Origin of the sequence: Pseudomonas sp. AE27, assembly GCF_037113495.1 — a bacterium.
GTDB lineage: Bacteria > Pseudomonadota > Gammaproteobacteria > Pseudomonadales > Pseudomonadaceae > Aquipseudomonas > Aquipseudomonas palmensis.
In genome coordinates this window covers 1,255,094-1,370,436 of sequence record NZ_CP146966.1, presented here as the reverse complement: position 1 = coordinate 1,370,436, position 115,343 = coordinate 1,255,094, and the positions used below count along the sequence as shown (strand labels likewise).

95 protein-coding genes (2 of these 95 running past the window's edge) are annotated in these 115,343 nt (G+C 66.9%); 30 read left to right on the top strand and 65 right to left on the bottom strand.

Annotated elements, in window-relative coordinates; translation table 11 throughout:
* The 3 genes from paaY to feaR form a co-directional block, all read left to right on the top strand.
* Window positions 1-510, top strand: partial view of a phenylacetic acid degradation protein PaaY gene (gene paaY, locus V9K84_RS06395; RefSeq protein ID WP_043863012.1) — the 3' portion only. The gene continues 87 nt to the left of window position 1, outside the view; 510 of the gene's 597 nt are visible here — the last part of the coding sequence; its start codon lies off the left edge, out of view; the stop codon is at window positions 508-510.
* A gap of 73 nt (window positions 511-583) precedes the next feature.
* The gene (gene paaX, locus V9K84_RS06390) at window positions 584-1,507 is read left to right on the top strand and encodes a phenylacetic acid degradation operon negative regulatory protein PaaX (RefSeq protein WP_054915441.1); all 924 of its coding nucleotides are present in this window, start codon (window positions 584-586) and stop codon (window positions 1,505-1,507) included.
* A 66-nt stretch (window positions 1,508-1,573) separates the two neighbouring features.
* Window positions 1,574-2,482 (top strand): transcriptional regulator FeaR, encoded by a 909-nt coding sequence (gene feaR / locus V9K84_RS06385; protein WP_338794322.1) that lies wholly within the window; start codon window positions 1,574-1,576, stop codon window positions 2,480-2,482.
* 23 nt (window positions 2,483-2,505) lie between these two features.
* Here feaR and V9K84_RS06380 read toward each other — a convergent pair whose 3' ends face one another.
* From V9K84_RS06380 to V9K84_RS06350, 7 genes are all read right to left on the bottom strand, one after another.
* Complete coding sequence (locus tag V9K84_RS06380) at window positions 2,506-4,005, bottom strand: aldehyde dehydrogenase family protein (RefSeq protein ID WP_058541132.1); 1,500 nt, start codon at window positions 4,003-4,005, stop codon at window positions 2,506-2,508.
* A gap of 179 nt (window positions 4,006-4,184) precedes the next feature.
* Window positions 4,185-4,613: a MarR family transcriptional regulator gene (locus V9K84_RS06375; RefSeq protein WP_043863016.1), complete on the bottom strand. Its 429-nt coding sequence runs from the start codon at window positions 4,611-4,613 to the stop codon at window positions 4,185-4,187.
* A complete protein-coding gene (gene hemE, locus V9K84_RS06370) occupies window positions 4,606-5,691 on the bottom strand; it encodes a uroporphyrinogen decarboxylase (RefSeq protein ID WP_054915444.1) in 1,086 nt (361 codons plus the stop codon). Before hemE ends, V9K84_RS06375 begins: the two co-directional genes overlap by 8 nt.
* Before the next feature lie 27 nt (window positions 5,692-5,718).
* Window positions 5,719-6,405, bottom strand: a complete 687-nt coding sequence (gene rpe / locus V9K84_RS06365) for a ribulose-phosphate 3-epimerase (RefSeq protein ID WP_043863018.1) — start codon at window positions 6,403-6,405, stop codon at window positions 5,719-5,721.
* A gap of 12 nt (window positions 6,406-6,417) precedes the next feature.
* Complete coding sequence (locus tag V9K84_RS06360) at window positions 6,418-7,344, bottom strand: alpha/beta hydrolase (RefSeq protein ID WP_043863019.1); 927 nt, start codon at window positions 7,342-7,344, stop codon at window positions 6,418-6,420.
* A 58-nt stretch (window positions 7,345-7,402) separates the two neighbouring features.
* Window positions 7,403-8,980: a class I adenylate-forming enzyme family protein gene (locus tag V9K84_RS06355; RefSeq protein WP_052504287.1), complete on the bottom strand. Its 1,578-nt coding sequence runs from the start codon at window positions 8,978-8,980 to the stop codon at window positions 7,403-7,405.
* Window positions 8,967-10,583, bottom strand: a complete 1,617-nt coding sequence (locus V9K84_RS06350) for a phosphopantetheine-binding protein (protein WP_088515422.1) — start codon at window positions 10,581-10,583, stop codon at window positions 8,967-8,969. Before V9K84_RS06350 ends, V9K84_RS06355 begins: the two co-directional genes overlap by 14 nt.
* Window positions 10,584-11,034: 451 nt before the next feature.
* Between V9K84_RS06350 and ccoN the strand changes: the two genes are divergently transcribed.
* Both ccoN and V9K84_RS06340 read left to right on the top strand, forming a co-directional pair.
* The gene (ccoN, locus tag V9K84_RS06345) at window positions 11,035-12,462 is read left to right on the top strand and encodes a cytochrome-c oxidase, cbb3-type subunit I (RefSeq protein WP_043863022.1); all 1,428 of its coding nucleotides are present in this window, start codon (window positions 11,035-11,037) and stop codon (window positions 12,460-12,462) included.
* Between the two features lie 10 nt (window positions 12,463-12,472).
* Window positions 12,473-12,685 carry a hypothetical protein gene (locus tag V9K84_RS06340; RefSeq protein ID WP_054915446.1) on the top strand — a complete coding sequence of 71 codons (213 nt, stop codon included), beginning with the start codon at window positions 12,473-12,475 and terminating at the stop codon, window positions 12,683-12,685.
* A 272-nt stretch (window positions 12,686-12,957) separates the two neighbouring features.
* On the opposite strand, the gene V9K84_RS06335 is transcribed toward V9K84_RS06340, so the two are convergent.
* Window positions 12,958-14,040 (bottom strand): ABC transporter substrate-binding protein, encoded by a 1,083-nt coding sequence (locus V9K84_RS06335; RefSeq protein WP_058541135.1) that lies wholly within the window; start codon window positions 14,038-14,040, stop codon window positions 12,958-12,960.
* A gap of 228 nt (window positions 14,041-14,268) precedes the next feature.
* Between V9K84_RS06335 and V9K84_RS06330 the strand changes: the two genes are divergently transcribed.
* Both V9K84_RS06330 and V9K84_RS06325 read left to right on the top strand, forming a co-directional pair.
* Window positions 14,269-15,927: a nitrite/sulfite reductase gene (locus V9K84_RS06330; protein ID WP_043859916.1), complete on the top strand. Its 1,659-nt coding sequence runs from the start codon at window positions 14,269-14,271 to the stop codon at window positions 15,925-15,927.
* The gene (locus V9K84_RS06325) at window positions 15,911-16,405 is read left to right on the top strand and encodes a DUF934 domain-containing protein (RefSeq protein ID WP_043859917.1); all 495 of its coding nucleotides are present in this window, start codon (window positions 15,911-15,913) and stop codon (window positions 16,403-16,405) included. The genes V9K84_RS06330 and V9K84_RS06325 overlap by 17 nt, the downstream gene beginning before the upstream one ends.
* Window positions 16,406-16,458: 53 nt before the next feature.
* On the opposite strand, the gene V9K84_RS06320 is transcribed toward V9K84_RS06325, so the two are convergent.
* Window positions 16,459-21,381: an NEL-type E3 ubiquitin ligase domain-containing protein gene (locus V9K84_RS06320; RefSeq protein WP_088515423.1), complete on the bottom strand. Its 4,923-nt coding sequence runs from the start codon at window positions 21,379-21,381 to the stop codon at window positions 16,459-16,461.
* Window positions 21,382-21,450: 69 nt separating this feature from the next.
* Window positions 21,451-22,467, bottom strand: a complete 1,017-nt coding sequence (gene sohB, locus V9K84_RS06315; protein WP_088515424.1) for a protease SohB — start codon at window positions 22,465-22,467, stop codon at window positions 21,451-21,453.
* A gap of 197 nt (window positions 22,468-22,664) precedes the next feature.
* On the opposite strand from sohB, the gene V9K84_RS06310 reads away from it, so the two are divergent.
* From V9K84_RS06310 to V9K84_RS06290, 5 genes are all read left to right on the top strand, one after another.
* Entirely contained in the window at window positions 22,665-23,375 is a 711-nt protein-coding gene (locus V9K84_RS06310; RefSeq protein WP_088515425.1) for a histidine phosphatase family protein, read from the top strand.
* A 55-nt stretch (window positions 23,376-23,430) separates the two neighbouring features.
* Window positions 23,431-23,748, top strand: a complete 318-nt coding sequence (locus V9K84_RS06305; protein ID WP_043859921.1) for an SCP2 sterol-binding domain-containing protein — start codon at window positions 23,431-23,433, stop codon at window positions 23,746-23,748.
* A gap of 178 nt (window positions 23,749-23,926) precedes the next feature.
* Complete coding sequence (locus V9K84_RS06300) at window positions 23,927-24,994, top strand: phosphotransferase family protein (RefSeq protein WP_054915451.1); 1,068 nt, start codon at window positions 23,927-23,929, stop codon at window positions 24,992-24,994.
* A gap of 28 nt (window positions 24,995-25,022) precedes the next feature.
* Complete coding sequence (locus tag V9K84_RS06295) at window positions 25,023-25,790, top strand: SDR family oxidoreductase (RefSeq protein WP_043859923.1); 768 nt, start codon at window positions 25,023-25,025, stop codon at window positions 25,788-25,790.
* 166 nt (window positions 25,791-25,956) lie between these two features.
* Window positions 25,957-26,736 (top strand): TSUP family transporter, encoded by a 780-nt coding sequence (locus V9K84_RS06290; RefSeq protein WP_043859924.1) that lies wholly within the window; start codon window positions 25,957-25,959, stop codon window positions 26,734-26,736.
* Here V9K84_RS06290 and nudC read toward each other — a convergent pair.
* The 5 genes from nudC to gnd form a co-directional block, all read right to left on the bottom strand.
* The gene (gene nudC / locus V9K84_RS06285; protein WP_088515426.1) at window positions 26,704-27,534 is read right to left on the bottom strand and encodes an NAD(+) diphosphatase; all 831 of its coding nucleotides are present in this window, start codon (window positions 27,532-27,534) and stop codon (window positions 26,704-26,706) included. The two genes, V9K84_RS06290 and nudC, sit on opposite strands and share 33 nt — an antisense overlap.
* A 30-nt stretch (window positions 27,535-27,564) precedes the next feature.
* Window positions 27,565-28,377 carry a crotonase/enoyl-CoA hydratase family protein gene (locus V9K84_RS06280; protein WP_043859926.1) on the bottom strand — a complete coding sequence of 271 codons (813 nt, stop codon included), beginning with the start codon at window positions 28,375-28,377 and terminating at the stop codon, window positions 27,565-27,567.
* 134 nt (window positions 28,378-28,511) lie between these two features.
* Window positions 28,512-30,311, bottom strand: a complete 1,800-nt coding sequence (locus V9K84_RS06275) for a glycoside hydrolase family 15 protein (protein ID WP_054915454.1) — start codon at window positions 30,309-30,311, stop codon at window positions 28,512-28,514.
* Between the two features lie 10 nt (window positions 30,312-30,321).
* Window positions 30,322-31,821, bottom strand: coding sequence for a glucose-6-phosphate dehydrogenase (zwf, locus tag V9K84_RS06270; RefSeq protein ID WP_054915455.1), 1,500 nt, complete (start codon window positions 31,819-31,821; stop codon window positions 30,322-30,324).
* Window positions 31,818-32,798: a phosphogluconate dehydrogenase (NAD(+)-dependent, decarboxylating) gene (gene gnd, locus V9K84_RS06265; RefSeq protein WP_043862637.1), complete on the bottom strand. Its 981-nt coding sequence runs from the start codon at window positions 32,796-32,798 to the stop codon at window positions 31,818-31,820. Before gnd ends, zwf begins: the two co-directional genes overlap by 4 nt.
* 197 nt (window positions 32,799-32,995) lie before the next feature.
* Between gnd and V9K84_RS06260 the strand changes: the two genes are divergently transcribed.
* Window positions 32,996-33,166, top strand: a complete 171-nt coding sequence (locus tag V9K84_RS06260; RefSeq protein ID WP_221181553.1) for a DUF6026 family protein — start codon at window positions 32,996-32,998, stop codon at window positions 33,164-33,166.
* On the opposite strand, the gene V9K84_RS06255 is transcribed toward V9K84_RS06260, so the two are convergent.
* Window positions 33,163-33,771: a LysE family translocator gene (locus tag V9K84_RS06255; RefSeq protein WP_088515427.1), complete on the bottom strand. Its 609-nt coding sequence runs from the start codon at window positions 33,769-33,771 to the stop codon at window positions 33,163-33,165. The two genes, V9K84_RS06260 and V9K84_RS06255, sit on opposite strands and share 4 nt — an antisense overlap.
* 120 nt (window positions 33,772-33,891) lie before the next feature.
* Between V9K84_RS06255 and V9K84_RS06250 the strand changes: the two genes are divergently transcribed.
* Window positions 33,892-34,803: a LysR family transcriptional regulator gene (locus V9K84_RS06250; protein ID WP_088515428.1), complete on the top strand. Its 912-nt coding sequence runs from the start codon at window positions 33,892-33,894 to the stop codon at window positions 34,801-34,803.
* A gap of 39 nt (window positions 34,804-34,842) precedes the next feature.
* Here the strand turns inward: V9K84_RS06250 and V9K84_RS06245 are convergent, their stop codons facing one another.
* The 4 genes from V9K84_RS06245 to V9K84_RS06230 form a co-directional block, all read right to left on the bottom strand.
* A complete protein-coding gene (locus tag V9K84_RS06245; RefSeq protein WP_088515429.1) occupies window positions 34,843-37,065 on the bottom strand; it encodes a TonB-dependent receptor in 2,223 nt (740 codons plus the stop codon).
* 240 nt (window positions 37,066-37,305) lie between these two features.
* Entirely contained in the window at window positions 37,306-39,744 is a 2,439-nt protein-coding gene (locus tag V9K84_RS06240; protein ID WP_088515466.1) for a TonB-dependent siderophore receptor, read from the bottom strand.
* An 84-nt stretch (window positions 39,745-39,828) separates the two neighbouring features.
* Window positions 39,829-40,803 (bottom strand): FecR domain-containing protein, encoded by a 975-nt coding sequence (locus tag V9K84_RS06235; RefSeq protein ID WP_338794321.1) that lies wholly within the window; start codon window positions 40,801-40,803, stop codon window positions 39,829-39,831.
* Window positions 40,800-41,306, bottom strand: a complete 507-nt coding sequence (locus V9K84_RS06230) for a sigma-70 family RNA polymerase sigma factor (protein WP_088515467.1) — start codon at window positions 41,304-41,306, stop codon at window positions 40,800-40,802. The genes V9K84_RS06235 and V9K84_RS06230 overlap by 4 nt, the downstream gene beginning before the upstream one ends.
* A 132-nt stretch (window positions 41,307-41,438) precedes the next feature.
* Between V9K84_RS06230 and V9K84_RS06225 the strand changes: the two genes are divergently transcribed.
* Window positions 41,439-41,885 carry a GNAT family N-acetyltransferase gene (locus V9K84_RS06225; RefSeq protein ID WP_043860196.1) on the top strand — a complete coding sequence of 149 codons (447 nt, stop codon included), beginning with the start codon at window positions 41,439-41,441 and terminating at the stop codon, window positions 41,883-41,885.
* A gap of 79 nt (window positions 41,886-41,964) precedes the next feature.
* On the opposite strand, the gene V9K84_RS06220 is transcribed toward V9K84_RS06225, so the two are convergent.
* From V9K84_RS06220 to V9K84_RS06210, 3 genes are all read right to left on the bottom strand, one after another.
* Complete coding sequence (locus tag V9K84_RS06220; protein WP_043860195.1) at window positions 41,965-42,516, bottom strand: DUF4174 domain-containing protein; 552 nt, start codon at window positions 42,514-42,516, stop codon at window positions 41,965-41,967.
* Window positions 42,517-42,759: 243 nt separating this feature from the next.
* A complete protein-coding gene (locus V9K84_RS06215; RefSeq protein ID WP_088515431.1) occupies window positions 42,760-45,120 on the bottom strand; it encodes a DNA polymerase II in 2,361 nt (786 codons plus the stop codon).
* 54 nt (window positions 45,121-45,174) lie between these two features.
* Window positions 45,175-46,389, bottom strand: coding sequence for an MFS transporter (locus V9K84_RS06210; RefSeq protein WP_088515432.1), 1,215 nt, complete (start codon window positions 46,387-46,389; stop codon window positions 45,175-45,177).
* Between the two features lie 117 nt (window positions 46,390-46,506).
* Here V9K84_RS06210 and V9K84_RS06205 point away from each other — a divergent pair, with 117 nt between their 5' ends.
* The 5 genes from V9K84_RS06205 (at window position 46,507) to V9K84_RS06185 (ending at window position 50,112) form a co-directional block, all read left to right on the top strand.
* Window positions 46,507-47,460, top strand: coding sequence for a LysR family transcriptional regulator (locus V9K84_RS06205; RefSeq protein WP_078480214.1), 954 nt, complete (start codon window positions 46,507-46,509; stop codon window positions 47,458-47,460).
* 36 nt (window positions 47,461-47,496) lie between these two features.
* Window positions 47,497-48,183 (top strand): hypothetical protein, encoded by a 687-nt coding sequence (locus V9K84_RS06200; protein ID WP_043860192.1) that lies wholly within the window; start codon window positions 47,497-47,499, stop codon window positions 48,181-48,183.
* Between the two features lie 83 nt (window positions 48,184-48,266).
* Window positions 48,267-48,965, top strand: coding sequence for an AzlC family ABC transporter permease (locus V9K84_RS06195; RefSeq protein ID WP_058541146.1), 699 nt, complete (start codon window positions 48,267-48,269; stop codon window positions 48,963-48,965).
* Window positions 48,962-49,285: an AzlD domain-containing protein gene (locus tag V9K84_RS06190; RefSeq protein WP_054916070.1), complete on the top strand. Its 324-nt coding sequence runs from the start codon at window positions 48,962-48,964 to the stop codon at window positions 49,283-49,285. The genes V9K84_RS06195 and V9K84_RS06190 overlap by 4 nt, the downstream gene beginning before the upstream one ends.
* On the top strand, window positions 49,282-50,112 hold the full coding sequence (locus V9K84_RS06185) for an AraC family transcriptional regulator (RefSeq protein WP_054916071.1): 831 nt from the start codon (window positions 49,282-49,284) through the stop codon (window positions 50,110-50,112). The genes V9K84_RS06190 and V9K84_RS06185 overlap by 4 nt, the downstream gene beginning before the upstream one ends.
* 69 nt (window positions 50,113-50,181) lie before the next feature.
* Here V9K84_RS06185 and V9K84_RS06180 read toward each other — a convergent pair whose 3' ends face one another.
* Genes V9K84_RS06180 through V9K84_RS06160 form a run of 5 tightly spaced genes read right to left on the bottom strand, consistent with a single transcriptional unit; the run spans window position 50,182 to window position 54,617 of the window.
* The gene (locus V9K84_RS06180) at window positions 50,182-50,934 is read right to left on the bottom strand and encodes an ABC transporter permease (protein WP_058541148.1); all 753 of its coding nucleotides are present in this window, start codon (window positions 50,932-50,934) and stop codon (window positions 50,182-50,184) included.
* A complete protein-coding gene (locus tag V9K84_RS06175) occupies window positions 50,934-52,133 on the bottom strand; it encodes an ABC transporter substrate-binding protein (RefSeq protein WP_088515433.1) in 1,200 nt (399 codons plus the stop codon). The genes V9K84_RS06180 and V9K84_RS06175 overlap by 1 nt, the downstream gene beginning before the upstream one ends.
* Window positions 52,099-52,947, bottom strand: coding sequence for an ABC transporter ATP-binding protein (locus V9K84_RS06170; protein ID WP_088515434.1), 849 nt, complete (start codon window positions 52,945-52,947; stop codon window positions 52,099-52,101). Before V9K84_RS06170 ends, V9K84_RS06175 begins: the two co-directional genes overlap by 35 nt.
* Window positions 52,944-54,005 (bottom strand): acyl-CoA dehydrogenase family protein, encoded by a 1,062-nt coding sequence (locus V9K84_RS06165; RefSeq protein ID WP_338794320.1) that lies wholly within the window; start codon window positions 54,003-54,005, stop codon window positions 52,944-52,946. The genes V9K84_RS06170 and V9K84_RS06165 overlap by 4 nt, the downstream gene beginning before the upstream one ends.
* 51 nt (window positions 54,006-54,056) lie before the next feature.
* Window positions 54,057-54,617, bottom strand: coding sequence for a carboxymuconolactone decarboxylase family protein (locus V9K84_RS06160; RefSeq protein WP_043860184.1), 561 nt, complete (start codon window positions 54,615-54,617; stop codon window positions 54,057-54,059).
* A 106-nt stretch (window positions 54,618-54,723) separates the two neighbouring features.
* Here V9K84_RS06160 and V9K84_RS06155 point away from each other — a divergent pair, with 106 nt between their 5' ends.
* A complete protein-coding gene (locus tag V9K84_RS06155) occupies window positions 54,724-55,635 on the top strand; it encodes an AraC family transcriptional regulator (RefSeq protein ID WP_338794319.1) in 912 nt (303 codons plus the stop codon).
* Between the two features lie 127 nt (window positions 55,636-55,762).
* Entirely contained in the window at window positions 55,763-57,388 is a 1,626-nt protein-coding gene (locus V9K84_RS06150; protein ID WP_088515435.1) for a methyl-accepting chemotaxis protein, read from the top strand.
* A 53-nt stretch (window positions 57,389-57,441) separates the two neighbouring features.
* On the opposite strand, the gene V9K84_RS06145 is transcribed toward V9K84_RS06150, so the two are convergent.
* The 11 genes from V9K84_RS06145 to V9K84_RS06095 form a co-directional block, all read right to left on the bottom strand.
* Window positions 57,442-58,410: a LysR family transcriptional regulator gene (locus V9K84_RS06145; protein WP_088515436.1), complete on the bottom strand. Its 969-nt coding sequence runs from the start codon at window positions 58,408-58,410 to the stop codon at window positions 57,442-57,444.
* A 54-nt stretch (window positions 58,411-58,464) separates the two neighbouring features.
* Window positions 58,465-59,421: a peptidylprolyl isomerase gene (locus tag V9K84_RS06140; protein ID WP_088515437.1), complete on the bottom strand. Its 957-nt coding sequence runs from the start codon at window positions 59,419-59,421 to the stop codon at window positions 58,465-58,467.
* The gene (locus tag V9K84_RS06135; protein ID WP_043860180.1) at window positions 59,418-59,894 is read right to left on the bottom strand and encodes a YbjN domain-containing protein; all 477 of its coding nucleotides are present in this window, start codon (window positions 59,892-59,894) and stop codon (window positions 59,418-59,420) included. Before V9K84_RS06135 ends, V9K84_RS06140 begins: the two co-directional genes overlap by 4 nt.
* Window positions 59,895-59,911: 17 nt before the next feature.
* Window positions 59,912-60,571: a DNA repair protein gene (locus V9K84_RS06130; protein WP_088515438.1), complete on the bottom strand. Its 660-nt coding sequence runs from the start codon at window positions 60,569-60,571 to the stop codon at window positions 59,912-59,914.
* Between the two features lie 24 nt (window positions 60,572-60,595).
* Complete coding sequence (locus V9K84_RS06125) at window positions 60,596-62,278, bottom strand: putative porin (RefSeq protein WP_058541153.1); 1,683 nt, start codon at window positions 62,276-62,278, stop codon at window positions 60,596-60,598.
* A gap of 53 nt (window positions 62,279-62,331) precedes the next feature.
* Window positions 62,332-63,006, bottom strand: a complete 675-nt coding sequence (locus V9K84_RS06120; RefSeq protein WP_240619904.1) for an energy transducer TonB — start codon at window positions 63,004-63,006, stop codon at window positions 62,332-62,334.
* 8 nt (window positions 63,007-63,014) lie between these two features.
* Window positions 63,015-63,440 (bottom strand): biopolymer transporter ExbD, encoded by a 426-nt coding sequence (locus V9K84_RS06115; RefSeq protein ID WP_043860333.1) that lies wholly within the window; start codon window positions 63,438-63,440, stop codon window positions 63,015-63,017.
* 10 nt (window positions 63,441-63,450) lie between these two features.
* Window positions 63,451-65,256, bottom strand: coding sequence for a MotA/TolQ/ExbB proton channel family protein (locus tag V9K84_RS06110; RefSeq protein ID WP_088515439.1), 1,806 nt, complete (start codon window positions 65,254-65,256; stop codon window positions 63,451-63,453).
* Between the two features lie 30 nt (window positions 65,257-65,286).
* The gene (locus tag V9K84_RS06105) at window positions 65,287-66,825 is read right to left on the bottom strand and encodes a ShlB/FhaC/HecB family hemolysin secretion/activation protein (protein WP_088515468.1); all 1,539 of its coding nucleotides are present in this window, start codon (window positions 66,823-66,825) and stop codon (window positions 65,287-65,289) included.
* 87 nt (window positions 66,826-66,912) lie between these two features.
* Entirely contained in the window at window positions 66,913-67,530 is a 618-nt protein-coding gene (locus V9K84_RS06100) for a transposase (protein WP_173925066.1), read from the bottom strand.
* 398 nt (window positions 67,531-67,928) lie between these two features.
* Window positions 67,929-68,555, bottom strand: a complete 627-nt coding sequence (locus V9K84_RS06095) for a LysE family translocator (RefSeq protein WP_078481895.1) — start codon at window positions 68,553-68,555, stop codon at window positions 67,929-67,931.
* Window positions 68,556-68,690: 135 nt separating this feature from the next.
* Between V9K84_RS06095 and V9K84_RS06090 the strand changes: the two genes are divergently transcribed.
* Window positions 68,691-69,188, top strand: a complete 498-nt coding sequence (locus V9K84_RS06090; protein WP_058541157.1) for an Lrp/AsnC family transcriptional regulator — start codon at window positions 68,691-68,693, stop codon at window positions 69,186-69,188.
* Between the two features lie 48 nt (window positions 69,189-69,236).
* On the opposite strand, the gene V9K84_RS06085 is transcribed toward V9K84_RS06090, so the two are convergent.
* From V9K84_RS06085 to gspG, 9 genes are all read right to left on the bottom strand, one after another.
* Window positions 69,237-81,869 carry a filamentous hemagglutinin family protein gene (locus tag V9K84_RS06085; protein WP_338794318.1) on the bottom strand — a complete coding sequence of 4,211 codons (12,633 nt, stop codon included), beginning with the start codon at window positions 81,867-81,869 and terminating at the stop codon, window positions 69,237-69,239.
* 205 nt (window positions 81,870-82,074) lie between these two features.
* Window positions 82,075-83,217, bottom strand: a complete 1,143-nt coding sequence (locus V9K84_RS06080; protein WP_043860338.1) for a substrate-binding domain-containing protein — start codon at window positions 83,215-83,217, stop codon at window positions 82,075-82,077.
* A gap of 349 nt (window positions 83,218-83,566) precedes the next feature.
* Complete coding sequence (gene gspF, locus V9K84_RS06075; RefSeq protein ID WP_054916085.1) at window positions 83,567-84,772, bottom strand: type II secretion system inner membrane protein GspF; 1,206 nt, start codon at window positions 84,770-84,772, stop codon at window positions 83,567-83,569.
* Complete coding sequence (gene gspE / locus V9K84_RS06070; RefSeq protein ID WP_043860340.1) at window positions 84,772-86,190, bottom strand: type II secretion system ATPase GspE; 1,419 nt, start codon at window positions 86,188-86,190, stop codon at window positions 84,772-84,774. Before gspE ends, gspF begins: the two co-directional genes overlap by 1 nt.
* Window positions 86,187-88,538: a type II secretion system secretin GspD gene (gspD, locus tag V9K84_RS06065; RefSeq protein WP_058541160.1), complete on the bottom strand. Its 2,352-nt coding sequence runs from the start codon at window positions 88,536-88,538 to the stop codon at window positions 86,187-86,189. Before gspD ends, gspE begins: the two co-directional genes overlap by 4 nt.
* Entirely contained in the window at window positions 88,535-89,053 is a 519-nt protein-coding gene (gene gspM, locus V9K84_RS06060) for a type II secretion system protein GspM (protein WP_088515441.1), read from the bottom strand. The genes gspD and gspM overlap by 4 nt, the downstream gene beginning before the upstream one ends.
* Window positions 89,043-89,990, bottom strand: coding sequence for a type II secretion system protein GspL (gene gspL, locus V9K84_RS06055; protein ID WP_088515442.1), 948 nt, complete (start codon window positions 89,988-89,990; stop codon window positions 89,043-89,045). The genes gspM and gspL overlap by 11 nt, the downstream gene beginning before the upstream one ends.
* Window positions 89,987-90,946: a type II secretion system minor pseudopilin GspK gene (gspK, locus tag V9K84_RS06050; RefSeq protein WP_256582883.1), complete on the bottom strand. Its 960-nt coding sequence runs from the start codon at window positions 90,944-90,946 to the stop codon at window positions 89,987-89,989. The genes gspL and gspK overlap by 4 nt, the downstream gene beginning before the upstream one ends.
* Before the next feature lie 8 nt (window positions 90,947-90,954).
* A complete protein-coding gene (gene gspG / locus V9K84_RS06045; RefSeq protein ID WP_054916090.1) occupies window positions 90,955-91,398 on the bottom strand; it encodes a type II secretion system major pseudopilin GspG in 444 nt (147 codons plus the stop codon).
* A 139-nt stretch (window positions 91,399-91,537) separates the two neighbouring features.
* Between gspG and gspI the strand changes: the two genes are divergently transcribed.
* Window positions 91,538-91,921: a type II secretion system minor pseudopilin GspI gene (gene gspI, locus V9K84_RS06040; protein WP_088515444.1), complete on the top strand. Its 384-nt coding sequence runs from the start codon at window positions 91,538-91,540 to the stop codon at window positions 91,919-91,921.
* Here gspI and V9K84_RS06035 read toward each other — a convergent pair.
* Window positions 91,908-92,339 (bottom strand): type II secretion system protein N, encoded by a 432-nt coding sequence (locus tag V9K84_RS06035; RefSeq protein WP_088515445.1) that lies wholly within the window; start codon window positions 92,337-92,339, stop codon window positions 91,908-91,910. The two genes, gspI and V9K84_RS06035, sit on opposite strands and share 14 nt — an antisense overlap.
* A gap of 118 nt (window positions 92,340-92,457) precedes the next feature.
* Here V9K84_RS06035 and V9K84_RS06030 point away from each other — a divergent pair, with 118 nt between their 5' ends.
* Together V9K84_RS06030 and V9K84_RS06025 are read left to right on the top strand one after the other, a co-directional pair.
* A complete protein-coding gene (locus tag V9K84_RS06030) occupies window positions 92,458-92,901 on the top strand; it encodes a GspH/FimT family pseudopilin (protein ID WP_088515446.1) in 444 nt (147 codons plus the stop codon).
* Entirely contained in the window at window positions 92,898-93,509 is a 612-nt protein-coding gene (locus tag V9K84_RS06025; RefSeq protein ID WP_054916093.1) for a prepilin-type N-terminal cleavage/methylation domain-containing protein, read from the top strand. The genes V9K84_RS06030 and V9K84_RS06025 overlap by 4 nt, the downstream gene beginning before the upstream one ends.
* On the opposite strand, the gene V9K84_RS06020 is transcribed toward V9K84_RS06025, so the two are convergent.
* From V9K84_RS06020 to V9K84_RS06010, 3 genes are read right to left on the bottom strand one after another with little or no spacing between them, the layout of a single operon-like run.
* Complete coding sequence (locus tag V9K84_RS06020) at window positions 93,502-94,413, bottom strand: DUF4880 domain-containing protein (protein WP_218195178.1); 912 nt, start codon at window positions 94,411-94,413, stop codon at window positions 93,502-93,504. The two genes, V9K84_RS06025 and V9K84_RS06020, sit on opposite strands and share 8 nt — an antisense overlap.
* Before the next feature lie 39 nt (window positions 94,414-94,452).
* Window positions 94,453-94,983: a sigma-70 family RNA polymerase sigma factor gene (locus tag V9K84_RS06015; RefSeq protein WP_043860351.1), complete on the bottom strand. Its 531-nt coding sequence runs from the start codon at window positions 94,981-94,983 to the stop codon at window positions 94,453-94,455.
* Window positions 94,984-95,003: 20 nt separating this feature from the next.
* Window positions 95,004-95,633 (bottom strand): STN domain-containing protein, encoded by a 630-nt coding sequence (locus V9K84_RS06010; protein ID WP_235384135.1) that lies wholly within the window; start codon window positions 95,631-95,633, stop codon window positions 95,004-95,006.
* 138 nt (window positions 95,634-95,771) lie between these two features.
* Between V9K84_RS06010 and V9K84_RS06005 the strand changes: the two genes are divergently transcribed.
* Complete coding sequence (locus tag V9K84_RS06005) at window positions 95,772-96,092, top strand: hypothetical protein (RefSeq protein ID WP_054916095.1); 321 nt, start codon at window positions 95,772-95,774, stop codon at window positions 96,090-96,092.
* 359 nt (window positions 96,093-96,451) lie between these two features.
* Here V9K84_RS06005 and V9K84_RS06000 read toward each other — a convergent pair whose 3' ends face one another.
* Both V9K84_RS06000 and V9K84_RS05995 read right to left on the bottom strand, forming a co-directional pair.
* Window positions 96,452-97,750: an ATP-binding protein gene (locus V9K84_RS06000; protein ID WP_054916096.1), complete on the bottom strand. Its 1,299-nt coding sequence runs from the start codon at window positions 97,748-97,750 to the stop codon at window positions 96,452-96,454.
* Window positions 97,751-97,765: 15 nt separating this feature from the next.
* Window positions 97,766-98,467: a response regulator transcription factor gene (locus tag V9K84_RS05995; protein WP_043859689.1), complete on the bottom strand. Its 702-nt coding sequence runs from the start codon at window positions 98,465-98,467 to the stop codon at window positions 97,766-97,768.
* A 155-nt stretch (window positions 98,468-98,622) separates the two neighbouring features.
* On the opposite strand from V9K84_RS05995, the gene V9K84_RS05990 reads away from it, so the two are divergent.
* The 3 genes from V9K84_RS05990 to mobA are packed head-to-tail and all read left to right on the top strand — an operon-like array spanning window position 98,623 to window position 103,580.
* A complete protein-coding gene (locus V9K84_RS05990) occupies window positions 98,623-99,801 on the top strand; it encodes an efflux RND transporter periplasmic adaptor subunit (RefSeq protein WP_043859688.1) in 1,179 nt (392 codons plus the stop codon).
* Window positions 99,802-99,812: 11 nt separating this feature from the next.
* The gene (locus tag V9K84_RS05985; protein WP_088515448.1) at window positions 99,813-102,941 is read left to right on the top strand and encodes an efflux RND transporter permease subunit; all 3,129 of its coding nucleotides are present in this window, start codon (window positions 99,813-99,815) and stop codon (window positions 102,939-102,941) included.
* A gap of 60 nt (window positions 102,942-103,001) precedes the next feature.
* The gene (gene mobA / locus V9K84_RS05980; RefSeq protein WP_088515449.1) at window positions 103,002-103,580 is read left to right on the top strand and encodes a molybdenum cofactor guanylyltransferase MobA; all 579 of its coding nucleotides are present in this window, start codon (window positions 103,002-103,004) and stop codon (window positions 103,578-103,580) included.
* A 62-nt stretch (window positions 103,581-103,642) separates the two neighbouring features.
* Here the strand turns inward: mobA and V9K84_RS05975 are convergent, their stop codons facing one another.
* The 11 genes from V9K84_RS05975 to V9K84_RS05925 all read right to left on the bottom strand — a co-directional run.
* Window positions 103,643-105,220 carry a diguanylate cyclase gene (locus tag V9K84_RS05975; RefSeq protein WP_088515469.1) on the bottom strand — a complete coding sequence of 526 codons (1,578 nt, stop codon included), beginning with the start codon at window positions 105,218-105,220 and terminating at the stop codon, window positions 103,643-103,645.
* Window positions 105,221-105,477: 257 nt separating this feature from the next.
* Window positions 105,478-107,310 (bottom strand): long-chain-acyl-CoA synthetase, encoded by a 1,833-nt coding sequence (locus V9K84_RS05970; protein ID WP_088515450.1) that lies wholly within the window; start codon window positions 107,308-107,310, stop codon window positions 105,478-105,480.
* Between the two features lie 139 nt (window positions 107,311-107,449).
* Complete coding sequence (locus tag V9K84_RS05965; RefSeq protein WP_043859798.1) at window positions 107,450-108,112, bottom strand: iron-containing redox enzyme family protein; 663 nt, start codon at window positions 108,110-108,112, stop codon at window positions 107,450-107,452.
* A 69-nt stretch (window positions 108,113-108,181) separates the two neighbouring features.
* Window positions 108,182-108,580 (bottom strand): ester cyclase, encoded by a 399-nt coding sequence (locus tag V9K84_RS05960; protein ID WP_043859797.1) that lies wholly within the window; start codon window positions 108,578-108,580, stop codon window positions 108,182-108,184.
* Between the two features lie 38 nt (window positions 108,581-108,618).
* Window positions 108,619-109,395, bottom strand: coding sequence for a hypothetical protein (locus V9K84_RS05955; RefSeq protein ID WP_231390606.1), 777 nt, complete (start codon window positions 109,393-109,395; stop codon window positions 108,619-108,621).
* 188 nt (window positions 109,396-109,583) lie between these two features.
* A complete protein-coding gene (locus V9K84_RS05950; protein WP_058541171.1) occupies window positions 109,584-110,030 on the bottom strand; it encodes an HIT family protein in 447 nt (148 codons plus the stop codon).
* Between the two features lie 319 nt (window positions 110,031-110,349).
* On the bottom strand, window positions 110,350-111,354 hold the full coding sequence (locus V9K84_RS05945; protein ID WP_088515451.1) for a CDP-6-deoxy-delta-3,4-glucoseen reductase: 1,005 nt from the start codon (window positions 111,352-111,354) through the stop codon (window positions 110,350-110,352).
* A gap of 14 nt (window positions 111,355-111,368) precedes the next feature.
* Window positions 111,369-112,403: a 4-hydroxy-2-oxovalerate aldolase gene (dmpG, locus tag V9K84_RS05940; protein ID WP_088515452.1), complete on the bottom strand. Its 1,035-nt coding sequence runs from the start codon at window positions 112,401-112,403 to the stop codon at window positions 111,369-111,371.
* A gap of 10 nt (window positions 112,404-112,413) precedes the next feature.
* Window positions 112,414-113,355, bottom strand: a complete 942-nt coding sequence (locus V9K84_RS05935) for an acetaldehyde dehydrogenase (acetylating) (protein ID WP_043859792.1) — start codon at window positions 113,353-113,355, stop codon at window positions 112,414-112,416.
* A complete protein-coding gene (locus tag V9K84_RS05930; RefSeq protein WP_088515453.1) occupies window positions 113,352-115,211 on the bottom strand; it encodes a feruloyl-CoA synthase in 1,860 nt (619 codons plus the stop codon). The genes V9K84_RS05935 and V9K84_RS05930 overlap by 4 nt, the downstream gene beginning before the upstream one ends.
* 104 nt (window positions 115,212-115,315) lie before the next feature.
* On the bottom strand, window positions 115,316-115,343 hold the end of the coding sequence (locus V9K84_RS05925; protein ID WP_058541174.1) for a fumarylacetoacetate hydrolase family protein. The gene runs 755 nt beyond the window's last position; only the last 28 of its 783 coding nucleotides appear in the window; its start codon lies beyond the right edge, outside the window; it ends in the stop codon at window positions 115,316-115,318.

Sequence of the window (115,343 nt, the reverse complement as noted above, 5' to 3'; positions counted from 1 at the left end):
ATCGTCGGCCCCGACTGCTATGTAGGCCCGCTGGCCAGCCTGCGCGGCGATTTCGGACGCATCATTCTCGAACAGGGCGCCAACCTGCAGGACACCTGCGTGATGCACGGCTTCCCCGACAGCGACACGGTGATCGAGCGCAACGGGCACGTGGGCCACGGCGCCGTGCTGCACGGCTGCCGCATCGGTGCCGATGCGCTGGTGGGCATGAATGCGGTGGTCATGGACGGCGCCGTGATCGGTGCCTGCTCGATCGTCGGCGCCACCGCCTTCGTCAAGGCCGGCTTCGACTGCCCGCCCCGCTCGCTGGTGGTGGGCTCGCCGGCCCAGGTCAAACGCAGCCTGAGCGACGCTGAAGTGCACTGGAAGCAGGGCGGCACGGGCGAGTACCACGCACTGACCCGGCGCTGCCTGGAGCAGATGGTGGAATGCAGCCCCTTGAGCCAACCCGAACAGGACCGCAGACGTGTCAGCGACAGTACGTTCCGCCCGAAAAACCACACGGCCTGAAGTGCCGACGGCAACGCTGGCCTTGAAGGACAAACGGCAGTTATATTCCGGGGTTTCACCCAGCGGATCCTCCATGTCGTCGCTCGCGCCCCTCAATCAGCTCGTCACCCGTTTCCAGGAACAGATCCCGATCCGTGCCAGTTCGCTGATCGTCACCCTGTATGGCGATGCCATCGAACCCCACGGTGGCACCGTGTGGCTGGGCAGCCTGATCCAGTTGCTCGAGCCCTTCGGCATCAACGAGCGGCTGATCCGCACCTCGATGTTCCGCCTGACCAAGGAAGGCTGGCTGACCGCCGAAAAGGTCGGCCGGCGCAGCTACTACAGCCTCACCGGTGCCGGGCGGCGGCGTTTCGACAAGGCCTTCAAGCGGGTGTACAGCTCGGTGGTGCCGCAGTGGGATGGCTCCTGGCACCTGGCGATGCTCACCCAGCTGTCTGCCGACAAGCGCAAGCAGGTACGCGAAGAGCTCGAATGGCAGGGCTTTGGCGCCATCTCGCCGGTGGTGCTGGCCAGCCCGCGGGCCGACCGCACCGACATCAACGCCACCCTGCTGGACCTGGACGCGCTGGAAGACACCATCCTGTTCGAGACCACCGGCCAGGACGTGATGGCCTCCCGCGCCTTGCGTGCCCAGGTGCGCGAAAGCTGGCGTATCGAGGAGCTGGGGGCGCAGTACAGCGAGTTCATCCAGCTGTTTCGCCCGGTGTGGCAGGCGCTGCGCGAGCAGGACAGCCTGCAGCCGATGGACTGCTTCATGGTGCGCCTGCTGCTGATTCACGAGTACCGCAAGCTGCTGCTGCGCGACCCGCATCTGCCCGACGAACTGCTGCCGGGCGACTGGGAGGGCCGCGCCGCACGCCAGCTGTGCCGCAACCTGTATCGACTGACCTGTGCCCCGGCCGAACAGTGGCTGAGCAGTGCGATGGAAACCGCAGACGGCCCGCTGCCCGATGCCAGCGAAAACTTCTACCGGCGCTTCGGCGGGCTGCGCTAACCTGCAGCGCGTGCCCCCAGCCATCACATGCACCCTAACAACAATGCCAGGTGTGAGGTGTGACCCATGAATACCGCTACTGCCCAGCAGCACTTCCAGCAATGGCTGGCCGACATCAACCATGCCTGCGGCGAGTTCGACGGTGCCGCGCTGGGGGATGCGTTCAGCGGTGAGATTCGCCCCCGCCAGCTGGGCGCCCTGCGCTTCAGTCACGTGAGCAGCTCTCACGCGCGGCTGCTGCGCACGCCGCGCGAGGTGCAGCGCAGCAGCGAACACAAGTACTTTGCGGTGTTCCAGCTCAAGGGCATGGCCAACATGGCCCAGGACGACGCCCGCGAAGTGCTGATGCCGGGGGACATCCTGCTGATCGACAGTGCACGCCCCAGCGACTTCACCTTTGGCGATGCCTCCCAGCAGATCTCGCTGATACTGCCCCACGACCGGGTCGACCAGCTGCTGCGCTTCACCCCGGTGGAGATCGGGCGCAAGATCCCGGCCGGTTCGCCGGTCGCCCTGCTCGCCCAGCAGATGCTGTTGTCCTCGACCCAGCTGGACGAGGTGAGCCTGGCCGAAAGCGAAGCGGTGATCGATGCGCTGATCAGCCTGATGCGCCCGGCACTGTGCGGCAGCGACAGCAACCCCGACCCGCATGAACGCATCTTTCGCAAAAGCCTGGCGCTGATCGAGGCGCACATTGCCGACGAGGCGCTGTGCCCGGAGATGATCGCGCGCGACATCGGCGTGTCGATGCGCGGGCTGTACCGGGTGTTCACCAAGAAGGGCCTGGTGATCGCGCAGTACATCAAGAACCGGCGCCTGGACATCTGCGCCGAAACCCTGCGCAACCCGCAGTCGACCCTCAAGCTGTCGGCGCTGGGGTACACCTGGGGCTTCTCCAACAGCAGCTACTTCACCACTGCGTTCAAGCAGCGCTTTGGCGTGTCGCCCGGCGAGTACCGCAAGCGCTACAGCTGAGCGCCTGCGGCCTGCCAGCCGCCTCAGTGGCGGATGCACACCGACTTGGTCTCGGTGAAGGCGTCCAGCCAGTCGACGCCGAAATCACGCCCGGTACCGGATTGCTTGAAGCCGCCAAACGGCATGTTGGCATCGATCAGGGTGTGGCTGTTGACCCACACGGTGCCGGCCTCGATGCGCGGGGTGAGGTCCATGGCCGACTTGAGGCTGGTGGTCCACAGGCTGGCGGTCAGGCCATAGTCGCTGTCGTTGGCGCGGGCCAGCGCTTCTTCCACATCGGCCACGCGGGTCAGGCTCAGCACCGGGCCGAACACTTCGCTGCGGGTCAGGCGCAGGTTGTCGTCGGGGTTGAGGATCAACGACGGGCTGACGTAGTAGCCATTGGCATCCGGCGCGCTGGCACCGCTGATGATCTGCGCGCCCTGCTCGCGGGCATCGGCCAGATAGGCCTGCACCGACTGCTGGTGCGCGCCGGAAGCCAGGGCGTTGATCTGCGCACTGGGGTCCAGGCCCGGGCCTACGCTCAGCCCCTTGATCGCCTGCTCGAAGTCCGCTGCCAGGCGGTCGAACAGCGGCGCCTCGACATAGATACGCGAACTGGCAGCGCACACCTGCCCCTGGTTGAGGAAGCTGCCCATCATCAGGCCTTCGATCACCTGCTGCGGATCGGCGTCGGCCAGCACGATGGCCGGGTTCTTGCCACCCAGCTCCAGTGACAGGCGCGTCAGGCGATCGACCGCCGAACGGGCAATGTGCTTGCCGGTGGCGGTAGAGCCGGTAAAGCTGATCTTCGCCACCCGCGGGTGGCTGGTGAGGGCGCTGCCGCATACGCTGCCGCTGCCGGTGATCAGGTTGAACACGCCGTCCGGGATGCCGGCCTCGGTGGCCAGCTCGGCCATGCGCATCAGGGTCAACGGGGTGATCTCGGAGGGCTTGATGACGATCGAGCAGCCGGCCGCCAGGGCGGGCATCACCTTCCACATGCCGATCATCAGCGGGAAGTTCCACGGCACGATGCCAGCCACCACGCCGACCGGCTCTTTGCGCGTATAGGCGGTGTAGCGGGCGCCTTCAGGCACCGGGATCGACACATCCAGGGTGCGCCCGCAGATCTTGGTGGTGAGGCCGGCGGTGTAGCGCATCCAGTTCAGGGTACTGCCGACTTCGAAGGCGCGGGCGATGTTGATCGACTTGCCTTGTTCCAGGGTTTCGAGCTGGGCCAGCTCTTCACCGTGCTGTTCGAGCAAATCGGCGTAGCGCAGCAGGATACGCTCGCGCTCGGCCGGGGCGCGGCGCGCCCACACGCCACTGACGAATGCCCGATGCGCCGATTGCACGGCCTGGTCGACATCCTCGGCGCTGGCATCGGGGGTCACGGCAATGGGTTGGCCGTTGGCCGGGTTGAAGACGGTAAGGGTCTGGCTGGAGGTGGACGGCCGCCAGCCGCCATTGATGTACAGGCCGTGTTGGCGTCCGAGAAAACGCTGGACACTGGCTAGCAGGGGTACGGTGCCGGCAGTCATGAACACTCCTTTTGTTATGGTTGGGAACATCCCAGGAGAGTGTATGGCGCTGCTGAAGGTGGGGTGTTTCGCTGGCTGCCAGGGAGGTTGGCGGGTGTGCCAATGTGGTGGGTGGTGTGGCTGTTCGCCAGCAAGGCTGGCTCCTACAGGAGCAGGCCTTGCTGGCGAATGGGTGCGAGTCAGCGCAGGCGGGTACGGATCCGGTGGCACACGTTGAGCACCTGCTCCACCTCGCCCTCGCCAAGGTCGATCTTGCACGCCATGTTGCTGAACACCTGCGCCGCCTCGGCCTTGAGCTCACGGCCCTTGTCGGTCAGCAGCAGGTTGCGTCGGCGTCGGTCGCTGGGGTCCAGGTACACGGTGATGAACCCCGCATCCGCCAGGCGCTTGACGATTGGCGTCAACGTGCCCAGGTCGAACAGGGTGAGCTCGCTCAAGGCGCTGATCGACACATCATCCTTGCCCCACAACCCGGCCATCACCAGCAGTTGCGGGTAGGTGACGCCACGTCGCTTGAGCGGTTCGGCATAGTCCCGAACCATGGCGTTGGCTGTCGAATACAGCGAGAAACACAGCATCTTGTCGAAGTCGAACGTCGGGTCAAGCATGCACACCTCCCGCGACGCGGCTGTAGTGATGCACCGCGTCGACCAGTACTGCAACCGCCTCTGGCGAAGTGGCCGGCGAAATGCCCTGCCCCAGGTTGAACACATGGCCGAAACCGGCCGCCGGTGGTCCGAACGTCTGCAGGGTGCGTCGCACCTCGCGGCGAATGCTCGCCTCGTCTGCCAGCAGCACGGCCGGGTCGAGGTTGCCCTGCAGCGCCACGCAGTTGCCCACCAGCTGGCGTGCCAGCGCCAGGTCACACGTCCAGTCCAGGCCCAGCGCATCGGCGCCGCTGTCGGCCAGCGGGCTGAGCCACTGGGCGCCACCACGGGTATGCACGATGGAGGGAATGCGCACGCCATGCTGGGTCTTGTGCAGGCGCGCCAGCACTTCACGCAGGTAATACAGGGAGAAACGCCGATAGGCAGCGTCGGCCAGCACACCGCCGAAGCTGTCCACCAGCATCACCGCCTGGGCGCCGGACTCGATCTGTGCATTGAGGTCGGCAGCCACCGCGTGACCGAGCACCTTGAGCAACCGGTGCAGCAGTTCCGGGCGACGGTAGAGCATCTTCTTGATCAACTGGCAGTCGCCCGGCGGGCCACCCTCGACCATGTAGCAGGCCAGGGTCCAGGGGCTTGCGGCAAAGCCCACCACCGGTACCTTGCCCTCCAGTTCGTGACGCACCTGGGCGAGGGTCTGGTAGGTGTGCTCCAGCGCCTCGGGTTCGGGTACGCGCAGACGCTCGATGGCCGCCTCGTCACGCAAGGGGTGACGAAAGCGCGGGCCATCGCCGTTCACGCAGTACAGGCCCAGCCCCATGGCGTCGGGCAGGCTGAGCATGTCGGCGAACACCACGGCGGCATCCAGGCTGAAACGGCGCAGCGGTTGCAGGCTGGCCTCGGTGGCCAGGTCCGGGTTCTTCACCAGGTCCAGGTACGAGCCGGCCCTGGCACGCAGGGCGCGATGCTCGGGCAGGTAGCGGCCGGCCTGGCGCATCAGCCAGACAGGCGTATGCGCCGTGGGTTGGCGCAGCAAGGCCTTGATAAACGTATTATTGTGCAAGGACGGGTAACTCATGCTGGTTCGCGAAATTCACTGCACAGCTCATGACTGGCGCCGCGGGGCGGCATCGGCAATCGTGCTGCGCAAGGCGTGGAGCGTGGCGCGGTAATCGGGCTGGGAAAAGATCGCCGTACCGGCCACGAACATGTCGGCACCGGCCGCAGCGACCTGGCCGATGGTGTGAAGGTTGACCCCGCCATCCACTTCCAGGCGGATGTCACGGCCACTGGCATCGATCAGCTTGCGCGCTGCTTCGATCTTGGGCAAGACCGCCGGGATGAACGACTGCCCGCCGAAGCCGGGGTTGACCGACATCAGCAACAACAGGTCGAGCTTGTCGAACACATACTTGCATTCCTCCAGCCCTGTGGCCGGATTGAAGGCCAGGCCCGCCTTGCACCCCAGATCCTTGATCAGTTGCAGGGAGCGGTCCAGGTGAACGGTGGCCTCGGGGTGAATCGAGATGTAGTCGGCACCCGCCTCGGCAAATGCCTGGATCATCGGGTCCACGGGGGTGACCATCAGGTGCACATCCAGCGGCGCGGTGATGCCGTAGCTGCGCAGGGCCTTGCAGAACTGCGGCCCCATGGTCAGGTTGGGTACGTAGTGGTTGTCCATCACGTCGATGTGGATGACGTCGGCACCGGCAGCCAGAACCCGCTCGGCTTCCTCGCCCAACCGGGCAAAATCGGCCGCCAGCATCGACGGGGCAATCCAGAACTCTTTCACACGCCTACTCCGTTACTCATTGGCTATTCGTCGCACCGGGCCCTGCTCGTTTTGCGCAAGGGCGGTGTTGATCTGTGCGATCAGGCTGTCACTTGCCGCTTCGAGATGAAAATGGTGCCCGCCATCATGCCAGTGCACACGGCTGGCCCAGGGCAACGCTTTTTTGCGCTTGTCGAATTCCGGGCCGGCAAACAGGCCCTGGCGCCCGAGCATCACATGCAGCGGGCAACTGATCTGACGCAGGAAGTCGCAGGCCTGACGCTCGGTCAGCTGCATCGGTTCGGGCAGCACTAGCCGCGGGTCGTGACGCCAGCGGTAGCCATCCCCCACGCTGAGCAGGTCGCGCATGGCCAGCAGGCGTGCCGAGGCCGGCGAGAGCAGGCCGTCGATACTGTTGCGCCGCTCGTTGACCGCCGCCTCGACGCTGCTGAACTGCACGCTGTCGGGGGCCGAGAACCCATGCAGGCGGGTGCGCAGGGCCAGGCGCATCAGGCGATGGGCCTTCTTCAGGTGCTCCACGGTGTCTTCTTCGGCGATGGTGAACGGAGCGCCCATGCCATCGAGGAAGATCATGCTGTCGATGGACTTGTTCATCGCCCCCAGGATCGACGCGATGCCGCTGCCCATGGAATGGCCGATCACCGAAAAGCGCTTCCAGCCCATGCACTCGACCAGGGTATTCATGTCGTCGGCATGTTCCCACAGATAGTAGCCACTGTCGGCACGCCGATGGTCCGAGCGTCCGTGCCCGGCGAGGTCCGGTGCCACCACGAAGCAATCCTTCAGGTACGGCGCCACCTGTTCGAACGAGGCGGCGTTGTCCAGCCAGCCATGCACGGCCAATACCGGATGAGCCCCCTCCTCGCCCCAGACCCGCAGGGCAAACGTCTGCCCGTTGACGTCCAGGGTCTGGTCCCTGCCTTTATTGCCAAGACGCATGTAGATACTCCCTGCGTAAGCACTGTTTCGAGGTAACGGGCAACACCCGCAGCGCCTGTCAGCCGGCGGCCGCCAGCTGCGCCGAGCGTGCCGTGTGTTGCAACTGCTTGAGGTCGAACTTGCCGTTGGCGGTGCGCGGCAAGGTGAGCTCGATACTGATTGCCAGTGGCACCTTGTGCGGCTCGAGCCCGGCGCGGCAGCGTTCGAGCAACTGCTCGGCGCTGAGCGTGACGCCCTGGCTCAAGGTCACGAAAGCCCACAGCCCTTCGCCGGCCGCAGCATCCTCGACACCGACCACCGCTGCCGCATCGATGCCTGCCATGGCGTAGAAGAAGTCTTCCACTTCCGCCGGGCTGACCTTCATGCCGCGGGACTTGATCACGTGATCCATCCGGCCTTCGAAATACAGGTAGCCGTCTTCGTCCAGGTGGCAGTAGTCGCCGGTATGCAGCACGCTCTCCCCGGGATAGGGGCCGGGCTTGAGCTTTTTCGCCGTGGCCTGCGGGTTGCGCCAGTAGCCGGCCATGACCGTGGCGCCGCGAATCACCAACTGGCCCACCTGGTGGGCCTGGTCGATGCGCTGGCCATGCTCGTCGATCAGCCACAACTCGGTGTTGGGAATGGCGATGCCGACGCTGCCCGGCTTGCTGTCGATGTCCTCTGGCGGCAGGTAGGTGCAGCGCTTGCACTCGGTCAGGCCGTACATGGAGAAGATCTGCGCCTGCGGAAACAGCGCCTTCATCTGCGCAATGTGCGGCGGCTTGAGCGCCGCGCCGGTATTGGTGACCATGCGCACGTGCTCGAAACTGGCGTTGCGCTTGCTCGCGTACTCATGCAGCAGCATGAGCATGGTGGGCACGAACGGGATGACCGTGATCTGGTACTGGCGGATCTTCTTGATCAGGAAGATCGGCCAGGTGAATTCCTTTTCCAGTACCAGGGTGGCGCCCGCGCTCAGCGCCATGATCATCTGGTACAGGCCATAGTCGAACGACAGCGGCAACGAGCAGAGCACGTGGTCGCTGTCGTTGTAGCCCAGGTAGGTGTGCAGCGACGACAGCGCCGCGAGCATGTTGCGATGGGTCAGCATCACGCCCTTGGGCTCGCCGGTGGACCCGGAGGTATAGATGATCGCGGCCAGGTCCAGGTCCAGCGTGCCGCAAGGCACCGGAGCTCCGTTGCCCTGCATCAGCACACCCTCGAAGGTGCGTGTCAGCGCCGAGTCGGCCTCGCCGTCCAGCAGCACGATGGTGCGCAGGTACGGCAGGCTCGGGGTGTCCACCGACAGGCTGGCGAACTTCTCCGAGGTGGTGATCAGCACCGAGGCCTCGGCGTCCCGCACGATGTAGTCAAGGCCCTCGGCATGAGTCTCCAGGCCGACATTGACCACCACGCCACCGGCCTTGAGCACACCCCAGAAGGCACAAATGGTTTCTACCCGGTTGCCCAGGCACAGCACCACCCGTTCCTGACGCTGCAGGCCACAGGCCTGCAAGCCCGAGGCCAGCCGCGAACTGGAATCGTCGAGGTCGGCATAGGTGTAGGTTTCATCGGCATAGATGACTGCCGCCTTGCGCGGATACAGGCCGTTGCTGGCCTCCAGTACCTGCTGCAGGAGCACGCTAGACCGGCTCATACTGTACCTCTGGCTGGCCTTGCGAGGCGGTTTCGGGGGCGTTCTGGCGGTTGGCGTCGATGTACTGCGCCAGCGTCGTCACGGTATTGAAGTGCCCGGGGGCAATGGTGTCGGGGTTGACGAAGAAGCCTTCGATCTCGTCCTCCAGGCTGACCAGCAGCTCCATCGAGGTGAGCGAGTCGAGCCCCAGGTGGTCACGCAGGTGCGAGTCGGCACGCACCTCGGTACTGGCTGGCAGCTTGAGCACCACCCGCAGGATTTCGATCAGTTGCGCCTGCGTGGCGCCGCTGGCCGTCACGCCCGGTGCGCTGCTGGCGACAGGTGCGCTGGCCGGGGCGGCGAGCATGTCGTCCAGCGCCACGTCGGCGTGGCTGTCGCGGATCTCCAGTGCGGTCTGACGGGCCCTGGCCAGGAACAGGCGGCCGTGGCTGACGATCACCTCGGCCGGGTGACCATGGCTGTGGAACAGGGTGGGCGAGGCCGTGGGGCCATAGGCACCGGAGGCCGTCACCGCCAGCAGGTCGCCTTCGCTCAGGGTCTCGATGCGCACGTCACGCCCCAGCAGGTCGTCGGGGCTGCACAGCGGGCCGGAGATATGGTACTCGCGCAGCGGCGCGCCATTGCTGCCAGTGGCGTGCACGATGCGGAAGTTGCGCTTGAGCACCTGGCCGCTGCCCGCCGCGGCACCGTGGCAGTTGGTGCCGCCGTCGGTCACGGCGAAGGTCTTGCCGTGGTTGTGCTTGATGTTGTCGACGGTGACCAGCAGCGCGCCGCATTTGCCGGCCACGAAACGGCCGGACTCGACGATGATGCGGGTACGCGGGAACTGGCGATGGAAACTGTCGAACAGCGGCGCCAGCAGCTGCTTGAGCTGACGGGTGTCGAGTTCCTTTTCGTTCTCGTAGTACTTGATGCCCAGGCCGCCGCCGACGTCGACCATGCTCAGGTCCAGGTCGTAGCGAAGGGTGAGGTTGCGGTACAGGTCGAGGATGTAGCTGGCATTGTCATACACCGACTGGGCGTCGAGGATCTTGGTGCCGTTGTAGACGTGAATGCCCTTGATATGCAGGTGGGGCAGCGCCAGGTACTGGCCGAAATTGGCCACTGCGGTGTCTTCCTCGATACCGAAGTGGGTCGGGCGCCCGCCCATCTTCCAGGGCGAGCCCGAGGCCGAGAAATTGGGATTGATGCGAATGGCCACCGGCGCGGTACAGCCCAGCGAGCCGGCCAGGGCAGAGAGCGCGCGCAGTTCGGTTTCGGATTCGACGACGATGGCGAACACCCCCACTTCCAGCGCCCGGCGGTGTTCCTCGGGCTTCTTGTAGGGGCCCAGGAAAATGATGTCCTGGGGTGCAACGCCCGCCTTCAGGGCGATTTCCAGCTCGCCCAGCGAACAGACCTCGGTGTTGCCGCCGTACGAACGGATCAGCTTCACCAGCGACAGATTCGGATTGACCTTGAGCGCGTAGAAGATATCCACGCAGTCGGGCAAGGCGTCGCGCAGTTCATTGAAACTGCTGCGCAGCACCGCCTCGTCATACAGGTAGGTAGGCGTACCGAATGTCGCCTTTGCCTGGAGGACCAATTCTTTGGAAAGCTTCATCTGTTGCTCCCTTCGTTATTATATTTTCCGGTGCCGAATGCGTGCGCGGGATGCGCACCTGCGTCGTCCCGTTAGCCCTGGCGCGTTAAGTGTCGTATCGGATCGCGCAACGCCTGCAACAACGACAGAAAGCCCCTGCCTGCAAAACTTTGCGCGCAAAGTTTGTGAAATTCTCTACTGCGTTTCGCGGTGATGTCAAGATAATTCCAATGAACCCTGGCTGCGGCCGATGGTCACCCCGTTGACGGCGATTTAGGCCGCATAACAGCGTTCAAATGTCGCACCTGTTACAGATCAGTAGCGCTTTTGCCCAATGAATACAGGGCTTTTATCTGATCCGTATATAAGGCCTGTTTCTGAGTCTGTTTTGTCTGCGGCAGGCTTTCTAGAGTCAGCGCCTGTGCTCGTCCCGTCGGGGGGTGGGCTAGGAAGGAAACGCGGATAAACAGCCATGAGTACTCATCAACAGGCACAGGCCTACAACTACAAGGTGGTCCGGCAGTTCGTGGTCATGACGGTGGTGTGGGGCATCGTCGGCATGGCCATGGGCGTATGGATCGCCTCGCAACTGGTCTGGCCGGAGCTCAACCTGGACCTGCCCTGGACCACCTTCGGCCGCCTGCGCCCCCTGCACACCAGCCTGGTGATCTTCGGTTTCGCCGGCAGCGCGCAATTTGCCGCCAGCTACTACGCGGTGCAGCGCACCTGCCAGGTACGCCTCTACAGCGACTGGCTGACGGCCTTCACCTTCTGGGGCTGGCAGGCGACCATCGTGATCATGCTGCTGAGCCTGCCCCTGGGCCTTACCACCACCAAGGAATACGCCGAGATCGAATTCACCGGCGCGGTGTGGATGGCGATCGTGTGGGTGGCCTATGGCGTGGTGTTCTTCGGCACCCTGCTGCGCCGCAAGGGCACGCACATCTATGTCGGCAACTGGTTCTTCGGGGCCTTCATCGTGGTCATCGCGATGCTGCACGTGGTCAACCACCTGTCGATTCCGGTCAGCTGGTTCAAGTCCTACCCGGTGTACGCGGGGGCCACCGATGCGATGGTGCAGTGGTGGTACGGCCACAACGCGGTGGGCTTCTTCCTGACCACCGGCTTCCTGGGGATGATGTACTACTTCGTGCCCAAGCAGGTCGGCAAGCCGGTGTATTCCTACCGCCTGTCGATCGTGCACTTTTGGGCGCTGATCACCCTGTACATCTGGGCAGGCCCGCACCACCTGCACTACACCGCCCTGCCCGACTGGGCGCAGTCGCTGGGCATGGCGATGTCGATCATCCTGCTGGCCCCGAGCTGGGGCGGCATGATCAACGGCATGATGACCCTCTCGGGCGCCTGGCATAAGCTGCGCAGCGACCCGATCCTGCGTTTCCTGGTGCTGTCGCTGGCGTTCTACGGCATGTCGACCTTCGAAGGCCCGATGATGGCGATCAAGACCGTCAACGCCCTGTCGCACTACACCGACTGGACCATCGGCCACGTGCACGCGGGTGCGCTGGGCTGGGTGGCGATGATCACCTTCGGCGCGCTGTACCACATGATTCCCAAGGTGTTCGGCCGCGAGAAGATGTACAGCATCGGGCTGATCAACCTGCACTTCTGGCTGGCCACCATCGGTACCGTGCTGTACATCGCCTCGATGTGGGTCAACGGCATCACCCAGGGCCTGATGTGGCGCGCGATCAACGACGACGGCACCCTCACCTACTCGTTCGTGGAGGCACTGGTGGCCAGCCACCCGGGCTTCATCGTGCGCTTCGTCGGTGGCGTGTGCTTCCTGAGCGGGATGCTGCTGATGGCCTGGAACACCTGGCGCACGGTACGCGTGGCAGACCCGAAACTGGCACTGGACAACGCGCAGATGGCGTAAGGGGCAGCGAATGAACGGCTGGGCATATGGGTTGTACTGCGTGACCGGACTGGTGTTCTTCTACCTGATCACCAGCGCCTGCCTCAGGCGCCATAGCGACCAGGTGGATGACCAGGCAAGCCTCATACCCTTTGCCGATGACCCGGTGGTGGCGCGCCGGGTCGAGCAGGCCATCGGGCGACCGGTGCCTGCCGAGGCACCGGAGGCTTTGCTGAAGGCTTGAGGGTGGTGCTGTACCGGCATGTCCGCAAGAGCGGGTTGATTCGCTCTTGCGGCGTCGCCTATTGATGACTGACCCAGTAAACCGCCGTCACGACCACCAGCACAATCAGGCAGAGTATCGCCCACGCATCGACACTGCTGTCCGGCTTGCTTGCCTTGCTTGGATTTCCCATTGCATTGCCTCTTGTTGTGGTTATGGGAATGCACTGCACCTGATGCAGTTAAGTCCAGCAATGCCCTTTGCTCAAGCAGGGTTTTTGTACAGCTCGTCGGTTAGTAGTCCATCGCGTCCTTCAGGAACGGGTATCGATACCCTGGCGCCTTGCCAACGGCGCTGAACCCCTTGAAATCCAGCCCATAGTCGCCCTGCTGTTCAAGCGTGAGCCAGCGCCGTGCCTTGACCGCATCGATCAGCTGAAGCACCGGCACCGGCCGCGGCCGGGCGAGCAACTGACCGATCGGCACGCCCTGCGCATCATCGTGCAGCAGCACCATGGCCCACCCGCCCAGAGAAAAGTGCCCGCCCATCAACACGCTCAATCGACCCTCGATTCGCGCCTGCAGGGCCTGCGGCGAACTGTTCACCGCACTGAACAGCACATCCCGGCCCGGCACCCGCCCGGCCTCCTCGAATGCCTGCATCGCGCCGAACGCCATCTCGTCATTGGCCGACCACACCAGCTGCGTACGCGGATAACGCGCACCCAGCAACTGCGCCTGCTCATAGGCGCGCTGGCGACTCCATTCCCCATACACCAGCTGGCGCAGGTGCACGCCGGGCAACTCGGCCAACGCCCGGTGCATGCCCTGCTCACGCAACTGCGCCGCCGGGGTGTGCTTCAACCCCGAGAACGCCAGCAGGTCCACGCCCTGCTCTAGGGCAGCGGGCGGCAACTGCTCGACCAGCGTCTTGAGCATGCGGTAGCCGGCCTCCTCGTCGTTGCCGGTCAGGGTGCCGAGGACCGGCGGATAACGGTCCGGATACTCGTGCACCTGCCGCGCCTGGTCGACCGTCAGGCCGTTGTTGACCAGAAACAGCCTGACCCCGCTGCCGCGCGACAGGCGGATGATCTCCGGCGCCACGTACTGCTCGTTGACCAGCACCAGGTAGTCCGGCCGCTGCGGCCCCTGAAGCGCCTGTCGCGCCTGATGCAGCACACGCTGGCGATCACGCCCGCTGTACTCGACTCGCAGGGACATGCCCAGGTTCTGCGCGGCGCCTTGCATGAAACGCGAGTAACTGACCCAGAAGGTCTCGTCGGCATTGCCCGGATTGAGAAACACCACCGAGGCCGCCTGGGCGCCACTCACCAGCGACAGGCCCAGCCACACCGACAGGCACAAGGCCTTGAGCATTCGAGTACGCTCCTGCAACGCAAAGCGCCGAGTATAACCGCGACGGCACGGGCAACGCTCAGGTGACAGCCAAACGCTAGCCAGTCTCACTTAGTCCATATAGTTCTTTTCATATGCAAAAACATCACTTTTGCGCATAAACGCAAACTGCTATCTTGCCTCGGCTCCGCCCCGGAGTGCGCGGCCGTGCGCGCGATTAGCTGCAAGCAGCCTGAGAACAGGACCCCTATGTACGTATACGACGAGTACGATCAGCGGATCATCGAGGACCGCGTCAAGCAGTTCCGAGACCAGACCCGACGCTACCTGGCCGGTGAGCTGAGCGAAGAAGAGTTCCGCCCCCTGCGCCTGCAAAATGGCCTCTATATTCAACGTTTTGCCCCGATGTTGCGGGTAGCCGTGCCCTACGGCCAGCTGACGTCGCGCCAGACCCGGATGCTGGCCAAAATCGCTCGCGACTACGACAAGGGCTACGCGCACATCAGTACCCGGCAGAACGTGCAGTACAACTGGCCAGCCCTGGAGGACATCCCCGAGATCCTCGCCGAGCTGGCCACGGTGCAGATGCACGCGATCCAGACCAGCGGCAACTGCCTGCGCAACGTCACCACCGACCAGTTCGCCGGCGTTGCCGCCGACGAAGTGATCGACCCGCGCCCATGGTGTGAAATCGTGCGTCAGTGGACCACCTTCCACCCCGAGTTCGCGTACCTGCCGCGCAAGTTCAAGATCGCCATCAATGGCTCGGCCAGCGACCGTGCGGCCATCGAAGTGCACGACATCGGCCTGGAGCCGGTGCACAACGCGGCCGGCGAACTGGGCTTTCGCGTGCTGGTCGGCGGCGGCCTGGGCCGTACCCCGGTGGTGGGCGCCTTCATCAACGAATTTCTGCCCTGGCAGGACCTGCTCAGCTACCTGGACGCGATCCTGCGCGTGTACAACCGTTACGGTCGCCGTGACAACAAGTACAAGGCGCGCATCAAGATCCTGGTCAAGGCCCTCACGCCGGAGGTGTTCGCCCAGAAGGTCGACGCCGAAATGGAGCACCTGCGCGGCGGCAGCACCACCCTGACCGATGCCGAAGTGCATCGCGTGGCCAAGCACTTCGTCGACCCCGACTACCTGGCGCTGGACAACCTCGACAGCCAGCTGGCCGAGCTCGACCAGCAGCACCCCGGCTTCGCCCGCTGGCGCACGCGCAATACCCTGGCGCACAAGAAGCCGGGCTATGTGGCCGTTACCCTGTCGCTCAAGCCGACCGGCGTGGCGCCGGGCGACCTGACCGACAAGCAGCTGGACGCGGTGGCCGACCTTGCCGAACGCTACAGCTTCGGCCAGTTGCGCACCTCCCACGAGCAGAACATCATCCTGGCCGACGTCGAGCAGCGCCAGCTGCACGCGCTGTGGCTGGAGCTGCGTGAAAACGGCTTCGCCACGCCGAACATCGGCCTGCTGACCGACATCATCTGCTGCCCGGGTGGCGACTTCTGCTCGCTGGCCAACGCCAAGTCGATCCCGATCGCCGAATCCATCCAGCGCCGCTTCGACGACCTGGACTACCTGTTCGACATCGGCGAACTGGACCTGAACATCTCCGGCTGCATGAACGCCTGCGGCCACCACCACGTCGGCCATATCGGCATTCTCGGGGTGGACAAGAAGGGCGAGGAGTTCTACCAGGTGTCCCTGGGTGGCAGCGCCAGCCGCGACGCCAGCCTGGGCAAGATCCTCGGCCCCTCGTTCGCCCAGGACGACATGCCGGACGTGATCGAGAAGCTGATCGATGTGTACGTCGAGAAACGTACTGAAGACGAGCGCTTCATCGACACCTACCAACGTATTGGCATCGACCCTTTCAAGGAGCGCGTCTATGCAGCGAATCATTAAGGGCAACCAGATCGTCGACGAAACCTGGCACCTACTGCCCAAGGACGTCACCCTGGACGAACTGACCAACTGCGACGACTACATCGTGCCGCTGCACCTGTGGCGCGAGCACGCCCATGCCCTCAAGGCCCGCGACGGCGGCCTGGGCGTGTGGCTGGATGCCGACGAGGAAGCCGAGGAAATCGGCGATGACGTGGCCAGCTTCCAGGTCATCGCGTTGAACTTCCCGGCCTTCACCGACGGGCGCAACTACTCCAATGCGCGCCTGCTGCGTGACCGCTACAAGTTCACCGGCGAGCTGCGTGCCATCGGCGACGTGCTGCGCGATCAGCTGTTCTACATGAAGCGTTGCGGTTTCGACGCCTTCGCCCTGCGGGCCGACAAGGACCCGGTCGAAGCGCTGCAGAGCCTGCAGGACTTCTCGGTGACCTACCAGGCCGCCACCGACGAGCCGCAGCCGCTGTTCCGTCGACGCTGAACACCGCCCCATGAAAAAGGCCCCTTGCGGGGCCTTTTTTTGTGGCGTCGAATTTACAACCGGGTGACCTGGTCAGGCACGCTGTTCCAGATTTCTGCCGTCAGCGTCTCCAGCAACTTTTTCTCCTCCTTGGCCAGGTTGGCTTGCAGTACGTGGCTCTGGCGCAGGTACGCCGCTTCGGTGATGTGCCCGGCATCGGCATCTGCCTGCAAGGCCTCCATGCGGGCGTGCAGCGGCTTGGCGATGCGCTGGTAGCGCTCGGCATACTGCACCTTCAGGTAGCTGACCCAGAAGTCGCGCTGGGCAATCGAAGCCTTGAGCACTGCCGGCGTCTCGCCCTCTTCGATCTCCTTCTGCGCAGCCTTGATATCGGCATCGGTGACCTGGGCAGTGGCTCGGTAGCGCATGGTGTTGGGCTGCCCCGGCAGTTCGAGCGGCTCGGTCAACGCGGTACGGTAAGCCAGTCGCACTTCGACCTCGTCCACCACCGTGCCAGCACGCACACGTGCATCGATGACGCGCCGGGCAATCAGCTCGACCTGCTCCAGACGATACAGCCCACGCGCCAGCTTCATCAGTGACCACTCGGCACCCAGCTGGGTACCCAGCGCCAGGGCGTGGTTGATCAGCACCTGCACCTCAAGCTGGCTGAACACCAGGATCACCGCATCGCCACAGTTGCGCACGCTGTCCAGGGTCTGCAGTACCTCCTCGCGCAGCGCCGTGTTGGCGCTCACTGCCTTGATCAGCGTCCACACCCGCTGCTTGAGGTCGTCGTAGGTCTCGCGAAAATCGGACGTCTCCCCCAGGTCATCGAACAGCCGGAACAGTTCGCCGGTGCCCGGTTCGGCCTTGAGCGCATCCCACATCGCCTGCAGTTCGGCCGCCTGCACCGCATCTGCACCGGCAAGCCAGGCCGTGGCACCGGCAGCCATCGGCTCGGGCGCAAAATGGACGCGCAGGTTTGGCGTCACGCCAAAGCTGATACGCGTACGCTGACGATAGACCGTCAGCCTGACCTGGCTGTCGGCATCGATCGGGTTGCCGTGCAGGCTGGTGACCCGATTGATCCTCAGCACCCGATCGACACGCTCGGCTGCGGGCGCCAGCACGTCCTGCGGCACCACCTGAATGTTGTTGGAGCGCAGGTCGACCTCTTCGAGCATGTCAAGGTCCATCAGGCCGGTCGGCCAGGTACTGATGCCCGTGTGCTGCAGCCTGAGCCCGCGCAGGTCGGCCAGGGTCGAAACATCGGGCGCGGTTATCAACGGGTTATGGTCCAGGTTGAGGATTCTCAGGCGAACCAGTTTGGCCAGCACCGCGTTGGCAGCAGCATCCATGACCAGGCTGTTGTAGCTGAACGTCAGCCGGGTGATGCGCGGTATGGCTTCCAGCGCGGCAGGCAGGGTGTTGAACAGGTTGTTGGAAAGGTTGAGCCAGCGCGTATTGGCAAACTGCTCGACAAAGGCCTCGGGCAATTCACTCAACTGCATGTCGCGCATGAACAACGACGCCACATGGCTGAAATCGGCACTCAGAATCGGCAGACCTTCAAGGCGCGTCTCCGACAGGTTGAGGGTGTAGCCGACGGTTCGCCCTTCAACGGTTACCACCGGGCTGGTCTGGCGCCGCCAGCAACGCTCGATGCGATCGGCCGCCACCTCCCGGTGGCGACGGGCGGCGAAACTCACGGACTGATCGTTGCGCCAGGCGGTCAGCTCATCGATCAGCTTGAACAGTTCCTGGCGCCGCCCCTCAAGCTTGACCAGCAGCTCCTCCTCACTGAGCCCCTCGCCTAGCTCCTGCAAAAAGGCCTGCACCTCGTCCACCGCCAGGTCGGGGTACAGCGCCCGGGCCCGCTGCATCGGCGTCTGCGGCCTGCCGAACGGGCGCCGGCCACTGAGCGGATAACCGATCTGGCCATCGAGCATGCGCATTGGCGGCTTGAACCAGCGCGTGCGCGGACGCACGCCGATGCTGCTACGCACCGCAGCCGTATCCTTGGCGGCATTCTCGGCCAACATCAGGCGCAACGCGTCGGCCTGGTTGATGTTCAGGCCAAGCAGCACGCGCTCGCTGTCGGGCAGCGCATGCAGCATGGCGGCGCACAACGGCTCCACCCCGCCCAGCGCGTTATGCTCGCTGTCATAAGCCTGATAGCCCTCGTCCAGCCGCGCGAGAATACGCTTGGTGCCGGTGGCCGTGCTGCGCCCGACCGCCTTGAGCTCATCGCCCCACGGGCTGCCTTCACGTACCTGCAACAGCACATCGCCAGACCAACCCGGCAAGGCCTGCAACTGGTCCATGGCAACCTTCAGGCAGTCCAGGCGATCGGTGTAGCCCAGGTAGAGGCCCTCACGGGCACGCACCACGCGCGCCTGCTCCACCAGCCAGCGGGCCTGTTCGGCCAGGCGCAACGGCACCCGCGGCGGGTTGGCGGTGAGCTGCGCTCGCTCGCTGACGCTGGCACTCTCGACCAGCTCTCTGGCCTGCCGCCACGCCAGCCCGGCAAACTGCTTGCGTACCACCGCCATGCCCGCCACCTCCTGCACCGGGTCGGCGCGGTAGAGGCTGTCGAACACCTGGCTGCGGTTGACGCTGGCGTAACGGGCATAGGCTTCACGCAATTGCGTCAGGCGACCAGCCTCGGTCCTGGCCAGGTAGGGGCCGAACAGGGCCTTCTCTTCCTGTTCGGTCAAGCCCTGCAGCAGCGTTGTCAGGAAGCGACCGTCGACCAGTTCCTGGCGCGTGATCGACAGGGTCCGGTTGTCGGCGCTCAGCGGCGTACCGTACTCCTTGACCAGCTGCCCGTCCTCCATCACCCGTACCAGCACGCCGGCCGGCCAACCCGGCATGCGTGTGAGCAAGGCCAGGGGCAAGGCATCGAGCTCGGTGGCCAGTGGTTGCCCGTCGCGCATGGCCGCAATCACATCCGTCACCCTGCGGCTCATCTGCCAGCGCACCAGGCTGTCGCCGAGCAACGCCGGCAAAGGCTCGTTGTTGCTGTGCAGGCGGCGCAGGCGTGCCTCGTCGATGCCGGTGATGGCGGCCATGTTCAGCAGGTCCTCGTCACCCATGCCGTCCACCAGATGGCCCAGGCGCCGCCACAACGTCAGGCCTTCCCACTGCTGCGGGTCTTCGGCCTCGAGGCGCCAGGCCCCGGCGCCGTTGTGCACCACCGGCGGCTGGTAGGCGTCATCGCGAGGATGGCGGACCTGGTACTGGCCCGCTTCGGTGCCGACCACCTCGTAGGCGCGGCCCTGCACACGAATGTAGGTCTTGTCGCCCACGCTGTAGCGCCCCTGAAGGTCCGGCACGACCCCCGACAGATCGACATCCGCAGCATAGGGCTCCAGCTGCGGCTTCCACAGCCGGTACTGCCCGTTGGCCAGCCTGATCTGGATTGTGCCTTCCAGCAACTCGCTGCCCGGCCCGACGGCCAACGGCTTGAGGGCAAGCCCCAGGCCCACGGCGAATGCAATGTTCAGTGCCACCGACTGCAGGTGCGCCATGGCCAGCTCGCGATCACCCACCTCCCAGTCCTCGATGCCCTCGACCACCTCCCCGATCAACTGGCCTGCCGCCACCACCGCCATCACCTCCCCCAACCCGGGTACGAAGAAGGCGGCGCTGTTGAGCACGTTCAGACCGATGCTTTCCCAGTACGCCAGGCGCGCCTCGCGGGCCGCTTCGTCCGCGTCGGCACTGGGCACGGCCAGGTGCCGCGCATCAGCCTTGGCCTTCTCGATCAGGCGTCGATGCTGCAACTCGAACAGGTCTTCTTCCACCCGGTGTTCACGCAGGTACAGGTCCGCCTCCAGGTTGGGCTGGCGCTCCAGCAGCCCGTGCTGGCCATCGACCAGGTGAAACAGATTGCTTTCCAGCAGCCCGAAGAAGCGCTCTTCATCGGCCCGGGCCACACAACCGCGCATGGCCTGCTGATAGGCGGGCGAAATCAGGTTGATGCGCAGGTCGCGCTTGAACGCCTCGATGCTCGGGTATTCCTTGAGCGGGTACAGGGGCGCGCCCGGCACATACACCAGCACAGGCTCGGTCTGCTCGCTGAGCAGGCGGTCGGCGCTGGCCACCCAGATACCGGATAAGCCAATGCCGAACATTTCCAGGGTGCTGAACACCAGGGGCTTGCCGTTGTACTGGGCGGCACCGGTGCCATCGAGCCAGCCGAGCAAGGCGCTGCGGGCAGCCTCGCCAATCTCGCCCTTCATCGCCGCAATCCAGGCGCGCACGCGCAGGCGCGCCTTGTAGGCCTCGATGGACTGCCGGCGAACCCGATCATGGGTGGCCGGCGCCTCGTACACCGCAGCCAGGTGGTCCTGGTACTGCTTGCCCAGGTCCAGCTCATGGCACACGCGGGCAAAGTCGCGCGGGGCCACCGCCAGCTTGCTGCTGTAAACGTAGCGATAGCGCGGCGCGTGCTCGCTGCCAGGTACCAGCGCCATGGAAAATGCGCCCTTGGCCGCCAGGGCCGTACCGTCGTCGAATTCGGCATCCCGGGCAAAGTTCTGCAGCGCCGCCTGCAGCAGGCTCTGGCGCCTGGGCACCACGCGCACCAGCGCGCCCAGCAGTTCGGTGTCGTGGGTGACGTGCACGAATTCGTGGGTGTTGACGTCGTCGTCGCGCTGCAAGTCGCGCTTGAGCCTGGCCTTGAGCAGCGGCTCGGCGAACTCGACGATGCCTTTGAGGGGGCGCAGGGTACGCGCCAACGCGTCGGCGCAGGCGCGGGCGCGCTGCTGGCAGGCGAGCAGTGCCTGGCGCTGGTCCTCGCGGGCATTGCTGAACCAGGGCGCCGGCGCATCCCCTGCGCCCTGGTGCTGTTCGGCACCCCAGGGCCGGCTCAGGGCCGCAAAACTTGCAGGGGTGGAGTGCTTGAGCCAGTCAGGCATGCGCTGATGGATGAAGGGGCCATGCGGCCCCGGGGTGACATAGGTGTGGGTGGAATCGGTGGGAGTGGTCATGATGGTCCTCGGGGTAGATTGAACCCCAAGCAGACCCCATCATGACGCAGATGAAGTGCTACATATTGCTCAGCGCCAGCGGCCCAGGCGGCTCCACAAGCCCACCAGGGTGTTCTCGATGGAGGCGCTGGCAGCCAGGCCAACGCGCTCCTGCAGGCTCTTGCGTTCGGCAAAATGCAGGTGATACAGGTTCGAATCGCGAGCGCGTTCGCTCAGGTATTCGTCACTGGTGCGCAGTTCGTCCACCAGTTGCTTGTTCAATGCCGCCACCCCCAGCCAGACCTCGCCGGTGGCCACCTCATCGATGTGCAACTGCGGGCGGTAACGCGAGACGAAATCCTTGAACAGCTGATGGGTCACGTCCAGGTCTTCCTGGAACTTCTCGCGGCCCTTCTCGGTGTTTTCGCCAAACACGGTCACGGTGCGCTTGTACTCACCCGCCGTGAACACCTCGAAGTCGACATCGTGCTTTTTCAGCAGGCGGTTGACGTTGGGCAACTGCGCCACCACCCCGATGGAGCCCAGAATGGCGAAGGGCGCACTGACGATCCTGTCACCGATGCAGGCCATCATGTAGCCGCCGCTGGCCGCCACCTTGTCGATGCACACCGTCAGCGGCACGCCGGCCTGGCGGATACGCGCCAGCTGCGAGGAGGCCAGGCCATAGCTGTGCACCATGCCGCCACCGCTTTCAAGGCGCAGTACCACTTCGTCCTTGGGCGTGGCGAGGGTCAGCAGCGCGGTGATTTCATTGCGCAGGCTCTCGGTGGCCGAGGCCTTGATGTCGCCGTCGAAATCCAGCACGAACACCCGCGGCTTGTCCTCGGGCTTTTTCTTCTGCTGCTTGTCGCGCTTGGCCTGCTGCTTGCGCAGGGCCTTGAGCTGGGACTTGTCGAGCAGACCCGACTCCAGGCGCTCGCGCAGATCCTTGTAGAAATCGTTGAGGCGAGTCACGTGCAACTGCCCCCCGGCCTTGCGCCGGCCCTTGCCGCGCAACCCGGCAATGGCCGACAACACCACCAGGAGCGCGATCACCAGGGTCGCGGTCTTGGCCAGAAAGCTGGCGTATTCAGCAAGAAAATCCACAGTAGCTCCTTAACATGTCTGCGCCCGTACGGCGCCAAACGTGGCCCAAGCATACCGGCGCGGCCACGCCTCCACCAGCGTGGGCAACGCCCCGAAACGCAGTTCAAACGACCTTTTCAAACGCTTGTATGTTTTTTCGTTGACAGGCCGCCATCGGCCACCTACCCTCGCCAGAACCTTCACTCCAGGCATACGACGTGGGCAGCATCTACCTCATTCGACATGGCCAGGCCTCCTTTGGTGCCGACGACTACGACGTGTTGTCGCCGACCGGCATTGCCCAGAGCGAAGCACTGGGCGATCACCTCGCCCAGCTGGGCCTGCGCCTGGATCGCTGCGTGGCCGGCGACCTGCGCCGCCAGCAGCACACCGCACGCCTGGCCCTGGCCCGCCTGCAGGCTGCCGGCAGCGCGGTACCCAGCCTGGAAACCGACCCTGCCTTCAACGAATTCGACGCCGACGCCGTCATCCGCGCGCTGCTGCCCGGCCTGCTGCCGGACGAGCCCGAGGCGCTGCACATCCTGCGCAATGCCCGCGACAACCGCAGCGAGTTCCAGCGCCTGTTCGCCCTGCTGGTGCAGCGCTGGCACGGCGGCGAGCACGATGTCGACGGCCTGCAAAGCTGGCAGGGCTTCGTCGAGCAGGTGCACGACGGCCTGCAACGCCTGCTGCGCGAGGCCGGGCAAGGCGACAACATTGCCATCTTCACCTCCGGCGGCACCATCACCGCCCTGCTCCACCTGATCACCGGCATCACCCCCAGCCAGGCGTTCGCGCTGAACTGGCAGATCATCAACACCTCGCTCAGCCAGCTGAAGTTTCGTGGCCGCGAGGTGGCGCTGGCTTCCTTCAACAACCAGGCCCACGTGCAGTTGCTGAGGGTGCCGGCGCTCATCACCTACCGATGAGCACCGGCCTGTTGCGGCCCCAGGGTCGCTTACATCACTTAATAAGGAATACACCATGACCGACGTAGCTAAAGCCGTTCAAGCCATGCAAGAGAAGTTCAACCCTGCCGCCGCTGCCGGCCTGGACCTGGTGTTCGGCTTCAACATCACCGACGAAGACAAGCACTTCTCGCTGATCGTCAAGGACGGCACCTGCGACCTGCAGGAAGGCGAAAACCCTGACGCCAACTGCACCCTGGTGCTGGACAGCGAAACCCTCAAGGGCATCGTCAGCGGCGAAACCGACGGCATGCAGGCCTTCATGGGCGGCAAGCTGCGCGTCGAAGGCGACATGATGCTGTCGATGAAACTCAGCGAGCTGTTCCCGGCCTGAGCCTTGCGCTGATGCCGACCAGAACCGAAGCCTTGTGCTTCGGTTTTTTTTCGCCCGGCATCAGGGGTGGTGATCGTGGTGCAACACGCTGGCCTATAACACCGTCAAACACTTGTTCGGTTTATCCACGAGAATTAGATTAAACAATAATCAGCGACTTTCAGAATAAGGGAAAAGCATGACGCTCACCGACCAGTCGACCCAGGTTCGCCCCGGCGAAGAACTCGATGCCGCCCTCATCGACCCTTATCTCAAGGCCAGCATTCCGGGCCTGAGCGGCACGCCGGTGATCAGCCAGTTCCCCGGTGGCGCGTCCAACCTCACCTACCTGCTCAGCTACCCGGACCGCGAGTTCGTGCTGCGCCGCCCGCCGTTCGGGCAAAAGGCCAAGTCGGCCCACGACATGGGCCGCGAGTTTCGCATCCTCAACCAGCTCAACAGCGGCTTCCCCTATTGCCCCAAGGCCTACGTGCACTGCACCGACGAATCGCTGATCGGCGGCGAGTTCTACGTGATGGACCGGGTCAAGGGCATCATCCTGCGCTCGGACCTGCCCCCCGAGCTGGGCCTGGACAGCCAGCGCACCGAAGCCCTGTGCAAGAGCTTCATCGACCGCCTGGTCGAGCTGCACCAGGTGGACTACACCGCCTGCGGCCTGGCCGACCTGGGCAAGCCCGAAGGCTATGTGCAGCGCCAGATCGAAGGCTGGAGCGCACGTTATGAAAAGGCCCTGACCCCGGATGCACCGCGCTGGGAAGCGGTGATCGCCTGGCTGCGCGAGAAGATGCCGGCCGACCACCCACGCCCCGCCATCGTGCACAACGACTACCGCTTCGACAACGTGATCCTCGACGCCGACAACCCCATGCGCATCATCGGCGTGCTGGACTGGGAAATGACCACCCTCGGCGACCCGCTGATGGACCTGGGCAATACCCTGGCCTACTGGATCGAAGCCGGCGACCCGGCGCCCGTGCAACTGATGCGTCGCCAGCCGAGCAACGCACCGGGCATGCTCACCCGCCGCCAGTTCGTCGACTACTACGCCGAACGTGCCGGGCTGCAGATCGACAACTTCGACTTCTACTACACCTACGGCCTGTTCCGCCTGGCCGGCATCGTGCAGCAGATCTACTACCGCTTCTTCCATGGCCAGACCCAGGACAAGCGCTTCGCCCAGTTCGTGCACATGAACAAGCTGCTGGAGCACATGAGCCTGCAGGTCATCGGCAAATCCACGCTCTGACGCCCTACAACTACAAGGAACCCGCCCCATGTCCAAGACCCAGTTGTTCGACCTCGACGGCAAGATCGCCTTCGTGTCCGGCGCCAGCCGCGGCATCGGCGAGGCGATTGCCCACCTGCTGGCCCAGCAGGGTGCCCACGTGATCGTGTCCAGCCGCAAGCTCGACGGCTGCCAGCACGTGGCCGACGCGATCATCGCCGCCGGCGGCAAGGCCACGGCGGTGGCCTGCCACATTGGCGAGATGGAACAGATCGGCGCGGTGTTCGCCGGCATTCGCGAGCAGTTCGGGCGCCTGGACATCCTGGTCAACAACGCCGCCACCAACCCGCAGTTCTGCAACGTGCTGGACACCGACCTGAGCGCCTTCCAGAAGACCGTCGACGTGAACATCCGCGGCTACTTCTTCATGTCGGTCGAGGCCGGCAAGCTGATGCGCGAAAACGGCGGCGGCAGCATCATCAACGTGGCGTCGATCAATGGCGTATCGCCGGGGGTGTTCCAGGGGATCTACTCGGTGACCAAGGCGGCGGTGATCAACATGACCAAGGTGTTCGCCAAGGAATGCGCCCCCTTTGGCATCCGCTGCAATGCGCTGCTGCCGGGGCTGACCGACACCAGGTTCGCCTCGGCGCTGGTCAAGAACGAAGCGATCCTGAACACGGCGCTGCAGCAGATCCCGCTCAAGCGCGTGGCCGATCCGAAGGAGATGGCGGGCGCGGTGCTGTACCTGGCCAGCGATGCGTCCAGCTACACCACCGGTACGGCGTTGAATGTGGATGGGGGGTTCCTGTCCTGATACCGCAAAGCGGGTCAAGCCCGCTCCCACAAGGATCACCGCTATTTCTGTGGGAGCGGGCTTGACCCGCGATAGGGCCCTGACAGGCACGCACCATCTCCTTTACCATAGCGCCCCTCAGGCGCAGCTTTACCGTTCTGCGCCCCAGTCGAATAAGCCCAACACCATGCCCTTCGAACTCAGCGTAGATCTCACCACCCTAGCCATTCTTGCCGCCGTGGCCTTCGTGGCCGGGTTCATCGACGCCATCGCCGGCGGCGGCGGCCTGCTCACCACCCCCGCCCTGCTCACCGCCGGCATGCCGCCGCACCTGGTGCTGGGCACCAACAAGCTCAGCTCCACCTTCGGCTCGGCCACCGCCGGCTTCACCTACTACCGGCGCAAGCTGTTCCACCCCGCACAGTGGCGACATGCCCTGGTCGGTACCCTGGTAGGGGCCTTCATCGGCGCCATCGTTGCCCACTACCTGCCGGCCGAATGGCTGAACAAGATGCTCCCGGTGGTGGTGTTCGCCTGCGGCGTTTACCTGCTGTTCGGCGGCACGCCCAAGGCGCCGCTGGACGCCGATGCGCCGATTAAGAAGAAGTGGCAACTGCCCCAGGGCCTGACCCTGGGTTTCTATGACGGCGTGGCCGGCCCGGGCACCGGCGCGTTCTGGACCGTCAGCACCCTGCTGCTCTACCCCATCGACCTGGTCAAGGCCAGTGGCGTGGCGCGCAGCATGAACTTCGTGAGCAACGCCGCAGCACTGTCGGTGTTCATCTTCTCCGGCCAGGTAGACTGGGCGGTGGGCCTGGCCATGGGCTCGTCGCTGATGGTCGGCGCGTTCTTCGGCGCACGCACCGCCATCAGCGGCGGCAGCAAGTTCATCCGCCCGGTGTTCATCACCGTGGTGCTGGCCCTGACCGTGCGCCTAGCGTGGCAGCACTGGTTCGGCCAGGCCTAGGCGGCGCGCCACATAAAGGTCGATCAGGTAACGCGCAATCGAGCGGCCCGCCGGCAACGGCGGCAGCGCATGCACGCTGAACCACTGGGCATCCTCGATCTCGTCGGCCTGCATCACGATCTCGCCGCCGGCGTATTCGGCATGAAAGCCCAGCATCATCGAATGCGGGAACGGCCAGCACTGGCTGCCCACGTACTGGAGGTTCTTCACCTCCAGCGCCACCTCTTCACGCACCTCGCGCACCAGGCAGTCCTCGGCAGACTCGCCTGGCTCGGCAAACCCGGCCAGGGTGCTGTACACGCCGGTCACGAAGCGTGGCGAGCGCGCCAGCAGTATCTCGTCGCCACGGGTGATCAGCACGATCATGCTCGGCGAAATGCGCGGGTAGCTGCGCAGCTCGCAGCCGGCGCAGTACATCGCGCGCTCCCACTGGATCTGCACCATCGCCTGCCCGCAACTGCCGCAAAAGCGGTGCTCGCGGGCCCAGGTGGCGATCTGCGCGGCATAACCGAGGAGGGTGTAGGTATCGGAATCGCCTTCCAGCATGAACTGGCGCAGGCCGCGCCAGCTGCAGCCCTGCGGCGCCTGTGCCGAGCGCAGTTCGAGCAGAAACACCGGCTGGCCGTCGAAGTGGCCGATGCCGTGCTCGCACACCACGTCCAGGTCCTGGCGCCTGAGCCAGTCCCGCGGGAACAGCGTGCCGTTGGCGTCCACCAGAAAGCCCTCGGCACAGTGGGCGACGGCCAGGCCGCCGGGGGTGTTGGGGTCCAGTACTGCAGTGGTCCAGCGCGCTGACATGTTGCGTTCCTTGAGGGTTCGCGACCGGGCTCAGTCGTCGAACTGCGGTTTCTGTTTGCTCATGCTGGCGGCCATCGCCACCCGCAGGTCGGTGGATTGCAACATGGCAGCGTTCCAGGTGGCAATGTATTCCAGCCCGTCGTCGATGCGGTGATCGCGCATGTAGCTGAGCATCTCCTTGGTGCCGGCCACGGCGATCGGGGATTTGCCCGCGATCTCGGCGGCAATCGCAAAGACCCCGTCCAGCAGGCTCGCCTGATCGTCGAAGGTGCGGTTGACCAGGCCGATCTGGCGCGCCTCGTCGGCACCGACAGTGCGCCCGGTGTAGGCCAGCTCGCGCAGCATGCCGTCGCCGATGATGCGAGGCAGGCGCTGCAGGGTGCCGACGTCGGCGGCCATGCCCATGTCGATTTCCTTGATCGAGAACTGCGCATCGGCAGCCGCGTAGCGCATGTCGCAGGCGGCGATCAGGTCGATCGCGCCGCCCAGGCAGTAGCCCTGGATGGCTGCCAGCACCGGCTTGCGGCAAGTATCCACGGCATTGAACGAGGCCTGCATCTGCAGGATCTTGCGCCGCAGCAGGCGCGCGTTGCGGCCTACGTCCTTGCCCATTTCGTTGGCCACCGAGGCCAGCAGCATCAGGTCGATGCCGGAAGAAAAATGCTTGCCGGCGCCGCTGATCACCACCACGCGCACCGCGTCGGTCTCGTCGATCCACTGGAAGATCTCGACGATCTCGCTCCAGAACGCGGCATTCATGGCGTTGATCTTTTCCGGGCGGTTGATCTGGACGTGGGCGATGCTGTTCGACAGTTCGACCTTGAACGCGGTGTAGTCGGTCACGTGGCACTCCTTGGGCTGACGCGGGATGGGGTGGCTGGACTATATCGCAGACCGTAGGCGGCGCTTGTGCCAAAGGCTGGGCTGTTGCTCCTGCACTGCAGGAGCCGACCTTGCCGGCGAAGCGGCCACCGCAGTCACCCGCAGCGGGCCCTGTCGCGCACCGGACACTGCGCCCGGTGCAGGTTCAACGCCGTGTTGATGATGCCGATATGGCTGAAGGCCTGCGGGAAATTGCCCAGCATGCGGCCACCTTGCGGGTCGTACTGCTCGGCCAGCAGCCCCACATCGTTGCACAGCCCGCACAGGCGCTCGAACAACGCCTGGGCCTCTTGCTGACGCCCCAGCAGCACGTACACGTCCGCCAGCCAGAACGAGCACACCAGAAACGTACCCTCCCCCGGCGCCAGCCCATCGCAGCCGCTGTCGCTGTCGTAGCGGCGCACCAGCCCGTCATGCAGCAGGCGCTTCTCGATCTGCGCCAGGGTTGCCAGAAACCTCGGGTCGTCGGCTGGCAGAAAACCGGTCAGGGCAATCTGCAGCAGGCTCGCGTCCATCTCCTGCGAGCCATAGGCCTGCACAAAACAGCCCAGCTGCGCATCGACGCCCTGCTCGCACACCTGGCGATGGATCTGCGCGGCCACCTCGCGGTAGTGCGCAGCCTGGGCTTTGCCCTCCTCGGTCGGCTCGCTCAGGCTGGCCGCCCGATCGAACGCCACCCAGGCCATCACCTTGGAGTGGGTGAAATGCTGCTGCGGCCCGCGCACCTCCCAGATGCCCTCGTCGGGCTGGCGCCAGATGGTCTCCAGGTACGGCATGATCACCCGCCCGATCGCCGCACTGCGCGGCAAGCGCGGCAGGCCGCCACGCATCGCCTGACACAGCGCATCGGCCACCTCGCCATAGATGTCCAGCTGGTGCTGCACCGCCGCGGCATTGCCCACCCGCACCGGCTGCGAACCGGCATAGCCGGCCAGCCAGGGCAGCTCGTACTCCGGCAGCCGGCGCTCGCCGGCCAGGCCGTACATGATCTGCATCTGCTCGGGGTTGCCCGCCACCGAGCGCAGCAGCCATTCGCGCCAGGCCTGGGCCTCCTCGAAGTAACCCAGGTTCATGAACGCCAGCAAGGTCATGGTGGCATCGCGCAGCCAGCAGTAGCGGTAATCCCAGTTGCGCTCGCCACCCAGGTGCTCCGGCAGCGAGGTGGTGGCCGCGGCCACGATGCCGCCGGTGGGTGCATAGGTCAGCGCCTTGAGGGTGATCAGCGAGCGCTTGACCCGCGCCGTGTGCTCGCCCACCTGCGGGCAGCGCGCAGCAAACTCGCGCCACTTGTGCGCGGTGTCCAGCAGCGCCTGCTCCGGCTCGAAGGCCGGCTGCAACGGCAGGTGCGATGGCTGGTGGCTCAGGCTGAAGGTGTGGCGCTGCCCGGCCTTCACGCTGAAGCGGCTGCCGGTATGGTGATCGCGTGCGTGGGTGCTTACCGTGCTGCGCAGGGTCAGGCGGTCCGGCCCGGCCACGGCGGTCAGGGTCAGCGGGTCGAGCTTCTCGACCCAGGGCACGCTGCTGCCATAGTCGAAGCGCATCACCAGGTCCATGTCGAAGGCCACCTCGCCCTCCAGCCCCTCGACGATGCGCAGCACGCTGTGGTGCGCGTCGTCCAGCGGCATGCAGTCGATCAGCCGCGCACGGCCGCTGGCAGTGACGAAGGTGGTGTGCAGGATCAAGGTGTCCTGCTGGTACTCGCGGGTTACCTCCAGTGGTGCTTCGCGCGGCGCGATCTGCCAGCGCCCGTTTTCTTCGTCGCCCAGCAGCGCGGCAAAGCAGGCCGGCGAGTCGAAGCGTGGAAAGCACAGCCAGTCCAGCGAGCCGTCCCGGCCCACCAGTGCTGCGCTGCGGCAATTGCCCAGTAGTGCGTAGTCTTCGATGGCGCCCGTCATGAACCTCCCGTCAACCAATGCTGTGCCAGACCCGCCGATCGCGGGCCAGCAGTTCGTCGGCCGCCTGCGGCCCGTCTTCCCCGGCCGCATACGGCTGCACCTCGCCGCCCTGCGCCCAGGCGTCCAGGAACGGCTGCACCGCACGCCAACCGTTCTCGATGTTGTCGGCACGCTGGAACAGCGTCTGGTCGCCCGTCAGGCAGTCGTAGATCAGGGTCTCGTAGCCCGTGGAGGGCTGCATCTTGAAGAAGTCCTTGTAGGCAAAACCCAGCTCGACGTTCTCCATGGCCAGGGTCGGCCCCGGCCGCTTGGCCTGCAGGTCGAACCACATGCCCTCGTTGGGCTGGATCTGGATCTTCAGGTAGTTGGGCTTGGGCCGCTCGGCATCGCTGTCGCGAAACTGCGCATAGGGCGCCGGCTTGAAGCAGATGGCGATCTCGGTGTCACGCACGCTCATGCGCTTGCCGGTGCGCAGGTAGAACGGCACGCCCACCCAGCGCCAGTTGTCGATCATCACCTTGAGCGCCACGTAGGTTTCGGTCTGGCTGTCGGGGTCTACACGAGGCTCTTCGCGGTAACCGGCCAGCTTCTTGCGCCCCTGCTTGCCGGCGGTGTACTGCCCGCGCACCGAGTTCTTCAGGGCCATGGCCTTGGACCACGGGCGAATCGCACCGATCACCTTGGCCTTTTCACTGCGCACCGCGTCCGCGCCAAAGGCGGCGGGCGGCTCCATCGCCACCATCGCCAGCAGCTGGAACAGGTGGTTGGGCACCATGTCGCGCAGTGCCCCGGTGGTGTCGTAGAAGGCGCCACGGGTTTCCACGCCCACCGTCTCGGCAGCGGTGATCTGCACGTGATCGATGTAGTGGTTGTTCCAGAACGCCTCGAACAGGCCGTTGGAAAAACGGCTGACCAGGATGTTCTGTACCGTCTCCTTGCCCAGGTAGTGATCGATGCGGTATATCTGCTTTTCGCTCATCACCTTGAGCAGGCAGGCGTTCAGCGCCTCGGCGCTGGCCAGGTCCGAACCGAAGGGCTTCTCCACCACCACCCGACGAAAGCCGTTGGCCTCGTCCAGCAGCCCGGCCGCCCCCAGTTGCTGCACCACGCCGCTGAAAAAACGCGGCGAGGTGGCCAGGTAGAAGATCGCGTTGCCGGTGCGCCCCTTGTCGATGCGCTCGGCGATGGCCTGGTAGGTGGAGGGCTCCATGAAGTCGCCGGTGAGGTAGCCGATGCCCTTGGCCAGGCGCTTCCACAGCTTGTCGTCCAGGCACCGGGTGGCACCCTCGCCCTGGTCGCGTTCACGCATGAAGGTTTCCAGGCGCTCGGCGAATTCGCCGTCGGTGGCCGGGTTGTGGTCGACCCCGACGATGCGCATGCCTTTGTCCAGCAGGCCGTCGCGGTGCAGGTTGTACAGCGCCGGCATCAGCAGGCGTTTGACCAGGTCGCCATTGGCGCCAAACAGGAACAGGGTACAGGCTGGTGCCGCTTCGACGTCGTGTTCACTCATTCGGGCTTCTCGACATGGCCACCAAAACCGAAGCGCATCGCCGACAGCAGCTTGTCACCGTAGGTGCCCTGCTGCTGGCGTGAACGAAAGCGCGCGAACAGTGCGCTGGACAACACCGGTACCGGCACCGCCTGCTCCACCGCCGCATCGATGGTCCAGCGCCCTTCGCCGCTGTCGGACACCGAGCCGCTGTAGCTGCCCAGCTGCGGGTCGGCCACCAGTGCATCGGCGGTCAGGTCCAGCAGCCACGAGGTGACCACGCTGCCGCGGCGCCACACCTCGGCGATTTCGGGCAGGTTGAGGTCGAAGCGCTGGTCGGCCGGCAGGCTCTCGCTGGCCTTGGTCTTGAGAATGTCGAAGCCCTCGGCATAGGCCTGCATCAGGCCGTACTCGATGCCGTTGTGGATCATCTTGACGAAATGCCCGGCGCCGGGTGGCCCGGCATGGATATAGCCCTTTTCGGCGCGCTCGCTGGGGCCGGTACGGCCACGGGTACGTGGAATGTCGCCCTCACCCGGTGCCAGGGTGGCGAACAGCGGCTCGAGGCGTTCGAAAATCGCCTGCTCGCCGCCGATCATCATGCAGTAGCCGCGCTCAAGGCCCCACACGCCACCGGAGGTGCCGACGTCCACGTAGTGCAACTGGCGCTCGGCCAGGTGCTGGGCGCGGCGGATGTCGTCCTTGTAGAAGGTATTGCCGCCGTCGATGATCACATCGTCCGCTTCCAGCAGGTCGGCCAGTTGCGCGATGGTCTGCTCGGTGGCCTCGCCCGCCGGCAGCATCACCCAGACCGCGCGCGGCGCGTCCAGTTGCTGCACCAGTGCGGCCAGGTCGGCGGCGCCTGTGGCGCCCTCGGCCACCAGCGTATCGATGGCGGGCGCGTTGCGGTCATGCACCACGGTATGGTGCCCCTCGCGCATCAGGCGCCTTGCAATATTGCCGCCCATGCGGCCCAGCCCCACGATTCCCAGTTGCATGTGCCGATGCTCCGTAAAGTGTAGAAAGCCTGCTCAGGCCTTCAAGGTTAGTCCAGGCAGGCCCGGGTTGGTTTCATCGACCAACGGCACGACAGCGATAAACAAAAAAGTTCCCATGACAGGAAAAAGAATTCAGAATCGCGGCCGATCGAGCGTCTACGCTCAAACCATGTACCAAACCAATTGCGAGGTGTGCAATGGGAACCTTGATGTCAGCGAGCCCACCCCAGACCCTTTACGTGAGCGTGCGCCGCGACGAACTGCGCCGCCTCAAGGAAGAACGCGACCAGTTGCAGCGTCAGGTGGCGCAGCTGAGCCTGCTGTTGCAACAGGCCCAGGGCAGCGACAAGGCTGTGGTCACTCTCTAGGCGGCCAGCAGCGCCCTCGCCGAATACACAGCGCCGGCCACCGCCACCAGCAACAGCACCAGCCCCGACAGCCGGGCCACCAGCGCCCGGTGCCGCTGCGCCAGGGCGCCGCGCATCAGCGCGATGTACAGCGCCAGCACCCCCAGGTCGACCACCAGCCACAACGCCGCCAGCACCCCGATGCTGGTGCCGAACGAGGCCGTGACGTGGATGAACTGCGGGAAGAACGCCACGAAGAACAGAATGTCCTTGGGGTTGGCGATACCCACCGCAAAGCCGTGCCACCAGCCACTTGCCCTGGGCGGCGGCGCATCCTCCACGGCTGACGCACGCAGCGCCCCCAGCCCCAGCCAGGCCATGAACACGCACCCCACCAGCGCCACCGCATTGAGAACCACCGGGCTGAGTGCCAGGCTGCCGGCCAGGATCAGCGCAGCGGCGGCCACCAGCACCAGGGAGGCGGCATTGGCCCCCAACGCCGTGCGTATGGCCGCCCCGGTGCCCGAACGCCCGCTGGTGCCGACCACCAGCGCCACCACCGGCCCAGGGGTGGCGATCAGAATGAGTACAGTGCCCAGGTAGGCTAACAGCAGCGTGGTGTTCAAAAGAGGCTCCTTTGTCGTCAATGCAGGTCAGGCGCAGAGTGTGCGCAGCTGCAAGGCCCTTGAAAAACGCAAAATGCTCTGCCCTACTACGACAAATACTCATCATGGACTGCCCCTGGCATGGTTGAACGTCTGCCCCCGTTGTATGCACTGCGCGCCTTTGAAGTGGCGGCGCGCACCTGTTCGTTCACCCGCGCCGGGGAAGAGCTGGCGCTGACCCAGAGCGCCATCAGCCGCCATATCCGCACCCTGGAGGCCCAGTTCGGTTGCCGCCTGTTCGAGCGCCACGGCCCGCGCCTGCGCCTCACCGACGCCGGGCGGCGTCTGGCCGAGCAACTGGGGGCGGGCTTTGCCCTGATCGAACAGGCCTGCCAGCCGTTTCGCAGCGCTTCGCGCCACCTGCGCCTGAAGGCGCCCTCCACCCTGACCATGCGCTGGCTGCTGGGCTGCATCCAGCGTTACCCCCAGGCCGACACCGTGCAACTGGCAAGCGTGTGGATGGACGTCGACAGCGTGGATTTTGCCAGCGAGCCCTACGACTGCGCGGTGCTGCTGGGCAATGGGCAGTTCGGTGGGCAGGTCGAGGTGTGCAAGCTGTTCGATGAGCGATTGATCCCGATCTGTGCGCCGGGGTTGCTGGGGGATGGCGTGTGGGATGCGCAGCGGCTGGCCGGGGTGGCGTTGCTGCACCCGTCCAATGACCGGCGGGACTGGCAGCGCTGGCTGCGCGGGGCGGGCCTGCTCGAGCAGGTCGACCTGCAGCGCGGCACGCTGTTCGATACGCTGGAGCAAGGGATTGCGGCGGCCATGGCCGGGCATGGCGTGTCGATCGGCGACCTGGCGCTGGTGAGCGACGATGTCCGCGCCGGGCGACTGGCGTTGCCGTTTGAGCAGGCGGTGGCAACGGGAGATGCCTACTACCTGGTGTGGCCGGTGGGCAGTGCGTGGCGCGAGAGCATCGAGCGATTGCGGGTGTACCTGCTGGCCTCTTCGCCGGCAAGGCCGGCTCCTACAGACGGCGCAACCTTGTAGGAGCCGGCCTTGCCGGCGATGAGGCCCGCAAGCCCGACCTCAGAACCGCGTCGTGGCACTCACCCCGAACGTCCTGCGATCCCCCCGCGCATCCCACGCCACATCGAACGGCAGCGGCACGCTGTCGGTCTTGTACTGCTTGTCGGTGAGGTTGTTCACGTAGGCGGTGAAGTCCAGGTCATACTGCCCGCCCACATGGTACGTGGCGCTGGCATTGCCCAGTGTGTAGCCACCCTGCGACACGCTGTGGTCGGCCTGCGCGGTGGGCAGAAAGAAGATCCGGCTCTGGTAGCGCCAGTCGGTGCCCAGGGTGATGTCGTCGCCGTTCTCCAGCGCAATGCGATAACTGCCCCCCACCGCCAGCGTGCGCGACGGCGAACGTGCAATGCGGTTGCCCGAGTAGTCCACACCCCCCGATTCGAAGTCCTGCAACTCGGTGTGCAGCAGCCCCAGCGAGCCATGCAGTTCCAGGTTGGCCAAGGGCAGCGCCTGCAACTCGAACTCCGCACCGCGTATCACGCCCTGGCCGCTGTTGGTCAGCAGCGACACCACCTGCCCGTTGCGCACCGACACCGCGTTCACCTGGATGTCCGAATAGTCGTAGTAGAACACGTTGGCATTGGCGATCAGGCGCTCCTCGAACCACTCGCTCTTGACCCCCAGTTCGTAGGCGTCGACGTTCTCCGGCGCCACCACCGAGGCCTCGGCCTGCACCTGCGCCCCGCCGCTGAAGCCGCCGGAACGAAAGCCCTTGGCATAACGCAAGTACACCCGCGCGTTGTCGTTGAGCTGGTATTCGGGGGTGAAATCGTAGGTCAGCTTGTTCCAGGTGCGTTTCTCGTCCTGCACCACCGTGGTCACCAGCGGCCCGCTGTAATGCTTCCACCAGTCGTTGCGGCTGCTGAAGTCGACACTGGCAGCATCCGGCGCGGCCACCCGGCGCAGGTCGATGTCCTTGGTTTCGCGGGTCCAGCGCAGGCCGGCGGTGAAGCTCAGGTCGTCGGTAGCCTGCCAGGTGCTGCTGCCGAACAGCGCGAAGCTGTCGGTCTTCTGGTCGATGTCGGTACGCCCGAAGTCGGCCACGCCGAAGGCCTGGTTGTAGGCTTCGGGGAACAGCGCATTGCTGTTGTGGCTGTCGAGCTGTTCGTGGAACAGGTGGGTGCCGACGATCCAGCTCACCGGCTGGTTCTTCGCCGACGACAGGCGCAGCTCCTGCGACACCTGCTTCCAGCGGTCGTCGTTATAGCCACGGCCGAACTCGTAGATGCTCATGTTCGGGCTCTGGGCCTTTTCGTGCACGTCGTCGAAGGCGGTGATCGAGTCCAGCTGCAGCTCGCCCAGGTCCCACTTGAGCGCCAGTTGCAGGCCGTTGTGCTCGATGCGGTCATCGGCCTTGCCGGTGAAGGCGACCTTGTCGGAGGCAGGCTTGGGCGCGGGCCCGAACAGCGTGCTGCCGCCCGGCCCGGCACCCCAGGCGCGGGCCACGATACCTTGCCCCTTGTAGTCACGGGCGTGCAGTTGCAGGGTGGCCTGCAGGTCGTCGTTGACCTGGGCCAGCAGTTGCAGGCGCAGGGCCTGGTCGTGGATGTCGCCGGCAGTGTGGCCATCGACCTCGTTCTTGAGCTGGCCGTCGCTGCTCTGGTCGATGAACGCCACCCGCGCGGCCAGGCGGTCTTTTACCAGGGTATCGCCGTAGGCGCCTTCGTACAGGCGCGAATTGTAGTTGCCCAGGTCGAGCTTGAAGTAGCCGTTGGCGCCGTCTTCGAAGCTTGGCTTGCGCGACACGAAGTTGATCGCGCCACCGGTGGTGTTCTTGCCCCACAGCGTGCCTTGCGGGCCGCGCAGCACCTCGACGCGCTCCATGTCGTAGAGCGGGAAGCCGGTGGCCACGTGCGGGTCGATGTACACGTCATCGGTATAGATGCCCACCGGGTACACGGTGGTCGAGGCCATGTCGCCCGAGCCCATGCCGCGGATGTACCAGCGCGGGCGCTGGTGCCCGGCGAACTCGGGGGCGATGGCGTTGGGCACGTTCTGCAGGGCCTTGCCGGCACTGAAGCCGCCGCCGCTGCGGTCGATCTGGCGGTCACTGACCACCGAGATCGCCGAGGGTACGTCCTGTACCGATTCTTCGCGCTTCTGCGCGGTCACGGTGACGGTGGGCAAGGCGTCGGCGGGCGGTGCGGCGGCCAGGGCAGCGGCGCCGTGCAACGTGGCGGCAATGGCCAGGGCAAGGGGTAGATAGGCGGTAGGGGCAGGCATGGCGGGGGTTCCGATGAGTCAGGGTAAGCGGACTATCGCAAGCGGCGTGCCAATGCTTTATGTAGTTGAATTCTATGAATTTTATGGATTATTCGAACAGCGGCTGCTGACCAGGCAACAGTGTGGCAGCAGCGGGTTGTGTGCTGGGCATCAGGGCTGCTGCACAGCCCATCGAGGGTCAAGCCCGCTCCCAAAGTGATCACCGCCACCCTGCAAGAGCGGGCTTGACCCGCGAAGCTTTTACCAGTCGTAGGTCAACTCAAGCGCCGCCGTACGCTCCTGACCGTAATAGCAGCCAAACGCATACACGCACGTCGACACATACTCCCGGTCGAACAGATTCTGCACGTTCAGGCTCGCCTGCAGGCCTTTCAACCCCAGCTGCGCCAGGTCGTAGTTGATCGTTGCGTCATACACCACGAACGACGGTGTCTTGAAGGTGTTCGCCGAGTCCCCGTAGTTCTTGCCGGTGTACCTGGCCCCTGCCCCTACTGTCAGCCCGGCCAGGCTGTCGTCGAAATGCCAGGCCACCCAGCTGCTGGCCGACCACGGTGCCTGCGCCGCGTTGCGGTTGCCCTCGTCGCCGTCGGCGCTCTTGGTGCGGAACGAATCCAGGTACGACAGCGCCAGCAGCAGGTCCACCTGCCCCACGCTGCTCTTGGCCTCCAGTTCGATACCGCGCGAGCGGATCTCGCCATCCTGGGTCTGGTACATCGGGTCGTCGCGGTCGGTGGTCAGCACGTTCTTCTGCTTGATCTGGTACACCGACGCCGTGATCAGGGTGTTGTCCTGCGGCTGGTACTTGACCCCCACTTCATACTGCTCGCCCTCGATCGGCTTGAACGAACTGGCACCACGCGCCGGTGAGCTCTTGCCCACCGACGGCATGAACGATTCGGCATAGCTCACATAGGGCGCCAGGCCGAACTCGGTGACGTAGGTCAGGCCCACTCGCTTGGTGAACTTCTTGTCCTTCTGCGGCACCTTGCGCTCTGCCGGGCTTTGCGCCAGCAGGTCGCGGTTCTCGACCTCGGCCCAGTCCTGGCGCCCGCCCAGGGTCAAGATGAAGCGGTCGAAGCGGATCTGGTCCTGCACGTACAGGCCGGTCTGCTTCACCGTGTTGTCCCACTTGGTGGTCAGGGTCGGCACGCCGTCGGTGTGGTAGTTGGTGGGGTCGTACAGGTCGATGATCTCGGCGTTGTAGAGGTTGTAGCCCTGGTAGCGACGGGTGAACTTGCGGTAGTCCACGCCGCCCAGCAGGGTGTGCTCCAGCGCCCCGGTGCTGAACGTGCCCTCCAGGTTGTTATCGATGCTGTAGGTGGTGTTGTGCTGGCGCCAGTCCAGCTTGGTGCGGGTGGCGCGGGTATCGTCGACCACGCCGTTGGCATCGGTGACGAAGCGGTTCAGGTAGAAGCCGCGGTAGCGATCGTTGACGTCGATGTAGCGTGCACTCTGACGAAACTTCAGGTTGTCGTTGAACACGTGCGCCAGGTCGTAGCCGAACACCTGCTGGTCGCGGGTGTAGGCGTTCCAGTCGCTGTCGCCCAGGAACACGTCGCGGTCGATATGCTGGCCGCGGCTGTTGCGATACAGCGTGCCGATGACCGGCAGCGCCTGATAGTCCGCCGCGCCCTTGTCGCGCTGGATCTGTGCGTAGGCGGTGAACTCGGTCTGCTCGTTTGGCGCCCAGGTCAGGCTCGGTGCGATCAACGTGCGCGACTCGTCGGCATGCTCGACCTGCTCGTTGCCGCTCTTGGCCAGGCCCACCAGGCGATAGCTCAGGGTCTTGTCGGCGTCCAGCGCACCGCCCACGTCGAAGGCACCCTTGACCCGGTCATAGCTGCCATAGCTGAGCTTGACCTGATGATGGTCCTCGGTGCCCGGGCGCTTGGACACCAGGTTGATCATGCCGCCCGGCTGGTTCTGGCCGTACAGCACCGAAGCCGGGCCCTTGAGCACTTCGATGCGTTCAAGCAGGTAGGGGTCGATCTGCGGCGCGCCGCCCAGGCTGCCGGCATACGGCAGGTAGGCGCCATCCAGGTACAGTAGGGTCGGCGCAAAGCCGCGGCTGCCGATCTCGTCGGCGATGGTGTTGCGGTCGGTGTAGCCGTTGGTACTCAGCCCCGGCGTATAGCGCAACGCCTGGGTCAGGTTGCGCGCGCCCTGGGTCTGCACCTGGGCGGCGGTGACCACGTTGACTGCCTGGGGGATTTCGAGGATCGGCGTGTCGGTCTTGGTGGCCGTGGCGCTGCGGGTGGCCACGTAACCTTCCACCGGGCCGCGCGCGTCTTCCAGGCTGCGGCCATCGATGGCGGTGGGCGCCAGGTTGAGCGCGGCGCCATCGCTCAACGGGTACAGGCTCCAGGTGCCGCCGCGGGTGCTGCCCAGCCCCAGGCCAGTGCCGGTCAGCGCCTGGCGCGCGGCCTGTTCGGCAGTGAAATTACCGCGTACCGCAGCGGCACGCTTGCCCTCCAGCAGCGCCGGGCTTACCGACAGGGTGTGCCCGCCTTCGCGAGAGATACGACTGAGCGTCTCGCCCAGCGGCCCGGCCGGCAGGTCGAAATGGTGCACGGCACTGCTGGCCGCGATGGCGTTGTCGGCCTGCGCAGGCATCGTCGACAGCGGGCCAAGGGCGATGGCCAGGGCCAGCAGCCCTGGGCGGAAAGTCATGTGTGACATGGTGGCAAGGTGCTCGTTGTAGGTTGGCATTCAACGAGCAAGACCGACGAAAACGCCAACCCCCTCACACCGGGTGCAAAAAAATCAGCGCGCCTCTATTCGGGTCAGCCAGCCGCCGTACTGTTCCAGGCGAATCGGCAAGGTCTCGGCCAATGCGTGCAGGGTGGCATCGCTGTCATCCAGGCTGAACACCCCGAACACCCGCACCTGCGCCGCCTGCGGGCTTATGCGCAGCAGCCCCGGACGATAGCGGCGCAGCACTTCGACCACCTCGCCCAAGGGCTCGTCGTGTACCACCAGTTGCCCGTTCTGCCAGTCGGCGCGGCTGCGCAGCGACACTGCTTCGGGGTGGATACCCTGCGCATCGAAACGCGCCGCCTGGCCCTGTTCGACAACGCTGCTGGCGCCCCCACGGGTGGTCAGTCGCACGCTGTGCTGCTGCACTGCCACCAGGCTGTGGTCACGGCTCTGGCGCACCAGGAACTGCGTACCCAAGGCACGCGCCTCGCCGTGCGCCGTGGCAATCACGAAGGGCCTCGCGGCATCGGCCGCCACCCTTACCAGCACCTCACCTTCACGTATCAGCACACGGCGCTGCGCAGCGTCGAAGCGAATGTCCACGGCGCTGCGCGCGTTGAGCAACAGTTCGCTGCCATCGGCCAGGGTCACGCGCTTGCGCTCACCCGTGGCACTGTGCAGATCGGCAAACAGGCCTTCGAGCGGTGTCAGACGGTTGGCGATGCCGCCTGCACCCAGCCCCAGCAGCAGCATCGCCAGGCCGCCACCCAGCACCTTGCGCCGGCCGTGCACGGGCGCCGCCAGCAAGCTGCGACTGGCGGCCTGGCGCTGGCCGGGGCTGCGCGCCTCGGCTTCTTCGAGGCTGGCCAGCGGCTGGCTGAGCAGTGCATTGACCCGCTGCCAGGCGTGGCGGTTGGCCGGGCTGGCCGACAGCCAGGCTTCGAAGGCCTGATGCCGCGCATCGCCGGGCGGTACCGATTCCAGCCGCAGCAACCAGTCGACCGCCGCCTGGGTGGCCGAATCCACCTTGGGCACGCTCATGGGCCCACCACGCTCAGGCAATGCACAAAGGCGCGGCGCAGGTCGCGCTCCACCGTCGCCAGCGACACGCCCAGTTGCTCGGCTATTGCCGGCTGCGACAGGCCTTCCAGACGATGCAGCACGAACGCCTGGCGCACCCGCAGCGGCAGGCCCGCCAGCAGACGGTCGATGCTCTCGATGGCCTCGCGCACCAGGGCCAGGTCTTCTTCAGAGGGGATGAAGCTGTCGGGCAGCAGAGCCAGCTGCTCCAGGTAGGCGCGCTCCAGGCTGCGGCGGCGCCACAGGTTACGCAGCAGATGGCGCGCCACGGTGGCCAGGAAGGCCCGCGGCTGCTCCAGCTGTGGCAACTGCTGCGAGCCCAGAGCGCGCACGAACGTGTCCTGGGTCAGGTCGGCGGCATCCTGCGGGCAGTGCAACTGGCGATACAGCCAGCCGCGCAGCCAGCGGTAGTTGTCGCTATAGAGCGCGGTGAACAGGGCGTTGGGGTCTGAAGGCGTGGGCACGCTGGGCAAATCCGACACGAATGGTAATTTGTCTCATTATCATGTTGATGTTTTGCCGTGAAAGCAATGCTGCCCTGCGACAACGCCTTGATTTAAGGTAGGCGCTTGCTGCCACCCACCAGGAGCCTGCCGATGATCCGCCCCGCCACCGCCCACGACGTTGCACCTGTACAGGCACTGATCGAGGCTGCCTATGCGCTGTACATTCCACGCATCGGTGCCAGGCCGGGGCCGATGCTGGAGGATTACGCCGCGCTGATCGCCCAGGGTCGGGTCGAGGTATTCGAAGAGCAGGGTCAGGTGCTCGGTGTGCTGGTGCTGATCGCCCAGGCCGATGGCCTGTTGCTCGACAATGTCGCGGTAAGCCCGGCCGCTCAGGGCCGCGGGCTGGGGCGACAACTGATGGCGCATGCCGAAGCGCGGGCCCGGCAGTTGGGGCTGGAGGTGGTGCGGCTGTACACCAATGAAGCGATGAGCGAAAACCTGGGGCTGTATGAGCGGCTGGGTTATCGCGAAACCCACAGGGCCGAGCAGGCGGGGTTTCGGCGGGTGTTCATGGAAAAGCGGCTGGGCGACTGAAGTGCCTGGCCGGCAAGGCCGACGCCTACAGGCGTAGCGCTGAACCTGTAGGCGCCGGCCTTGCCGGCGAAGGGGTGTCTCAGTCTTCCAGCGGCTTGGGCGGCGCAGCCGGCTTGGCGGGCTTGGCCGGTTTGGCATGCTTGCCCGGCTTGCCCTCTGGCGCAGGCTCGGCGGCGGGCGCTGCGACCGTCGGCGCCACAATGGCCTTTTCGCTGGCCGGCAACTGGTCGACCGCCGCGAAGATCTGCTCCGGCTCCACCGTGCCGTCATGCTCGATGATGTGCTTCTCGCCGTCCTTGCCCACCAGTACCACCTGGGTGCCCTTGCGCGCGCCCAGGCTGAGTTCGCGAATCAGCGCCATGGTGGTCTGCTGCTCGAGGTTCTTGTCGTCACGCTTGCCGACCATGCCCGCCACACTGTAGAGCACCAGGTTGCGCTCCTCGAACTTGCTCTTGGTCGCCGGGTCCTTGAGGGCCTCGTTCAAGGTGCGCAAGGTGGGGTCGGCGGTGCTGGGGGCAATCACGATCAGGGGTCTGGACTTGCCCAGGTCAACGGCCAGGGGCGCGTCATCGGCGAGCAGCGGGCTGGCGACTGCCAGCAGAGTGGCGAAGGTCAGTGACCGAACAAGCATGTGCATCTCCTTCTTGTTTCCATGCACCAAAGACTACAGATCAAAGCGAAAGATCCGAGCGAGCCTAAACGACTGCCCGCGTATGTGGACGTTTACAAAAGTAACTTTCGGTTTCAAGGGTAGCTGTGCATGTGCAGAGGATAGCTGAAGGTCAGGGATGTGTCGGGCCACTGGCCCCTTCGCCGGCCAGGCCGGCTCCTGCAGGTTCGCTCAATGGTGGTGTGCAGGGGCGCAACAGCCCCATCAGAACAACCCCATCTGCCGATCGATCAGGGTGCTGAAGTCATCCCCCACAAACGGCAGTATCGCATCGGCCACCGGCTGCAGTTGCCGGGTCAGGTAATGCTCGTAGTCGATGCCGTTGCGCCGGTTTTCCAAAGGCTCGGGCCCGGCCAGGGTCATCACGTAGCTGATCCACCCGCCATTCTGGTACTGGCGTGGCCGCCCCTGGCTGTCGTTGAACTCGTCGGCCATGCGCGCCGCCCGCACATGCGGCGGCACGTTGCGCTGGTAGTCGTCCAGGGGCCGGCGCAGGCGCTTGCGGTAGACCAGCTGATCGTCCAGCTCGCCGGCCAGGGTGCGCTGCACGTAGTCCTTCACATAGGCCTGGTGCGGCCTGCGCTCGAAAATGCGCTGGTACAGCTCCTGCTGAAAGTGCTGGGCCAGCGGCGACCAGTCGGTACGCACGGCCTCCAGGCCCTTGTAGACCATCTCGTCGGGCCCGCCCTCGCGGTGTACCAGGCCCGCATAGCGCTTCTTGCTGCCCTCCTCGGCACCGCGGATGGTGGGCATCAGAAAGCGCTTGTAGTGGGTTTCGTACTGCAGCTCCAGCGCACTGTCCAGGCCGTACTCATCGCGCAGGTGCTCGCGCCACCACTGGTTGACCTGCTGCACCAGGGCACGCCCGATCTCCCCGGCCTGCGCCTCGTCATGGGCCCGCTTGAGCCACACGAAGGTCGAGTCGGTATCGCCGTAGATCACCGTGTAGCCCTGGGCCTCGATCAACTCGCGGGTGCGGCGCATGATCGCGTGCCCGCGCATTGTGATCGACGACGCCAGGCGCGGGTCGAAAAAGCGGCAGCCACTGGAACCAAGCACCCCGTAGAAGGCGTTCATGATGATCTTCAGCGCCTGCGACAGCGGCGCATTGTGTTCGCGCTTGGCCTGCTCGCGGCCCTGCCACACCCGCTCGACGATGGCCGGCAGGCAATGCCGGGTGCGCGAGAAGCGTGCGCCGCGAAAACCCGGCACCGAGTGTTCGTCATCCGGCTCGCGCAGGCCCTCGACCAGGCCGATGGGGTCGATCAGGAAGGTGCGGATGATCGACGGGTACAGGCTCTTGTAGTCCAGCACCAGCACCGACTCGTACAGGCCGGGGCGCGAATCCATCACGAAGCCGCCGGGGCTGGCCTCGTCCGGGCGCCCGCCCAGGCTTGGGGCGACGAAGCCCTGGCGGTGCATCAGCGGTATGTACAGGTGACAGAACGCCGCCACCGAACCGCCGCTGCGGTCGGCCGGCAGGCCGGTGACCGTGGCGCGTTCGAGCAGAAAGGTCAGCAGCTCGGTCCTGGCGAAGATGCGCGTGACCAGCTCGCAGTCCTTGAGGTTGTAGCGCGCCAGGGCCGGCTTGTCCTCGGCGAACATGCGGTTGATTTCGTCCATGCGCTGGTACGGCGTATCGATGGCCTTGCCTTCGCCGAGCAGGGTCTGGGCGACGTTCTCCAGGCTGAACGAGGGGAAGCTCCAGGTCGCCGACCGCAGCGCCTCGATGCCGTCGATGATCAGGCGCCCGGCAGCGGCGGCAAAAAAGTGCGTGCGGCTGCCGTGCTCGCGCCATTCCATCACCTCGCCGCCGCGCCCCAGGCGCAGCGGCACCTGCAACTGCTGGGCATGGGCGTGCAGCACGCGCAGGTCGAACTGCACCAGGTTCCAGCCGATGATCGCGTCGGGGTCGTGCCGGGCCATCCAGTCGTTCAGGCGCTCCAGCAGCTGGGCACGGCTGGCGCAGTACTCCAGGTCGAAGTCCACGCCACTGGCGTCGCCGTTGGCCGGGCCGAGCATGTACACCTGGCGCTGGCCACAACCTTCCAGGGCAATCGAGTACAGCTCGCCGCGCTCGGTGGTCTCGATGTCCAGCGACACCAGGCGCAGGTTCGGCCGGTAGTCCGGGGCCGGCTTGAGCTGGGCGTCGAGCAGCAGGCCGTCGGCATCGGGGCGGCCGCTGAACGTCACCGGGGCAGTGATGAAGCGCTCCATCAGGTAGCGCTCGGGCGGGCGGATGTCGGCTTCCAGCAGGTCGACGCCCGCGGCGCGCAGGCGTTTTTCCAGCTGCATCAGCTGGCGATGCTGGCGGCAGTACAGGCCCAGCACCGGTCGGTGGCGGAAGTCGCACAGCGCCAGCTCGCGCAGCTCGACGTCGCGTTCGGTGCGCAGCACCGCATCGACATGGGCACGCTGGGTGGCGGCGACGAACGCCACCGACGTCTGCACGGGCAGGCGCAACTGGCGCGGGCCCTGGTCGGTCGCCAGCCAGAACTCCACGCATGTGCCCTCTGGCGTATCCCGCCAGTGCCGGGTCAGGACAAAGCCCTGTTGAACCTCCACCGCTGCAACCTCGTACCCCTGTCAATGCGCCGATTCTACCTGATAGTGCCGGGCTTACCCGGCATTGCGCCGCCCCAGCGGAAAACCGTGCCGGTGCGAACGCAGGGTCAGGGTCAACGCCAGCCCCACCAGCGCCAGCAGCAGCCACGGGAAACTCTGCACGCCCCAGTGGCTCAGCAGCACGCCGCCCACCAGCCCGGCCACGGCGATGGCCAGGTTCCACACGGTGACGATCATCGACTGCGCCACGTCCGCGCCCTCGCCCGCCGCATCGGCACTGGCGGTCTGCAGCAGGGTGCCGGCGCCGCCGAAGCTCAGGCCCCACAGCGCCACACTGAAGTACACCAGCAGCGGCGCACCGGTAGCCAGGCCCAGCAGCACCGACGCCACGCCGAAACCGACCAGGCTGCCCAGCACCAGCCGGCGCAGGTGGCGATCGATCAGCGCGCCCACCACGCCAATCCCCACCAGCGCGGCGCAGCCGAACAGCAGCAGTACCGGGCCGGTGCTGCCGGCCATGCCGCCGGCCTGCAGAAACGGCACGATGTAGGTGTACAGCACGTTGTGCGCCAGCACCCAGGTGAAGATCACCGCCAGCACCGCGCTCACCCCGGGGGTGGCCAGCACCTGGCCGATGGCGGCACGCCTGCCGGCCGGCAGGCCGTCGAAGTCCGGCACGCTGAGCAGCACCCAGCCCATCAGCACCAGGGTCGCCAGCGACACCAGCACGAAGGTGCTGCGCCAGCCAAGCAGGTCGCCCAGCCAGGTGCCCGCCGGCACTCCCAGCGACAGCGCCAGGGGCGCGCCGATCATGGCCACCGCCATCGCCCGGCCCTGCTGGCTCACGCTGACCATGCGCCGTGCGTACCCGGCGATCACGCCCCACGCCAGGCCGGCCGCCACCCCGCACATGAAGCGCGCCGCCAGGGTCAGGCTGTAGTGCTCGGACACCGCCGTCACCGTGTTGAACACCCCGAAGCCGAGCACCGCCAGCATCAGCACACTGCGTCGGCGCCAGCCCTGGGTCAGGGTCACCAGCGGGATCGCCGCCAGCAGCGAGCCCAGCGCATAGGCCGTGACCAGTTGCCCGGCCATCGCCCCGCTGACCTGCAGGCCGCTGGCGATGTGCCCCAGCAGGCCGGCCGGCAGGGTCTCGGTGAGAATCGCGATGAAGCCGGCCATCGACAACGCCAGCAGGCCGGACAACGGGAACGCCGGTTCGGCCTCCACCCCTGCTGCGGCCTGGGCCGGGCAACTGCTCTGGGACATGGTGCAAACTCCTGAAATAAAAAAGTGACTGCACGGTAATCCTTCCCGCCACTGCGGAAAAAGACGGGTAGAATTCCGCACAATCCGGACACACCTGTCCGCAATCGGAGAACGACCATGGACAGCCTCAGCGGCTTCGTGGTGTTTGTGAAAGTGGCCGAAACCCGCAGTTTCGTGGCCGCCGGCAAGGCCCTGGGGGTCAGCGCCTCGGCGGTGGGCAAGCGCGTGGCGCGGCTGGAGAGCCGGCTGGCGGTACGCCTGTTCCACCGCAGCACCCGCAGCATCACCCTCACTGCCGAGGGCGCGCTGTTTCTGGAGCGCAGCCGGCGCATCCTGGCCGAAATCGAAGCCACCGAAGCCGAGCTGTCCCAGGCCAGCCAGGCCCCGCGCGGCAAGCTGCGGGTGAGCCTGCCCCAGGTCAGCAGCATGATCGTGCCGCTGCTCAGCGACTTCATCGGGCAGTACCCGCAGATCGAACTGGACCTGGACTTCAGCGACCGCATGGTGGATATCGTCGGCGAAGGTTTCGACGTGGTACTGCGCGCCGGCGAACCCTCCGATTCGCGTCTCAATGCCCGCCGCCTGGGCGACTTCCGGCATGTGCTGGTGGGCTCGCCGGCCTACTTCGCCGAGCACGGCACACCGCGCCATCCCCGCGAGCTGGCCCGTCACGCCGGGCTGCACTACCGCTTCCTGACCACCGGCAAACTCCAGCGCTGGCCACTGCGCCGCGCCGACAACGGCGCCGACCACGAGGTGCCGGTGTCGATGGTGTGCAACCACCTGGAAACACGCATCTGCTTTGCCATGCGCGGCCACGGTATCGCCTGCCTGCCGGACTTCACCATCACCCAGCAACTGGAACGCGGCGAACTGGTGACGGTACTGGATGAACACCTGGACCACGGCGGTTGTCTGTACCTGTTGTGGCCATCGGGGCGACAGATGTCGCCCAAGCTGCGGGTATTCATCGACTTCATGGAGCAACGGCTGTTTGCCCCGGTGCCGCCAACCGCTAGAATGCCGACCCAGGAGCCCCACCCAACCATGGATAGCCGGATACCGACATGACCAGCGCTGCCCTTTTTTCGCGGATGGAACGTTAACGTGTTTTCTGCCTGTCGCTACATCAGCCTGCTCTGTCTGCTGCCCGCCCTGGCCCTGGCCGACGAGGTGCGCATCGATCCCCACGCCGACCTGCTGTACCGCCAGGCCCTGCCGTTTCTGGAGCAGGCCGATGCACGCAGCCGTGCCCTGCCACTGACCCCCGAACCCGGCGACCAGGAGCTGATCGGCGAGGTCGAGGCGCTGGGGCGCATCCTGGAACCGGCGGTGGCGCTGCTGCGCAAGGCGGCCGAACTCGACCACCCGGTAGCGCAGTACCGCCTGGCGCTGTTCTACATCACCTACCTGCCGCAGAACGACATCGCCAGGTCCGCCTGCCCGCTGCTCGAAGCCAGCATTCGCCAGGGCTTCGCCCCGGCCGCCCTGGGCATCACCACCTGGTGCCCGGCCTTCAGCGACAGCGCCGACTACCGCCAGGCGCTGGAACGCATACCGCTGAACAACACCCTGTACGCCCCCTATTACCCGCAGCCGGCGGTGCGCCTGGAATGCAATCGCCAGCAGCCCCAGGGGCTGAACATGCAGTGGGGGCGCCAGCGTGACTTCCAGGCCGAGGTCTACCGCCTGCTGGGCACCATCGACCCGGGCCAGCGCCTTACCTACTACCAGAAGGCCGTCGACATCAACGGCTGCCTGCCGGCGCAGCGACGCCTCACCAGCCAGCGCTGAAGTACGCGGGCACCGCAAGATCGTACAAGGCAAGCGCCCACGGCTCTGGCATCCTGTGCAACCGACCCCAAGCGTGTGTTGTCATGTCCCGTTCTGCCGTTGCCCGCACTGCCTACATCCAAGGCGCGATCGCCTGCCTGCCGCTGTCGCTGGCGGTGGCCCCCTGGGGGCTGCTGGCCGGTTCCATGGCCATAGAGGCCAACCTCACCCCGCTCGAAGGCCAGGGCCTGTCGGCCATCGTGTTCGCCGGCGCCGCGCAACTGGTGGCCATCGGCATGCTCAAGGGCGGCGCCAACCTGTTCTCGATCCTGCTCACCACCCTGCTGCTGACCTCCCAGCACCTGCTGTACGGCCTGTCGATGCGCCCGGTGATCGCCGACCTGCCGCTGCGCTGGCGGCTGGGCCTGGGCTTTCTGCTGACCGACGAATTCTTCGCCCTCACCAGCCAGTACGACCGCCAGCAGTTCAACCGCTGGTACGCGCTGGGCGTGGGCCTGACCTTCTACATTGCCTGGAACCTGTTCACCCTGGCCGGCATCGTGCTGGGGCGCAACATCCCGCACCTGGACCAGCTGGGCCTGGACTTCTCCATCGTCGCCACCTTCGTGGCGCTGATCGCGCCGCTGGTACGCAACCTGGCCACCGTGGTGTGCGTGGCCGTGGCCCTGTTCAGCTCGGTGCTGTTCAGCTACTGGCACTGGGAAACCGCGCTGGTGCTGGCCGGGCTGCTGGGCATGAGCGCAGGCTTCATCTGCCAGAAACTGACCGGAGCACGCACATGATCATGCTGCTGATCGTTGCCATGGGCCTGCTGGTGTTTCTCAACCGCTACGCCTTTCTCGAACCCCGCCTGCCGTTGCGCCTGAGTTCCAATGCGCGGCAGTTCCTGGGGTTTGCCGTGCCGGGCATGCTCACCGCCATCTGCGGGCCGATCGTGTTCATGCCTGACCACCAGCTCGACCTGAGCCTGGCCAACCCCTACCTGCTGGGGGCGGTCGTGGCCGTCGTGCTGGTGCTGTGGACCCGCAGCGTGCTGCTGAGCATGTTGCTGAGCATGGGGTTGTTCTTCGTGCTGCGCTGGTGGTTGAACGGCGCCCCATGAAAACCGTGCTGCGTGAACAGACCCGCCTGTGGCAGGCCCAGGCGCTGGGCGACATCGAGATGCTGCATGCGCGCTACGTGCAGCAGCGCTTCGCCCCGCATGTGCACGAAGGCTACGTGATCACCATCATCGAGTCCGGTGCACAGCGCTTCTGGCACCGTGGCAGCGAGCACCTGGCGCCCGAGGGCAGCATGGTGCTGATCAACCCGGACGAGCTGCACACCGGTGCCAAGGCGCATGCCCATGGCTGGCGCTACCGTGGCTACTACCCCGAGCAGGAGCGCATCACCTCGGTGCTGGACGAGCTGGAGCTCAAGCGCGGCGGCCTGCCCATCTTCAAGGCCAGCGTGCTGCACGACCCGCAGCTGGCGCGTGCCTTCAGTGGCTTGCACAGCCTGGCCGAGCATGGCGCCAGTGCGCTGGAGCAGCAGACCGCCTGGCGCGAGGCGGTGTTGCTGCTGGTGCAGCGTCATGCCGGGGCGCGCGAGGCGCGTGCACCGGGGCAGGAGCCGCAGTCGGTGGCCAGGGCCAAGGAGCTGATGGAAAGCCGGCTGGCCTACCCGCCGTCGCTGGAGGAGTTGGCGGTTGCGGTGGGCTTGTCGCCGTTTCATTTTGCCCGGGTGTTTCGCCAGGCTACCGGCCTGCCGCCGCATGCCTGGCTCAAGCAGCGCCGGCTGAGCCGTGCGCGGGAACTGCTCAAGGCTGATTGCCTGCCGTTCAACGTTGCGTTTGCGCTGGGGTATTCGGACCAGAGTCATCTGAACCGGCAATTCAAGCAGGCGTACGGCGTGACGCCGGGGGAGTATCGGCGGGCGTGTTCGGTGTGAGGTGCCGGGCTGCCCCCACGACCTGGAGCCAATGCAGGAGCCGGCCTTGCCGGCGAAGGGATCAGCCCCTCACCCATGCACCCAGCGCCGATGCAGCCCTCGCGCCAGTGCATCCAGCATGAAGCCCAGCACCCCGATCACCAGCACCATCGCCATCAGCTCCGAGTACGCCAGCCGGTCGCGGGTATCCAGAATGAAATACCCCAGCCCCGCACTCACCCCGAGCATCTCGCACGGCACCAGCACGATCCACACTATGCCGATGGCCAGCCGCACGCCGGTCAGCACATGCCCCACCACCCCCGGCAGGATCACCTTGCGCAAGGTCTCCCAGCGCGTGGCGCTCAGGCTGCGGCTCAACTGCAACCAGCGCGGGTCGAGCTGACGCACACCCGCCGCCGTGTTGAGCAAGATCGGCCACAACGCGGCAAACGCCAGCAGGAAGTAGATCGGCGCATCACCCACCCCCATCAGCATCACCACCACCGGCATCCACGACAGCGGCGAGATCATGCGCAGGAACTGGAACGCCGGGGTGGTCGCCGCGTCCAGACGCCGGTAGCTGCCCACCAGCAAACCCAGCGGCACGCCCACCAGCAACGCCAGCACCAACCCCACCAGAATGCGCTTGAGGCTCACCGCCACATGCTCATACAGCTCGGCATGCCCCAATAGCTCCAGCAGGCTGGCAAAGGTGGCCTGCGGCGCAAACCGCAAGGCCAGCCCGTCACCGCCGAACAGCACGATCCCACCCCACCACAGCAACAACAGCACCAGCAGCCCGGCGATACCCAGGGCCGCGTGTTTGACTGGCTTGACCATCAGACCGCGAACTCCTCGCTACGCTCGAAGCTGTCGGGCAAGCCGAAGGCCTTGAGCCCGCCGACGGCACCGATGGCGTTGCGCACGAAGCGGTCATCCACCAGGTCGCGGGCGGTCTGTTGCGGGTCCAGTGCGGCCAGGAAGCCCTTGTCGCCTTCGATCAGGGTGTCCTTGAGGCGGCGCACCAGTTCCTCGGTGTAGCTGGGGAACGGGTACGGCTGGAAGTCGATGCGCTGCTCGTCCCACTGCGCATGCCGGATCGCCCCGCTCTGCACATACTGTTCGCGGCTGTCGGCAGCCGGCGTGAGCACCCGGCCCAGCACCTCGGGGGCATGCGGGGTGTAGCGGTTGGCACCGCTCTTGGACAGAATCTGCGCCGCCTCGGCGCGGTGGTCGCGGGTCCACAGCTGGGCCTTGACGATGGCGTTGACCACCTTCTGCGACCACTCGGGGCGGTTGTTCAGGTCGTGCTCGTGCATGAACACCACGCAGCACGCATGGTTGCGCCACACGTCCCCGGTAAAGCGCTGCACGCGCCCGACCTTGAGTTCCTCGGCCAGGGCATTGAACGGCTCGGCGACGATGTAGCCGGCAATGCGCTTGCTGGCCAACGCCGGCGGCATGTCCGAAGGCGGCAGTACCACCAGGTTGACCTCGTTGGCCGCCACCGCAGCCGTCGCCGCCCGCGACACCGGCTGCAAGCCGTTATCACGGAACAGTTGCTGCACCACCACGTTGTGAATGGAGTACCAGAACGGGATCGCCACCGTCTTGCCGCCCAGCTGCTTCACCTCGGTGATGTCCGGGGCCACGGTCAGCCCCGAGCCGCCCACGTGGTTCCAGGCCACCACCTTGGCCGGCACCTTGCTGCCGTAACGCGCCCACACGGTCATCGGCGACAGCAGGTGGATCACGTTGACCTGCCCGGAAATGAACGCCTCGATCACCTGCGCCCAGCTGCGCAGCAGCACCGGGCGCTCGGCCTTGATGCCCTCGGCCTCGAACAGGCCGTTGTTGTGCGCCACCAGCAACGGCGTGGCGTCGGTGATCGGCAGGTAGCCGATGCGCACCGGCGCATCCGGCTCGGCGGCGGCACGCGCCTGCAGGCTGCTCAGCAGCGGCATCGCACCGGCGGCACTGAGCACCGCGCTGAGTTTGAGAAAATCACGACGAGTGTGGGTGAAGTCGTCCAGGCACATGGGCAGTCTCCGACGGCGTAGGCAAAGAATCGTTTGGGGAAGTGTGGGTGCGGCTCGCCCGCCGAAGGGTCTTGAGAATCTCGATGCGCAGCGCGCCCAGCGCCTCGACCTGCTGCTCACGCGGGTGCGCCAGGTCGATGGGCCATTGGCCGAGGGTCCGCGCCGGGTGGTCGCCCAGTAGCAGGATGCGGTCGGACAACAGCAGGGCCTCGTCGATATCGTGGGTGATCAGCACCGCAGCTGTGCCGTGTTCGGCGATCACGCTCAGCAGCAGTTGCTGCATGTCGGCGCGGGTCACTTCGTCCAGCGCGCCGAAGGGCTCGTCCAGCAGCAGTACATGGGGCTGGCGCGCCAGGCAGCGCGCCAGCGCGGTGCGCTGGGCCATGCCGCCGGACAACTGCGCCGGGTAATGCTGGCGTGCATGCTGCAGGCCCACGGCGGCGATCGCATGGTCGATGCGCGCCTCGCGCTCGGCCTTGGCCAAACGCGGCTGGCGAGCGAAATCCAGGCCGAAGGCGACGTTGCTTTCCAGGCTCAGCCAGGGCAGCAGGCTGGGGTCCTGGAACGCCACCGCCACCCGTGGATGCGGGCCGTCCAGCGGCTCGCCGAGCAGGCTCACGCGGCCATCGCGCGCCGCCTGCAAGCCGGCCAGTACCCGCAGCAGGCTGGACTTGCCCACCCCGCTGGGGCCCAGGATCGACACCACTTCGCCCGGCGCCAGGTCCAGGTCGAAGCCTTCGAGCAGGGTTTGCCAGCCCTGTTCGCGGGCGTAGCCCAGGCTGATACCGCGGGCCTGCAGTACCACCTTGCTCATGCTGCGCGTGCCTGGCGTTGCAGCTCGGCGCGCAGTTGCACCAGGCTCGGGGTCACGATCGGCACGAACGCCGACTCGCGCCAGCGCCGCGCAAAGCCTGCGCCGTACTCGCTCAGGTAGGCCTTGCCGCCGCTGGCCTGCAGCTCCAGTTGCAGCGCCTCGCCAACAATCTCGGCCAGGCTGATGCGCACCTTGAACAGCGACGCCGGGTTGCCCAGGAAGCGCCCGTCGAGCAGGCCGGCCTTGAGCTCGCTCACCACATCGGCCAGCAGCTCGCGCTGCGCCTCGAGGGTTTGCGCCAGCACCGAACGCACCCCCTGCAGGTGCCCCTGCGCTTCCTGCAAGGCGCGCCGCGCCAGGCCGATGGCCATGCCGCACTGCAGGCCCAGGAACGCCGGGCGCACCGCCGGCAGGAACTGCCGGGCATCCTCATGCAGCAGCCAGTCGCGGCCCAGGGCCACCTGATCGAAATCCAGCGCGGCGGTATTGCTCGACTGCAGGCCCATCAGTTGCAGGTCGGGGGAGCGCTGCACCCCCGCGATGCCGTCGGGGATCGCCACCACGAACGGTGCACCGCCTTCGGCGCGGTCGATGGCGGCGGCCACCACGAAGCCGCCCTTGCGCAGGTTGGTGACCCAGTGCAGGCGCCCGTTGAGCGCCCAGCCCTGCTCGCCGCGCGCCGTGGCGCTGACCTGCAGCGACTCGATGCCGGACAGAAACTTCATTGCGTTGGAGAGCCCGGTGGCACCGGCCAGCTCACCGCTGAGCAACGACGGCAGCAGGCGCTCGCGCAGGGCGCTGTTGGGGCTGTGCAGCAGGTATTCGATAAAGGCCCGCTGGCCCCAGAACACGAAGGCGGCGGCCAGCGAATAGCTGGCAACGCTGGCCACGGTTTCCACGGCGTCGGCCACACTGGCGCCGCTGCCGCCCTGACGCGGGTCCACACCCAGCACCTTGGCTGCGGCCAGTTGCCCCAGCACCTGCTGCGGGTCGCACCGGCCCTGGTCGAGCGCCTCGGCATTGGCCTCCAGCCAGTGCTGCAATACGGGATCAAGCATGTTCTTTCCTCCTTAGAACAGGGCGCCAGCCACACACTGGCGCCACGGGGCTCACTGAGCGTCGGCCTGCCAGCGGTACTTGGCCAGCTCGTCATTGAGCGGCGTGCGCGCAAACACGTTGGCGAAATTGCACAACGTGGCCAGGCTCACCCCCAGGATAACTTCCAGGGCATGGCCTTCGGTGTAACCGGCCTCGCGAAACTCAGCGTAGGTGGCATCGCTCACATTGCCACGGGTGGCAATCACTTCGCGGGCAAACTTGGCCAGGGTTTCGAGCCTGGGCGATGGTAACTCGCCGCGCGCACGCAGGGCCTGCACCACTTCTTCGGGCAGCTTGGCCTTGTTCAGCGCCACCGCCGTATGGCCGGCCACGCAGAAGTCGCAGCCGTGCTGGGTGGCGGCAATCAGCTGCACCACTTCGCGCTCGGCCAGGCTCAGCTCGGCCTTGCCATTGAGCGCCGAAACCGTCACATAGGTTTCCAGCGCGGCCGGCGCGTTGGCCAGCACGCCCAGCAGGTTGGGAATGAAGCCGGAATTCTTCTGCGCGTTCTCCAGGAACGGGCGCGCGGCTTCCGGGGCGCTTTGCACGGTGTGTAGAGTGATGCGTGACATGGCGTGGTCTCCTGCATACTGAAGGTGTTCGCCAAGTCTGTTGGTTATAAGAAAACCGATCCATATTCTACAGTCGCGATTACTTGCTCCTGAGTGTTTCCATTAGATGATTTCTTTCAGCGTTTTGGTCGATTGGTTATTAGAGCGTCTGGAACTGGACGCCAGCCTGTTCCATGTGGGGCGCTACTGCGGTGGCTGGCACGCCAGCACCCAGGGCCTGGCCCGGGCCAGCTTTCACGTGGTGGTGCAGGGCCACTGCTGGCTGCACATCGACGGCCAGCCCGAGCCGCAGCGGCTGGAGGCCGGCGAGGCGGTGTTCCTGCTGCGCGACCTGCCCTATCGCCTGTCCGACAGCGCCGACAGCGACACCGCGCGCTGCCAGCCGCGCATCCCGATGCAGGCGCTCGACAGCCAGGCGGCGGATGGCGTGGGGCTGGTGTGCGGGTTCTTTCACTTCCAGCCGGGGCTGTCGTCGCTGATGGCCGAGTCGCTGGCCGACTGGATCATCCTGCGCACCGGCGACCCGTCGCTGCAGGCGGCGCGGGCGTTGTTCGAGCTGATCCTGGAGGAATGCCAGCGCACCCCCGCACCCTCCTCCACCCTGCTGGAGCGCCTGAGCCAGTTGCTGTTCTTGTACGTGCTGCGCCAGCAGGTGAGCGACAACCAGGACCTTGGCGGCCTGGTCGCCCTGGCCCGTCACCCGGCGTTCGCCCCGCTGCTGGAGCAGTTGATCGAACACCCCGAACAGCCCTGGTCGCTGGAGAGCATGGCCGCCTGCACAGGGCTGTCGCGCTCGGCCTTCTTCAAGCGTTTCAACGAGCTGGCCGGCCAGTCGCCGGGCCAGGTGCTGCTGGCGCTGCGCATGCGTCACGCCTGCCAGTTGCTCAAGGCCAACAACACCGTCGAGCAGGTCTGCGCAGCGGTGGGCTACCAGTCCATCGCCGCCTTCACCCGGGCGTTCGGCAAAGCCATCGGCGTGCAGCCCGGCGCCTACCGCCGCCAGCACGAGGGCCGCTGAAACAAAGGCTGTGCGGTAATCGAACAGAACCCGTCGTCGCCCCCTAAAGTCATGCGCCGCGCCCCCGATAGCAGCCTACCCACCGCACAGAGTGGGGGTATTTTTTACTGCCAGGAGTAATGCCCGCATGCTTGCCGACCTCAAGATCCGCACCGGAATGTTCTGGGTGCTGCTGCTGTTCAGCGCCACCCTGCTGTTTTCCACCGTCAGCGCCTGGCGGGCGGCGGTGGGCAGCGACGCGCAGATCAACGAGCTGGACCAGACCGCCCAGCAGTCCGACCGCCTCAACAACGCGCTGCTGATGGCGATTCGCGCCAGTGCCAACGTGTCGTCGGGCTTTATCGAGCAGCAAGGCGGCCACCTCGACAGTGCCAAGGCGCGCCTGGCCATGTCGCAAAAGCTGCTGGGCGACAGCCAGGCGCTGGTCGACGCCTTCGTCACCAACACCCATGAGCCGGCGCAAAAGGCCCTGGCCCAGGACCTGCAGCGCACCTTCGCCGACTACGCCAACGCCGTGGCCGGGCAGCGCGCCGCCACGCTCAAGGGCTCGCTGGACGACTACTTCACCGTCAACGTGGATGCCGGCAACGCCATGCGTGCCCTGCAGGCGCTGCGCCAGCAACTGGTGGCAGCCCTGGCCGAGCGCAGCCGGCAGATCATGGCCGAGTCCGACCAGCGCCTGGCCACGGCCCAGTGGCTGAGCGTGCTGCTGGGGCTGTTGACCCTGGTGCTGGCCGCCGTGTGCTGGGCCTTTATCGTCGACCGTGTGCTGCGCCCGCTGCGCGAGGCCGGCGTGCATTTTCAGCGCATTGCCGGGGGCGACCTGAGCGTGCCGGTGACGGTGCGCAGCCACAACGAGATCGGCCAGCTGTTCGCCGAACTGGAACGCATGCAGCATAGCCAGCGCGATACCCTGGGGCAGATCACCGCCTGCGCCACGCAGCTGTCCAGCGCCGCCCAGGCCCTGGACAGCGTGACCGAGCAGAGCACCCAGAGCCTGCGCCAGCAGGACCAGGAGCTGGAACAGGCCGCCACGGCGGTTACCGAGATGACCACGGCGGTCGAGGAAGTGGCGCGCAATGCGGTGTCCACCTCCCAGGCGGCCAGTGCCTCCAATGCCTTGGCCGAACAGAGCCGCCAGCAGGTCGCCGACAACATCGACGGCACCCAGGCCATGGCTAGCGAAGTGGCGATCAGCGGCGAGCGCCTGCAACAGCTGGCGGTGCAGATTCGCGAGATCGGCACGGTGTTGGAGGTGATCCGTTCGGTGTCGGAGCAGACCAACCTGCTGGCGCTCAATGCCGCCATCGAGGCGGCGCGTGCCGGCGAGGCCGGGCGCGGGTTTGCGGTGGTGGCCGATGAGGTCAGGACCCTGGCCTACCGCACGCAGCAATCGACCCAGGAAATCGAGCAGATGATCAACAGCGTGCAACAGGGCACCCAGGCGGCGGTGGACTCGATGCAGGCCAGTACCGGCCGCGCGCAGTCCACGCTGGGCATCACCCAGGCGTCAGGCCAGGTGCTGGAGGGCATCTACACGGCCATCGGCCAGATCAACGAGCGCAACCTGGTGATTGCCAGCGCGGCAGAAGAGCAGGCCCAGGTGGCCCGCGAGGTGGATCGCAACCTGCTGAACATTCGTGAATTGTCGGGCCGCTCGGCGGCGGGCGCCGAGCAGACCCGCGTCGCCAGCCATGCGCTGTCGCAGCTGGCCACGCAACTGACCATGCTGGTCACGCGTTTTATCGTCTGAGGTGCGGCGCCGGTTCGCCGGCAAAGCCGGCGCCTACAGGGCACCGCGCCCCTTCAGAACCACTCCCGACGCTCCTCGAACGCGGCCCGGATCATGGTCACCAGCACCTGCACCAACGCCGCCTGCGCCGCACGCTCATGCACCGCCAGCCACACCGTGCGGCGCATCGGCGCCTCTAGCAACCCCGGCAATGCCAGCAGGCCACGGTCCAGCTGCGCCGCATAATGCGGCAGCAAGCCGATGCACGCGCTGCACTTGATCAACTGGCTGAACAGGTCGTAGCCCGGCACCCGCGTCACCCCCGCCTCGCGCTCGTTCAACAGGCGGTTCCACGGCGCCAGCGCCGCCACCTGGGCCTCGCCCTGCCACTGCACCAGCATGTAGTCGCGCAGGTCGTCCCGGCACACCGGTCGGTTGCTCTCGCGCGAATAGCGCTTGGCAATGTGCGGGTGATACTCCAGCTGCGCCAGGCGCGTCGGCGCCTCGCCGGCAAACCCCGGCAGCGGCACGCTGCCCGCCTCGTCATCGAGCCACAGCACCACATCGGCCTGCGCCAATCCCTGTGCATCCAGGCCGCTGACGTCCAGGCGGATCCCGGCGTTCTGGCGCACGAAGGCCACCAGGTTGCGCGCCAGAATGTCCTGCATGATCGGCTCGGCCACCGCCAGGCGCACCAGCACCGGCGCATCCAGCGCGGTCATGGCCTGTGGCTTGCTGCTCAGGCTCGACTGCAGCAACGCCTGCAACTGGCGCCCCTCGCGGCTGAGCACCAGGGCATGGCCGCGGTTGACGAACAATGGATACCCCACCCGCGCTTCCAGCTGCGCCAGCTTCTTGCGCAACAGGGTGGACTTGAGGTTGAGGCTGCGCGCAGCCTGCATGAAGCAGCCGCACCGCGCACTGGCCAGAAAACAGCTGAGCATCTGCTCGTCCTGCACCCAGCCCAGCCCGGCCCGCACCTTGGCCAGCGGCTCGGCCGGCGGATAATCGGGCACGTAGTGCGGCATATCGAACATCGGCATCCTCGCCTCCTGCCGGGCCCCGGCCAGGGCCCGCTCTTCCTTGATCGGCGCCGCCTAGCGGCTGGCGTCCATGACCTGATTGAGCGCAGCGCCATCGATACTCAGCGTCGCGCTGTTGAACATGCCGTCCACGTAGGCCCGGGCCACCTGTTCCTGGCGCTGGGCGCGCAACAGGTCACGCAGGCTGTCGCGCACCTCGTCCAGGCTGGCCACACGCGGCGGCTGCACCTCGATGAGCTTGACGATGTGAAAGCCCGCCGCACTCTGCAACGGCTCGCTCACCGCCCCTTCCTTGAGCTGCGGCACCGCATCGCGCACCTGCGGCAGCAACTGGCTCAGCGGCTGCAGACCACTGTCGCCGCCACGCTGCGCACTCTCGCGGTCCTGCGAGTTGGCCCTGGCCAGCGCGGCAAAGTCGGCATTGGCAGCCTGGGCCTGCTTGCTCAGGGCCAGCGCCTGCTTGCGCACGCGTGCCACCGACTGCTCGTCCGGCACCGCCAGGAAAATCTGGCTCAGGTGATAGCGCGTGGGCAGTTGCAGGCTGGCCTTGCCGTTCTCGTAGGCCGCCTGCAGTTCAGCCTCGCTGGGGTAGTCGGCCGGTACCTGGCTGACCGAGTTCAGGTAGTCGCGCAGCACGATCTGCTCCACCACCGCATGGGTCTGCGCCTGCACATCGGGACGCTCCGACCAGCCCTGGGCCTGGGCCTGCTGGTACAGCGCCTTTTCCGTCAGGCGCGAGCGAATCCAGCCCTCCAGGGCCTGGCGATTGCCGCTCAGTTCCTCGCGCGCCGGCGCCGGCAGCTTGGCGAACAGCGCCTTGAGCTCCTCGACGCTGACCTGCTGGTCGCCCAGGCGCGCCAGCGCCGGCCCCGCATCGCTCGCCACAGCGGCAACCGCCGGCGCTTTCGCGCTGGCTGCCACCGGGTCATCCCCCGTGCGCAGTGCCAACACCACTGCCACGCCCAGAACGGCCAGCGCGCCCGCGCCGGCCCACAGCGTACGTCGAGTCACGAAGCGCTCACCGCTTCAGCCCCGGCCACCGCCTCGTCCTGCACCTGGGCCACGTTGCGGCTGTAGTCGCGCAGGTACACGATGAACTCCTGCAGCAGGCGGTCCCACAGCACCAGGCTGCCCAGCAGGTGCTTGTGGCTGACGCCGTCGGCCACCATCACGTCCATCTCCATCACCAGGAACTCGCCCTGCACCGACAGCCGCGCGAAGCGGCGCGATACGTTCCAGCGTTCGGCCAGCCCGGCCGGCAGCTCGCCCTGGATGCGCAGGGCGCAGCTGTAGGTGAAGTCGAGGAACTCGCCCTCGCGCTCGGCACGGTTGCCAAAGCGCACCGCATAGCCCACGCCCTGGCTGGCACTGAGCAGTTGCACCACGGCATTCTGCTCGCTGCGATTGACTCGGCAACCTGCATCCTGCAACAGGGTGGTCAGAGAGTCGGCGCTGACGGTTTCGATCAGTTGGTTGTCGCTCATGGCTTCGCTTCCTTGTGTCAATTGACTTGCGGTTTGCTGCCGCCCTGCGCGGCATCGAACTGGGTCTGGTACAGCTGATCGCCGTAGGCCTGGGCAAGTTCCTCGAACTTTACCCGGGCGCCCCCGGCAAAGGGTTGGCGCATCCTCATCACATCCGCCACATCGATCTTTTCGTAGGCCGCAAGAATCCCCTTGGCGACCCCGTACATCTGCTGATTCTTTGCCGAACACGCCAGCACCTGCTGCTCGCGCTCGGCCAGGCTGGCGGCCAGGCGCGCACGCTCGGCTTCCTTGGCCTTGGCCATGCCCAGCAGCTCGTCGTAGGCCTGCTTGTACTTGCCCAGTTGCGCGTTGCTGCTGGCCACCAGCGCCTGCGCCTGGCCGTGCAGGGCCTGCTGCTGGCCCAGCAGCTGCTCGGCCTGACCACGGGCCTGGGCCAGTTGCGCGGTCAGTTGCTGCACCTGGGCCTGGGCCGCATCGCGTTGCTGCTCGGCGCTCTGGCGCGCCGCCGAAGCCTGCGCCTGTTCGCTCTGCAGCGCCTGCAACTGCTGGGTGGTACTGCGCAGCTGGGTGCGCAGGCGCTCTTCCATGCCTTCGGCCGCAGCCACCCCCGCCCAGCTCACGCCCAACGCCACCAGCAGGTACGAACAACAGGCCCGATAGGCTCGCTTGTTCATGCTCTTTCTCCCTGTGCGCGCCTGCTAGAAGCGCGTGTTGACTTCAAGTTGTAGCACATCGATATCGAACGGCGCGCCGTAGACCGCCTCGGTACTCATCCAGCGCGCCGTGGCGTACACGTTCTGGTCCAGGCCGTAGTTGGCACCGAGGATGTAGCCCTTGGCGTTGGTGCCGCCCAGGTGGAACGAGGAATCGTTGAAGCCGTCGGGCAAGGCATCGGGCTGGATGTGCTTGTAGCCGGCGAACAGGTTCCAGTCGCCCTGCTTTTTCAGCTCCAGCGCGTTGCCCAGGGTGAACTGCACCATCCACGCATTGGCACCGCTCTTGATATTGCCGTCGCTGTCGAGGTTGTTGGCCAACTGGCCGGCCGAACGCTTGCGCATCTCGCCTTCGTCGTAGGCCAGGTTGTGGATGTAGTTGGCCTGGCTGCGCAGCTTGAAGTCGTGCGGCAGCTCGGTGTCCCATACCGCGTTCAGGTCCAGCAGGTTGAACTCCGACGCCAGCCCCACGAACTGCGGCTGCGGGGTGGCGGCCGGGTTGGCCGGGTTGGGCGTGATGTCGCGCAGCAGGAACAGCGTGTTGCCCTTCTGCATGAAGGTCGGGCGGCTGCCGTCACTGTCGCAGCCGGGGTCGCCGTTCCACGGCTCGCATGCCCCGGAGCGCTCGCCGGCAATGTCGTCGAAGCGGTAGTAGGCCAGCGCGCCCTTGAGCCGGTTGCTGTCGTTGATCTGCCAGTTGGCGCCCAGCTGCGCGCCGTACAGCCACTTGTTGTCGCTGCTCTCCTTGTCCAGCCCGTTGCTGCTGGCGGTGTCGGCGCTGTACTCCACCGGGAACGCGCCGAGGGTCCCGAACAGGCTCAGGCTGTCGCTCAGCGGCTGGTTGAACAGGGCCGCCACGCCGTCGAAGTTGAGGTCGTTGGAATACAGCATGTCGGTGGACATGAACGGGTTGGCGATACGCCCGCCGGTCAGGGTCACGCGCTCGCTGGCCACCCAGCTCAGGTAGCCCTGGTCGAGCCACAGGTCCTTCTTGCCGAAGCCGCCGCCCAGGGTCTGGGTGGTGGACACCGGGCCGTTGTCGCTGCCGGTGCCGATGCGGATACCCGCCGTCCAGCTCGGCGACAGCACCGCCTTCAGGCCCAGGCGCGCGCGCAGGCGCAGCAGGTTCTCGCGGTCTTCGCGGGTATTGAGCAGCGGCGGCAGGTTGCGCCCGTTGTTGGGGTTGACGTCGTAGGGGCCGTCGGCGTTGAGCTTGGCGAAATCGATGATCTGGTTGCTGTTGTTGCCCGAGAAGTAGCGCGACTCGTCGCGCAGGCGCACGTCGCCATCGAAGCTGATGCGCGAGGCCCAGTCGGGGAAGGTGTTGGGCGCGGCCCAGTTCTCCTGCTTGGCCTTGGCCATCACCTCGGCCTTGACCTCGTCGCGGATCTGGTCGCGCACGATGGCCGGCACATACTGCACGCGCACCTCGCCATTGGCCGCCGGCACCGCCGCCACGCTGGCGCGGGCCTGCACCGCCTCGCTTTCGGCCTGGTCGATCAGGGCCTGGGCCTGGTCCTGCTTGAGCACACCCTGCTGCACCAGCAGGCGGATCAGGTTGATCGTCGCGTTCTGCGACGGCGCCGGGGTCTGCGCCACGGCCGGACCGACCGCCGCGGCGACCACCAGGCCGACTGCCAGGGTCAATCGGTTCACTGAGCACATCATGGATTTACCGCTCCTGTTGGTAAGTCGTGCGTCGTAGGGATCGGGCGCCGGGTTCATCCGCGGCGCCCCTGCAAGGCGATACGCACCGGCAGGGTCAGGCTCGCCGGCGGGCGCTGGGTCATGGCCGGGGCGGCGCGCAACGCGGCCAGCACCTGGGCGTCCACCGCGGCATCGCCGCTGGAGCGCACCAGCTCGACGCGGGTCACCTCGCCGGTTTCGCTGAGCCAAACATCGCCCTGCAGGTTGAAGGTCAGGTTGCGCAGCTCGGGGTTGTCGCGCAGCAGGCGCTGGAAGGCATACGCCAGGAACTGGCCGTAGCTGCCGCTGCCCAGCCCGCCACCGCCGCCGGCCATGCCGCCGCCCTTGCCGGCACCGATGTTGAAAGCGTCCCCGCCCGCCTGTGCATCGCCGTCGATCTGCATCGGGTTGGCCATGTCATCGGCCGGGCTCGGCGGCGCCTCCTCGGCCGGCTTGACCTCCTCGGCCTCGGGCACCGGCTGCGGCTCGACAATCTTCTCTTCCACGGGCGGCTCCGGTTCCTTGGGGGGCTCGGGGGGCGGCGGCGGTGGGGGGGGCGGCAGCGGAATGATCGCGGGGATCTTCGGTGCCTCGCGGCGCACCCCGCTCATGTCGTTGGCCCACTGCCACAGCAACCAGGCCAGGCCCGCGCCCACCAGTGCCACGACGCCCCACTTGAGCAGGCGCCGGCTATCGAACTTCTGGTTCATGGGCATCCTCAACCCTGGTTCGGCTTGCCGGTCACCAGCCCGACCTGGGCCAGCTCCAGCCGACGCAACAGGTCGAGCACCTCGACCACCTTCTGGTACTGCACCGCCGCGTCGCCGCGCACGATGATCGGGAAGTCCGGGCTGCGCGCCTTCTCGCTGCGCAGGCGCTCTTCCAGTTCGGCCAGGGTCACCGGGTAGGCGTCGAGAAACACCTGCCCGGCATCGTTGACCGAGATCGCCTTGGTCTTGGGCTGGGACAGCGACACCGAGGCACTGGCCTTGGGCAGCTGGATCTGGATGCCCGACACCTGCGCGGTGGCGGTGAGGATGAACATCACCAGCACCACCATCAGCACATCCACCAGCGGGGTGACGTTGATGCTGTCGACGGCCGCGTCGTCGTCATCGTCGTGGGAAGCATTCATGGCTGCCATGGCGCTCTCCTCAGGCCGGTATGGACGGGTGGGCAGCGTGGGCAGCACGCCGGTGGCTGGCCTCGCCGGCCTGGCCTTCGCCATGCAGCTCGGCCAGGCGCGTGATGAACTCGTCGACGAACACGCGCATGTCGGCGCTGACCTCCTTGTTGCGGGTGATCAGGCGGTTGTAGCCAAACAGCGCGGGGATCGCGACGAACAGGCCCATGGCGGTGGCCAGCAGCGCCGCGGCCATGCCGGGGGCGATGGCGTTGATGTTCACGTCACCGGCCATCGCGGTGCCCAGGAACACCACCATGATCCCCAGCACGGTGCCCAGCAGGCCGATGTAAGGGCCGCCGGCAATCGCGTTGGACAGGCTCGACAGCTTCGAGCCCAGCGCCTGGTTCTCGCGGGTGCGCACCCCGTCCATGGAGCAGCGAATGGCCTCGATGGTGGCCGCCGACACCGCCGAGGTGTCGAAGCCCTGGGCGCGGCGGGTACGGATCTCCTTGACCGCCACCAGGTACAGGCGCCACAGCGACGAATGCGTCAGGCGCTCGCCCAGGGCGGTGTCGTCGGCGAACATCTCCAGGCGCGTGCCGATGTTGGCGAACTGCTCGCGAAACAGCCGGTTGGCCTGGCTGACGTGGTTGAGGGTGCGGTTCTTGCGCAGCATGATCACCCACGACTGCACCATCATCAGCACCAGCACCGCGATGATGATCCAGGCGTCCAGCGGCACCGCCTTGAGCAGAAAGCCCAGGCTGCCGAAACCGAAACCGGACTGCTCTTCATCCACCCCGTACACCACCAGGCGCGACTCGGCGCCCTGGGCCAGCGCGTCGGCCTGCAGCACCGGCACGGCGCGGGCGATGCGCGACAGGCGCAGCTCGTCCATCGCCCCCACGAACGGCACATAGGCGCCGGCCGGCTGACCCTCGGCCGGCGGCAGGTCGGCGCCGATGGCCAGGGTCGAATTGAACGCCGGCACCGCCGCGGTCAGGCTGGCGACCTGGCGCCCGTCCACCAGCAGGCTGAGCGTACCGCCCTCGCCCACCAGCGCCAGGTGTTGCCACTGGCCGGCATCGAGCACCTGGCCGGCAGCGCTGCGCAGGCCGTTGACCTCGACGAACGGCAGGCCCTGGCTCACACCCAGCAGCAGGCGGTTTTCACCTTCATGGCGGGCCAGCAGCAACTGATCGCCCAGCAGCTGGTCCTGGCGTACCCAGGCGCTGAAGGTGAAGGCGGCGCCAGCCGGCAGTTGCAGCGACGGGCTGGGTGCCAGCAGCAGCGGCTGGCCGTTGAACTGGATGGCGCGACCGATGATGCCCTCGATGCTCGCCGCACTGCCCTGGGCCTGGTTGCCGTAGGGGCTGGCGTCACGCGGTGCGGCGCCGTCGAAGTGCATCAGCAGGGTGTAGTCGGCATCGAAGGCCGGTTGCGCATTGGCCGGCTGCGCCTTGGGGTTGCCGTAGTACATCCACAGGTCCTGGCGCTGGCCGCCCTGCACGTCCGGCACGTCGACCCAGATCAGCGCCATGCCCATCAGCGGGTCGAAGCTTTCGATCTGGTGGTTGAGCACGGTCTTGTCGTCGCTGGCCACGAAGCGGATGTCCGCGCCGTTTTCATTGACCCCATCAAAGCTGAAATTGCCGGTGTGCAGGCGTACCAGCAGTGCCGTGCGGCCCAGCGACTGGGTCAGCGCCGCGCCCTGGGGCGTGGTGTCGACGGAAATCTGCTTGCGGAACTGCCAGTCGTCCTGCCACCAGGCACTGGCGCTGCCCGGCAGGGCAAAGCCCAGGCAAATGAGCAGGGTCAAGATGAGGCGTTGCATGGAATGTCTCCAGGGTCGATGCCGATGGGGTCAGAAGGTTGCCTGTACGCTGAAGTGCAGACGCGAGTGGTTTTTCTCGGTGTTCGCGCCGTCCTTGAGCGGCAGGCCCCAGTCCAGGCTGCCGGACAGCCAGTCGTTGAGGGTGGCGCGGGTGCCCAGGCCGACGCTGGCCAGGCTGAAGTGGTCGTCCTGCTCGGGCAGCGGGTCCTGCAGCGACAGCTGCGCGCCTTCGGCGAACACATAGAAACGCCAGTCGCTGATGTAGCTGCCCACGTAGCGGCCCAACGAGGGCGTGCGCAGTTCCTGGGAGAACAGCAGGCCGTCGTCGCCGGTGCGTTCGGCGGCCAGGTAGCCGCGCACCGAGGTGGCGCCGCCGGCAGCGAACTGTTCGTTGGACACCAGGGCCCCGGAGGCCAGTTGAAAGCCCAGCTTGGTTGCGCTCTGCCAGTCGCCGGCAAACGTGAACGTGTAGTTCGCATCGCCCTTGAGCGCGGCGAAACTGGAGTCGGCGCGGTAGCGCTTGTAGTCGAAGGCCTCGTCGTCGCTGCCGTAGCCGAACAGCCGGCGTGTGCCGGCCACCAGGCTCAGGCCCAGCCCCAGCTGCGAGGCTTCGGTGTAGCGAAAGCCGTTGTAGGCCAGGGTGATCGGTGCGTACTTGAGCGGCACGGTATCGCGCTCGCCGCCCAGTTCGACCTGCTCGTCGAAGTCCTTGAAGTCGATGCCCACGGAAAACGAGTTGGCCCAGTTGCCGTCCGGCACCAGTGAGTAGATCGCCGACAGCCCGTAGGAATGGCCCTTGCCCAGCACGTTGCTGCCGCCCACGGTGGCCACACTGCTGTCGGACTTGTAGCCGCTGGCCTGCAGGGTCCAGCGCGGGTTCAGGGGCGCGCTGTATGAACCGGACCACACCTGCGCGTTGTCGGTGTCCTGGGGGGCGGTGAACCAGGTCAGCGACACGCTGTGACCCAGTTGCCAGAGGTTGTTGTAGCCCACGGTGGCCACGCTGCGCAGCTTTCTGGTGTCGGCGCTGTAGTCGTTGTTCAGGCCGATGCTGGCGTGCCAGGGCTGCTTGTCTTCGACCTGCAGGTCGACGTCCAGGGTGCCGGGGCGCTGGCCTTCGCGCACCAGTGGCATCACCTGGCGCCCGGGGCCGCGGTTGAGTGCGGCCAGTTCGCCCTGGACCTTGGCAAAGTCCGGCACCTGGCCCTCGCTCAGGGCCGGCACCTGCTCGCGGATCTCCACGGGCGAGTAATGCCTGGCGCCGACCACTCGTACCCGGCCGACCCTGGTTTCGCTGACCTGCAGGTACACCACGCCGCCTTCGACCTGCTGCTCGGGCAGCTCGACGAACACCGACTGATAGCCCAGCGCCTGATAGCGTTTCTGCAGGGCCTCGCGGGCGCCTTCCAGATCCACCAGGGTCTTCTGCGGGCCGAGGTAGGGGTACACCGCCTCCTCGATGGCGCGGGCATCGAGCACCGTGTTGCCGCGCACCACGTACTCGTTGATATCGACGCGACGCTCGGCCTGTTCGGCGCTTGCGTGGTGGGTTCCCAGGGCCAGCAGCATCACTGCGCCGGCTCGCCACCCGTTGAAAAACAAATGCTCCACACCGCCCCCTCGTTCAAGGAAATCCGTCTGGCCCAGGGCCGTGTCTTATGAATGGTTGTCTGCGCCGCCGTGACCGGCGTGGCGGGCCAGCCAGCTGTGCAGCTGGGCCAGGTTGAGGCTGAACTCGGGCATCTGCGCCAGGCCCGCGTTGCACACCTCGTTGACGATCGACTGCAGCAGGCGCGTGGCCTGCTGGCAGGCCAGCAGTGCGTTGAGGTCGTGGCTGAACAGGTTGAAGCTCCACACCCGCGACTTGAGTTCCAGGCCCACGAACCAGCGGAACAGCAGGTTGTAGTTGAGCTGTTCGTAGAGTTGTTTTTCGCTGGGGACCGAATACAGCAGCTGCAACAGCAGCAGGTGCATCAGGGTGTGCGGGGCGATGCTCATCGCGTTGCGCCGGGCCAGGTCGGCCAGCTCCTGCGCGTGGGCGGCCAGCAGTTCCTCGACCCTGGGCTTGAGCATCACCAGCGAATGGCCTGGCGGGATGCAGCTGGAGACTTCCTTGAGCGCGCTTTGCCAGTCGTCCTGGGACACGATCCACACCCAGGGTGCGCCGTAGCGGTACACCGACACCGGTTGCTTGCGCGCGGCTTCGACGATCTTCGCCAGGCGTTGATCGAGTTCCTGCATTCCGACTTTTGCGTAGCGTTCCATGGTTCCCATCGCTCCACTCCCTTCGTCCCTGTGCGGCTGCGCAGTGACTGCACATACCCATGACGGGGGTGGCGCTTTGCTACCGAACTTTTGTCACCAAAGCTTCATGAAGAGAGATGCAGGGCCTGGGCTATCCAGCGCCCTCAGGGTCGTGCGCCGCCTGCGCGGCGCTTCGCCGGCAAGGCCGGCTCCTACACCTGTAACGACGTCCACCATGTGCAGGTTTCGTGCTGCCCGCCCTGGGCTCATGCCCCCTATCTGCCGCCGAGGCCCGCAGGCCATGGCGCGTTGCAGCAAATGTAGGAGCCGGCCTTGCCGGCGAAGCGCCGCGCGGGCGGCGCTCGATTTGAAGAGCGCCACAACTTCATCGACTGGCGCCTGCCGGGCCCGCCCCAACCGCCCGCCCCTCACCCCTGCTGCACCCAGACCAACCGAACCGCAAACCCCACCAGCAGCCCACCAAACACCCACTGCTGAACCTTCTGCGCCAGCGCGCGCTGCTCCAGTTGGCGCCCGACCCACCCGCCGGCCAGTGCATACACCCCATCGAACATCATCCCCATCACCACCAGCACCAGCCCCAGCAGCGCGAACTGCTCACCCACCGCCCCCTGTGCGGGGTGGATGAACTGCGGCAACAGCACCGAGCAGAACAGCAAGGCCTTGGGGTTGAGCAGGTTGGTCAGAAAGCCCTGCGCTATCGCCGCCCTCCACGTGCCACGTACCGCTGCCCCCCCCGGGCCCTGCACTGCACCCGCCACGGGCCTGAACATCTTCACCCCCAGCCACAGCAGGTAGGCCGCCCCGGTGTACTTGACCACCTCGAACGTCCAGGGCAGTACCTTGAACAGCGTCGCCAGCCCGACGGCGGCCAGGGTCACGTGGCACGCACGGGCAACCGCCAGCCCCAGCACGGTCGCCAGCGCCGCCCGGCGCCCCTGGCGCGCACCGGTCTGCAGCAGCAGGATCATGTCCGGGCCCGGCATCAGGTAGATCATCGTCAGGGCAGTCAGGTAGAGCAGTTTTTCGTCCATTTCAACGACCTCAGGCTGGGGCAACAGAGTGAAAATTCTATGCCGGAAGGTCGAGGCAGGTGCTTGCGTTATGCGCCCGCAACGTGGCTATTATTGGCAGGATGTACCAATTCGATACCTAGCCACAGGCCACTTATGCCAAACCATGACCCAACCTACCCCAAGCTGGACGGTTACGACCAACGCATCCTTGGCGCACTGCAGCGCGACGGGCGCCTCACCAACGTGCAACTGGCTGAAGAGATCGGGCTGTCGGCTTCGCCGTGCCTGCGACGGGTGAGGCTGCTGGAAGAAGCCGGGGTGATCCGCGGCTACCATGCCAGCCTCGAAGCCGAGGCGGTCGGCCTGGGGTTGACGGTGTTCGTGGGGGTGAAGGTCGAGCGGCACCATGAGGTCGAAGCGGAGAACTTCCGCCTGGCCGTGCTGGCCCTGCCCGAGGTGGTCAGCGCCTTTCTGGTGTCGGGCGAGTCGGATTTCCTGTTGCATGTGGTGGTGCCGGATCTGCGCGGCTATGAGCGGTTCCTGACCGATACGCTGCTCAAGCTGCCGGGGATCCGGGATATCCGCAGCAACTTCGCAATCAAGACGATCAAGCCGCAGGGGGCGCTGCCGCTGGGGCACCTGGGGCGGTAAGCGGGTAGCAACGACCGGCCCACCCGCCCCGAACCGAACCTGGCAACCCTACAGCACCAGATTCCCGCGCTCCTCCTCCGTCAACCGCCCCCGCGCCTGCTCATCCAGCGCCCCGGCCCCCAGCACCTGCACCGGGCTCTGCGGGTTGTACTGCGGCCCCAGGCTCGCGCCCTCCTTGCCCGGCACCAGGCGCTCGGTACCAAACCCCAGCACCTGCACGGTGATCACCGACGGCTGACGCTGGCGGGCCGCGGCCTGCTGCTGGCGCACCGCATCTTCGGCGGCCTGGGTCGCCGACGACGCCGCCGCACTCGCCGACGAGATCGCGCCGGTGTTCACCGCCGCCACCACCGGCATGCCCTTGGCATCACCCTGCACCTGGATGTTGGCCGCGTTCACCACCTGCAACGCGGCAATGTTGACGTTGCCCGACACCCGGATGCCCGCCTCCCCCGCATCGATGGTGCCCAGCGGCGCAATCAGGTCGATGTCCCCCGGCGGCACTTCCACCACCGGCGCCAGGGTGGCGATACCCGCACCGGTACTCGGCACCGTGGGCGACAGGCTGCTGTTGCCCCAGGTGTCGTACAGCCGGCGCGGCGGGGTGTAGACCACCGTGGTCTTGGAACCACGCCCGGCGTTGATGTCGCCTTCGGCCGACCAGCCCAGAATCGAGCCGCCAAAGGTGGTCATGATGCGGCTCTGCCCCAGCAGGATGCTGCCGCGCGCGTACAGCTGGATATCGCCGTTGCCCTGGGTGATCACCCCGGCACCGGCCGGCGGCGCCTCGCCCTCCACGCCGAACACCTGCTGGCCACCGGGGGTGAGCATCTGGATCGCGCCCCCCACCTGGGTACGCACCCCGGCCCCGCCGAACATCAGGATGTCGCCGTCGTAGCGGATCGGGTTGCCGGCCACGTCCTGCTCGGGGAACAGCGCCGCGATCGCATTGCGCCCGCGCAGGTAGCTGCCCTGGCGCGGCCCGCCCACGGTGTTGTACTCCAGGCCGCCAGCACGCAGCTCGGCAAAGTACACCTGGCGCGCAAACACCGCCTGCTCAGTCGCCGGCAGGCTGGCGAACCGCGCCCGCGCCTGGGCCGCATCGCCCTCGAAGGCGTAGCGCTCGGCCAGCCATTGACGCAACTCCTCGGCGTAGGTCTTGGCCACCTTGCCCGGCTGCGCCGCCAGGCTCTGGTTGCTGTCGGCAAGGTTGGCCGGGTTCAGGTACAGCTCGGCAAAGCGCGCATACCCTGGCCCCTGGGCGCCCACGCCGGCCTGCAACACCAGGCTTGCGCCGGGGCGGTTGTCGCCGGTGACGATGGCGCCCAGGCTGGTGATGGCCGCGCGGTCCTCCTGGCGCAGGTCACGCCCGGCACTGACGGTGAGCGTGCCGGGGCCGGCCACGTTCAGGCCACTGAACAGGATGTCGCGCCCAGCCACCACCTGCGAGTGATCGGTGGCGTGGTTGTGCACGAACAGGTTGCCGCTGGACAGCGCCAGCGCACCGACGATGTCCGACATCATCGCCGGCACGTAGGTGGTCTCGCCAAGGCCGGTACCGCTGTACACGATGTCGCGCCCCGCCATCATCCACACCGGTGCGGCGCCCTCGTACCAGACGGCCCCATTGCGCGCATTGCCGAAGTTCAGGACCTCGCCCGAGCGCACCCCCACCAGGTCGCCGCTCACGGCGTAGATGCGCGCCGGCTGCAATTGCCCGTAGGCATTGGCGGTGCTGGTGCTGCCAAAGGCGAACAGCGGGAAGCGACCCGCTTCCAGGTCTGCCGCAATCCCGTCTGGCCTCTGGTTGCTGACGCTGTGGCCGTTGTAGCTGCCGATGAAACCCGGGTTGAACGGCGTGGCCAGGGCCGACGGTGCGGCGCCGGACTGGTTGATCGCATAGCCACCGGCGTAGATCGAACCCTGCGCCACCAGCTGCAACTGGGCATTGGCCGAAGGTGCCAGCAGCAACGAGTAGCCACTCGCGCCCTGCAGCCGGTTCTTCTCCCGGTACTGCGCGGAGTTCCCGTAGTACAGGTTGCCGGAGGCCGCCACCGCACGCAGGATCGACGGGTAGACAAAGCGCCCGTCGGTGGGCGAGGTATCTAGGCCGGACAGCGCATCACCGCTGACCGGCTGGGTCAATTCGATCAGCTGGGTGCTGGGGGTCAGGTCACCGCCCGCCGAGAACAGGTCGATGGCAGTGTTCGCCGTCCACAGGCTGAACCAGCTGTTGCCGCCCCCCGCCGCCGTGCCGAACGGCGTGGTGTTGAGCGTGGGCACACGGCCCGGGTCGGCCGCCGCCCCCAGCACCAGGTCGCCCCGGGTGCTCAGTTGCACCGTGGCGTCGCCGGGCACCACCACCAGGCCGCCTTTGGCGCTGGCCAGGGTGGCCTGGAACGGGTCGTAGGCGCGGGTTTCGTGGCTGTCCTGCTGTATCCCGAGCGCGCCGTAGGCACGGTCGATACCGCCCAGGGCCGCTGCCGACACCTGCAGGTTGCCGCGCAGGTTGACCAGGGTACCCTGCAGGTCATGGGCGGCCACGCCCAGTACATCGGCGTTGTCGCCACGCCCCAGGGCCGCCTGGGTCGGGTTGACGGCGCCGCCGACCTTCAGGTTCAGGTCGCCGCCACCGCCCAGCGTCAGGCTGCCATCGCGGCCCACGCGGCCGGTGCTGCCCACTGCCAGCTGCAGGGCCTGGGTACGTGCGCTGTCGTCCCACTGCGTGCGGTACTGGTCAGCGGTATTGCCGATCACATCGAGGGTACCGGCCTGCCCGCCCACCGTGACATCGAGGTTGCCCCCGCCCAGGGTGCCGAAGCCGGTGAAGCCGGCCACCACACTGTTGCGCTGGTAGCGCACATAGGTGCCGAAGTTGATCCACCAGGCCGTGGGTATCTGCTCGTCTGCCGCCAGCGCGTTGCCACTGCCCTGGCGCCACAGCCAGTTGCCGACCTGTGCGGTGGGCAACTGGTAGGCCAGGCGGGTCAGGCTGCCATATTCGCGGCTGAGGGAGTTGCCCGTCAGGTTGCCCCCCACCGTCAACAGCAGGTTGCCGCCCTGCTCCGGGTACCAGGCCTGGTACAGGCTCTGCGCGCCGCCATCGACCAACGCCTCGTAGCCGCCGAGAAACTCCGGCAGCACCTGCCCGTCATTGGCCTGCCCGCGTGCCAGTTGATAGGCGGCGGGCACCGGGGTCGCCGTACCGGCGGTGTACACGCCGAACAGCGTGGTCATGTCCAGGTTGCCGGCGGCGATCAGGTCCAGGTCACCGGTACCGGTACGCAGCACGCTGTAACGCGAGGCGCCGCCGGGCACCGTGTCGTGCTCGGTGTTGCCCGGCGCGGTCATCACGCACCAGGTGGGGAACTCATCGCACAGGGTGGGGTAGCCAATCGCATCGAAGTCGATCAGATCGCCCGGCCTGGCATCTGCGCCAAACCCGTCGATGCCTTCCTGGGTCCAGGCCAGGCCGCCGCCGGCGGCCGGTGCCCGGGCGCACCAGGTGGGGAACTCGTCGCACAGCGTGGGGTAGCCGATGGCGTCGAAATCGATCAGGTCACCGGGCCTGGCGTCCACGCCAAAGCCGTCGATGCCTTCCTGGGTCCACACCAGGCCGCCCCCGGCAGCCGGTGCCCTGGCGCACCAGGTGGGAAACTCGTCGCACAGCGTGGGGTAGCCGATGGCATCGAAGTCGATCGGGTCGCCGGGCCTGGCGTCCACACCAAACCCGTCGATGCCTTCCTGGGTCCACACCCAGCCGGCACTGGCGCCTACCGCCAGCATGCCCACGTGGTGGTCGGCCAGGCGCAGGCGCCCGCTGGCGTTCGGGTCGGCCAGGCGCGGGTCGGCCGCCGTGGTATCGGCACCGGCCACCACGCGCAGGTTCCACGACTGCGAACCGGCCGGCAGCATGCTGGCAACCGCCCAGTTGGTGCCCTTGCCCTCGCTGCGCAGCGCCACCGAGCCCACGCCCCCCAGCTTGATATCGGTGCGCGGCGGAATGATCGCGCCGCGTTGCAGCACCAGGTTGCCCGCCAGCAGCACCAGGTCATCGGCGCCACCGTTCAGCAGGTGGCCCGGATCGGACGGCAGTGCCACGCCTTTTGGCCAGGTCATGGCCGTGACGGGCGTGTTGACCACCAGCCGCGTGCCGGCGCCCAGTTGCATGCCCGCTTCCAGGCGCAGCGGGGCCTCCAGGCGGGTGCCCGCCGCCAGTGCCTGGCTGCCGTCGGCGTTGTAGAGCGCCGCCGAGAGCACGGTGCCAGCCGGCAGCTCGATCGCGGCCGAAAGGGTTGCACGCACTGGCAGCACAGCGCCCGAGGCCAGCTCGCGCGCCTGTATCGGCAGGTCGTAGTTGAGCACCTGGCCGGCCAGAAAACCGGTGCCCTCGTGCAGCTCGACCCCACCGTTGGGCACCACCACCTGGGCGCCATAGGCCAGGCGCCCTTCCAGCAGCACCCAGCCGCCGTCGTCCTGGGTCTCGGGTGGCGGCGCGAAGCCGTCGTTGATGCTGCCCAGCACCTCCACGTCGCCACCGGCACGCAAGCTCAGGCTGCCGGCCTCGCCCGAGCCGTACACCGCGCCGGTCTTGTGCACGTTGGGGTTGAGGCTGGCATAGCGGTAGCGCGACAGGTCGAGGTCGCCGCTTATTACCAGGTCGCCGTCGGTGATCACTTCAAGCCCCGGGCGCAGGTGGAACTGCTGGGCGTAACCCTTGACCAGGCCGGCGAGCTTGCCGTTGACCAGCGCCGTGTTGGCCAGGGCGCTGTCGATGAACTGCACGCTTTGCGCGTGGCGTGCGTCAAGGTAGGCCTGGTCGATCTGGACATAGGGCTTGCCGCTGACATGTGGGTCGACGCCCTGCGGGGCCGCATGATCGCGCGCCATGGCGAACAGGTCGATGCGCTGCGCACCAAGAATCGACAGCGCCTGCGAGGCGTCGATGGCGATGTCGCCATGGGTCGGGTCGTCGGGCCGCAGCCGCGGCGCATACAGCGCGAGGGTGCCGCGCTCGCGGCCATCGTGCTGGCCGGCACCGCCGCCCAGTGGTGCGTCGGTGCCATGGCGCAGGTCGATACGCACGCCACGCGCCAGGGTCAGCTGCCCGGCACCGGCATTCAGCTCCACGGTAGCCCGGTTGGGGCTGTCGATGATCTTGCCGTAGCTGTCCACGCGCAGCACGCTGCCATGTGCATCGAGCACCGCGCCCTGGGCCAGGGTCAGGCCATTGCCGGCGGCCAGGCGAATGCTGCCGACACGCTCGCCGCTGGCATCGATCAGGCCGTTGACACGCAGATGGCCGTTGTCCAGCGACACCTGCACCTGGTTGGCGCGCACCCCGTTGCCGATCTGCAGGTCGCCCTGCTTGAACTGGAAGCGCCGGCTGCCATGCACGCCGCCGTCGTTCAGGCGCTGGTTGAGCGTGGCGAAGGCACTGCTCAGGTCACCGGCCAGCCCTTGGGCACGCAGGGTGAAACCCGCACCCGCGTAGGGCACCTGGGTGCCCCCGGCATCGTAGTGGCCGGAGCTTGCGCCCAGGAGGCGGCCTTGCAGGTCGACCTGGCCGGCACTGGCGTCCAGCGCCACCACCTCCAGGCTGCCGGCCTGGTTGTGTTCGGCGTGCAGGTCGATGCTCGACCCGGCCGCCTGGTGGATGTTGCCGTGCTGGCTGCGCAGGATCACGTCACCGCCCCAGCTGTACTTGTCCAGGTCGTTGAGGCTGACCTTGCGCCCGGCCAGGTCCAGTTGCGCCGCCTGGCCCAGGCGCAGGTCGCCCTGGCTGTCGAGGGTCAGCTTGCCGCTGGGCAGTGCCACGCGGGTGTCGAGGTCGATGCGCTGCGCGCTGAACGACCATTCGGCGCCCAGCGCCCCGGCCTTGAGCTGCGCGTCGGCGGTGCTCGGCGCCGCCCCCGCGAGCATCTGCAGGGCACCGCCGACGCGCACCTGGTTGACCGAGCCGGCTTCGCCGGTCACCAGCGGGGTGCGCACCAGCAGGTTGCCGCCGCTGTAGCGGTAGCCTTCACCGGTCACATACTCGCCGCGTGACTGATACACCGACAGGCTGCCACGGTGGTTGGCAGTCAGGCGTTCGCTGGCCAGCAGCGCCACGTCGCTGAAGCCCAGCGCCAGGCGCTCGAACGCCGGCTGGCTGCTGCTCTGCGCCTGCGGGCCATACCCCAGTTCGATGCGCCGGGCTTCGATCTGCAGCCGCCCGCTGCCGGTGCCGGCACCGTTGCCGAGCAGGGCCGGCGCGGCCTGGGTGGCGCCACTCCAGATCAGGTTGCCGGTACGAATGCTGGCCACGTCAGTGGCCGCGCCATGCCCGTAGATCGCCGGGGTGCCCAGCACCAGGTTGCTCAGGCGCGACTTGCCGGTCGCCGGGTCGAGGGTGTCGAGCGCGGTGGTGCCGAAGAAGTTGAGGCTGTCCTGCACGGTCAGCGTCAAGGTTTCCAGGGCTGGCGCGCCACGGCGGGTATCGCCCTGCAGCAGGCGGTCGAGCACCTGCTGGTTGAGGGTCAGGCCGCTGGGCAGGTAGCCCGCCGCAGCGGCAGCGGCCAGGCTTTGCGCACTGCCGACGTTGATCGCGCCCACCGCCAGGGTCAGGTTGCGGGTGCCGAAGCGCACCTGGTCGTCGAGGCTGAAGCGGTTGTTGGTGGCGGCGGCAATGGTGCCTTCGGAATACAGCTCGGTCTGGCCGCTGCACCGCGTCAGGCAGCCGCCGATCAGGATGCTGCCCGGCCCGGTGATCGTCCCGCTGGGCGCTTGCGGCGCCAGCACGTCGACCCAGCCATTGGACACGATCAGCAGGCTGCTGTTGTGCGGGTTGTAGAGGTAGCCGTCGCGGCTGTCGTAGGCGGGTGCGCCCTGCCCGAGCGTATCGATGCTCGCGCCTTGCTCTATGTTGATGGCGCCGGCGATGCGCCCGGTAACCATCAGCACTTCGGCGGCCTTCAGGTGCGCGCCACCCTTGAGCACGATGCTGGTGCCCCTGGCATCACCGAACAGCAGCTGGTTGCCACCCTGCCCGTACACCCGCTGCCCGGCATGGCCGATGCGCAGGCTGCTGGCACCCAGGGCGTTGAGCTGCGACGCGGCAATGGCGGTTTCGCCGGCACCCGGTGTGGCGGGCGCGTTGTCGCCGTGGATCACCAGGGTGTCGCCGAACAGCACCGTGGCGATGCTACCGTGGCCCTTGTCCGCCGGTTTGTTCAACAGCACGCCCTGCATGCTGAAGCCGGGCCGCGTGGTGTCGTTATGGCCCAGGTCCAGGGTCAGGCCCTTGGCATCGATGGGCAGCGCGGCACGCGGGATACCCAGGCGTGCGGCATCGTCGAGCAGGAACTGGCTGAAACTGGTTTCGTTGTACTGCGAGTACCGACGCAAGGTGTCGGCACCGGTCAGTATCAGGTGCTGCGACAGGGCATCGCCCAGCCCGCTGCCGGCGATCGAGCGCTTGCCGGTCAGGCCCCATGAGCCATTGCGCAGCGCCATGGCACCTGCCTGCGGCGCGCCGACGCTGGCCTGGCCGTTGACCTCGACACGGTAGGCCCCCGGCAACAGCGCATAACTGGCCGGCAGCAAGGTGTAGGTGCCGGCGGGCAGGCCTGGGATCCCGGCGTCCAGGGTGATCTGCTGGCCCACCAACGGCATCGAACCCGATGGCTCGCCCGCCACCGCTTCGGGCGCCACGCTGGCCTGCACACCGGGCACGATGGCGTACACCGGGTTGTTCGCCAGGCCCGGCAGGCTGAAGCTGCCATCGGGGTTGTTGCGCACCAGCGGGTGATAGCGGGCATCGGTGGAGCCGCCGCGCCCGGAGATGAAGCCGGCGCCGCGCACATCGCCACCGCCGGACAGGTCGATTACCGCACCGGGTTGGACCGCGATGCTGCCACCGCCCAGGGTCACGTTGAGCCAGCCGTTGGGCAGGCTCTGCCCCAGCACCGTGCTGTTCAGCGACTGGCCGGCGAAGTTGTACACCAGGCCATCTACCGTGCCGCCATAAGGCATCACCAGGCCGGCGGCACTGACCGAAGTCAGGCTGCCAGGGCGCAGGGTCACTTCGCGGGTGCTGGCGGTGCCCAGTACCAGGGCGCCGAGGGGCGCGCGCAGCACGCCCTGCTGGTCGATGGCGTCGGCCTGTATCGACAGCGCGCCAAACAGCGAATAGGGCTGGGCAGGCGTGGCCGCGCTGCTGCGCGCAATCTTCACATGCTCGGCCTTGATCACTGCCACGGCATTGGTGCCAGGGTAGATCTGCGCCGCGCTCAGGGTCAGCGTGCCCGGCGCCACCAGCCGCGTGTCGTTACCGCCCAGTGTCTTGAGCAGGCGCAGATCGCCGCTGCTGTTCAGGCTGACCTGATGGAAGCCGCGTCGATCGATGCTCAGCGCTTCACTCACCCCCGTGCCGAACTTCAGGGTATTGCGTACGTCGATCAGCGCCGCATCCACCTGCAGCCTGGCCTGATCGGCTTGCGACGAAAGCGCGATACCGATTTGATTGTTGGTGAGGCCCGGCCCGGCCGGCGGCAGGCTGGTGTACCCGGCCAGACGCACATGCGCAGCCGACAGGCGCACCCGGGTATCGGCGCGAGCCCCTTCGGCCAGCCCCAGTGCACCGGCATACAGGTGCAGGCTGCGCGCCGGTTGCAGCGTCACGTCGTCGGTAAAGCTGATCACGCCGCGGCTGAACAGCGTGAGTGCATCGAACCCGCCCTGCGCCACCTGGGCCACGCTGAGGTGGCCATGGCCATGCTCCAGCTCACCGGCCTGGTTGGCGAAGGCTTCCCCGCGCGGGCTGATACGCAGCTCGCGCTGGCGGATGGCCTCGGCATAGGCCGGGGTGATCGGGTAGGTACCGCTCTCCAGCGCAAGGGTCAGGCTGCCGCCCGCCACGCCAGCGCCACCCGCCGCTGCACGCAACTCGCCGTCCACGTACAGGCCATTGATCGAACTCAGGCTGATGCTGCCGCCCTGGCTGGCCAGCCGAGTCGCGCCAACCCCGGGTACATCGACGCTCATCTGGCTACCGGACGCATCCAGTACAGCGCCGCGCTCGACCACCACGAACAGGTCGGGGGCCAGCGCGCCACCCAGGTTGGGGTCGAAGGTGCTGCCGATGACGATACTGCCGCCCTGGCGCAGTTCGCCATAGCGCTCGCCACGCGCGTCCACGGCGGTGACGGCTCGGGCCGATACGTCGAGCAGCGCCCCGGCGCCGACCCGGATCGCCCGTTGATGCGGCTCGAACCGCACCGCACTGGTCAAGGCCTCCTGCACAACAGTGTCAGCCAGGGTGATCTGCCCGCCGTGTGCCACCAGGCTGCCGTCAACCTGCAGGCCACCGGGGCTGCGCAACGTGATGGACTGCCCGTCATCGACCTGGATACGGCTGCCGCTGGCTACCTGCAGCCAGCGTGACGCCACCTGCTGGGCCGACTGGTCCAACTCGCTGCCCGCCTGCAGCAGCAGGCTGGCACCGGCGCGCTGGGTCAGGACGCCCTTGGCGGCGTTCTCCAGGTACTGCGGTGGCGTCCACAGCTCCAGCGCCTCGGCCGCCGAACGGGCATCGCCACGCAGGCGATACACCGGCCGCGTCACCTTCACCTGGCTGTCGGCCGCCACCTCCAGGCGCTGGTTGCCCACCACCTCGTAGCGGGCAAAGCCCTTGGCGAAGAAATCGCTACCCAGGTTCAGGCTGGCCGCCGGGGTGTCGGCGCCGATGCTCACGGTGTCGCCGCGCAGGGCCAGCGTGCCGGCACCCGTGGTGCCGTACCCGCGCAGCTCGCCGCCCAGCAGCAACTGCCCACCGGCCCCACCCGAGGTCAGGCTGGCCAGGCTCAGGTCGCCACCGGCACCCCCGCGCCAGCTGCCGTCGGGGGTGCGCGCCGCGCCGCTTTCCACACTCAGCACACTGCCCTGGCCCAGGCGAATGTCGCCGGTGCCACGCAGGGCCAGCGAACCGCCGTCCAGCCAGGCCGACAGGTCGGCGGGCTGCGCATTGACGCCGTCCTGGCGCCGGCCGCTGGCCTCCACGCGAACCCCGTCGGCCACCTCGATACGCGCGGCCAGGCCGGCATTGCCGACCCGCAGGCTGTCCGAGCCGCGTTGCAGGTTGCCCAGCAGCAGGTCGCCGCCGTGGCTGACCAGGTCGGCGTTTATCTGCACCTGTGGCGCCAGCAGGCTCAGGCCGGCGCCGTCGGCCAGGTTCAGCGCCTGCTCCAGGCGGATGCTCTCATACGCGGCCACCTGCAGGCCGCCAAGCTCGCGCAGGCGCTCGGCCTCCAGGCGCAGGACGCCTTCGCGCTCGGCCTCGACCGGGGCGTCGAGGGTCAGTGAGCCGCCCTGCACCTGCGAGCCGATCACCACCTGGTGCAGGTTGCCCGCGCCGGCGTTGAGCACGCTGCCCGTGGCGGTGGGCCGGTAGTCGCCAACGATCAGCTGCGCGCCGCGGGCCTGGCTCAGCTGGCTTTGCCGGTAGCCGTCGAGGCCGGCCTGCGGGGCCTGCAGCTGGTGGTCGCCCTTGAAGGTTTCACCCAGGATCTCACCGCCCAGCTGCGCATTGGCGGTGCCGACCACCAGCCGCCCGGCATCGCGGCCAACGGTGTAGCCGTTCTCCAGGCGCTCGCGCGGGGCGATCAGCGGGCTGTAGAAGTAGCGGGTCTGGCCCCAGCGTGCGCTGTGCTGCTCGTAGCCCTTGTACACGCCCTGGTACAGCACGTCGCCAGGGGCACGCGAGAGGTTGTACAGGCGCCCGTCGGCGCCCTTGAGCCAGGTCTGCTTGAGGTAGCCGGTGGCCACGTCCAGCGTGCCGCCCGAGAGGTTGACCAGCGAGCCGGCCTGGGTCACCAGGTCGCCCCCGGTGAAGCTCACCGTGCCGCCCTGGGCCAGCCACTCGCCCAGCCCGTGGCTGCGTGTGCCGAGGTAGCCGCCCACTTCCAGCAGGCCGCCGGCGGTGTACCAGCGCTCGCCCTCGTAGCCGTTGGTGCCGGCGGCCACGTGCACCAGCTCGCGGATGTCGACCCACACATCGGTGCTGTTGAGCGCGCCGCTGTCGCGGTTGCCCGCCGCGTCGCGCTGCTCGTTGCCCTGGATGTTGACCTTGATGCTGTTGCTGTCCATGGCCAGCTTGACCCCGACTGCGCCCGCCACGTCCAGCACCGCGCCGTCGCGCAGCAGGCTGCGCTGGCCGGCACTCACCGCCACCTGGCCGCCGGTGGCCAGGGTCAGCGAGCCGCCCTGGAAGTCCACCGTGCCGCCACTGACGATCTCCACCCGCGACAGGCTGCGGTCATCGGCCACCGCGCTGAGGTTGTCGAACGCGCCGTTGCGCTGGTTGACCTGCCCGCCCAGGTCCTTGCGCACCGCCTCGCGCTGGCTGTCCAGTGCGCTGCCGGGGTTGGCGTCGATGACGATGGCAGTGGTGCTGCCGGCGGCCAGGGTCACGTTGCCGGTGCGGTCGCTGGCCACGTTGAGCAGGTGGATGGTGCCGCGGTTGTCGATCGAGCTGGTGGCCACGGCCACGCCCTGCTGGCGCACCTGATGCCCGGTCAGGGTGATGTCGCCCTGGCTGGCCTGGATCAGCCCGCTGTTGCTCACCGTGCCGGCCGTGCTGCCGGCCTTCAGCGTGGTGGCCACCTCATTGCCGCGGGTGGTGGAGTACGGGTTGCCCGCCGTGCCGACGCCCTTGCGGATGTAGAAGGTATCGCCCGCCGCCAGGGTCGCCTGGCCCTTGGCGTTGATCAACTGGCCGGCGTTCTCCACCTCGTGGCCCAGCAGCAGGGTGTAGCCACCGCCCTGGGTGGAGCTGGCCGGGGCGTGGGTCTGGATCAGCGCGCCGCGCTCGACCATGACCTTGCCGGCGGCATCGGTGAAGGTCGGCTGGCTGCCCAGGCTGTCCACGTACAGGCCGCGCTCGGTGAACTGCTGGTCGCTGATGGTGGCGGCGGCCGCCGTCAGGTTGCGCACGTTGATCTGGCTGCTGCCGCTGAACACGATGCCGTTGCGGTTGACGATCATCAGCGTGCCGTCGGCCTTGATCGTGCCCTGGATCTGGCTGGGCGCGACGCTGTTGCCGACGCGGTTGAGCAGCGCCCAGTTGGCGTCCTGCTGGAACGTCAGCTGGGTGTCGCGGCCGACGTTGAAGGTTTCCCAGTTGAGAATCGCCTTGTCGGCGGTCTGCTTGATCGTCACCTGGGTGGTGCCGCCCTTCTGCGTCTGTACCGGAGCCTCGGCGTTGGTGAACAACGGCTTGCCATTGGCATCGAGCAGCGGGTTCAGGCCATTGCCGCCCAGGCCGTTGTGGATGCTCGAGGGCGCCGCCAGCGCGGCGGCGCGGCCGGCCGCCTGGGCAGCCTGTTGCGCGGCGATGGCGGCCACGGTGTTGTTGAGGTTTTGCAGCGAACGCTGCAACTGGGCATTGGCACGCTGCTGCTGGGCCAGCGGCGGTGGCAGCCCCGGCAACTGCACCGCACCGCCCTGCCCGCCCGTACCGCCGGCCTGCGGCGCGCTGCCCTTGGCCGCGAACCAGGCCGAACTGAACGCCGCAGGCGCCGCCTGCACGCTGCCGGCCAGGGCCAGCAGCGCAATCACCTGGGCCAGCGGCTTGAGCCGCAGCAGGGGCATATCGGCCTGACGGTGGGTACGGTGGGAGGGCGAAGCAGCAGTGCCAAGGCGCATTGCAATCAATCCTTTTCTGGTCCATCGCGGTAATGGGATGCCACACGCCGGTGCGGCCGGTGACCTATGACATAGGCGGTTGCACGGGCGGCAGACCGAACCTTTGTCACGCAAAGTTCATGTGATCGGTGGCGTTCTGAAACGCAAAAGCCGGTAACGGCGCGAGCCGTTACCGACGGGGTACAGCGACAGGCGTCGGCGCGGCTTAGGCCGGGCGACCCTGGGTGTTGCACACGCTGAGGTTGTTCACGCCCAGTGCGCCGGACTGGTTGGCGAACTGCAGGCGAACGGCGTTTTTCCAGGCTGGGCTCAACGGGATCAGCTTCTGCGCGATGATGGCCGCATCGTTGTTGGTGGTGGCGCCGTAATGACGGTTCAGGAAGGCGACGACGGCGGTGCCGTCTGCGGCGTCCTTGTAGCACTGACCGAAGATCAGGTTGGTGTAGGCAACGATGGAGTAGCCGGTGGCCGGGTTGGCCAGCACCGGGGCCCAGTTCTGCGGAATCGCGCGTGCGGCGGCGGTGGCCGGCGGCGCGGCGTTGGCCAGTGCAGTCTGCACGTTGCCGACGGTTGGCAGCAGGTTGTTGACGCGGGCGACCTTGGCGTTGTTGGTGGCATCCACGTCTTCAGGGCCTACATAGCCGATGGCGTCTTCGGTGCCGTACACCGAGGTCACGATATCGCCGCTCAGGGCAACACCCTGGAACGTGGCAGGCTCTGCACCGACCTGAGCGGTGGTGAAGGTGCTGCTGACGCCGAACTGGGTCGGGCACTGGCTGTTCAGGTGACGGGTGAAGATCTCGGAGGTGCCGCTGCTGCCGCTGCGGTAGAACACCTTGATGGCCTTGTTCGGGTAGCTGGCGTCGATCTGGTTCCAGTTGCTGATCGAACCCGAGAAGATCCCGCACAGCTGGGCGCTGGTCAGGTTCAGGTCGTTGACGGCAGTGCCGTTGGCCAGCTTGAGGTTGTACGGGATGGTGACCGAGGTGGCTGCCGACGGAACCTGGATCAGCGGGCCCCACTTGTTGGCGACGTCGTTGCCGGCGCTGTTGTGGTCCAGGTTGTAGGTGTTGATTTCCGCATCGGAAAGGATCGAGTCGCTGCCTGCGAAATCGACGGTCACACCGGCGGGCTTGTTGATATCGGCGGCACGGTTGAACAGGAAAGCCGACTTGCCTTTACCGCTGCCAACACCGGTGTAGGTGTCGAAACCGGCGCCCAGTACGCCTGGGGTGGTGTACAGGCCTTGTGGCAGGGTGGCACCGCCACCGACAACCGCTGCCATCGATTGAGCCGAAGCCAGTGCGGCAACAGCCAGCGAGGCTGCGATCATAGTGCGCTTAAACATGAAGAAGCTCCTTTCGTCGTGTTCGTACGTTGAGGTGAGTCGCGCTTGCATGTCACGGTGGCGTGGCGCAGCGCCTTGATCCAGAGGGCTTGCTGGCCGATCCACGAGGCTAAGGTTGGCAGTGCGCGGTGACAGTCAGAGGAAAAAACATCGGGAGCTTGGCGGGTAATTTCTCGGGTGTTTTCAAGGCCGCAGTGCGGTCCTTCGCCGGCAAGGCCGGCTCCTACAGGGGTTGGTGTGATCCTGTAGGAGCCGGCCTTGCCGGCGAAGGCGTCAGCCGCAACACCGCAGCAACCTCCCGGATTCACCACCCGGCCGACTCGGGTGTTCACCCCGCGCAAGAAACAATTCACTGCACCAGCTGGTTGATCTCGATGATCGGCAGCAGCACCGCCATCACGATCAGCAGCACCACCGCACCCATCACCACGATCATCAGCGGCTCCAGCAATGCGGTCATGCCCATCGCTCGGCGCTCGATGTCCTTGGCCAGGCTCTGCGCCGCGCGGTCGAGCATCGGCGGCAGGTTGCCGGTCTTCTCGCCGCTGGCGATCAGGTGGATCAGCAAGGGCGGGAACACCTTCTCCACCGCCAGCGCCGACGCCAGCCCCACGCCTTCGCGCACCCGCGCCGTGGCCTCGCTCACGCACTGGTCGAGGCGGTCGTTGGCCAGGGTCTGGCGCGCCGCCTCCAGGGCCCGCAGCAACGGCACCCCGGCACTGCCCAGAATCGCCAGGGTCGAGGCGAAGCGTGCGGTGTTCAGGCCCAGCACGAAGCGCCCCAGCAACGGCAGGCGCAGCACCCGGCTGTGCCAGGCCAGGCGTGCCGACGCGCCGCGCAGGTACACACGCCAGCCCCATGCCCCGGCCACCAGCACGATGAAACACAGCCAGCCCCAGGCCCGGATGAAGTCGCTGGCGTTGAGCATCGCCAGGGTCAGCCCCGGCAGGTCCTGGCGCGCCTGGGTGAAGGCGCTGACCACCTGCGGCACCACGTAGCTGAGCAGAAAGATCACGATGCCGATCGACACCAGCCCGACCACGCCGGGGTAGATGAACGCGGTGAGGATCTTGCCGCGCAGGGTGTTGCGGTCTTCGATGTAGTCGGCCAGGCGCTCCATCACCTGGGCCAGGTCGCCGGACTCCTCCCCCGCCGCGATCAGTGCGCGGTAGATCTCGGGAAAGTCCCGCGGGCGCGCCGCCAGCGCGTCGGCCAGGCGCATGCCGCTGCGCACGTCGCCGCGCACCGCGCCCAGCACCTGGGCGATGTGCTTGCGTTCGGCCTGCTCCAGGGTCGCGCTCAGGGCGCCCTCCAGCGGCAGCCCGGCGGCCAGCAGGCTGGCCAGCTGGCGCGTGGTCCAGGCCAGGTCCGCATCCGACAGCTTGCTGGCGAACAACCCGCCGCCGGCACTGGCGGCAGGCTCCGGCTCGACCTGCAAGGCGCTCAGGCCCAGCCCGCGCAATTGCCCGATCACCGCCGCCGGGCTGTCGGCCTCCAGCTGGCCACGGCTGATGCGCCCCTGGGCATCGGCGGCTTCATAACGGTATCGGCTCATCAGGCGTCCCGGGTCACACGCAGGATTTCTTCCACGGCGGTACTGCCGCTGTCGACCCAGCGCTGGCCGTCCTCGCGCATGCTCAGCATGCCGGCCTGGCGCGCTGCGGCGCGCAGGGCCTGTTCGTCGGCGCCCTGGTGGATCAGGCCGCGAATCGGGTCATCGATGCAGAACAGCTCGTGGATCCCGGTACGCCCGCTGTAGCCGGTGTGGTTGCAGCTGGCGCAGCCATGGGGGCGAAACTGGCCGGGGGCATTCGGGTCGGGCTGACGGCAGTGCGGGCACAGCCGCCGTACCAGGCGCTGGGCCAGCACGCCGAGCAGCGCCGAGGCCAGCAGAAAGGGTTCCACGCCCATGTCGAGCAGGCGGTTGACCGCCGACACGGCGTCGTTGGTGTGCAGCGTGGCCAGCACCAGGTGCCCGGTGAGCGAGGCCTGCACCGCGATCTGCGCGGTCTCCAGGTCGCGGATCTCGCCGATCATGATGATGTCCGGGTCCTGGCGCAGGATCGCGCGCAGGGCCACCGCAAAGGTCATGTCGATGCGCGCATTCACCTGGATCTGGCTGATGCCCGGCAGGTCGTATTCCACCGGGTCCTCGACGGTGAGGATGTTGCTGACGCTGGCATCGAGCCGCGCCAGCGCCGCGTACAGGCTGGTGGTCTTGCCGCTGCCGGTGGGCCCGGTGACCAGCACGATGCCGTGGGGCTGGCGAATCAGCACGTCCAGGCGGGCCAGCAGCGCCGGGGCCATGCCCAGGGTTTCCAGTTGCAGACGCCCGGCCTGCTTGTCCAGCAGGCGCATCACCACCCGCTCGCCATGCCCGGTGGGCACGGTGGACACACGGATATCGATGGGCCGGCCAGCCACGCGCAGGGCGATGCGCCCGTCCTGGGGCAGGCGCTTTTCGGCGATGTCCAGTTGCGCCATGATCTTGATCCGCGACACCAGCGCCGCGTGCAGCGCCTTGCGCGGCGAGACCACGTCGCGCAGGGTGCCGTCGACCCGGTAGCGCACCACCGAGTGGGTCTCGAAGGGTTCGATGTGGATGTCGCTGGCCTCGTCGCCGGCAGCCTGGGTCAGCAGCGCGTTGATCATGCGGATCACCGGCGCGCCGTCCTGGGTGTCGAGCAGGTCGGTGATCTCGGGCATGTCCTGCATCAGGCGGTCGAGGTCGACGTCGTTCTCGGCCGCGCCGACCGCCGCTGCGGCGCCGCCGTTGTCGCTGTAGGCGCTGGTCAGCAGGCGGTCGAGCTCGTCTTCGCTGACCTGCTCGGCGGCCTGCTCGCCGAACTGGCGGCGCACCTCGCCCAGCGCCCAGGCCGGGGTCGAGGGGCACAGGCGCAGGGGCGCTGCGTGCTCGCCGGCCAGCAGCACCACGCGCTGGGCCTTGGCCCAGGCGTACGGCAGGCGGCTCACCGGGCAACCCCGACTTCATCCAGCGGCACGGCGCGGATCGCCGCACGCGGGGTGCCGATGGCCGCGCCCGCGCGCGGTACGCCCTGCTCGGCGCTGGGCAGCAGCGGCATCTGCGCGTCCGGCAGTGCCCAGGAATGGGCCGGCTTGAGCCCGCCCTGGGCACGGCGGATGAAATCGTAGCGGTTGAGGGTGATGCTGCGCCCCACCTCGGCATCGCGAATGATGTAGGGGCGCAGGAACACCATCAGGTTGGTCTTGCTGGTGGCGCGGCGCTCGTTGCGAAACAGCACGCCCACCCCCGGCAGGCTGGAAAGAAACGGAATGCCGTCGTTGGCCTGGGTGTAGCCGTCCTGCAGCAGGCCGCCGAGCACCATGATCTGGCCGTCGTCGAGCAGGATGCTGGTGTCGATGGCGCGCTTGTTGGTGACCGTGCCGGCGGCACTGGAGGCGCGTTCGTCGACGCTGCTGACCTCCTGGTAGATGTCGAGCTTGACCGTGCCGCCTTCGGAGATCTGCGGGCGCACGTTGAGCTTGAGCCCCACCTCTTCGCGCTGGATGGTCTGGAACGGGTTGTTGCTGGTGCCGCCGCCATCGGTGACGTACTGGCCGCTGACAAAGGGGATGGTCTGGCCGACGAAGATGCTCGCCGCCTCGTTGTCCAGGGTCAGCAGGTTGGGCGTGGACAGCACGTTGCTGCCGCCCTTGCTGGTCAGGGCGCGGGCCAGCACCTTGAGGTCGAGCACCTCGCCGATGCCGGGGATGTTCACCGTGCCGTCCACCACGCCCACGCTCAGGCCGGGGGGCAGCGCGTCGATGCTGTTCCTGGCACCGCGATTGAACCCGGCACCGCCCAGGTTGGCGCCGCCGAACACACCGTTCTTGCCCAGGTTGCCGGCCTGCCACTGGATGCCGAATTCGTTGGCGTCGTCTTCGCTGACCTCGACGATCAGGCTTTCGATCACCACCTGGGCGCGGCGCTGGTCGAGCAGGTCGATCACCTCGCGCAGGTTGCGGTACAGCGGGTCGGGTGCCGAAATCAGCAGGGTGTTGGTGGTGGCGTCGGCCTGGATGGTCACCCCGCCGGCGGAAAACGCGGTGTTCTGCTCGCTGCCCTGCGAACCGTTGCCATAGGCGTTGCCGGCCTGGCCGAGGCTGGCCCCGTAGGTGGCGGCTGGCGGGGTGGCGCTGGTGGTCTGCGCGGTGTTCGCCGCCGCGCCGCTGCCGTTCTGCTTGCCTGCCAGCAGGCCACCGCCGCTGAGCCTGGCGCGGGCGTCGTCACCGCTGCTGCTGTCGCTCTCGCCGGTGAGCAGCCCGCGCAGGGCCTGGGCCAGCTTGCCGGCCTGGGCGTTGCGCAGGTACACCACGTGCAGGTTGCTGGGGTTGTTCTGTGCGTTGTCGAGCTTGTAGATCAGGTCGCGGGCCAGTTGCGTGCGCTCGGGGCTCCCGGCGCGGATCACCACGCTGTTGGAGCGTGGGTCGCCGATCACGCTGATCTTCTGGGTGGGGTCGTTGCCCTGGGTTTCGAGCAGCTCCGAGACCATGGCCGCGATGTCGCTGGCGATCCCGTTCTGGATCGCCACCACGTCGGTGTCGATGGCGCTGGGGATGTCGATGCTGTCGAGTAGCCGGGCCACACGCTCGAGGTTCTCGGCATAGTCGGTGACCACCACGGTGTTGTTGCCGGGGTAGGCGTTGATCGGGTTGTTGGGCGACACGATGGGGCGCAGCACCGGGATCACGTTGACCGCGTTCTCGTATTGCAGGCGGAAGGTGCGGGTGAGCATGCCGGTGCCGGCATCCTTGCTGTTGATCGGCCCGCCCAGCAGCTTGGCGTCGGCCTCGGGCACCACCTGGCTGACGCCACCCACGTCGACCACGCTGAAGCCCTGCATGCGCAGGGCCGCCAGCAGCATGGCGTAGGCACGTGTGGCCGGCACCTCGCCTTCGGACACCAGGGTCAGCTGGCCCTTGACCCGCGGGTCGACCAGAAACTGGCGCCCGGTGGCCCGCGACAGGGCGCGCACCACGGCCTGGATGTCGGCGTCGACGAAGTTCAGCTGCACCGGCTGGTCGCCCAGCGGGTTGCCCGGTGCGGCACTGGCGCTGCCATCGCTGTGGGGCCTGGCGCGGTGGGCGGGGGCACGCGGGGTCGGGCGCTGTGGCTCGACCCGCGCCTGCAGGCCGTGGCGTTCCAGGCTGGTCGGCCCGGGCTGCACGTTGGCCAGCGGTCGGCCCAGCTCGCTGCTGGCCAGTGGCTGCGCAGGCTGCTGGCTGCAACCGGCCAGGGCCAGTGCCAGTACCAGGGGAGCCAGGCCGGCCAGTCGGCGCGGCAGTTGGGTGCACATCATGACGATTCCTTAGCGCCTTGCGCCTGGTCCAAGCGAACGATTCCGGAGAACGACGCCGTGGCCGAGGGATCGGCCAGCGGGTCGCGTTGCAGGCGGCTGTGCACCACCGTCAGGCCCAGTTGTGCGGGGGCCTGCAGCAGCCAGGCGGTGGCGGCCTCGGCGGGGGCCTGGGCAAGATCGAGCTGCCAGCCGCCCTCCACCGCCTGAAGCTGGTAATGGCCGCCCAGCCCGGCGTGCTCCAGGCTCTGGCGCAGGGCCGGCGCCTGTTGCGCGGCGCCCGGCAGTGAGGGGGCGTGGGCGAGCAGGCCGTCGAGGGTCTGCGCCTGGCTGCGCAGCCTGGGCGTTTCGGCCTCCCAGTGGGCGATGCGCGCCAGTGCCGGCTGCACCAGCACCAGCCACCACAGCGTGGTGCCCAGCAGCAGTGCGGTCAGGGCCACGGCGCGGCGCTCGCGCGCACTCAGGCCGTGCCACCAGGGGCGCAGGCGGCGCAGGGGGTGCCGTGCCTTATTCAACATTGGCCACCTCCTCGCCCGTGGCGGTCGCCGGGCGCAGGGTCCAGCCGTGGTCGCTGCTGCTGGCCTCGATGCCCTGCGCCGCCAGCCGGGTTTGCCAGGCGTTGTCGGCCGGGGGCCGCGCGGCGCCGGGCAGTGGCTGCAGGTCGAGCACGCCGTCGTGGTAGGTCAGTTGCTCGACTGCGCCGGCCAGAAACGGCATGGCGCTGCCGGCGGCCTGCAGCAGGTGGTTGAAGGGTGCGACCGCGCCATTGTCGCCGGCGGCGAGCTGCTGGCGTACCTGTTGCAGCGGGTTGAGGATCACCTGCAACTGCGGGTAGGCAGCGCGTACCTGCTGGTGCATGTGCTGGCGCAGTTGCTGGCCGGTGTCGGCCAGCCGCGCGGCGTAGAGGTTCAGGCCCAAGGTCCAGATCATGGCGGCGCTGGCGCACAGGGCGAGTGCCCGTGGCCAGCCGTGCTGTGCGGCGGCAGGGGCGCGCAGGCCGCTGTGCAGGCTCGCCACCGGGCATGCGCCGGCCCTTGCCGGGGTCGGGTACAGGCCCCGGGGTTTGAGGCCGGCATTCGACAGCCACTGCGCCAGGCCCTGCAATGCCGCCTGCCCCAGCCATGCCACCGCCACCTTCCCGTCCGCTGCCCGTGGCCCGTGGGCGATATGCACGGCGCGCACATCGCCCAGTATCAGGCCCTGCGCCGCGCACTGCACCGCCGCCCCCAGGCGCGCCGCCGGCAACGGCGGCAGTACCAGCTCGGTGCACAGGCTGTCGTCCGGGTGCAGCCACGCCAGTACCTCGCGGCCCCGCGCCAGGCTCTTGAGCTGCGCCTGCGCCGCCTCGCCCTCGGCCTCGGTCCGGCCCTGGCGGTCCAGTTGCCGATAGCCGACCCGCGCCCCGCCCTCAAGCGCCGCCAGCCGCGGCAATGCCATGTGCAGTTGTGCCTTCATGCGCCCACCCGTGCCCAGACAACCTGTGCCAGGGGCGCCTGCCCGCGCAGCAGCAGCGCCTCCAGGCGCACCTCGCGCGAGCCGCTACGGGCCACGCCGTGCAGGCGGAACCAGTCGCTGGTAATGCCCACCGGCACGCTTTCGAGGACCACGTGGGGCATCTGCAGGCGGTTGACGAAATCCCCGCGGTTGACGAACCAGCGCCCGCCGTCGCGCTCGGCGATCAGCTGGCGCGCCTTGTCTACGCTCAAGCCCGGCACCTGCGCCGCCAGCACCTCGGCCGACGCGGTGTTGCCATTGATCCAGGTGTTGGCCGGCAGCACCGTGGCCACTCGGCGCAGGCGCGCCAGCCCTTCGGCATCCAGCCCCGGCACGGCCAGCTGGTCGAGGCTGCGCAGCATCGGCCGGCGTGCCGGCACCGGGCGCGAAGCGGCACCCGGCGAGGTTGCGCGACCACTGTCGAAGCCGTGCACCGCCTCGGCCACGGGCGCCTGCCGGCGCGGGTAGCCGTCGATCACCCGCGCCGCGATCGCCTGCGCCACCGGCGCGGCCAGGCCGATCAGTGCACACAGGCGCTCGAAGGTGGCCAGGGCCTGCGCGTCGGGTTGCTCCTCGACCACCAGGTTGCGCAGGTTGAACTTGCCCTGCTCGTCTTCCAGCCGGCCCTGAAACACCGCGCCGTGCTCGCCCACCCGCAGGCCGGCGATGGGGCGCGCCCAGCCCTGGTCGAGGCGTACCAGCGGGTCGACGCGGCGCTGCTCGGCCAGTACCTCACGGCTCCAGGCCAGGCCCGCCTGCAGCACGCCCTGCCCCTGGGCACGCTGCTGCAGGCTTTCCAGCTCACGGGTGAATACGCTCTGGCGGCTGATCATGCCCGCTGCGATCACCGCCACCACGGCGGCTATCAGCAAGGCACTGATGATCGCCATTCCGCGTTGCTGCGCGGACGGTCTCATCACGGCGCCTACAGCTGCCAGGAGCCGATATCGGCGTTCACGCCGTCGCCGTCAGGCTCGCCATCGGCGCCCAGCGAGAACACGTCGATCTCGCCGTTGGCACCGGGGTTGAGGTAGTGGTAGGGGCGGCCCCAGGGGTCGTTGGGCAGGCGCTCCAGGTAGGCGCGCCAGGTGCCGGGCTTGGCCGAGGCGGGTTTTTCCACCAGTACCTTGAGGCCCTGGGCGGCGCTGGGGTAGCTGCCGTTGTCCAGGCGGTAGAGCTTGAGTGCCTGCATCAGCCCGGCGATGTCCTGGCGGGCGGCGGTGGCACGCGCCTGGTCGGGGCGGTCGAGCACCTTGGGCACCACCATCGCTGCCAGGATCCCGAGGATGACCACCACCACCATGATCTCGATCAGGGTGAAACCGCGTTGGCGACGGGGGGCAGAACGGCGTGGGCAGGTAAGCGACATCTCGGCATTCCTTGGCGGGATTCGGGGGCCGATTGTGGCAAGGGCATATGTCAGTGGTATTGAAAATCCTCGGGAGTTCCGGTCGCCAATCGGTCAGACAGACCCCCTAGGATGCAGCTTTGCCCACACCGAGATGCCCATGCGCAGACGCCGCCCGCAACAGGCCGGTTTTACCCTGATCGAAGTGCTGGTGGCGCTGGCCATCGTGGCCGTGGCGATGGCCGCTGCAGTGCGCGCGGCCGGGCTGATGACCCAGGGCAATGGCCTGCTGCGCGACAAGTCGCTGGCTCTGCTCTCGGCCCAGGCGCGCCTTGCCGAACTGCGCCTGGAAGGCCAGGCAACCCCGGGCGTGCGCCGCTTGGAGTGCGACCAGGGGCGCCTGCGCCTGCGCTGCGAGCAGCAGGTCGACAGCCGCCCCGGTGGGCTGCTGCAGGTGCGCCTGGAGGTGTTCGAGCGTGACCGTGAAGGCCCGCCGCTGGCGCGCCTGGAGAGCTGGCTGGGCCAGGCGCCTAGGGGCGAATGAGGCGCGGCAGCGCGGGGCCTTCGGGCAGTCGGGCGATGCCGATGCGGCTGCGTTCCCCGGCGCGCTCGATCACCAGCGCATCGGCTTCTATGGCCACCAGTTGCACCCCCTGCGCCAGTTGCTCGCCCACCCGCACGGCCTGTGGCGCGCCGCCGTTGAGCGAAACGATGGCCACCGCACCGGCACTGCCGGCCAGCAGCCCGCTGAGGCTGATGTCGACCTGCGCCGGCAGGTTGGCGAACCACTGCCCGGCGGCGGCCGGGGGTGCCGATAGGGTCTGCTCCATGGCAGCCGGCACCGGTTGGGGGGTGGGCGCCCAGAGCAACGTGCCCCAGGTCGCGAGCCCGGCTAGCGCCGCGAGCAGCGCCGCGCCCTGGACCAGTTGCGGGGCAGCCACGGGTTTGAATGCTAGTGCCATGGGGAACGGTCTCCGTGTGGTTCCTGGCCCGAGCATACGCGCCGATTCTCACGCTTTTGTTTCACACGACGATCATCTCCGCCGTGCACGCTGTCACCAGCCAAGGAGGCATCGCCCCATGCAACGCAGCCATCCACAACAGGGCTTTACCCTGATCGAACTGATGGTGGTGCTGGTGATCGTCGGCATCGCCAGCGCCGCCATCAGCCTGAACATCCGCCCTGACCCGGCCAGGGCCCTGCGCGAAGACGCCGAGCGCCTGGCGCAATTGCTGCTGGTGGCCCAGAGCGAGGTGCAGGCCAATGGCCGCGCCCTGCTCTGGCAGGCCGACCGCGACGGCTACCGTTTTGTGCGGGCCGGCGCGGCGCTGGACGGCGACCCGCTGCTGCGCCCGCGCCCCTGGCAGGCCGCGCCGGTGACGGTGCAGCGCACCCCGCAGCGGGCCGTGCGCATCGACCCGGAATGGATCGGCGAGCCGCTGACCCTGCGCCTGGTCAGCGGCCAGCAGCAGATCGAAGTGCGCCGCGATGCCGCCGGCCGTGTCGAGGTGCACCAGCCATGAGGCGCCACCCGCAAGGCGGGTTCACCCTGATCGAGGTGATGGTGGCGATCCTGTTGATGGCCATCGTCAGCCTGGTGGCCTGGCGCGGGCTGGACAGCGTCAGCCGCGCCGACCGCCACGTCAAGGACAGCACCGAACAGGCCCGCGCCCTGCTGCGGGTGTTCAACCAGCTGGAGCGCGACCTGGCCCTGCGTGCCAGCAGCGAACTGGCCGAGCCGGTGCTGGCGGGCATGGACCCGCCCAGCGAAAAACCGCTGCCTGCGGTGCGGGTGCAGGCCAGCGACGGGCGCCCGGCGCGCCTGGAGCTGATTCGCAGCAGCGCCGCCGACGACGGCCTGATGCGCGTGCGCTGGTGGTTGCAGGGTGGCACGCTGTACCGCGCCGCGGCGCCGGCACGCGACCGCTTCCCGCTACCGGCGCCTGCCGGCCGGGTGGCGGTACTGGAGGATGTGGCTGAATTCAACCTGCGGGTGTGGGAGCCGGGCAAGGGCTGGCGGCACCTGACCGGCGAGGCCCGGGACAATCCGCCGGGGCTCGAGATCGAACTGCTGCGCCAGAGCGCCCAGGGCCCGCAGCGTTACCGCCAGGTACTGGGGCCGCTCAACTGAGCAGCACCACGCCACCGGGCAGTTCGGTGCAGCGTGCGCCGTAGGCATCGCGGATCAGCTGCGCCACCCCTGGCAGTTGCGCCAGGCTGAAGCGCGCCTGCACCTTGCGTCGCCCCAGGCTGGGGTTGAGCAGCACCAGCATGCCGGGGCGGTAGCGGTTGATTTCGTCGATCACCTGGCTCAGCGGCGCGTCATGGAACACCAGCCGCTGCTCGCGCCAGGCCATTACCTGTTCGGCATCGAACGGCTGCGCGCTGCCGGCGCTGCGGGCGTCGTAACGCAGTTGCTGGCCGGCGGGCACGGGCAAGCTGCGGCCCTGCCAGAGAATCTGCACCTGGCCCTGCAGGCAGGTGACGCACACGGCCGAATCGGTGTGGCGTACATTGAAGCGCCCGGCCTGGGCCGACACCCAGGTCTGCCCGGCCTGCACCTGCACCGGGGCCTGGGCCAGCACCTCGACCTCGCCTTCGAGCAGGGCGATCGCTTCGCCGCTGCGGTTGATGCGGGTCTGGGTGTTGAGCTCCAGCGCGATGCCCTGGGTCAGGTCGATGCGCCGCTGCTCGCCGACGCCGGTGTGAAAGTCTGCCGCTGGCGTGCCGAGCCCGTCCACCAGGTTGCTGCGCAGCAGCACGAAGGCTGCCGAGGCCGCCAGCGCGCCGCCCAGGAACGCACGGCGCCCCAGGGTACGCAGGGGCACCACGCGCTCGGCCTGGCGCGCCGCCGGCTCCAGCTGCTGCCACAGCTGGCGGGCCTGCTCGAAGGCCTGGGCGTGCGCCGGGCTCTGTGCGCACCACTGGCGCAGGGCGCGTGCGTCGGCGACGGTGGCGCGCCCTGAGGTAAGCAGCAGCAACCAGTCCTGGGCCTGGCTGTGCAGGCTGGGTTCAGCCGAAGTCTGGGGTGTCATGGTCTGAGGGGCCTGCATCAAAATGGCGCTGTGTATTGTTCAAGACGGTTTTCCCGCACCGGGACCGAACCGCTGGAACACTTTTCTTTCCAGCCGCGTGGCGCAGTAACCCAGTGCGGCCTTGAGCTCCTTCTCGACCATGCGCGTGGAGATGCCGAAGCGCTGGGCGATTTCCAGGTGCGAGGCTTCCTCCAGGCGCGCGGCAATGAAGATACGCCGGCGCCGTGCCGGCAGTTCGTAGAGTGCGCCGAGCAGGCACTGGATTTCCTGCTGGCCGCCGACAATGCGCGCCGGGTCCTGGTCTTCGGCCACCTGCAGCAGGTCTTCGACCTCGGCGCCGGTGAGCAGCCGGGCGTCGGCCTGGCGCCGGTCGGCGGCGATGTTCAGGGCCATGCGGTACAGGTAGGCGTTGGGCTTGTGCAGCGCGTGGGTGGCCTGCATGCGGTCGACCCGCAGGTAGGTTTCCTGGAGCACGTCGCAGGCCAGGTCGTCCGAACCCAGGCGGCGTTTGAGGCGCACCTTGAACTCGTCGTAAGAGGTCAGGAACAACGTGACCAGAGGTGTATTCATACTGCCTAGCCTCCATGCGATTAAGGGCAGTCCATGCGTGTATCGGGCAACAGCAGCAGCGTCACCGGTTGCGCCAGCGCCGAGGGCGGTGGCCGCTCCAGGCGCAGGGCGCGCAGGCTTTCGACCAGCGCGCTGTCACGCCGGTGATCGCCGGTGGAGGCCAGCAGGCGGCTCTGGGCCAGCACCCCGCGGGCGTCGATCCATACCTGCACCGCGGCCCGGTAATGGCCTGGGCGTGCCAGCGCGCTGGCACACAGCGCCTGTTCCACGGCGCGTTGCAGCGTGCGCGCATAATTGCCGGCCGCGCCGGCCCCGCCTGTGGCACGCGGGTTCGGCGCGGCTGCCGGCAGTGCCACGCGCTGCACGGTGAAAGCCTCGGCGCCGCTGTAGCGGGCCATCAGCCCGGTGCCTTCGAGCAGCCTGCGCAGGCCGTCGCGGGCGCTGAACGCGCCGTTCAGCGGCATCGAGCGCTGGCGTGCGGTCAGCTCCCGGTCCACCAGCACCGCCATGCCGCTCTGCTGGCCGAAGGCGTGCAGCGCCTCGTCCAGTGGCTGGGCCGGTATGTCGAAACGGATCGGGCCTGCGCCGTGCACCGGCATCGCCAGCACGGCCAACAGCAGCACGGCGATTCTGGCAAGGCAGTGGCGCAAACCGGTGTCTCCCCCGAAAGTCGCCATCGTGGGGCCTGTGTATGAATCTGATGTGACAGCGGTAGGCAAAAAACCTTAACGATGTGGGAAGTCGCCTGGGGCTAGACTGGGGGAAACCGCTTCAGGGAGGGCATGGACATGGGCTGTCGAATCGCGGGGTTGTGGCTGGTTGCCGGTCTGCTGAGTGGCCTGTCGAGTGGCGTGGTGCAGGCGGGACAGGACGAGGGTTGCATCGACGTGCAGGTGGGCCAGGCGCGGGCGCTGGCGTACGACTGCCTGACGCGCCAGTTGCAGAACGGCAACGGGCAGCGCGCGGCGCAGGCCAACCGCAAGGCGATGGAGGTGGATGTGAGCCGGCGCGCGCCGAACCAGCTGGGGTTGTTCAACCAGTCGGCCACGGGGCAGCGCATGGGCAATGCGTTCGGGGTGTCGGTGCGGCCGCAGCGGCCGGGGCCGTGATCGGCGCAGTTGCATTCCTGCAGGCCATGGTTCGTTGCAGCCAATGTAGGAGCCGGCGTTGCCGGCGAAGCGCCGCGCGGGCGGCGCTCGGTTTTGGGAGCACCGGTGGATTCAAGACAGGCACCTTCCAGCCCGAATGAATTTCAAGGCTGATGATTGAAGGGGTGAGCTGGAAAACCAGCCAGGAATTGCGGTGGCCGACTAGAGCCAACCGATGCCCTTGCAGCGCTCTCAGGATCGAGCGCCGCAAGCGCGGCGCTTCGCCGGCAAGGCCGGCTCCTACACGGGGCGGTATTGCCAGCCTCGGTGTGTTCGACACCCGATTGCAGTGAATCCACCTGACATCAGACTTGTCGCCCCTACCGCCCCCGCGGCAAGCAGATGCGAAACTGCGCCCCCCCCAACGCCGACTGCCCCACCGTCAGGGTGCCACCCTGCCCCTCGATCACCCGACGGCTGATCGCCAACCCCAGGCCAAACCCGCCCGTGGCACGGTCCCGACTGCGATCCAGGCGGTAGAACGGCTGGAAGATGCGCTCGCGCTCCTCCTGCGGAATGCCAATGCCGTCATCCTCGACGGTCAGCACGCACGCGCCCTTGGCATCCACGCTCAGGCGCAGCAGGATGCGCTGCCCGCAATAACGCATGGCGTTGCGGATCAGGTTCTGCACCGCCCGCGCCGTCAACCGCGGGTCCAGCACAAAGCGCGGCAGATCCGGCTCGGCACGCACCTCCAGGCTCACCCCGCGCCCATCCAGCTCTTCGGCATAGCTGCCCAGGATGCTGTCGACGAACTCGGGCAGCGCCACCTCCACCCGCTCGCCACCCTGGCCATTCTGCAAGCGGTTGTACGACAGCAGCTCAAGCACCAGCGCATCCAGCTCGCGCACGTGCCCCACCAGTTCCAGCAGGCGCTTGCGACTGGCCGGGGGCATTTCGTCGTACAGCAGCACCAGGCCGAAATCCAGGCGGGTCAGCGGCGTGCGCAGCTCATGCGACACCGCATTGAGCAACTCGCGCTGCTGGGTCAGCAGGCATTCGATATCCGCCGCCATGGTATCGAACACCTTGGCCAGCGCGCCGATGTTCGAGCGTGGCGAGATCAGCGTGCGCTCCGCCAGGTTGCCTTCGCCCAGGCGCTGCGCCGTGGCCTTGAGCCGCTGCAGGTCACGCCAGTGCGGGCGCACCCAGAACAGCAGGCAGCCCAGCAGCGCCGCACCGATCAGGACGGTGATGCCCCACGACAGCAGGTAGATGTCCGCCGGGTCCGGCGGGTTGCGCAGCACCACCATCCACTCGCTGTCCAGCGGCGCCAGGGCGGTTTCGTAATAGCCCCACTCCCCCAGGCGCACCACGTACTGGCCGGCCTGCAGGTGCGCCTGCTCCTCGGCGTTCAGGTCCAGGTCGGCGCGCCGGCGCAGCTCGATGCTGAGGGGGGCGAAATCGGTGTTCAGCGCCTCGGCCACCTGGGGCCAGCTGTCGCGGTGCTTGAGGTGGAACTGGTTGACGATCAGGCGCTGCACGCCCCGCGCCTGGTCCTGGTTGTAGGCGATGTAGCGGTCATGGAACACATGCAGGATCAGTTCGGGGATCAGGAAGATCGACCCGGCATACGCGACGATGGTCACCAGATACAGGCGTACCAGAATTTTCAGCATGGCCGTGGCCGCTCCTCAGAATTCCCACTCGACTCGGCTGAACAGGTAGCCCTTGCCCCACACCGTCTTGATCTTGCGCGCCTCGCCGGCGCTGTCGTCGAACTTGCGCCGCAGCTTGGAGATGGCCACGTCCACCGAGCGGTCGGTGCCGTTGAACTCGATGCCGCGCAACTGCTGCAGGATGCAGTCGCGGCTGAGCACGCTGCCGGCATTGCGCGCCAGCACCACCAGCAGGTTGAACTCGCCGCTGGACAACTCCACCGTCTGGTCGCGCCACAGCACGGTGCGTTCGGCCAGGTCGATGCGCAGCCCGCCGATCACGATCAGGTCGCTCTCGAGATGCGGCTCGTTGATGCTGCTGCGCCGCAGCAGGGTCCGCACCCGCGCCAGCAGCACGCGCGGCTCGCACGGCTTGCTGACGTAGTCGTCGGCGCCCATTTCCAGGCCCAGCACCTGGTCGTGGCTGTCGTCGCGGGCGGTGAGCATGAGGATCGGCAGCAGCAGCGATTCGGCGCGCAGCTGCCGGCACACCTGCAGGCCGTCCAGGCCCGGCAGCATCAGGTCCAGGATCACCAGGTCGGGTTTGCTGCGCCGCGCCTCTTCCAGCACGTGGTCCCCCCGCGCAATCACGCTGACGCTGAAACCATTGCGTTGCAGGTAGCTGGCGATCAGTTCGCTCAGGGCGCAGTCGTCTTCAACCAGAAGGATAGTGGGCATGGGTAGTTTGAAAGGCCGGGAAAGTCAGGCAGGATATAGCGCTTATTCGCAGGTCGCGAAATTCTTCACACTTTTTCACACTCGCCCTACATAGCTTAACAACTGCCTGTAGCGCGGCTGCCTTAGCATTGCCGGGTCATTTATGGAAGATCCGCATGCCCAGTTCAAGCCCCGTCCGTCTGCGTACCCTGGCGCCCCTGTTGCTGCTGAGCCTGGCCCTGGCCGGCTGCGACAGCAAGCCGCCCGCCGAAGAACAAGCCCCCAAGCCCGCCGTCAGCGTCGAAACCGTGCGCGAGCAACCCCTGGCCATCAGCACCGAGCTGTCGGGGCGCATCCTGGCGCCACGCATCGCCGAGGTGCGCGCGCGGGTGGCCGGGGTGGTGCTCAAGCGGGTGTACCGTGAGGGCAGCGACGTGAAACAGGGCGACGTGCTGTTTCGCATCGACCCGGCACCGTTCAAGGCCGACTACGACAGCGCCCGCGCCAACCTGGCCAAGGCCGAGGCCACGCGCTTTCAGGCGCGCCTGCAGGACCAGCGCTACGCCGAGCTGATTTCGATCGACGCGATCAGCCGCCAGGAGCACGACAACGCCCGCGCCGCCGCCATGCAGGCCGACGCCGAAGTGGCAGCGGCCAAGGCCGCGCTCGAGCGTGCGCGCCTGAACCTGGGCTATGCCACCGTGACCGCGCCGATTTCCGGGCGCGTGGGCCGTGCCCTGGTGACCGAGGGCGCGCTGGTGGGGCAGAACGAATCGACCCCGCTGGCGATCATTCAGCAGCTCGACCCGATCCATGCCGACCTGACCCAGTCGACCCGCGAGATCAACGCCCTGCGCCGTGCCCTGCGTGCCGGCGAGCTCAAGCAGGTGGGCCAGGACCAGGCCCGCGCCACGCTGATCCAGGATGACGGCACGCCTTACCCGCTGGCGGGCAAGCTGCTGTTCTCCGACATCAGCGTGGACCCGAGCACCGGCCAGATCACCCTGCGCAGCGAGTTCCCCAACCCCGACCTGGACCTGCTGCCCGGCAGCTTCATCCGCGTGCGCCTGGAACAGGCGGTGCAGCCCAAGGGCATCAGCGTGCCGCAGCAGGCCATCCTGCGTGACAGCGCGGGCCTGCCGCGGGTGCTGCTGGTGGACGCCGAGCAGCGCGTGAGCGAGCGCGCCGTGGTGCTGGGCAGCGTGCAGCAGGACCGCTGGATCGTCACCGAGGGCCTGGCCCCGGGCGATCGCATCGTCACCGAAGGCCTGCAGCACGTGAAGGTGGGTGACCAGGTGAGCGTGACCCCCGCCACCGACACGGCTGCCCCCATCGCCCAGACCACCGCCCAGTGAGGCCCTGATCCATGCCGCAGTTCTTTATTGACCGCCCAGTGTTCGCCTGGGTGGTCGCGCTGTTCATCCTGCTCGGCGGTGCGCTGGCCATCCCGCAGTTGCCGGTGGCCCAGTACCCCAACGTGGCGCCGCCACAGATCGAGGTGTACGCGGTATACCCCGGTGCCTCGGCGCAGACCATGGACGAGAGCGTGGTCAGCCTGATCGAGCAGGAGCTCAACGGCGCCGATCACCTGCTGTACTTCCAGTCCACCAGCAGCCTGGGCAGCGCCACGGTAACGGCGACCTTCCAGCCGGGCACCAACCCGGAACTGGCCCAGGTCGATGTGCAGAACCGCCTGAAGATCGTCGAGTCGCGCCTGCCGCGGGCGGTGACCCAGCAGGGCCTGCAGGTGGAGAAGATCTCCACCGGGTTCCTGATGCTGGTGACCCTGACCGCCGACGATGACCGCCTAGACGAAACCGCGCTGAGCGACTTTCTGGCGCGCAACGTGATGAACGAGGTGCGCCGCGTACCGGGCGTGGGCAAGGCGCAGCTGTATGGCTCGGAACGCGCCATGCGTATCTGGCTCGACCCGCAGAAGCTGATCGGCTTCAACCTCACCCCCGAGGACGTGAACCTTGCGATTGCCGCGCAGAACGCCCAGGTGGCCCCTGGCAGCATCGGCGACCTGCCCGGCAGCCCGACCCAGGAAATCACTGCCAACGTGCTGATCAAGGGCCAGCTGTCGACGCCCCAGGAGTTCGCCGACATCGTGCTGCGCGCCAATGCGGATGGCTCGCGGGTCACCGTGGGTGATGTGGCGCGGGTCGAGATCGGCGCCCAGGAGTACCAGTACGGCACGCGCCTGAACGGCAAGCCGTCCACCGCCTTCAGCGTGCAGCTGGCGCCCGGTGCCAACGCCATGCAGACCGCGACCCTGGTCAAGGCCAAGATGGACGAGCTGTCGCGCTACTTCCCGCCCGGGGCGGTGTACGACATCCCGTATGACACCTCGCCGTTCGTCAAGGTGTCGATCGAACAGGTGATCAACACCCTGATCGAGGCCATGGTGCTGGTGTTCCTGGTGATGTTCCTGTTCCTGCAGAACATCCGCTACACGCTGATCCCGACCCTGGTGGTGCCGGTGGCGCTGATGGGCACCTTCGCGGTGATGCTGACGCTGGGCTTCTCGATCAACGTGCTGACCCTGTTCGGCATGGTGCTGGCCATCGGCATCCTGGTGGACGACGCCATCGTGGTGGTGGAGAACGTCGAGCGGATCATGGCCGAGGAAGGCCTGCCGCCCAAGCAAGCCACGCGCAAGGCCATGCAGCAGATCAGCGGCGCCATCGTCGGCATCACCGTGGTGCTGGTGGCGGTGTTCGTGCCGATGGCGTTCATGCAGGGCTCGGTGGGGGTGATCTACCAGCAGTTCTCGGCGTCGATGGCGGTATCGATCCTGTTCTCGGCGTTCCTTGCCCTGAGCCTGACCCCGGCGTTGTGCGCCACCCTGCTCAAGCCGATCGCCAAGGGCGAACACCACGTCAAGCGCGGTTTCTTCGGCTGGTTCAACCGCAAGTTCGAAGGCATGAGCAACGGCTACCAGCGCTGGGTGATGCACGCGATCCAGCGCAGCGGCCGCTACCTGGTGGTGTATGGCCTGCTGCTGGTGGCGCTGGGCTGGACCTTCAGCCAGCTGCCCTCCTCGTTCCTGCCTACCGAAGACCAGGGCTACACCATCACCGACGTGCAGCTGCCGCCCGGCGCCAGCCGCAACCGTACCGTGCAGGTGGCCGAGCAGATCGAGGCGCACAGCGCAGGCGAACCTGGCGTGGGCAACACCACGGTGATCCTGGGCTTCAGTTTCTCGGGCAGCGGGCAGAACGCGGCGCTGGTGTTCACCACGCTCAAGGACTGGTCCGAGCGCACCGCCAAGCACAGCGCCGAGGCCATCGCCGAGCGCGCCAACATCGCCTTCAGCCAGTTCAAGAACGCGGTGGCCTATGCGGTGCTGCCGCCCTCGGTGGATGGCCTGGGCACCTCGACCGGTTTCGAGTTCCGCCTGCAGGACCGTGCCGGCGTGGGCCATGCCGGGCTGATGGCGGCGCGTGACCAGTTGCTGGCCGAGGCCGCGAAAAGCCCGGTGCTGGCCAACGTGCGCGAGAGCGCCCTGGCCGAAAGCCCGCAGGTGCAGCTGCTGATCGACCGCAAGCAGGCCAACGCGCTGGGCGTGTCGTTCGACGACATCGGCACGGTGCTCAACACGGCCATCGGCTCGACCTACGTCAACGACTTCCCCAACCAGGGCCGCATGCAGCGGGTGGTGGTGCAGGCCGAGGGCGACCAGCGCAGCCAGGTCGAGGACCTGCTCAAGATCCACGTGCGCAACACCAGCGGCAAGATGGTGCCGTTGTCGGCCTTCGCCCAGGCGCAGTGGGTATCGGGGCCGGTGCAACTGACCCGCTACAACGGCTACCCGGCCATTGCCGTGTCGGGCGAGCCGGCACCGGGCTACAGCTCGGGCGCGGCGATGGCCGAGGTGCAGCGCCTGGTCGATGCCCTGCCGCTGGGCTTTGGCCTGGAATGGACCGGGCTGTCGCTGCAGGAGCAGTTGTCCGGGGCGCAGGCACCGATGCTGATGGCGCTGTCGCTGCTGGTGGTGTTCCTGTGCCTGGCGGCGCTGTACGAAAGCTGGTCGATCCCTACCTCGGTGCTGCTGGTGGTGCCGCTGGGCGTGCTCGGTGCGGTGCTGGCGGTGACCCTGCGCGACATGCCCAACGATGTGTTCTTCAAGGTCGGCCTGATCACCCTGATCGGCCTGTCGGCGAAGAACGCGATCCTGATCATCGAGTTCGCCAAGAGCCTGGTGGACGAAGGGCATGACCTGGTCGAGGCCACCGTGCAGGCCGCGCGCCTGCGCCTGCGGCCCATCGTGATGACCTCGCTGGCGTTCATCCTGGGCGTGGTGCCGCTGGCGATTGCCACCGGCGCCAGCTCGGCGAGTCAGCAGGCCATCGGCACCGGGGTGATCGGCGGCATGCTCAGCGCCACGCTGGCGATCGTGTTCGTACCGGTGTTCTTCGTGGTGGTGATGCGCGTGACCGGCTGGCGCCGGCGTGACGCCCAGGCCGACACTGCGGTGGTCGAACAAAGCTGATGGACAGCCGCGCGGCGGTCATGGGATGGTGCTAGCCCGCTTATGGACTGGAACCTTGCAATGACCGCCGCCGTACTTTCCCCCTGCTCCATTCTTTTGCTGGCCGGCGGCCGTGGCCAGCGCATGGGCGGGCAGGACAAGGGCCTGCTGTCCTGGCAGGGCCGCCCGCTGATCGCGCACGTGCACGCCGTGGTGCGTGATCTGAGCGATGACCTGATCCTTTCCTGCAATCGCAACCAGCACGCCTATCGGGCGTTTGCCGACCAGTTGGTGGGCGATGCCGAGCCTGGGTTTCCCGGGCCGCTGGCCGGGGTGCTGGCCGGGCTTGCGGTGGCGCGGCATGCCTGGCTGGTGGTGCTGGCGTGTGATGCACCGCTGATCGAGCGCGGGTTGCTCGAGCAGTTGCTGAGCGTGGCGGTCACCGGGGACTGCGCGGCGATGGTGCGCCAGGGCCAGCAGTGGCAGCCGATGTTCTGCGTGATCCCGGTGCGCCAGCAGGCGAGCTTGCAGGCGGCATGGCAGGCCGGTGAGCGCAGCCTGCTGCGGGCGTTGCTGGAGCATCCGTTGCAGGCAGTGGAGTGTGCAGAGGAGGACCGGCGCCTGAGCAACTTCAATACGCCGCAGTGGTTGGGGCAATAAGGCTTTTGTGTCGTCTGTGAGGGCCTCTTCGCGGGCCAAGCCCGCTCCTACAGAGGCTTGCGCTACCCCTGTGGGAGCGGGCTTGACCCGCGATGGGCAGCACCGCCCCCCTCGAACACCACACACCGATTGCGCCCCGCCGCCTTGGCCGCATACAGCGCCTGATCGGCCGCCGCCACCAGCGTCAGGGGCGTTTCGCCCTGCCCCGCCATGCCTGCCACGCCGATACTCACCGACACCCGCCCGAACGGGCTGCCAGCATGCACGATGTTCAGCTCGGCCAACCGCGCCAGCACCGTCTCGGCCACCACCACCGCGCCCGCCACCTCGGTATTGGGCAGCACCATCGCCAGCTCTTCCCCGCCATAACGCGCCACCACATCCGTCGGGCGGCGCACGCACTCGCGCAACAAGGCGCTCACCGCCTTGAGGCATTCGTCACCGCCGATGTGTCCGTAGGCGTCATTGAAGCGTTTGAAATGATCGATATCGATCAGCAGCAGCGCCAGCGGCTGGGCCTCGCGCTGGGCACGCCGCACTTCGCTGGCCAGCACCTCGTCGAAACGCCGGCGGTTGGCCAGCCCGGTGAGCGTGTCGTGGGTGGCCAGCACCGCCAGCTGCCGGTTGGTGGCCAGCAGTTCTTCGCGCGCCACCAGCAGTTGCGCATCCATCTCGGCACGATGGCGGATGTCGCGGATCAGCAGCCGGCCAATCACCGCGATCACCCCCTGCAACGCCAGCACCAGCCCCACCGTCAGCCACGCCTCCATGCGCCAGGCGTCCAGGGCCTCGCGCTTGCCGATGGCCACGGTGGTCACCAGTGGCAGGTGCTCGTTCTTGCGAAACGCATACAGGCGCTCCACCCCATCCAGGCTCGAGGCAAACGAAGCCGTGCCCACCGAGTTTTCCACCAGGTAGCGGGTGTAGATCGGCGACCGGGAAAAGTCGCGGCCCATGTCCTGCTCGCGAAACGGGTAGCGCACCAGGATGCGCCCACTGGTGTAGGTGAGCGCGATCGCACCGTCCTTGCCCACGTCGATCTTGCCGAACAGGCGCAGAAAGTTCTCCACCCCCAGGGTCACCGCGATCACCCCGGCGAACTGTCCCCCGGGCTGCTCGAAACGCCGGCTGACGGTGATCACCCAGTCATGGGTGGAGCGGCTGCGGATCGGCGGGCCGATGAACACCTCGCGGGACGGGTTGTCGCGATGGTGGATGAAGAACTCGCGGTCGGCGCTGTTCGCACCGTCCGGAATCGGGCCGTTGGTCGACATCAGCCATTCGCCCGTCGGGCCATAGACGGTCAGCCCATGCAGTTGCGTCAGCAGTTCGTTCTGCTCCTCCACCAGCCCGGCCAGGCGCGCCAGTTGCTGCGGCCCGCCGCCATCGACTTCGAGCCGCTCGCTCAGGCCCAGCAGCATCATCGAACTCTGGCGGATGATGCCCTCGGCATAGGTATCCAGTGCCTGGGTCAGGTTGAGGCTGTGTACCTGAACCTCGTTCAGCGCGCGCTGACGTGCAGCCCATATCTTCCAGGCCGTCAGCGATGCCAGCGATACGCAGATCACCAGCAACAGCAGCACGGCCAGGCGCACGTCACGCTTGTGCGGCAGCGGCACCGGCAGTAAGGGGGTCGACATCATGAAACGCTCCTGCGATGCCACAACTGAAGGCATCCTGCCATCAGCTGTACTCCGGAATGCCCTGTACCGCAAGGGGCAGAGCATCAGGCGCGCAATCAAGCGGTGGGGGTCACGACGGGCTGCTGCAGAATCCGGCAGGCAGAAGTTGCAGGGCGGTGAAGCTGAAAGTGGATCGCAAGGCCGCCCGCTCCAGTGAGCAGCCTTGCGCATGCATGCAGGCAGGCCTTGCGGTGCGCCGCTGGCGCGGTTGCCCTTCAGTAGCGGAACTTGCCGCCATGAATGTCCTGCAGCACCTGATCGGTCACCCGCACGTAGGTTTCGGTGCCCGGCAGCCAGGCATACACCGGGTCTTCGCCGGTCTGGCTGGGGTCGAAGGCTTCGCTTCTGAGCTTGGTCTTCTGGTACTTGAAGGTGCCGGTGGTTTCCATGCAGGTCTTGACGCGCAAGAACATCGGCACCGCGTAGTGAGGCATCTGGCTCTTGACGAAGCGCAGCAGGTCGCAGAAATCCAGCTGCTCCAGTGGCGCCGACGGGGTGATGGCGGCCATCCCGGCGCGACCGTTGGTGTTCTTGATTTCCACCCCGTAGGCCACGGCTTCGGCAATGTGGGGGTGCTGCACCATGATGTTCTCGACTTCGGTGGTGGAGACGTTCTCGCCCTTCCAGCGGAAGGTATCCCCCAGGCGGTCGACGAACTGGGCATGGCCAAAGCCGATATCGCGAATCAGGTCGCCGCTGTTGAAGTAGCGGTCGCCCTTTTCGAACACGTCGTAGAGCACCACCTTCTTGCTCTTCTCCGGGTCGGTGTAGCCATCGAACGGGGCGTCGTCGTCGATCTTGGCCAGCAACAGGCCCTGACCGCCCTTACCGACCTTCTGCATGAATCCGTCGGCGTTGCGCCGTGGTTCGCCGGTGTCGTGTTCGTACTCCACCAGCGACCAGGCGTTGATGGCAAAGCCGATGGTGTTCTCGAAATTGAGGATGTTGGTAAAGCCGATGTTGCCGTCACTGGCGGCGTAGAACTCGCAGACCCGCTCGATGTTGAAGCGTTTCTTGAAGTCGAGCCACACGCCCGGACGCAGGCCGTTGCCGATCATCTTCACCACCGGGTTGTCGCCATCGTTGCCGGCCGCAGGCTGATCGATCAGGTAGCGGCACAGTTCACCGACGTAGCAGATGGTGGTGGCCTTGAATTTGCGCGTGTCTTCCCAGAACTGGCTGGCGCTGAACTTGCGGCGGATGGCGAAGCCCGAGGCACCGGCCAATGCCGAACCCCAGCTCACGCACAGGCCGGTGCCGTGATACAGCGGCAAGGTGCAATAGACGATGTCATCGGGGCGCATGTCCAGGGCGATCATGCCGAAGCTGCCGTAGACCTTCATCCAGCGCCCATGCTTGAACACCCCGGCCTTGGGCAGGCCGGTGGTACCGGAGGTGTAGATGTAGAAGCAGGCGTCGTCGAGGTAGACCTGCTGGGTAGTCGCCGGATTGGCCGTAGCGTGCCCCTGACTGGCAAGAGTCAGGTTGACGTAGCCCTCGGGGGCGATGCCGGCATCGCGCGTGGTGTCGGTGTCGGCCAGGAAAAAGGTGCGCTGCCTGTCGATGGCCACCTCGTCGCGCACCGCCTCGAACGATGGCACCAGCTCCTGGCCGACGATGATCGCCGACGGGTTGACCAGGCCCAGGCTGTGGATCAGCACGTTGTTGGTCTGCGAGGTGTTGAGCATGGCGCAGATGCCGCCGATCTTGCTCACGGCCAGTACGCTGACCAGCAATTCGGGGCGGTTCTCGATGAAGATGCCTACCACATCGCCTTTTTTCAGGCCACGGGCCAGCAGGTAGTGGGCGAAACGGTTGGCCCACTGGTTGACCTGTTCGTAACTGAAGCGCGTGTCCTTGTAGAGCAGCGCCGGCCCTTGAGGGTTGCGCGCAACCGCCTGTTCGAAGGCCCAGCCCAGGCCACAGGGCTGATCGGCCTTGAGTTTGGAAACCTTGAGGCCCCTGACGAGCCGAGGAATGGCCCGAGTGATCGAGGGAATTTTGCGCAGCATCATGCCCCAGGTAATCATGTCGCTATTACTACTCATGGCACCTCCTGGTGGATTGACCGTGGCCGCCAGGCGGTTCGACAAACGCCATGACCAGCCAATCGTTTTTATTGTTGTGCACGCCATGTGAAAAAGTCCTCGCGCAGCGGGGTGCGCGAGGACGCCTGGTGCCGATCAATCAGAACTCGTCGGCGACCGACTCGAGGATCTTGCCCATCAGGTAGACCGTGGTGCGGGCCACTTGCTTGACCGCCTCTTTTTCTTCGTCGGTCACGACCCAGCGGTCGATGGCGGCGTTGACCTGCTCGGAGTGCTTCTCGTCGATGATCGCGTGGGCGACGAAGAAGGTCAGTTGCTGGTCGGTCAGCTTGAGATGGTTCTTGCACACGTCCATCAGGGGTTCGAGGTGCTCATAGCAGTCCTCGGCCCAGAAGCTGTAGCCCAGGCGCGGAATGATGCCGCGGCATACGGAAACGAAGTCCAGGTAGCCGTAGAACGCCTCGGTGGCCGGCAGCATCGGTTTCTCGAACTCCGACGGGTCCACGCCAATGGCGATCAGGTCGTTGTACGCCATGTTTTCATGGCCCAGTTCTTCCAGCGCATGCTTCATCGCGAAACGCAGCAGGCCGACCTTCTTGTGGTCCTGGTTCCAGCACGCCACCGCCTGGTTGATCGCGTTGTTCTTGGTGTAGTGGTACACCTGGACAATCGACTTGATGTACAGCTCACGCTGCAGTTCGGGACGCTTCATCATCTGGAAGAAACGGCCGGCCTTGATCTTTTCCCATTCGGCGTCACAGATGGCTTTGAGCTCTTTGCGAAACGCGGTCACTTCAGTCATTTCACTCTCTTCCTTGGCGTGTTGATAAATCGTTCATGACACGTGTTATACGGTCAGGCGAATACGGCGTTACAGGCGCAGCACGGACTTGATGATGTAGATGAACTTGGAAAAGAAGCCCAGGCCTTCGATAGTGTCCCAGTGTTCCATCAGCACACCATTTTCAACACGGTAGATATCGATCACCTTGTAGTTCACCGTGAAGAACCTGTGCTTGGCCCAGTGCTTGGCATACAGGAAGACATAATCGCCTTCGGCGCAGACCCGCTCGATACTGGTACCCGACTCGGGGAACGTCTTGAAGAACTGCGTGAAGTAGGTCTTGAAGCCTTCGCGGCGCGGGGGAATGAACACGTTGTTGTGCTGCACGTAGTCCTCGGCAATCAAGGTATCGGCAACCGCCAGTTCACGCTGACCAAACATGCGCTCGTAAAACTCGATGACCACTTCTTTGTTCCTGGCTTCCATCTTGGATCAACCTCAATGTTGTCGTTATTGTGTGATGCTTATCCCGCCAGTGACTGCCTCGCGTGACGGGCGGCCAAGGTATGGCGAATCAGGTCATCGACGTCCTTCAGGTCTGCCGGGCAGCTGGGCAGGCCGAAGAAGGGCGTGACCGACGGCATCAGATCGCCTTTGTACAGGGCGTAGTAATGATCGCCACGGGCCTTGATCTGGAAGAAGATGCCGTCCTGATCGAACACGAAGCTGTCGAACTTCGGCGCCAGCCGTGGCTTCACATAGGTGATGAACGTCTTGTAGCCGCCTTGCAGGGCCACCAGCGAGGCACCGGTCATGGCCAGCCCGTTGACCACGTTCTTGACCGGGGCATGCTTGTCGACGATCAGGCGCGAAAGTTCGACGCACTCGTGCTCGTAGTTGGGCCCGGAGAACTGCACCAGTTGTTCATGGCTGATGAACTCACCCGACTCGTGAGGGAACGGCGTAATACGCTGAGTGCCGATGATTTCACCATCATGATAAAAGGCAAACACATAGGAACGCGGGTCGTATTCATCCAGGCACACGGTGTTGTCGACCGAGTTGCCAAACAGCGTCTTGTAATAGATCTTGCGCTGCCCATACAACCGGCTACGGGCACGAGAAAGTTCGATGAATTGCGCAGGCGTTACCACCTGCCTGACCTTTACCTTGTCAGACTGGCACAACTCCTGGAGGACTGAATCATAGAAACTGTAGATGGCCGAACCGGCGGAATCATCCTTTACCAACTGCATACTTGCCGAAGGCAAGTCAGCCTTGTTACTGGCGAGTGACGGCATGAGAAATCCCTTCTTATTGTGATCTGTAGTATTCAACTCAGCCCAGCGCACGACTTAAGTTTCCACAGGACAATACATAGCTTCGCCTCCTTGCGTAGATAGCCATAGGTTGTTGATTTACGGGCTGCGCACAGCCAGACACTCACCCGCTAGTGGCGGGCGTGCCGTTGAACCAGAGCGAGGTGCAGTCAGTTCGGTGGTAGCGAGGCCAAGGCTCGGCAGATCTGCTCGGCGCGCTCGCCCAGCACCTGTGGCGTGGCGATCGGGAGGTCCGCATGACCCAGGTTGAAACCGTCACCGACAAAACGGGCCAGCACATGCAGGTGCGCGTGACCTACGGTCTGCCCGGCCACTGCGCCATCGCACAGCAGCAGGTTGATACCTTCACAGGGCTGTTCTTCGAGGCTCAGGCCGCTTTCACGCAGGGCGGCCGCCATCCGTTGACCCACACGCATCATGTGGCCACAGGTTTGAGGAGGGATATCACCCAGGCCGCTTGCGTGGGCCTTGGGAATGACCAGGACATGGCCAGGAGTGATCGGCTGAATCGAGAGAAAGGCCAGGCACTGCTCGTCTTCGTAGACAACGGCAGCCGGTGCTTCTTTCTTGGCGATTGCACAGAAAATGCAGTTCACGGATAGCTCCCTCTATTGTTGTAGGTGCAACCCCGGTGGAGGCATGAAGATCCGGGATGCTACAGGCTGCATTCCATTGCAGAGTTGACCGCGCAGCTTGTAGGAGAAATTACCCCTGGCCTTCCTCAGCTGTACACGGGAGTTTTGAAATTTTTTGTATCTGAATCCCGTAAATTTCCTAATGGGTTGATTTGAATGGGTTTTCCCAAGGTAACTTTTTGTATCCAGGCTGCATGGGGGCGTCACCGGCCAGGGCCCTGAGGGCCGAGGACGGTGACGCCATCACCCACCCGCTGTGCGTGGGGTCGCCCGGCCTGAGCTACACGAACGCATCGGCATGAAAATGCGCGGGCTCCAGCCCCCGCTGCTCGACGAAATCGCGTCGCGCCGAGTCGACCACGATCGGCGCGCCGCAGGCATAGACCTCGAAGCCCTTGAGGCTATGAAAGTCCTGCAGCACCTGGCGGTGCACGAAGCCGGTGGCACCCTGCCAGTCGCAGGTCGGGCCCGGCTCGGACAGCACCGGGGTGTAGCGCAGCCACGGCAACTGCGCCTCCCAGGCCTGCAGCTGTTCATGCCGGTAGAGGTCCTCACGGCGCCGCCCGCCCCAGTACAGGTACACCGGGCGGCGGTTGTCGCCGCGCTCGCGCAGTTGCTCGAGCAGCGCCTGCACCGGGGCAAAGCCGGTGCCGCTGGCCAGCAACACCATCGGCCGTTGGCTGTCGCGCAGGTAGAACGAACCGAACGGCCCCTCCATGCGCAGAATCGCCCTGGGCTGCAACGCATTGAACACATGCCCGCTGAACACCCCGCCCGGCATGTGCCGGATGTGCAGCTCAAGCTGGTTGTCGCGCGCCGCTGCGGTGGCCATCGAGTAGCTGCGCCGGCTGCCGTCCTTGAGCAGCACCTGCACGTACTGCCCCGGCAGGTAGGCGAATGCGGCGCCCGGCGCGAGCATCAGGCGCAGCACCGCCACGTCGTGGCTGACCTTGTCGAGGCTGGCCACGCGCACGCCCATCTGCTGGATGCCGATGCCGCGCAGCTCGGTGACTTCCGGCGCGTCGATGACCAGGTCGGAACGTGCCCTGGCGCAGCAGAACAGCGCCAGGCCCTGGGCCCGCTCGGCTTCGCTGAGCACTGCCAGCGGGCTGTCGGCGTGGTCCACCTCGCCGCTGAGCACCTGGCCCTTGCAACTGCCACAGGTGCCGGTGCGGCAGCTGTGCTTGAGCATCAGGCCATCGGCCAGGGCTGCGTCGAGCACGCTCTGCCCGGCGTTGACCGGGCAGCTCAGGCCGACCGGCTGGATCTGCAGGGTGAAGCTCATGTGCGTACCCTCCGTCACTGCGCGCGTCCGGCGGCGGCCAGCAGGTCCAGCGCCACGTCGACGATCATGTCCTCCTGGCCGCCGACCATGCGCCGCTTGCCCAGCTCGACCAGGATGTCGACGGTTTTCAGGCCATAGCGCGCCGCGGCGATTTCGGCGTGGCGCAGGAAGCTGGAGTAGACCCCGGCATAGCCCAGCGCCAGCGATTCGCGGTCTACCCGCACAGGGCGGTCCTGCAACGGGCGCACGATGTCGTCGGCTGCATCCATCAGCGTGTAGAGGTCGGTGCCGTGGTTCCAGCCCAGGCGCTCGGCGGCGGCGATGAACACTTCCAGGGGCGCGTTGCCGGCGCCCGCGCCCATGCCGGCCAGGCTCGCATCGATGCGATCGCACCCCTCCTCCACCGCGGTGATCGAGTTAGCGACCCCGAGGCTGAGGTTGTGGTGGGCATGCATGCCGGTTTCGGTCTCGGGCTTGAGCACGGCCTTGAACGCGCGAAAGCGATCACGCACGTCCTGCATGTTCATCGCCCCACCGGAGTCGGCCATGTACACGCAGGTGGCGCCATAGCTTTCCATCAGCTTGGCCTGGGCGGCCAGCTGCTCGGCCGGGATCATGTGGCTCATCATCAGAAAGCCCACGGTGTCCATGCCCAGCGCGCGCGCATATTCGATGTGCTGGCGGGCCACGTCGGCCTCGGTGCAGTGGGTGGCCACGCGCACCACGCGGGCGCCGGCGTCATACGCGGCCTTGAGGTCGTGCACCGTGCCGATGCCGGGCAGCAGCAGGGTGGTGATCCTGACGTGACTGATCACGTCGGCCACGGCCTCGATCCACTCCAGGTCGGTGTGGGCGGCAAACCCGTAGTTGAAGCTGGAGCCCTGCAGGCCATCGCCGTGGGCCACTTCGATGGAATCGACCCTGGCCTTGTCCAGCGCACGGGCTATGTCCTGCACGTTCTGCAGCGAGTACTGGTGGCGCACCGCGTGGCTGCCGTCGCGCAGGGTCACGTCGCTGATGTAGAGCTTCTTGGCGGGATTGAACGTCATGCGGGCATCCTCAGTTGTGCGCCATGGCCTGGGCCATGCGCTCGGCGGTCGCCATCGCGGCGGACGTCATGATGTCGAGATTGCCGGCGTAGGCCGGCAGGTAGTGGGCGGCGCCTTCGACTTCGAGAAACACCGAGGTCTTGAGCCCGCTGAAGCGGCCCAGGCCCGGGATCAGCAGCGGCGCCTGGGGCTCGATCACCTCGAACTGCACCTGCTGCTTGAGCCGGTAGCCGGGCACGTAGGCCTGCACCGCCTGGGCCATCTCGTGGATGGAAGCTTGCACGCGGGCCTGCTCGCAGGCTTCGGAGAGCACGAACACGGTATCGCGCATGATCAGCGGCGGCTCGGCCGGGTTCATCACGATGATCGCCTTGCCCCTGGCTGCACCGCCGATGGCTTCGATGGCCTTGGAGGTGGTTTCGGTGAACTCGTCGATGTTGGCGCGGGTGCCGGGGCCGGCGGACTTGCTGGCAATCGAGGCGACGATTTCGGCGTAGTGCACCTTGGCCACCCGCGACACCGCGGCCACCATCGGGATGGTCGCCTGGCCGCCGCAGGTGACCATGTTGACGTTCAACTGCGCCAGGTTCTGCTCCAGGTTCACCACCGGCACGCAGTATGGGCCGATGGCTGCCGGGGTCAGGTCGATCAGGCGGATGCCGGGCTTGCGTGCGCGCAGGTAGGCGTCGTTGCGTACATGGGCGCCGGCCGAGGTGGCATCGAAGACGAAGTCGATATCGGCGAACTCGGGCATGCGCGCCAGGCCCTCGACCCCTTCGTGGGTGGTGGCCACGCCCAGGCGGCGGGCGCGTTCCAGCCCGTCGGAGGCCGGGTCGATGCCGACCATCACGGCCATTTTCAGGTGCTTGCCGTGGCGCAGCAGCTTGATCATCAGGTCGGTGCCGATATTGCCGGAGCCGATGATGGCGACATTGAATTTTGCAGGGTTCATACGGCTTCTCCGTAGACTTCGGCGAGGAGGATGACGCTCGGGTCGAGGCTGTCGGCGTACAGGCGCTGCACGGCCTCGGCGCGCAGGCTCAAGGCGGTGCGCTGGTTGATGTAGCCCTTGTCGGTGATCTCGCCGTCGTTGAGGCTGGGCGGCGAATCGAGGATCACCAGGCGCACGGCATGCTGGGACGAGGCCGGGTATTCCCGGGCCAGTGCCTGCAGGCCCGCGCACAGCGCCAGGCGCACCTCGGGCTGCAGCGCCAGCTGTGCACCGCTCATGTGCTGGCCCTCGGCGCCGAGCAGGTCGCGCAGGGCCTGGGACGGGTAGACCAGCGCGCCGATCATGTCGCGGTCATGCCCGCCGATCACGCAGTCGCTGGCATACGGCGCCAGCGCGCTGACCAGGCGTGGGCGCAGCGTGCCCACCGACACCCAGGTGCCGCTGCTGAGCTTGAAGTCCTCGGTCACGCGGCCGTCGAACTGCACGCCCAGCTCGGGGCGCGCCGGGTCGACCAGGCGCCCGGCGTCGCCGATACGGTAGAAGCCCTCTTCATCGAACGCCGCCAGGGTGCTGGCCGGGTCGCCCAGGTAGCGCGGGAACACCGAGGGGCCGCGCACGCGCATCTCCAGCTTGTCGCCGGCCGGCACGAACTTGAGCTCGGTGCCCGGTACCGGCAGGCCGATGATGCCGGCCTTGTCGGCGGCAAAATGCACGCTGGTGACCACCGGCGAGGTTTCGGTGGAGCCCCATTCGGTGGCAAAGAACAGCGGCGTGTCGCGCACCTTCCCGGCACACGCCACCAGCCGGCTCCAGCTGCTTTGCGGCAGGGCGGCAGCGGCATAGAACAGCATGCGCAGGCGCCCGAACAGGGCCTGGGCCAGCGCCGGGTCGCGCTCCAGGTGCGGCAGCAGCATCTCGTAGCCGCGCGGCACGTTGAAGAACAGCGTGGGCCTGACCGAGCGGATGTTCTCCAGCGTACGGTCGATCTGCCCCGGCACCGGCAGGCCGTCGTCGATGTACAGGGTGCCGCCGTTGCGCAGTACCAGGTTGAAGTTGTGGTTGGCGCCGAACACGTGGCTCCAGGGCAGCCAGTCGAGCACGATCAGTTCGCCCTGCTCCAGAAAGCGCCAGCACTGGGCAATCGCCTGCTGGTTGGCGCAGAGCATGCCGTGGGTGTTGACCACGGCCTTGGGCGCACCGGTGGAGCCGGAGGTCATCAGGTAGCGCGCCGGGGTGTCGCCATCCAGGCGCGCGAAGGCGGCCATCACCGCCGGGGTCTCGGCCTTGTACAGGTGCGGCAGGGCCAGCGCACCGGGGATTTCCTGGGCGTTGCGCGCCGCCACCACCGGGCAGTCCGGGTCGACCAGGGCGATGGCGCGGCCATAGGCATCGCCGTCGTTGACGAAGATCAGCCCCGGCTTGAGCACCTCGACAATCGCCTTGAGCTTGGCGCAGCCGCTGCCGGTATTGCGCGAGTAGGCCACCGAGATGGTCGACACCGGGATGCCCACGTGCATCGCCGCCAGGGTCAGCAGCGCCTGGTCCAGGTCGTTTTCCGAGAGCATCAGCAGCGGCCGGCCGGCTGCGATGTCCAGTTCCAGCAGGCCCTGGGCCAGGGCGCCGACGCGCTGGCGCACCTGCTCGTAGGTCAGGCTGAACCAGCCCGCGCCGCGCCGTTCGGCCAGGTAGGCACGCTGCGGCGCCTGCTCGGCCCAGTGTTCCAGCCACTGGCCGATGCAGCGCGCATAGGGTTGCAGCGGCTCGGGCGAGCTGAGCACGAAGCTGCCGTCGGCACGCGGTTCGTACAGCACCTGGGCGGGGGCCAGCTGGGTGGGGTCGTTGAAGAAGTCGTACATTGCACGCCCTCGTGAGCGCGGCAGGCCGTCGGCCCGCTGCTCACTGGTTTTATTGTTGTAGGTACCGGCGGTCGGTCAGGCCGCCGGGTTCAAGCCGGCACGGCTCAGGTGAAGCGACAGCTCACTTCGCCC

Coding starts and splice junctions, on each gene's coding strand:
- paaX (WP_054915441.1), top strand. CDS start 584: ATGTCGTCGCTCGCGCCCCTCAATCAGCTCGTCACCCGTTTCCAGGAA.
- feaR (WP_338794322.1), top strand. CDS start 1,574: ATGAATACCGCTACTGCCCAGCAGCACTTCCAGCAATGGCTGGCCGAC.
- V9K84_RS06380 (WP_058541132.1), bottom strand. CDS start 4,005: ATGACTGCCGGCACCGTACCCCTGCTAGCCAGTGTCCAGCGTTTTCTC.
- V9K84_RS06375 (WP_043863016.1), bottom strand. CDS start 4,613: ATGCTTGACCCGACGTTCGACTTCGACAAGATGCTGTGTTTCTCGCTG.
- hemE (WP_054915444.1), bottom strand. CDS start 5,691: ATGAGTTACCCGTCCTTGCACAATAATACGTTTATCAAGGCCTTGCTG.
- V9K84_RS06360 (WP_043863019.1), bottom strand. CDS start 7,344: ATGCGTCTTGGCAATAAAGGCAGGGACCAGACCCTGGACGTCAACGGG.
- V9K84_RS06355 (WP_052504287.1), bottom strand. CDS start 8,980: ATGAGCCGGTCTAGCGTGCTCCTGCAGCAGGTACTGGAGGCCAGCAAC.
- V9K84_RS06350 (WP_088515422.1), bottom strand. CDS start 10,583: ATGAAGCTTTCCAAAGAATTGGTCCTCCAGGCAAAGGCGACATTCGGT.
- ccoN (WP_043863022.1), top strand. CDS start 11,035: ATGAGTACTCATCAACAGGCACAGGCCTACAACTACAAGGTGGTCCGG.
- V9K84_RS06340 (WP_054915446.1), top strand. CDS start 12,473: ATGAACGGCTGGGCATATGGGTTGTACTGCGTGACCGGACTGGTGTTC.
- V9K84_RS06335 (WP_058541135.1), bottom strand. CDS start 14,040: ATGCTCAAGGCCTTGTGCCTGTCGGTGTGGCTGGGCCTGTCGCTGGTG.
- V9K84_RS06330 (WP_043859916.1), top strand. CDS start 14,269: ATGTACGTATACGACGAGTACGATCAGCGGATCATCGAGGACCGCGTC.
- V9K84_RS06325 (WP_043859917.1), top strand. CDS start 15,911: ATGCAGCGAATCATTAAGGGCAACCAGATCGTCGACGAAACCTGGCAC.
- V9K84_RS06320 (WP_088515423.1), bottom strand. CDS start 21,381: ATGACCACTCCCACCGATTCCACCCACACCTATGTCACCCCGGGGCCG.
- V9K84_RS06305 (WP_043859921.1), top strand. CDS start 23,431: ATGACCGACGTAGCTAAAGCCGTTCAAGCCATGCAAGAGAAGTTCAAC.
- V9K84_RS06300 (WP_054915451.1), top strand. CDS start 23,927: ATGACGCTCACCGACCAGTCGACCCAGGTTCGCCCCGGCGAAGAACTC.
- V9K84_RS06295 (WP_043859923.1), top strand. CDS start 25,023: ATGTCCAAGACCCAGTTGTTCGACCTCGACGGCAAGATCGCCTTCGTG.
- V9K84_RS06290 (WP_043859924.1), top strand. CDS start 25,957: ATGCCCTTCGAACTCAGCGTAGATCTCACCACCCTAGCCATTCTTGCC.
- nudC (WP_088515426.1), bottom strand. CDS start 27,534: ATGTCAGCGCGCTGGACCACTGCAGTACTGGACCCCAACACCCCCGGC.
- V9K84_RS06275 (WP_054915454.1), bottom strand. CDS start 30,311: ATGACGGGCGCCATCGAAGACTACGCACTACTGGGCAATTGCCGCAGC.
- zwf (WP_054915455.1), bottom strand. CDS start 31,821: ATGAGTGAACACGACGTCGAAGCGGCACCAGCCTGTACCCTGTTCCTG.
- gnd (WP_043862637.1), bottom strand. CDS start 32,798: ATGCAACTGGGAATCGTGGGGCTGGGCCGCATGGGCGGCAATATTGCA.
- V9K84_RS06260 (WP_221181553.1), top strand. CDS start 32,996: ATGGGAACCTTGATGTCAGCGAGCCCACCCCAGACCCTTTACGTGAGC.
- V9K84_RS06250 (WP_088515428.1), top strand. CDS start 33,892: ATGGTTGAACGTCTGCCCCCGTTGTATGCACTGCGCGCCTTTGAAGTG.
- V9K84_RS06245 (WP_088515429.1), bottom strand. CDS start 37,065: ATGCCTGCCCCTACCGCCTATCTACCCCTTGCCCTGGCCATTGCCGCC.
- V9K84_RS06240 (WP_088515466.1), bottom strand. CDS start 39,744: ATGTCACACATGACTTTCCGCCCAGGGCTGCTGGCCCTGGCCATCGCC.
- V9K84_RS06235 (WP_338794321.1), bottom strand. CDS start 40,803: ATGAGCGTGCCCAAGGTGGATTCGGCCACCCAGGCGGCGGTCGACTGG.
- V9K84_RS06225 (WP_043860196.1), top strand. CDS start 41,439: ATGATCCGCCCCGCCACCGCCCACGACGTTGCACCTGTACAGGCACTG.
- V9K84_RS06220 (WP_043860195.1), bottom strand. CDS start 42,516: ATGCTTGTTCGGTCACTGACCTTCGCCACTCTGCTGGCAGTCGCCAGC.
- V9K84_RS06210 (WP_088515432.1), bottom strand. CDS start 46,389: ATGTCCCAGAGCAGTTGCCCGGCCCAGGCCGCAGCAGGGGTGGAGGCC.
- V9K84_RS06205 (WP_078480214.1), top strand. CDS start 46,507: ATGGACAGCCTCAGCGGCTTCGTGGTGTTTGTGAAAGTGGCCGAAACC.
- V9K84_RS06195 (WP_058541146.1), top strand. CDS start 48,267: ATGTCCCGTTCTGCCGTTGCCCGCACTGCCTACATCCAAGGCGCGATC.
- V9K84_RS06190 (WP_054916070.1), top strand. CDS start 48,962: ATGATCATGCTGCTGATCGTTGCCATGGGCCTGCTGGTGTTTCTCAAC.
- V9K84_RS06185 (WP_054916071.1), top strand. CDS start 49,282: ATGAAAACCGTGCTGCGTGAACAGACCCGCCTGTGGCAGGCCCAGGCG.
- V9K84_RS06180 (WP_058541148.1), bottom strand. CDS start 50,934: ATGGTCAAGCCAGTCAAACACGCGGCCCTGGGTATCGCCGGGCTGCTG.
- V9K84_RS06175 (WP_088515433.1), bottom strand. CDS start 52,133: ATGTGCCTGGACGACTTCACCCACACTCGTCGTGATTTTCTCAAACTC.
- V9K84_RS06170 (WP_088515434.1), bottom strand. CDS start 52,947: ATGAGCAAGGTGGTACTGCAGGCCCGCGGTATCAGCCTGGGCTACGCC.
- V9K84_RS06165 (WP_338794320.1), bottom strand. CDS start 54,005: ATGCTTGATCCCGTATTGCAGCACTGGCTGGAGGCCAATGCCGAGGCG.
- V9K84_RS06160 (WP_043860184.1), bottom strand. CDS start 54,617: ATGTCACGCATCACTCTACACACCGTGCAAAGCGCCCCGGAAGCCGCG.
- V9K84_RS06155 (WP_338794319.1), top strand. CDS start 54,724: ATGATTTCTTTCAGCGTTTTGGTCGATTGGTTATTAGAGCGTCTGGAA.
- V9K84_RS06150 (WP_088515435.1), top strand. CDS start 55,763: ATGCTTGCCGACCTCAAGATCCGCACCGGAATGTTCTGGGTGCTGCTG.
- V9K84_RS06145 (WP_088515436.1), bottom strand. CDS start 58,410: ATGCCGATGTTCGATATGCCGCACTACGTGCCCGATTATCCGCCGGCC.
- V9K84_RS06135 (WP_043860180.1), bottom strand. CDS start 59,894: ATGAGCGACAACCAACTGATCGAAACCGTCAGCGCCGACTCTCTGACC.
- V9K84_RS06130 (WP_088515438.1), bottom strand. CDS start 60,571: ATGAACAAGCGAGCCTATCGGGCCTGTTGTTCGTACCTGCTGGTGGCG.
- V9K84_RS06125 (WP_058541153.1), bottom strand. CDS start 62,278: ATGATGTGCTCAGTGAACCGATTGACCCTGGCAGTCGGCCTGGTGGTC.
- V9K84_RS06120 (WP_240619904.1), bottom strand. CDS start 63,006: ATGAACCAGAAGTTCGATAGCCGGCGCCTGCTCAAGTGGGGCGTCGTG.
- V9K84_RS06115 (WP_043860333.1), bottom strand. CDS start 63,440: ATGGCAGCCATGAATGCTTCCCACGACGATGACGACGACGCGGCCGTC.
- V9K84_RS06110 (WP_088515439.1), bottom strand. CDS start 65,256: ATGCAACGCCTCATCTTGACCCTGCTCATTTGCCTGGGCTTTGCCCTG.
- V9K84_RS06105 (WP_088515468.1), bottom strand. CDS start 66,825: ATGCTGCTGGCCCTGGGAACCCACCACGCAAGCGCCGAACAGGCCGAG.
- V9K84_RS06100 (WP_173925066.1), bottom strand. CDS start 67,530: ATGGGAACCATGGAACGCTACGCAAAAGTCGGAATGCAGGAACTCGAT.
- V9K84_RS06095 (WP_078481895.1), bottom strand. CDS start 68,555: ATGGACGAAAAACTGCTCTACCTGACTGCCCTGACGATGATCTACCTG.
- V9K84_RS06090 (WP_058541157.1), top strand. CDS start 68,691: ATGCCAAACCATGACCCAACCTACCCCAAGCTGGACGGTTACGACCAA.
- V9K84_RS06085 (WP_338794318.1), bottom strand. CDS start 81,869: ATGCGCCTTGGCACTGCTGCTTCGCCCTCCCACCGTACCCACCGTCAG.
- V9K84_RS06080 (WP_043860338.1), bottom strand. CDS start 83,217: ATGTTTAAGCGCACTATGATCGCAGCCTCGCTGGCTGTTGCCGCACTG.
- gspF (WP_054916085.1), bottom strand. CDS start 84,772: ATGAGCCGATACCGTTATGAAGCCGCCGATGCCCAGGGGCGCATCAGC.
- gspD (WP_058541160.1), bottom strand. CDS start 88,538: ATGATGTGCACCCAACTGCCGCGCCGACTGGCCGGCCTGGCTCCCCTG.
- gspM (WP_088515441.1), bottom strand. CDS start 89,053: ATGTTGAATAAGGCACGGCACCCCCTGCGCCGCCTGCGCCCCTGGTGG.
- gspL (WP_088515442.1), bottom strand. CDS start 89,990: ATGAAGGCACAACTGCACATGGCATTGCCGCGGCTGGCGGCGCTTGAG.
- gspK (WP_256582883.1), bottom strand. CDS start 90,946: ATGAGACCGTCCGCGCAGCAACGCGGAATGGCGATCATCAGTGCCTTG.
- gspG (WP_054916090.1), bottom strand. CDS start 91,398: ATGTCGCTTACCTGCCCACGCCGTTCTGCCCCCCGTCGCCAACGCGGT.
- gspI (WP_088515444.1), top strand. CDS start 91,538: ATGCGCAGACGCCGCCCGCAACAGGCCGGTTTTACCCTGATCGAAGTG.
- V9K84_RS06035 (WP_088515445.1), bottom strand. CDS start 92,339: ATGGCACTAGCATTCAAACCCGTGGCTGCCCCGCAACTGGTCCAGGGC.
- V9K84_RS06030 (WP_088515446.1), top strand. CDS start 92,458: ATGCAACGCAGCCATCCACAACAGGGCTTTACCCTGATCGAACTGATG.
- V9K84_RS06025 (WP_054916093.1), top strand. CDS start 92,898: ATGAGGCGCCACCCGCAAGGCGGGTTCACCCTGATCGAGGTGATGGTG.
- V9K84_RS06020 (WP_218195178.1), bottom strand. CDS start 94,413: ATGACACCCCAGACTTCGGCTGAACCCAGCCTGCACAGCCAGGCCCAG.
- V9K84_RS06015 (WP_043860351.1), bottom strand. CDS start 94,983: ATGAATACACCTCTGGTCACGTTGTTCCTGACCTCTTACGACGAGTTC.
- V9K84_RS06005 (WP_054916095.1), top strand. CDS start 95,772: ATGGGCTGTCGAATCGCGGGGTTGTGGCTGGTTGCCGGTCTGCTGAGT.
- V9K84_RS06000 (WP_054916096.1), bottom strand. CDS start 97,750: ATGCTGAAAATTCTGGTACGCCTGTATCTGGTGACCATCGTCGCGTAT.
- V9K84_RS05995 (WP_043859689.1), bottom strand. CDS start 98,467: ATGCCCACTATCCTTCTGGTTGAAGACGACTGCGCCCTGAGCGAACTG.
- V9K84_RS05990 (WP_043859688.1), top strand. CDS start 98,623: ATGCCCAGTTCAAGCCCCGTCCGTCTGCGTACCCTGGCGCCCCTGTTG.
- V9K84_RS05985 (WP_088515448.1), top strand. CDS start 99,813: ATGCCGCAGTTCTTTATTGACCGCCCAGTGTTCGCCTGGGTGGTCGCG.
- mobA (WP_088515449.1), top strand. CDS start 103,002: ATGACCGCCGCCGTACTTTCCCCCTGCTCCATTCTTTTGCTGGCCGGC.
- V9K84_RS05975 (WP_088515469.1), bottom strand. CDS start 105,220: ATGTCGACCCCCTTACTGCCGGTGCCGCTGCCGCACAAGCGTGACGTG.
- V9K84_RS05970 (WP_088515450.1), bottom strand. CDS start 107,310: ATGAGTAGTAATAGCGACATGATTACCTGGGGCATGATGCTGCGCAAA.
- V9K84_RS05965 (WP_043859798.1), bottom strand. CDS start 108,112: ATGACTGAAGTGACCGCGTTTCGCAAAGAGCTCAAAGCCATCTGTGAC.
- V9K84_RS05960 (WP_043859797.1), bottom strand. CDS start 108,580: ATGGAAGCCAGGAACAAAGAAGTGGTCATCGAGTTTTACGAGCGCATG.
- V9K84_RS05955 (WP_231390606.1), bottom strand. CDS start 109,395: ATGCCGTCACTCGCCAGTAACAAGGCTGACTTGCCTTCGGCAAGTATG.
- V9K84_RS05945 (WP_088515451.1), bottom strand. CDS start 111,354: ATGAGCTTCACCCTGCAGATCCAGCCGGTCGGCCTGAGCTGCCCGGTC.
- dmpG (WP_088515452.1), bottom strand. CDS start 112,403: ATGACGTTCAATCCCGCCAAGAAGCTCTACATCAGCGACGTGACCCTG.
- V9K84_RS05935 (WP_043859792.1), bottom strand. CDS start 113,355: ATGAACCCTGCAAAATTCAATGTCGCCATCATCGGCTCCGGCAATATC.
- V9K84_RS05930 (WP_088515453.1), bottom strand. CDS start 115,211: ATGTACGACTTCTTCAACGACCCCACCCAGCTGGCCCCCGCCCAGGTG.